Raw genomic sequence first — 115,343 nt, 5'->3', positions numbered from 1 at the left:
GACCAAAGCGCAGCATGTGAGGGTCATAATTAGCTTCCAACACTAACAAGGTCGTATCATCCATGCGGCGCAAGATACTATCGGAAATCACACCTGTATCGGTAACGACTGTAACCTTATCTTTTCCTGCAAAAACATTGATCCCAATAGGGTCTGCCGCATCATGACTCACAGCAAAGGGTTCTACAATGAGATTCCCCAATGTTAAACTACCTTTCGTCAGTTCAATTAGTTGATTCTTTGGTACGATTAACTTATTTTGAATCTCACGCCACGTTCCTTGCTTTGTATACACAGGAATATCAAAACGTTTCAACAGTTGCTGTAGCCCAGCTATATGATCACTATGTTCATGACTGATAAATATACCCTCTACCTGTGCCATATCGATATGCAATTCTTTTAACCCATTGACGATTCGTCGACAACTAATGCCTACGTCGTGCAATATGACGGAGTTTCCTTTTTTTATTACTGTACAATTGCCCTTGCTACCACTAGCAATGACATGGATCTCCAACGGTGAGGATTCACTCATCAAAACACTCCATATACTAAATCATAATTTTTTACATATTTTTGTGAAAGTCAGTGACTTAGTTATTCGATATAACTATTGTATTAAGTTATGTACCACTAAACTATCATTACTTGCTTTCAGATAAGTCAGTCAAACGCCTTACAAAGTACGCCATATTAGCTTCGATATCTGGACCTCGACGGAACATATCGCCACCGACGAGGAACATCGTATCATAGCCGTATAACTTAACTAATTCATTGAGACGAGCATCTGTTACACCACCACCTGGTGCTGGGCAAGCGGCTTTCATCAACACCATAGGTTGTTTAATATAATGCGAAATTCTCTTGCATTGCTCCTCTGTGAACGTAAAACGACCACCATAGGAAACAAAGATGGGCATATCGGCTCCAAAGATACGAGGTAATAAGCCTAGTTGTAGATAATCTGCCACACCAGACGTACCAGGGCTTACAAAACCACCAGAGTATGCTGGATGATGAATAATTGGTAGCCCTAGTTTCTCATCGGTAGCCAGTTTATGAAGCCACCCAAAACCTACAAGACCTGACGCCACCATGAGAGCCGTAGCACCAGCCTCTTTAGCAAAATAAGCACGGTCAATTACATCTGTACCATCGCCAGATACATTGGCTGCATATAACGTATGTGTACCATGAATAGCATTCATTTCCTGCACCATGGCAGCACATCGTTTCACTCGATCTTTATATTGAGAAAAAGACTGATTGGAGATGCCATGGTCATCCTTAATCACATCTGCCCCACCGCGTGTATAAGCACCACACATACGAGCTAACTCTTCATTAGCTGTTCCCATAGGTTTTACAACCGCCTGAATCATAGGTCGTGTCGGTGTGTGCACTAAGTCACGAATGCCTTGTAAACCAAACTGAGGCCCAGTAAACACATCATAAAGGGTTGGACATAACGCTACATCTACCACCCAAATATGAGGTTGTAAGGACGAGTTTCCAAAGACAACATTTAAAAATTGTGTCGCTTCTAATGCCGTAGTATCTACAAGATACGAAATACGAGCCACATAGTAACGAGATACATCAATTACAGCATTTGGCATAACGCCAACATTGGCATATGCAGAACCTTGTTCCATAGGCTCAAGACTCTCTAACCGACCAGTGATATTTTCTTTAATATACGAATCAGTAATAAACTCATAAGGGAACTCTATGGTTTGTTCTACTTGAACAGCCCAAGCAATGGCTTTTGCTTCTTCATATGAACCTGCTTCTATTCGATACGTAACTATAAATCGCTCGTCTTTCATAATGCTTCTCCTTTGCAATAATATTATTTAATTATATACCAAAGTAGTACACGATTCCACACAAAAAAGGGCTCACTCTAAAACTAGAGTGAGCCCTTTTAAAAGCGAAAACATGTATATAGATGTTTTACCTATACAAACAAGGTTTCTATTGTGAAAGACAATACATGTAATCGTATGAGAATAAACTCGTCTAACTATATATTATTGATAGAAATGTTTAGGATAGCCTTTGAATCGTGTGAAGTGACGGTATTTACGTGTTGCACGATTAGGTTCGTTAACAGTTTTGTAACCAAAGCCGTTGAATACAACGTTTAGAAGAACGGCAATGATACTACCAGCTGTGATACCAGATTTCAAAAGAATTTGAGCCCAATCTGGGAAATGTGCGTAGAAGTTAGGCGCAGCTAGAGGAATCATGGATACACCAATACTAATCGCTACTAACATCAAGTTGTAGTTACCATCAAAACTAACTTTACCAAGGGAACGGATACCGCTGGCAATGATCATACCAAACATTGCGATACCTGCACCGCCTAAAACGGCATTTGGAATACAAGCTACGATAGCAGCTAATTTAGGGAAAAGACCTAATAAAATAAGAATAACACCAGATGCTGCTACAACAAAGCGGCTCTTAACGCGTGTTACAGCGATAAGACCAACGTTTTGAGCGAACGCTGTGTAAGGGAAGCTGTTAAGAATACCACCGATAAGAGTAGATAAGCCATCAGCACGAAGTACTGCAGCCAACTCTTTTTGACCGATAGGTTTATCAACGATTTCGCCTACTGCAATACTGTCACCAGTTGTTTCAACCATAACTACGAGCATTACAATGATCATAGAAATGCTAGAAGCAACGTCAAAGGTTGGAAGACCAAAGTAGAACGGTGTTACAATGGATACCCATTGAGAACGACCTACTTCGGAGAAGTCAGCAACACCACAAAGCATAGCAAGGGCTGTACCAAGAATAAGACCTACTAAGATTGCTAAATTACCAATAAATCCTTTACCAAATCGATAGGTTATAATAACAATAATAAATGTAGCTACACCAAGAGCAATGTTAAGCGGATCACCAAAGTTTGGACTGCCTGCACCGCCGCCCATCCATTTAACTGCTACTGGCATCAGGTTGATACCAATAATAGTAATGATAGTGCCTGTTACTACAGGTGGGAATAGACGAATCAAACGACTAAAGAATGGAGCCACAAGGAATGTAAAGATACCGGCTACGATAATCGCACCGTAGATAGTTGTAATATCATGCTGCTGACCAATCATAATCATTGGACCTACAGAAGCAAATGTTACACCTTGAATAAGAGGAATACGACCACCGATAGGACCAAAGCCTAATGTTTGAATCAATGTAGCAACACCACATGTGAACAAGTCGGCCGTAATCAAACGAATTAAGTCTTCAATAGGTAAGTTCATCGCTTGTGCGATGATGATTGGTACCGCTACTGCACCTGCGTACATAGCTAGTACGTGCTGTAAGCCATAAGCAAACAATTGCGTCATTGGCAGCATACCATCTACATGGTCGACGCCAGATATAGCTTTACTCATAAGAATCACCTCATATCTTACGTTTTAGTTACTAGTAAAATTATATAGTCATACTATCGTACATGATAGAGTTTAGAGAAATCTCATCGACTTCACGTGGGAACCTTGATGGCTAGGGGCCTTAGGCCCCTACCCATTAAGCAAATATTCTATTTTTTATAACCTGTATGTTGAATCGGCAAAGATCTACGTGGTTCTCCGTCAATACGACGATACGCATTTGCAATAGCTGGTGCAATTGGAATACTGGAAATTTCACCAATACCTTTAGCGCCGTATGCATATTGTTCTGGTGTCCCCTTTTCAATCAAACTTACATGAATTGGCGGACATTGTGTCGCTCTAAGAAGACCTAGAGTGCCGTATTTAGCTGTTACATAGCCATCTTTATAAGGGAAGTCTTCTGTTACAGCAAAGCCCATGCCCATGATAGCGCCGCCTTCAGCTTGACCAGCACAGGATTGTGGGTTAACTACGCGACCTACGTCGTATGCTACATGTAAATCAGCAATTTTATTATCTTCACCAATTGTTGCTACACAAGCACCGTAACCATAGGCAACGTGATTTTTTGGATGTGGTTTATCAGAGTTGAATGGATCTGTTTCACCAAGGAACTCTTCATAAATTTCTACGCCATTCAGTTCTTCTAACGTCTTAGTTTCTAACATTTCTTTCAAGCGAAGACTTGCTTTGCGAGTTGCTTCACCAGTGAATACTGTTTGACGAGATGCAGTAGTTGTACCAGAGTCTGGTGTACGTACTGTGTCAGGGCGCTCTACAAATACTTTGTCAGCTGTCAAACCAGTTGTTTCACAAAGAACTTGAGTAGCCATAGTAGCCATACCTTGACCGATACAAGCTGCGCCAGTACGGATGCGAACTTTACCGTCACGTACTTCTAAGATAACGCGGCCAGTATCAGGTAAACCTACACCGATACCACTGTTTTTCAAACATACTGCAAGACCTGTGCGGTCAGATGCGTAGTATGCATCTTTTACTGCTTCCAAACATTCTGCTAATGCAGTTTCTTCGGAGCAAATTTGGCCATTTGGTAAGGAGTCACCAGGGCGAACAACGTTTTTATAACGGAACTCCCAAGGATCCATACCTACCAATGCAGCTAATTCATCAATATTTTGTTCTTGACCAAAGATAGTTTGTGTTACGCCGAACCCGCGGAATGCACCACCAGGAACAGTATTTGTGTAAACACAAACCCCATCAAAGGCAAAGTTATCAAATTTGTAAGGACCACAAGAGTGTGTACCTGCACGTTGAAGTACAGGACCACCTAAGGATGCATATGCACCACAGTTAGATACGATGTTTACCTTACTTGCCACCAAGTTGCCTTCTGCGTCACAAGCAGTAGTAATATCCATTTCCATCGCATGGCGTTTAGGGTGAATATTAAGACTTTCTTGACGAGAGAAGAGAACCTTAGTTGGTTTACCTGTGAGCCAAGCTACAAGAGATGCATGATGTTGTACACTCATGTCCTCTTTACCACCAAAGCCGCCACCTACGAGCATACTATGAACTTTTACGGATTCCTCAGGAATGCCAAGCATACGAGATACTTCATGGCGATCATCGTAAACGTTTTGACTACCGGAATGTAAATGAATTACATCGCCTTCACGATATGCCACAGCACATTCAGGCTCCATGAACGCATGGTCTGTTTGAGGTGTGGAATAGTGATTTGTAACAACAAATGCAGCCTCTGCAATAGCCTTATCTACATCGCCACGAGATAATGTTTGACGAGACAATACATTTCCATTTGGATGTAATTGAGGCGCATCTGGTTTCAATGCTTCTAATGGATCTACTACAGGCTCTAACTCTGTATAATCAACTTCAACGAGAGCAAGAACTTCGTCCAAGTATTTTTTCTCTGTAGTTGCTACGAGTGCAATTGCATCACCTACATAACGAGTGATATCGCCTTCTGCAATGAGCACATCCCAGTCTGCCACTAAGTGACCAGTCTTATTGAATGGAACATCTTTTGCAGTTAAAGCTGTTACACATTTAGGATGTGCAAGTGCTTTAGAAACATCAACGCGATCAACTCTAGCGCGAGGATATTTAGAGCGCAATGCTTTAGCATAAATCATGCCGTCCATATGGATATCATCAGCGTATTGTCCAGTACCTAGTGCTTTTTCCTCCGCGTCTACACGGTGTAAACGAGCACCTACATTACCAGTTGTATCCTTTTCAGGAACTGGTAAGTTCTCACGGAACATTTTTGCTGCTAGCATAATGCCTTCTTCGATTTTCACATAGCCTGTACAACGACAAATATTACCTAAAATAGCTTTTTTAACATCATCAGCTGTAGGATTATTATTTTCGTCAATCAACGCTTTTGCACTAATAATCATACCAGGGATACAGAAGCCACATTGCACTGCTCCGCATTCACCAAAAGCATAGGTGTATACTGCTTTTTCCCGCTCAGTTAGGCCCTCAATCGTTACAACTGATTTACCATCCAATTGGGATAATTTACTTACACAAGCCTTAGCTTTTTTTCCGTCTATAATTACTGTACACGTACCACAAGCACCCGCACTACAACCTTCTTTAGTGCCAGTTAATTTCAAATCAGCTCGCAAGAAATCAATTAAACGCTGATCCTCTTGAACCTCATGTTGGGTGCCATTCACTTGAAAGCGGTACATATATAGCCCTCCTTTCATTAAGGAATACATTCACCAAGATATGATTCTGTTAAGGATCCATCTTGTACCACATGGTGACCTCTAAGGATTACATCGCGAACCTTACCGGTTACGGATATCCCCTCATAAGGTATATAGTCAGCCTTTGTATGGGCAGACTCTTTTGAAAGAACATGTTCTACGCTCTTATCAACAATTGTAATATCCCCATCACTACCTACAGCTAATGTTCCCTTCTTAGGATACATGCCATATAGTTTCGCTGGGTTTTCACTAACTAGTTTCATAAAATCTACGGCACTCATATTGCATTGGTTTACCAATACATCATAAGCGACAATGCCCCGCTCCTCAGCGCCTGGAATGCCGCCTGGAATACGGGTAAAGTCATGACGACTTTTTAGTTTTTGATCCTCAAAATTGAAGCTACAGTGATCGGAGCCAATAGTTTGGAATGTTCCATTTACTAGGGCTTCCTTTAATGTCATTTGATCTACTTTAGTTCTAAGAGGTGGACTCATCACATATTTGGCACCTTCATAATTAGGCAAGCTATATCGTGATTCATCAAGTACCAAATATTGTGGACATGTTTCACAAGTCACAGTATGACCTAATGCGCGTTCTCTAAGGATTTCTTCTACCCCTTCTTTAGAACTTACATGCACAATATGTACTGGATACTCTAGAGAAGCGCCGATTGTACTAAATCGTTTAATTGATTCGGATTCAATCATAGCTGGTCTCGTAAGTGGATGATTACTTATATCTAATTCACCACGCTTACGCTTATCAGCTACGAGTGCATCGATGAGATCACCATTTTCACAGTGAGCTCCTACAAGTGCGCCTGTTGGTTTAATAGCTTCAATAGCGTCATAAATCTCACGGTCCGTCAAACGGAAGCCATAAGCTAAATATACCTTAAAGGATGATACACCAGCTTCAACCACTTTTGGGATTTCACTGACCACAGTATCATTCATTTCTACAAGCTCCATATGGAATTTGTAGTCACAGGAGCAATGCCCTGCGGCACCCTCCTTATGAACCTCTAAGCCTTTACAAAGGGAGCCTTCCTCAGGAGAAGCAAAATTGATAATTGAAGTAGTCCCGCCAAGGATAGCAGCCTTTGTGCCACTATCAAAATCATCCGCAGTAGATGCTAAAGCATTAGTCATTTGGAAGTGTGTATGAGGATCTATAAATCCTGGGAATACATAGCAACCTTTTGCATCAATTACTTTAGCTCCTTCTGGAACAGGAACGTGTTCATCGATGGCGACAATTTTGTCGCCATCAATTAATAAATCTCCGGTAAGGATTCGATCAGTTAAGACCAATTCCCCTTGTTGTATGATAATCATGATACATAGTACACATGCTCTTTACAGAAGGCATGTACAACTCCTTTCAATTCTTCAGGTAATGCATCAATGTCACATACGGCTTCTTCACCTTTGAAGCGGTAACCACAGCTAGTGCCTGTGATGTAGAAACCATCATTTGTACTATCTGCTAAAGCTTCAGCATTGTGGAAGAATGTAATGCGATCCTTGTATGGTTGACAAGGTTCTACGCAATGACATGCACAGTTACCACACTCATTACAGCTTTGATCTACATGGACGATCAATTTAGCATCATTTACAGTAACGACTTCATTACATCTATTAGGACATACGCGAACGCAAGCACCACACACTACGCGGCAGTGGTAGTCAGAGCTACGTGTACCAGGGAAGGATGGCATTGCTTCACGTTTTTTCTTCATTGCATCGCTTTTCTTGAATACTTTATTTTCAGCGATGTCTTTAGCAAGTTCTGCGATAAGTTCTTTATGAACTCTTAATGCAGCGTTGTAATCAGTAGATTCAACTTCATCTGCCAAAGCTTTGAAAGTATTGTAACCTTCGCCTTGTAGAAGAATTGTACATACTGTTACAGGCCAGATACCACAGTCAAAGATAGCTTTGATATTTTGTTTTACAGCACCACCGCTGTAAGACATTGGTAAACGTTCACCGAATTGAGCACTTAAAAGCTCAGCTACACCAATTGTTACAGGTAACAAGGATTTACCAGACATGTACATTTGCTCGCCTGGCAATTCATTGTTATGAATTTGTACAGGGAATGTATTTGTCAATTTAACGCCAAAGATTTTGTTGTGTTTTTCACCAAGAGCGATAAGACGTTCTAACATTGGAACAGCTTTATCGAATTGAAGGTCAACTTCGAATTGATGATCTTCAAAGTCAATATATTCAAAGCCAGCATTATCTAACAACTCTCTAATGCGTTTTGGACCTAACAATGTAGGGTTGCATTTCAAGTATAAGTGAAGGCCTTTTTCACTGATAAGGTAAGAACAAATGGATTCGATTTCTTCAGCTGGGCAACCGTGCATTGTGGACAATGTGATTGCTTGGCAAAGTTCATCGCTAATGGAGTTGATGAAATCAGCATCGATATGTTCAAATTCATCTACATGGTCAAGACACCATTGTTTGCATTCATCCCACATAGGAGATTGAGATGCACTGCGCATTGTGTTGATAAATTTATCAACCATTGGGCTCTTAATACCAGCCAAGTTGTAACCAACACTCATAATGAACAAGAAGCCATCTGGATCGCCTAAGCCTAATTCTTTAGAGATTAATTTTAATGCGAACCAAGCTTTGATGTATTCATCAGCAGCTTCATCACAGCTATATTCAGAAGACCACTCTACGTTGTATGCTTCGTCTACAGAGTAGATACAAGGTCTAGGAATACCTAATTCTTCACCGTACATAATTTGTACAGTTTTTAATTCGATGCAACGAGCACCAGCTACATAAGATGCCACAATATTTTGTGCTAACTGTGTATTAGGGCCAGCTGCAGGACCTACAGGGTTTTCAATGGATTTACCAAAGATAGATAAGCGTTGATCATGATTAGTACGATGAATTTTATTTACATTGTAAATACGATTGTACATCTTGTACTCAGTCATAATGTGGTTCATCAAATTTCCGAAACTTACCGGATACATAATGTCACTCATAATGTCACACTCCTTTAAAGCGCTTGCGTTATGGGTTTAGTCGTTTCCATAAACCTTTAGATGTTGATAAAACTTCGTTCATTACTTCAGCTTTATCGATGCCTTGTAACTTACGATCGATCATACGTGGTACACCATCACTAATAGTTGTTACCACATACATACCATTAGCACCGAATAATAAGTGACCATTGATGTTATTTTCATCAAGTGGCGTTGGTGCTGCGTAATCAAGAACGATTACGTCAGCTGCGGCACCTTTTTTAAGGATGCCAACTGTAGTATCGAAGAATTCATTCGCCATTTTACGGTTGTTTTCAAATAGCATATGAGGAACTTCGCCCCAGCCTACATATGGTTTATGTTGCTCATGTTTTACAAGGCAGTTTGCTACTTTGTAAGATTCGAGCATGTCATTTGTGTAACCATCTGTACCTAGACCAACTGTGATACCTGCACCTAATAGTTTCAAGATATCTGTTGTGCCTACTGCATTACCCATGTTACTTTCTGGGTTGTGTACAACCTTAGCTTGAGATTCTTTCAATAATTCTACATCTTGGTCTGTTACGTGTACGCAGTGACCTGCAATACTCTTAGGACCTAAAATGCCAGACTCTACAAGGCGTCTAACAGGTGTCATGCCATATTTTTCTTTACTATCTGCCACATCTTCAGGGCCTTCTGCAACATGAACATGATAACCTAATTTATCTTCATTGTGAGCTTTAACATAATCTAATGTTTCAGGGCTTAGCGTAAAGGATGCATGTACGCCCATCATAGCAGCAAGTCTTGATGGATCTTGTTTTGCTTCTTTACCAAAGCGTACGTTTTCTGCAACAGCAGCTTTCATTTGATCTACGCCGTTGCGGTCAGATACTTCGTAGCATAAACAAGAACGAACGCCGAACTGTTTAGCTACATCAGCAATAACAGATAAGCTGTTATGAACTTCACCATAAGAAGCATGGTGGTCAAAAATAGTAGTTACACCATTTTCGATACAGCCTAAATACGTAAGTAATGCGCTTGCTTTTACATCAGGTGCCGTCAATTTATTATCTAAGTAGAACCAAAGTCCTTCCAAGATTTCACCGAAGTTAGTCGGTGCTGGACCTGGCAACGATAAGCCTCGTGCAAGAGCGGAGTAAATATGATGATGTGCATTGATAAAACCAGGCATAATCAAGCCGCCATGAGCGTCAATGATTTCTGCGTTTGCATAAGTTTTACATAACTCATCATATGTACCAATATCAACAATTTGAGTCCCGTCGATAGCAACAGCACCATCATAAATGATAGGTCTATCAGCGTCGCGAGTAATAACAGTACCTTTCCCTAAAATAATCATCTGGGAACCTCCTCAACAAAACGTTGAAATGCATACTTATAAATCTATATATTATTATAATACGATACGTGTACCTGTTTTTCCTGCTATACCATCTTTAGATTTTTCTAATAATGTGATAATCGCAACACGGTCTTTTTTAGATGCAGCAAATGCAACAGCTGCTTCTACTTTAGGTTTCATAGAACCTTCGCCAAATTCGCCTGCTTCGATATATTCTTTAGCTTTTTCAACAGAGATTTCGTCTAACCATTGTTCTTTTTCTGTACCAAAGTTAATGGCAACTTTTTCAACAGCAGTTAAAATAACGAGTACATCAGCATCAATTTCTTGTGCTAATAAGCTACTAGTCCAGTCTTTGTCGATAACGGCTGCTGCACCATGAAGTTCATTACCTTCTCTAGTTACAGGGATACCGCCGCCACCACAAGCAACGATCAATTGTTTACCAACTAAACCTTTAATAGCTTCTAACTCGATAATTTCTTTAGGTGCAGGAGATGCTACCACGCGGCGATAGCCACGGCCAGAATCTTCTTTAACAACGTAATCATAGTTCTTTTCTGCGTATTCAGCTTCTTCCTTAGTCATGAAGTGACCAATTGGTTTTGTAGGATTTTTGAAAGCTGGGTCATTTTTATCAACAAGTACTTGCGTAACCATTGTCATAGTTGGTAGATGTTCAATACCACGATTTAACAACTCTTCGTGAAGAGCATTTTGCAAGTCATAACCGATATAAGCTTGGCTCATTGCCACACATACGGATAGTGGAGTGTTTGGTTGGCCTTCTTTTTCACGAGTCAACGCTGCCATCGCATTGTTGATCATACCAATTTGTGGGCCATTACCATGTGTTACAACTACGTCGCAATCAGCTTCAACTAAGTCAACGATAGTTTTTGCTGTGCTTTTTACAGCAATTTTTTGTTCTGGAAGGGAATTACCTAACGCATTCCCGCCTAACGCTACTACAACTCTTTTTCTCATGTTATTCCTCATAACAAATTACAAACAATTAAGAATAAAAAGGAGCCATCAACACGGATGGCCCCTAAACTTTACTTTACGGTTGAACGCGGTCAGTTCCCTTCCGTTCTAATTCTTTTAAAGTTTCTACAGGATTTTTGAATTTACTTAAGAAGATCATAGCTGCAATAACATATGGTTTGTAGCTTGCTTCTTTGTAAAGAGGTACGCGGTAGCGATCGAATACTGTTGCGTCTACTTCGCCTTCTTCACAACTTACACCTGTAATATCTGCTGGCAAGCAATGTAAGTAAAGAGCTTTGCCGTCTTTAGTGAGACTCATCATCTCTTCAGTACAAGCCCAATCTTTATGTTTACCATTTTCTTCAAGAAGAACTTTTTCTAATGCTTTAATGCCTTCATGGTCGTTATCGCCATACAATTTAGTACGTTTTTCCATAGCGCCGAATGGTGCCCAGCTCTTAGGATATACGATATCAGCATCTTTGAAAGCATCTTTCATGTCGTTAGTTTTACGGAAGGAGCCTCCACAAGCCTCAGCTTGTTTTTTAGCGATTTCTTCAACTTCTGGCATTACTTCATAGCCTTCTGGATGAGCTAATACAACTTCCATGCCAAGACGAGTGAACAAACCGATAGCACCTTGAGGTACGGATAAAGGTTTACCATAAGATGGGGAGTATGCCCAAGTCATAGCAAGTTTTTTACCTTTAAGATTTTCAACACCGCCGAACTCTTTGATGATATGAGCTGCGTCAGCCATGATTTGTGTAGGATGGTCGATATCACATTGTAAGTTTACAAGTGTAGGGCGTTGTTCTAATACGCCATCTTCATGACCTTCTTTAACTGCATCGGATACTTCATGCATGTAAGCATTACCTTTACCAATGTACATGTCATCGCGAATACCGATAACGTCAGCCATGAAGGAGATCATGTTAGCTGTTTCACGAACTGTTTCGCCGTGAGCGATTTGGGATTTACCTTCATCTAAGTCTTGAACTTCTAAACCTAAAAGGTTACAAGCGGAAGCAAAGGAGAAGCGAGTTCTTGTGGAATTATCACGGAATAAAGAAATGCCAAGGCCGCTGTCAAATACTTTAGTGGAGATATTGCGTTCTCTAAGAGCACGTAATGCATCAGCTACAGCCCAAACACCTTGTAATTCGTCATCAGATTTTTCCCATGTTAAGAAGAAATCTTCACCGTACATTTTGCTAACGTCTAAGTTTTGTAAAGTTTCAATACTTTTATTGAAGTCTGTCATCTGTAAGTCCTCTCTTTCAATTCCCTAAAGGGCTACTTAGAATCTAACTTTATATGGTACCTCATCAAATGGTGAGATACCATATGAAATCCTTAATAATTAACTATTTTCTAGTTATATCCGTTTAAAATAGATCTAATTCAATTAATGTGTGATATTAGTCTTTGCAGTATACGGATGGTAATAATGCATATACAGCTGCACATGTAACAAGGTCTTGTTTCCATGTGATTTCGTTAGGAGCATGTGCTTGAGCTTCTGCGCCAGGACCGAAGCCGATGCAAGGGATGCCGTTACGACCCATGATGGATACACCGTTAGTGGAGAATGTCCATTTATCAGTCAATGGGCGAGCTTTACGCATTTCAACTGTGTCTTCTGCACCGATACGTTCGTTGCCATACAAGCTAGTGTATGCTTCTTCCAAAGCTTCTGTTACTTTGTGATCTTTAGGAATTACCCAAGTTGGGAAGTAACATTCGATTGGATAAGTTAAACCAGTCCAGGATGGACGAGCATATTCGTACATAGATACTTTCGCACCATATTTTTGAACATGTGGTAATGCTTCGATTTCTGCCAAGCAGGATTGCCATGTTTCACCAGCAGTCATACGACGGTCCAAGGAAACGGCGCAAGAGTCAGCTACTGCACAACGGCTTGGAGAAGTGTAGAAGATTTGGGAAGTAGTTACAGTACCGCGACCTAAGAAGCGAGCTTCTTCGTAGTGGTCTGGGTTGAATTTAGGGTCAAGCATTTTTACAAGACCTTTAATTGCTGTGCTTTCATCAGCAGAGTTAGCATTCAAGTCACGGATGTCTTGAAGAATGTCTGCCATTTTGTAGATAGCGTTGTCACCGCGTTCTGGAGCAGAACCGTGGCAAGATACGCCTTGTACGTCTACGCGGATTTCCATACGACCACGTTGGCCACGGTAGATACCGCCGTCAGTTGGCTCAGTGGATACTACGAATTCAGGACGAATATTGCGTTCTTTAATCATGTATTCCCAGCAAAGACCATCGCAGTCTTCTTCTTGAACTGTACCTACAACAAGTACGCGATATTTATCGTTAAGAAGGCCTAAATCTTTCATGATTTTAGCGCCGTATACAGCGGATACGATACCACCTAATTGGTCAGATACACCACGACCACCGATTTGTGTTTCATCTTCGAAACCTTCATATGGATCGAAGTTCCAGTTGTCACGGTTACCGATACCTACAGTATCAATATGAGCATCGAAAGCGATAAGAGTTTTACCAGAACCCATGTAACCAAGAATGTTACCCATTGGGTCTACTTCAACTTCGTCGAAGCCAAGGTCTTTCATTTCTTTTTCAATGCGTTGAACGTGCTCTTTTTCTTCAGAACTTTCACCAGGGAAAGCTACGATTTCACGTAAGAACTTTGTCATCGCTGGGCCATAAGTTGCCGCTGCTTGTTTAATTGCTTGTAAATCCATAATTAATGCCTCCTAACGATCTTCACCGTACCACATAATGTTTTTATATCTTTCAGGGTCTGTATCACCTTCAGTGGAGAAACAGAGAACCTTTGAAGACGCATCTAATTCTAACTCTTTGCGTAAGTCTTCATATTCTGGCATTGTCATAAGTGCCATTACAAGACCTAATGGAACCGCACCAGACTCACCAGTTGTAATTGGAGTATCGCCTTTAATTGGTGCACCACCAACGCGCATACCTAAACGTGCTACCCAGTCTGGAGCAGATACGAATACGTCTGCGTGGTTTCTTAAGATATCCCAAGAAACTGTATTTGGTTCGCCACATGCTAAGCCTGCCATGATTGTTTCAAGGTCGCCTTCTACAATGCGAGGTTCCCCATCATCAGCTACAGCGCCTTTGTATAAGCAAGCTGCTGCTTCTGCTTCAACAACAACCAATTTAGGTTTTTTAGCTGCATTGCTATATAAGTTAGTGAAGTAACCTACTACGGAACCAGCAAGAGAACCTACACCAGCTTGTACGAATACATGAGTTGGAACTTTGCAGTTTTCAGCTTCTAATTGAGCTGCTGTTTCCATAGCCATTGTGCCATAGCCTTGCATGATCCAGTTTGGAATTTCTTCATAACCTTCCCATGCTGTATCTTGAACTACAACACCATTTGGAACTTCTTTAGATTTTTTAGTTGCTAGGCGTACACATTCATCGTAGTTGAATTCTTCGATTGTTACTGTAGCGCCTTCATTTTCGATTTGTTTTCTGCGGTATTCTGTAGAGCCTTTTGGCATGAATACTACAGATTTTTGACCTAATTTATTTGCAGCCCAGGCTACGCCGCGACCGTGGTTACCATCAGTTGCAGTGAAGAATGTAGCTTGGCCGAATTCTTCTTTTAATTTTGCAGATGTTAATACATCATATGGTACATCTTCAACTGTTTTACCAAGTTGTTGAGCCACATATTTACCCATCGCATAAGAACCGCCCAACACTTTGAAAGCATTTAGACCAAAGCGATAGGACTCATCTTTTACGAAGAGAGAATCAACACCGATATAAGATGCTAAATTTTTAAGTGAAACAAGTGGAGTTACCGTATATTGCGGGAAACTTTCGTGAAACGCTTTAGCTTTCTTAATTTCTCTAACATCCATAACCGACAAAAACTTGTCGCTAGATGGTGCCATCGTATTACGTTTCCACTGAATTCGTTCCATATTTGCCTCCTAGGATTCTTCCTTTACAGTATTTAAATCACTATAAAGGGTAAACTTAGAAATATTAAAATACTCTGCTATCTTCTCTGAAGATTTAGAGATAAGAAAAGCCCCTTTTTCATTTAAGTAGGTAATCGCTTTAAGACGTTCCACCTTACTCATAAGTGGCCCAGGTTTCCCCACTAAACGTTCTGCTTCTAGTAATAAATCATCTAATAGTTCTGACACGCTTGTAGTAATTTTTTCAACAGATCCAGAATCACCTTGACCTGTATTTACTAAACTATCCAAAGCCCGATGCATCATAACTAGCTCGGTTATGTCTTGGTTAATCCCTAGCAAGTAGGCTATGCACCCTTTATCATCACGGATATACATAGTAGATGATTTTAATATTCGACCATCCTTAGTTTTTGTAAGGTAACCGAATCGACCTTCGCTACCGTCGTCATAACTTAGTACATCTAAAACGGCATGAGATGGTCCATCGCCAACATGACGATTAGTTATGGTACCATTTTCAATATATACAAGTGATGTATCGATATCACGTTGCAAGTCGTGAATCAATACCTCACAAGAAGGCCCAAATTGAACGGCCAACCCATGAGCTATCACCTGTAATCGTTCTAGTGTACTCATAAAATAACCTTCCTCTCATCGGTATTGGTTACTATTTTGTGGACTGAAAGCTTCAGCCTGCAAATTAATTAGTATGTTGAGATTCATTCTAACTAATTTTGTAGCAACCTAATTTTTTGTTAGGTTCCCTAACTTGATTATAGTTCTATGTACACAAAAATGCAATGATAACATGCATTAAAGTTATTTGTAATTATACAAGCATATTCATCAATAGCGAAGAACATATATAAACATTGTGTTTTTCATCATATTATTTTTCAGTTATCATTTTTTTTGATAATTCACGGATAACATCTTGCAAAAATAAATAATATGGAATTCTATAGAAGTAATGCGTATTCTTCATATCTATATCGGGATTTATATATATGCTTTATAAATATTCTTTGTATTCATTAGAAAGAAATTTTTCGTTCTAATTGAAACATTTATGTTATATATAATAAATGTAAAAAGGCTGTAATAACGAATTTATCGTTATTACAGCCTTTGTATATTGTTGAGATCAAATTAAGCGTTCGCTAAAGTTTTACCTAATTCTTGGCATTGAGCTTTACCATCATCATCAGGTTCACCCAAAAGTGCTACGCCATCAGCTACTAATTCACCACCAGCATCTTTAATGCGAGTGCCCCAGTCTTCTAACCAAGTGCCACCCCAACCATAGGAGCCAAAGATTGCTACTTTTTTACCACCCAATTTAGCTTCTAATTCTGTGTAGAATGGTTCAAATTCACCTTCTTCTAATTGTTCTGCACCCATATCAGCACAGCCAAGAGCTAGTTTTTCGTAAGCTGCTGCGTCATCTACGGATACTTCAGAAACAGATTTAACTTCAACTTCTTGACCTGCAGCTTTGATACCTTCAGCTACTGCTTGAGCCATTTGTTCTGTGTTGCCTGTACCGGACCAATAAATTACACCAATCATCTTGTACCTCCTAGGCCGTTCTTGCGACCAATGAACTAAATGTTTTTCCCAACATCAATTGAGTTTGACAAAAATTACGACATGCTTTGTAACATAAGAAAGAGCGCTTTGCATCTACCACATCATGATAAACCTTCCACTCCCCACACATATGGTATCCGTTGCCACGACGAGAAATGAAATATTTCACATCTTTTAATGGATAACCTAGAAATACGCCGATTTCATGTGGAAAATCAATACTCGCTTCCATACGATATCTTAAATGCTCAAGCATCTCCATAATGCTCATGCGATCATGATATCCGTAAGCTTTCAAAAATGTCATCACCGCAGGTTGCCGTACATAGTCTCGTAATTGCTTCTCACGGAATACCAATAACAGTCTACGCGCTTTACAGCGACATAATTCAAAGAAGAACAATCCTTTTTCATTGAACTCTTTATTATATTCTGTCAATACAAATTGGATTTGTTCATTCATGTCCCGTGGAATAGAAACCAAATTCGAAAGCTTAATACCTCGAATTGCCGGTGCACAATGATATCCAATGATATGGTCAATTGAATTCATCATAATAGTACCTGCCTGTTGCACATCGTTAGAATCCTCTCTAATGAGAATAATTCCTATATGCCCATAGTACTCTTGATGAGAAAAATTGTCAAGAATAATTGATATATATTTTCAATAATTATTTATTTTTTGGCATTAAGCAAACCTTTAACTTTAGGGAAAACCGCAGCGTCATTAGCCTCATCAATAGCGATAAAGCGTGCGTTCGGGCCTGTATATTTATCTTCAGAAAGATTAATATGCAAGATTTCATTATAAGAATTATTATTAGCTACGCTTTTATATTTTAATGTACCCTCATAGGCATTACCTTGTTTTACTAATGGTTTTACTACTGTGAAAGTACCAAGTACCGGGCTATCCCCCTTGTTAATAGCAGCTGCTAATGCACCAAGGGCAGATGGATCAGTATTTACATGTTTTGTTTCACTCATGCGACTGGATAACTGTTTACCTAATACTACATTAGCATACACTGCATAATGCATTTCATTTTCGTTTTTAATATTTAATGTATATACATCTGCAGAAGTTGCACCTGCTTCAACAAGAACAGACTTTACATCCTTTTTAGCATCTCCAGCAAATAGCGCTTTAGGATTGTTCGGATACACGGCAACACCTTCAGGCAATTTAACACCTTGGTATGTTACCGTTTGGCTTCTATTCAAAATAGACTTAATATTCGCTGCAGAACCAACAGCTGGTACAGATACTAATACAGCTGCTGCCGTAGCAAGTAATACTAATTTTTTCATAGTTCTCCTCAACGAAACATGTTCATAATACATTATCAATACAACAACAAGAGGTGACTCTAACAATGGGCTACAATTTCTAACAATAACCATAGGTTAAAGGTCTCTAATAATCTATTACGAACAAATTATTTCTAATAACAACACAGTATTAAAGAACCGCCCACCGAGGGGCGGTTCTTTAGCATCATGGTTAGCTACCACGAATACAATATTATTTCTTTTGTTCTTTAGCCCAGCTATCGCGCAAACCAACAATACGGTTCATTACGATATGATCTGGTGTGCTATCTTTATCAGTTACAAAATAACCTTGGCGTAAGAATTGGAAACGATCGCCAGGTACAGTTGTAGCAAGACAAGCTTCCCCTTTACTATTGAATACTTGTAAGGACTCATGATTAAAGTCACCTAAGAAGTCTTTACCGTCAGAGTCTTCTTTGAGCAAGTAATCATACAAGCGGGACTCGATATCTACTGCAGTAGATGCTTCAACCCAGTGCAATGTACCTTTAACTTTACGCGTACAACCACTGCCACTCTTAGTTTCAGGATCATATGTACAGTGAATTTCTGTAATATTACCATTCTCGTCTTTAATAACGTCAGTACATGTAATGAAATAAGCACCTTTTAAGCGTACTTCTTTACCTGGTGCCAAACGGAAGAATTTCTTAACTGGCTCTTCCATAAAATCATTGCGTTCGATATAGATTTCACGACCAAATACAACTTCACGGTTGCCAAGTTCTTCGTTTTCAGGGTTATTTTCAACTGTTACAAGTTCTGTTTGACCTTCTGGATAGTTTGTAATAACAACTTTCACAGGATCAATAACTACCATCGGACGTGTAGCTTTGAGTTTTAAATCTTCACGGATACAGAACTCAAGCAAAGCAATATCAACAACGCTATCAGCTTTAGCGACGCCAATGCGATCACAGAAATCACGAATTGCTTCTGGAGTGTAACCACGACGACGCAAGCCAGAAATAGTAGGCATACGAGGATCATCCCAACCAGCTACAAGGCCAGCCTCAACAAGAGCACGCAATTTACGTTTAGACATAACCATCTTAGTTACATTTAAGCGAGCAAACTCAATTTGTTGTGGAATTTCAGTGTCGTCCCAGTCCTCTAATACCCAATCATATAATGGGCGGTGAACTTCGAACTCTAATGTACAAATAGAATGTGTTATACGTTCAATAGCATCTTCAATAGGATGTGCATAGTCGTACATTGGGTAGATTACCCATTCATTACCTGTATTGTGATGTTCAGCTTTTACAATACGATAAATAACAGGGTCACGCATAACGATATTAGGATGTGCCATGTCAATTTTTGCACGCAATACCTTTTCACCATCGGCGTATTTACCGTCTTTCATCTCTTCAAAGAGTTTCAAGTTTTCTTCTACGCTACGATCACGGTAAGGGCTATTGATACCAGGTGTAGAGAAATCACCACGAGTTTGTTTGATTTCCTCTGCAGTTTGGTCATCTACATAGGCTTTGCCAAGAGAAATCAATTTCTTAGCATATTCGTACATTTCACCGAAGTAGTCGGATGCATAGCGAACCTCGCCATCCCATTCAAAGCCGAGCCATTTTACATCTTCCATGATGGAGTTTACGTATTCAATATCTTCTTTTGTTGGGTTTGTATCATCAAAGCGAAGATTTGTTAAGCCATTGTACTGTTTACCAATACCAAAGTTAAGGCAGATAGATTTAGCATGGCCAATGTGTAAGTAGCCATTTGGTTCTGGCGGGAAGCGTGTTAATACACGACCACCGTATTTACCAGTTTCGTTATCTTTGTTGATGATAGCTTCGATAAAGTTAACAGATACAACTTCTTCAGGAGCTACAGTTCTTTCAATATCTTTATGTTCCACCGTTCTTACCTCCATAGGATAAATATTCTTTTATTTTACCATATTTTGCATAAAACCGCATATTTTTTAAGGTCTTATCATTTTAGTCAAAGTCAGTCAAATCAACGCCCGCCTTTTTAAGCTCTTCTAATGCAGATTCTACGTCCATTTGTGGCTTTTTATAGTTTACTTCTTCGTTTACACAAGTCTTTAACGGTTTCTTCTGAACACCAGCAATAATATTGTCCGCTGTCAAAATAGACATATCATAACGAGTTCTATCTGTGTAAGAACCAATATGTGGTACGATGAGGCAGTTTTCTACCTCTAACAATGGATGATCGGCAGGTAGTGGTTCTGGATCTGTAACATCTAGCGCTGCATAATCGATTTCCCCTGTTTTAAGTGCATTAATAAGCGCATCCGTATCTACGATTGGACCACGTCCAACGTTAACAAATAGTGCAGTATTCTTCATTTTTTTGAAGAACGCATCATCGCACATGTGATACGTTTTGTCTGTTAATGGAGCCATCACACATACTACATCACTAGTAGATAATAAATCATCCAGCTCCATGTACGTAGTTTTATGAATCTTGTCATCTATACGTTGATTACGGTTATGATATACAACAGTCATACCAAAGGCACGAGCACGGCGAGAAATAGATACACCGATAGCGCCCATACCAATAATACCAAGGGTACGACGGCTCAAATCAAATCCTTTAATGTTAGATGGTCTTTGTGCCCAACGTCCATCTTTTACGAAATTAGCATTTTCCAGAATACGACGACTAGCTGTGGCAATCAAGGTAAAAGCAAGCTCTGCTACGGTTTCATTTAAAACGCCTGGCGTATTGCCATAAGGAATACCTGCAGCTGTTAATTCATCGATATTTACATTGTCATAACCAACAGCAGCCTGAGCAATAACCTTTAAATTAGGTGCATTTTTTACAAGATCACCATCTACATCTAAAGGACGAACACACCATAAACCATCCGCATCAACGAGCCATTCCTTTAACGTCTCCCGAGGCATTACTGTCTTTTCAGTCCATTGGCGCACTTCTACGTGCTCTTTTAAATATGCAATCGCATCCTTGCGAACGAGACCATTTACTACTACTAGAGGTTTTTGTTCCATATGCATCCCTCCCATAAGAATTCTATTATTATACTTATATTTTATACTAGAAAGCTACATTAATACAACAAAAAGGAGTAAGGCCTAGGCCTTACTCCTTTAATTTAGCATTTTAATTTGAATTAGTTCAAATCTGCTGTACAGTTAGGACATTTAACTGCATCAACATGAATTTCTGTTTTACAGAATTGACATTCTTTAGTTGCTGGTGCTTCAGCAGCTTCTTCTTTTTTCGCGTTTTTCATCATTTTAGCCAATGCGCGAACCATCAAGAATACAACGAATGCCAAGATCAAGAATTGAATCAAGTCAGTGATGAATGTACCGTATGGCAATACAGAACCAGCTGCACGCGCTGTAGCAATATCAGCACCAGCCATGAATGCATCTTTGGAACCTGCGCTCAATGGCAAGTACAAGTTGCTGAAATCAATACCACCTGTGAACAAGCTAATAAGAGGCATGAACAAGTTGCTTACAACAGAGTTTACCAACGCTGTAAAAGCAGCACCAATAATCATACCAATAGCTAGATCCATCATGTTACCTTTGAAGGCAAAAGCTTTAAAATCGTTCAAAAATTCTTTCATTTCACTACTCCTAGATACACTTAATTGAGAATGCGTTAATAACTGTACTAATCATAAAGGAAAGATGAAGAGATGTCAAGAATTTTCGATGTAGTTTTTCGAATTTCTTTAATATAGTTTTTCATAACCCTATCCATTATTGTAATAAAGCAGCAACCATGCGTACTTTTCGCACCATTCCACCTTGTAATTCTTTAAAATTTTTATTTGGAATAAGTAAAAAATAGAGTCTAATCCTACATCGGTTAGACTCTATTAATTAGAAAAAATAATTTATAGTCCCATATATTATATATACTATTATATGTTTATATCTAATATATGTTTATATCTAATATATGTTTGTACCTAAGGAAAGCGCTTTAGCCCGTTCTATAACTGCAATAAAAGCTGGAGGTATCATTTCGGCCTCTAAGAATTGACTGATACGACGCCCTACAATAACACCTTTGTTAGCATAGAACCAAGAGAAATAATAGATATGTAAATCATCTAATTTGCGATCTGAAATATTTGGTAAGCATCGTTGTACAATTTGGTTTTTCGTAATTCCTAGCTTAGCATAACCTCGTCGGGCCATATCCTTTTTCACCATTGGCCTTGCATCATCAATTATATCCTTGATAATTGCATCCATAATGGAACGTTTACGCAAGGATAATAGATGAGTAACAAAGTCCATTTCAAAACATATTTCATCTGTATAGAATATATTGCTATGGGCTTTAGCATATTTCCCTTCTACATCGCGATCATAGAGAGCGACTGTAGGTATGGCAAATCGATTAAATAGTTTTTGTAGTTTACTAATAGAGGATTCACCACGAGCATTGATAAGACATATGCCAAAGTAATCAAAATCTACACCTAATTTTTTCCCAAAGCCAGCAAAACTACCATACTCTGTTTCACCCTCTACAAGGATGATACACCGTGCATAAAGTGCCTCTTTAGCCTCAGGGAAGTGTATGATCAAATGCTTTTCTACCTCCTTAGGGAAATTAAAGGTCACTCCACAAGCAGCACAAACCATATTCTTCTCATCACGGTACAGACGAATAATATGACGATAGTCGTCAACTAGCGCATCCGTACTATGGGTAACAACAAAGAGTTGGCCTAAAAGACCATCAATGTTAAATACATCTCTTAGCAACGCCAAAAATTCTTCGTTTTCATTCGTTGCAATTTGACGATAATAATTTAGCACGGCTCGTTGCAAGTACGGACTCAAATGTAACTCTGGCTCATCGACACTAATAAAAATAGGTAAATACTTACGCCCCTTTTCATCACATACAAGAAGGGACTCTAAATTCGTGGTAGCACTATTAATCTTCATATAGATTTGAGCCAAAATCTTAAGGGCCACGGTCATAATTAGACGCACATTATCAGAAGAGTATTTCCGTTCCATTGCGGACGAAGTAGATAACACCTCTATGAGGTGTTGAATATTAAGCATACAATAAGGATCTAAATCCTTACGCAAACTGATGATTTCACGTTGTACATCATCGGTTACCAGTTCCAATCTAGACACATAATCTTCTAATAGCTTTCCTAACTTTACATAAACTGAGGATGGAATAGTAAACAACTCTTGTTCAGAAGTATCTCGATGACACATATATAAAGCATGACGAATCATAGATAGCGCCATAGGTTCAACACCAGTATCAGTCACGCTATATAGGCGCGGATATACCTCTTGTACCACTTGCTCTAGTCGCAGTCGATAAGTTGGCCCCTCATTAGGGGTGAACATACTTTTATAATTTAATTCACCAAGAGATAGTTCTAAATCTATACGAATCGGTTTATGTACATCTGTAAAATCACGCTCATTAAAACCGTGACACTCCATGATAATCTCTAAGAGATCTAAAAAGTTAGACTTACCTACTGCATTTTCACCAACGAAATAATTAATATCATTGTGAAAGCTCAAGGTCACATCAGCCAAGTTACGATAGTTTTCAATATGCATCCATTTTATATACATAGCCCCTCCTTCTGCAGCTACTTTCAAAACGAAAGAGCCCTAGTATATTTTAATAATAACCCGATACATCATTATCTCAGATATTTTTCACACCTATATGTAAAAAGGTGCCAATCACGAATGTGATCAGCACCCCACTGTCATACAACGTTTGATATTGTATATATTCGACATTTATTTAATTTTATCCTCTATAACCTTGCCTTCACGCAAAGGACCACTTTGCTCTTTAAGGCGTGCTAGCATAACAGAAGACACAAACATGGCAATACCAGCCCCAACGGTTTCGATGGATAAGCTTTCACCAAAGAACAAGAATCCATAGAAGGAACTAATAAATACGCCAACGTATTGCAAGAATTGAGCCACTACGGCATTTGTGGTAACAAAGGCACCGGTCAAGAAGAACTGGGCCACCACGCTAATACCACCGATGGCTAAAATAATAAGCCAGTCTGTACCTTGTGGCATAACCAATGTATCAGTTGTCACTAGACCTGCAATCATACCAGTAATCATGAAATAAGCCATAATTTCAAAATTACTATGTTGACCACGTTTAGAGATCAATCGGATTGTCGTATAGGCCCCTGCAGACAAGGCAGCACCTAAAATTGCCACCAAGGCATACCAGGTAAAACCAGTAAAGCTAAATGGATTTACCATTACCATTACGGCTATAAAGATTAAGAGAAGCCATTTACCTGCCCCTTTAGGCACACGTTCCTTAAGGAATACAGAACTAAATATAAGTACAAATATGCCAGATGTTTGAAATAGAATCGTTGCATCGGATAATTTTAAATGCACCAATGCAATAAAGTTACATACCATACCAAAGCCACCGTAAAGACCGCGCATGATAAGATAACCTCTATCTTCTTTGGAGAAGCGAATACCTTGCGTATACATAACGATGAGAACTGCTATAGTACCAAATAAACCGCGGAAGAAGGCAATTTCCCCAGACGGAATATTAGAGCCTAGCATTTTTACAAACAAGTTCATCGTACTCAACAAGAGAGCCGATAACAGTGCATACATTAGGCCTTTTTTAGCCATACTACCTCCCTATATACTTCCATGTAATATTTTATAGAAAAAATCCAATAATATTCTTATATTAACTTAAACCTACAACTTAAATTAATACACCCCTAACACATACTATTCACTAAATCATACGATACCTTAACAAAAGATATGCCGCCCTTCTAATGAAAGGCGGCATTGTATTATTTAGAGAATGTATTTACAAAATCCAAGATTTCTTGCTTCATATTCTCTTTATCGATTGCTTTTGTAAAGCGCAATGGTTTAGATTGTAATGCTTCTAATTGTTTAGGGAACGCCACACCTGTTACAGCAGAGATATTATCTAAGCTTTCATAAGGAGTCTCGCCCACCTTAATGTCCAACGCCTCACAGATTGGTGTAGGGAATTTGAACGGATGTGCAGTAGATGCAATTACAGTATGACGAGCACCATCTTCAGGATGTTTTTCCAATTCCTTCATGTACGCACCCATAGCAACCGCCGTATGAGGGTCCATTACATAACCATAGGAATTGTATACTTGTTGAATGATCGCTTTTGTTTCTTCATCACTAACGTAAGCACCAGCAAAATTAGCTTTAACGCGTTTGAACTCTTCTTCATTAACAGTCAATTTACCAGTAGACTTAAGATCTTTCATCCAACCTGCTGTACGCTCGCTGTCTTCACCAGAAATATAGTACAAGAAGCGTTCAAAGTTAGAGGATTCAAGAATATCCATGGATGGAGAAATCGTCGTATAGAACGGACGATTCATATCGTATGTACCATTTTCAAAGAAATCAGTAAGTACGTTATTTTGATTAGATGCACAAACCAATTTGCCAATAGGAATACCCATTTTCTTAGCATAGTAAGCAGCCAAGATATTACCGAAGTTACCTGTTGGAACAACTACGTTAAAAGCTTCGTCTTCATGGATAGCACCTTGTGCTACGAGCTCAGCATAGGCATTTACATAGTACACTACTTGCGGTGCCAAACGGCCAATGTTAATAGAGTTCGCACTGGAGAACATAACGCCTTTTGCAGCAACCTCTTCGGCTGTAGCTTTATCTACAAATAAACGTTTCAAGAATTGTTGAGCATCGTCGAAATTGCCGTGAATAGCAGTTACATTAACGTTCTCCCCTTCTTGCTTTTGCATTTGCTCAGCTTGCATTGGGCTTACGCCATCTGTTGGGTAGAATACTTGGATATGTGTACCAGGCACATCTTTAAAACCTTCAAGAGCAGCTTTACCAGTATCACCAGATGTAGCAGTTAAGATAAGAACCTCTTTTTTCTCACCTTCTGCTTCTTTAGCAGCTACTAAAAGATAAGGGAATAAAGATAATGCCATATCTTTGAAAGCTTGTGTGCGACCGTGGAATAATTCCAAGACAGATACTTTTTCTAAGATAGAATGTAATGGTGCAATATCGCGTGTGCTAAAGTTAGCATCAGAATAGGCAGAGTTGATCATTTCATTTAAATGAGCTTCGGAGAAGCATGGGAACAACTTAGCTAATACAACAGCTGCTACCTCTTGATAGTTTTTATCTTTCACATCATTGTAAGTTAAGCAGTTCGTAGGAAATAGAGATGGTACGTATAGACCACCATCCTCTGCTAAGCCGTGCAACAATGCATATGTTTCATTTACCGCAACGGTACCGCGGGTGCTAGTATAATTCATGGAATACCTCATTTATAACTACAATGTATTTTTCGAGTCTAATAGAATTATTATAGCATAAAAGCGCCCTAAAATGGGCGCTTCTATAGAATAATATATTATTTTTATAATATAAAGATTTAACTAAGGGAATCAATCTGTTATTTGACCTATTTAGGAATATTAAAATTGACAACACCTATAAGTTCAAATCGATTATAGTTCACCTTCTGCTATCGCGTCTAATGTATCAAGGGATGGAATGAAGAAGAGCATGCCTGTAATAGGTTTGGAATAATCAAGCAACTTATCATTTTGCGTAAACATATTGGTAAGCATTGTTTTCGTTACATCCCAGTAACGAGCATAGCCGATAAAGTATGTACCACGCACACCTTGACCTGGTTGTGCAAACGCCACATTCATACGAACGATTTTATGCTCTTCATCATCGCGATTATCTTGAGCAACAACTGTATGCGCTGCTGGATCTTTTTTATCATCATCTAATTCAATATCGCTAAATTTATGACGCCCGATAAAGCTTTCTTGCATTTCGGTAGGAAGCGCACGCCACGCATCAAGATCATGTTCATATTTTTGAGCAAATGCATAAGAACCATTAGTGAATTCAGGATCTTCATCACCAATAACGCCCCACTCTACAGCTTCTTGACCAACAGGGTTTTCAGTACCATCTACGAAATCAATGATGGCGCGACCTTGTTCATAATGGAAGCCATGAGTTTCATCTACTACAGATGTAATAGGACGTAAGAACCCCATAATTTGGTCTACAACAGTATACGTTACAGACTCATCATTAGAACGTACATGGAGGAATAAATCAGCTGGTACAGCAGGTACGTCTTGTTTATCACCTTTAATGCCAGTAAAATCTTCTAATTCTTTTGGCACTGGAGCATTAGGGAATAAATAATCCCATGCTTTACGGCTAAAACCCAAAGCAATAGCTAAACCAGAATTATTAGCACGAATGCTTACAGAACGTTTAATTGCTTGGATTCTATCTGCCATATCTTGAATCACTTCAAGCTCTGCATCATGATCCTCGCGGTTTAATAACAATGTTGTGAAGTTGACACTTTGGCCAGCATCTTTATACACATCTTGTGTTCTAGAAATATCTACTGCCATTGAGTACCTCCTAATGAGAAAAATTCTTATATAGTAATCATAAGCTATTAAGTCCGTATTGTCTATAAGATATAAGACATGCTATACCCAATAAACTCATCACAGCTATTAGAAAACTTTCAGAAAAGGTGATATTTAAAAGCTTAAAATATCAATTGATCATATATTTTTTTTGGTATTTGTTCAATAGGCTTATTATTTTCAATCGCAGTCGCTAAGGCATCAATTCCTTTTTCTATTTCGGATAGCTCATAGCCATAAAGAGGATCCATATAAATAACTCTATCCAAAGAGTTTTCACCAAATATAGCTAAGTATAAATCTGTAAGTTTTTTTAATTGTATAAGTGCATTTTCTACTTCTGTATTCATCTAACCCGCCTCTATACGAATAAAAATCACTCCAATAAAATTATGCTGTCATTTTACAAATAGAGTACTTTTACAAATAGAGTACTTTACTGCATTTTATATTCTCTTATTTACCTATATTTCTACATATTTTTTAATAAAATGATGTCAAAATGATGTCATATATAATATATTCATTATATAGAACGATCCACTTCTTCACCATATAAACGCACCATTCCTTGACGGGTTACTAGCCACATTTTCCCTGACTTTCTAGCTTCATCATCGGTAAACTGTTTGTTTGCATATCTCTTTAAGCAGCATTGCTTAATAGAATCAGCGGGTACATTCCATCTTTCACCAGCCTCTTGTGTAGTCATTACATCATCTAGTTTCATTACAGTACTCCTAATATTACTAATAGATTATATACGGTTAATATAAAGGCAATAATACTAATTATTAAAGTTAATCTTGTATACTTAAGCAAGGTGATTTTTTTGTATAACTTTCGTTGCCGCACCCGCATAGCGGGTGGTTTTATGATTCGCGACTACGTCGCGAACCAGTCTAAAGACAATAACAAGAAAAACCCGCACAGTAGTGCGGGTTTATTTGGTGGACCACCAGGGGTTCGAACCCTGGACACCCTGATTAAGAGTCAGGTGCTCTGCCAGCTGAGCTAGTGGTCCATGACACGACTAATTATATGCCTCTTTTATAGGAATGTAAAGAATATTTATTACATTCCTATAAAACATGTGCATTAATATTGTAACACCCAATCTTTCATGGTATTACAAGCCTCTGTAGGGAGTAAATCACTCGTTCCTACGCAGTCTTCACCACTATATAGTTGAAGTACACTATGTGTGCGACTTACCTCTTTAATAACGACATGTGTTAGAGTATCCTTAGGTACACTAAATTGCAAACCGTAACGGCCAAAATAGGTAAATACAGCTTTTACAGTATCGTACTCTATATGGACTTGAAGGAATTTACCACCAGGCCAGCATGATTCAATATTTTCTTTTGATCTTGGTTTTAGAAAATCAAAAAATCCCATACTACCCTCCAATGCGCCACATTGGACGTTCTGGTTGATCCATTCCTATACCATCATGTCGTTCTTGTTTACGTTGTAAAGCACGCTCAATATGCTCAGCTAACGCCTCTACTGTAGCGCCATTTCGCACAAGCGAAACTAAATCGGCCTCATCATCACGCAGTAAACATAAGCGCATCTGACCATCTGAAGTGAGTCGAACCCGATTACATGTATCACAATAGCTATGAGACATTGAGAAAATAAAGCCTACTGCCTTACCACTTGGTAATGCTAAATACGTAGCAGGTCCAAAACCATATATAGAGTGAACCTCCGTAAGAGGTCCTCCACTCACACGTTCCAATTGAGCCTTCCACTCATCAAAGGTCGGACCATGGAATGCATCACCTTGGAATGGCATATACTCGATAAAACGCCAAACAACAGGCCACTTTTCTACATACTGCAATAACGATTTAACTTCATCATCAGTCCAGTAGCGAGATAAAACAGTATTAATCTTTACAGATTTAAAGTTAGCATTAATAGCACTTCGTATGCCTTCTAGTACAGACTCAAGTTGCCCCTCTTTACCTACACAAGTAGCAAAGGCTTCACTTTCAAGCGAGTCTAAACTAATATTCACACGGTTTAATCCGAGTTTTTTCAACCGTTGCGCCCGAGATGCCAAGAGACTACCATTAGTAGTCATCGAAATATCTTCAAACCAACCTGTATCATTAATGCGACCTAGAAGCTCTTCAATATGAGGATAGAGCAATGGCTCACCACCAGTAAGGCGCACTGCTTTTACACCAATCCGATGGAAGGCCTCTAAAATAGTCATCCATTCATCAACAGATAATAGTTGTGTTTGACTTTGAGGCGTAATTTCTGCAGGTCGGCAATAGGGACAACAGAAATTACACGCATCTGTCAGCGACAGACGTACATATTCAATTGTACGGCCCCATGCGTCTTTCATAACACACCTCGTTTACCAATACAGAATTATTTAATAATAGATACTTCATCACCCACGTGAATTGTACCATTCTTAAGAACCTTACCAAAAATGCCTTGTGTCGGCATAATGCAAGAACCAACTTGTTTCATGATTTCACAACCATGGTGACATTCCTTACCGATTTGTGTGATTTCAAGAATAACATCTTTACCGACTTGTAGTTGTGTACCTACAGCCAATTCATACAGTACCATACCTTCAACTGTAATATTTTCAGCGAAATCACCAGGTTTTACATCCGCCCCTTGAGCACGCATATGGTCGATACTTGCAATGCCAAGCAAACTAATTTGACGGTGCCAATTGCCTGCATGAGCATCACCTTCCATACCATGATCTACGATAAGATTTGCGGATTCAATATTATGTTTCTTTTGCCCTTTTGTCTCACTAATGGAGATAGCAATAATTTTTCCTTCTGCCATGTAGCCCTTCCCTTCTTATGGGAACATACCATATATACATAACTTTATATAAACATTTAATTGCAAAATAAACTTGTGATTCTCATCTTGGTGAAAGCATCACAAAATACTTTTACAATTATCTATATATTATAACATAGTATTCGTACATTTTCCCTATGAATTTAATCACTAAAAAGAACTCTATTCTCAACGAATAGAGTTCTCATTTTTATAATTTAACGACGTATTAAAAAAAAAGAGTATTGTAACAGTTTTTATTATTTGTATAAGCTTATAATCGCAGCTTCTTTAGTATCAAGATCTTGTTCAATAGAATTCATCTTAGCCGATACATTTGCTACAAAAGCCTCATCTTTAATACCGGACAAATTGATACGTACATTTAAAAATGCTGCTTTTACCGCCGCCCGTGCATTAATAGCCGCAATAATACCATCGGTAATAAGGTTTTGATTGCCCTTACGAGATGCCAGTTCCGCTAAATCAAAGATTTGATACGCTAATTCACCTATTTTAAAAGGCACCATAGCCGCGTCTTTATAAGCTTGCTGAATCGCTGCTGTGCGCGCAATCTTTTCTTCATCTGTATTCTTTGGCAAACCTAATGCATTCATAAAGATATTAAATACATCCGCATCAGCTTGAGATAATTCGAGCATGCGATTACGAATCGCTTCGGCCTTTGTTTGAAGCGTCTCCATATCGGACTGAACCTCTTCATAGCCTTTTTTACCAAAGGTTAAGTTCGCTACCATTTCTGCTAATGCTGCACCAGTTGCTCCAGTTAAAGCTGCAATGGCACCGCCACCTGGTGTAGGCTCTTTAGATGCAGTAGCAGCTACAAAATCTATAACACGTTGTTCTACTAAATTCATAACAAGACCTCATGTAAAAGCGATAACAAGATATCCTTGTTATCGCTTTGTAATTACTATAAAAATATACAGGTAACACACTATATAAAACTGGTTAGATTAGACACTACCAATATATAGTTAAAAAGTGTCTACTGTAAAGGATTTATATTAGAATAAGCCTTTAATCGTACCGTCTGCTTCTATATCCATATTAAGAGCGGCAGGACGTTTAGGAAGGCCAGGCATAACCATTACATCACCGGTACGGCATACGATAAAGCCGGCACCATTAGCAACACGGATATCGGATACGGTGATGGTAAAGCCTGTTGGAGCACCTAAGAGTGCTGGATTATCAGATAAGGAATATTGTGTTTTTGCCATACATACAGGCAAGCGATCTAGTCCCCAATCTGCTAATTGTTTAATTTGTTTTTTAGCTTTGTCTGTAAAGATAACACCGTCCCCACCATAAATGGTTTTAACAATTTTATTAACTTTCTCTTCCAAACTATCTTCCAAATCATATACAAATTTAGGTGTTGGTTTTGGACCTTCAAGCAACTCTACGACCTTTTTCGCCATATCAGTGCCGCCTTCGCCACCCTTTTCCCAACATTCATTAAGTTCTACAGGTACACCAAATTCGTCGCAGAGACGAGTTAACTCAGCTATTTCTGCATCTGTGTCGGTAGCAAATTTATTGATAGCCACTAAGACAGGTACGTTAAAGTAACGCATGTTTTCAATAGCTTTTTGTAAGTTGCTGAACCCTTTTGTTACAGCCTCTACGTTTTCTGTATTTAGCTCTTGTTTAGGTACACCGCCATGCATTTTAAGAGCACGTAATGTAGCAACGATTACAATTGTATCAGGGAAGATATCGCCATAGCGGCATTTGATGTCAAGGAACTTTTCAGCCCCCAAATCAGCACCAAAGCCAGCCTCTGTAACTACGATGTCACCTAATTTAAGGCCAAGCTTAGTAGCTACGATGGAGTTACAACCATGAGCGATGTTTGCAAATGGACCACCGTGAACGATAGCCGGTGTGTGTTCTAACGTTTGTACAAGATTTGGTTTAATAGCATCTTTCATAAGAAGCGCCATCGCACCTTGGCAACCAAGTTGATGAACATAAACAGGCTCACCTGCTAAATTACAGCCGATAACGATACGACCAAAGCGTTCTTTTAAATCTTCTAGATCTTTAGCCAAGCAAAGAATAGCCATGATTTCAGAAGCAACAGTAATCATGAAGTGATCTTCTCGAGGGAAACCACACACTTTACCGCCAAGAGCAACCGTTACATTACGAAGAGCACGGTCATTCATATCTAGAACACGAGTCCAAGAAAGTTGACGCAAATCGATTTGCAATTCATTACCTTGGTGGATGTGATTGTCGATCATAGCGGACAATAAATTATTAGCTGCTGTAATAGCGTGCATATCACCTGTAAAATGGAGGTTAATATCATCCATTGGTACAACTTGAGCATAACCGCCCCCTGCAGCACCGCCCTTAATACCAAATACAGGGCCTAAAGATGGTTCACGCAATGTGGCAATAGCATTTTTGCCAATTTTTTGTAAGCCTTGAACAAGACCAATGCTCGTCGTAGATTTACCTTCACCTGCTGGCGTCGGTGTAATGGCCGTAACTAACACCAATTTACCATCAGGCTTTGCTTCTAATCGACGAATGGCATCAAAGGAAATCTTCGCTTTATAATGACCATATTGTTCAATGTCATCAGGTGTTAAACCACATTTATCGGCAATAACCTGAATCTTCTCCATTTCATTCTGTTGGGCAATCTCAATGTCGCTTAACATAAAGCCTCCTCGGCACCATGGCCATCTCAAAACTATATAACAACTATAAACTTACTATCTAATAGTTAGTATTTAATATTAATGTCTACTGTAGATGTATCTTTGTACAGCTACAGTAATCTATTATATATGAAAGTACTACGTATGTCTAATATTAATCCTTAACAATTTTAGTAATATAACTAATAAATTCTCACACAGACTATACAACCCAGTATAAACAAATGCCTAGTGTATTCTCATACACTAGGCATTTATTTATAGTCTTAGAATAGTTTAAAACGGAAATAGGATTGGTAATAATACGAGTGCTACTATACTAGATACAACGATGAGTGGCAAACCAGCTTTCACATAATCCATGAAGCTATAACCAGCAATGTTGTATACCATAGTATTCGCAGGCATACCAATTGGTGTAGCATATGCTAAGGAGCTAGCGATTACGATAGCTGCAAGAACCGCTTTTGGATCGAATCCCAATTGAGATGCTAAGCTAAGACCGATTGGTACCAATAATGCACAGGTAGCAGTATTAGACATGAAGTTCGTCATGAACACACCAAGTACAAAGATTACTACTAGAACAACAATTGGAGATGGACTAGCACCAAGGCTGTTTACGATAAGATCTGCAATTACAGAACCAGTACCTGTTTTAACCATTGCGTCCCCAAGGGCCATAGAGCCAGCGAAGAGCATGATTGTTTTCATATCTATAGATCTAACAGCTGCACTTTCACTAATAACATTAGTAGCAACTAATACAAGAGCACCTATCCAGGCACTCACATAAAGTTTTACACCTAATTGTTTTTCAAAGATCATAGCAACAACTGTCAAAATCAATACAATTGCAGCAGTCCATTTTTTCCAAGACGGTACATGGCTATAATCGTCATTGCCTTCAAAGGCACCATCTGGTTGATGACTTGGAGCATCCGGTAAGAAACGTTTACCAATTGTAGCATAGAAAATAGTACCAACAATTAGAATTGGTAAACCTACTAGACCATAATCAAAAAATCCAAAAGAGCCTAGGCCCGCTTGTTGTAAGCCCGCTTGCGCAATCATATTGCCAGGAGCGCCGATAAGTGAAATATTACCACCCATAGCTGCAGCAAACACAAGAGGCATCAACAATTTAGTTTGTTTAAAACCACTTTTTTTACAAATACCGATAATTACAGGAATCAGTACAGCAGCTGTACCAGTATTAGATAAGAAACCAGATAAAATACCTGTAATCATCATAACTGCAACAAGTAAAGATGTTTCAGTTTTAGCAAACTTATGAACTACATTACCTACACCTACGGCTACGCCTGTTGCAAAGAAGGCTTCACCAATAACAAACATGCCCATAAATAGTAAAACGTTTGGATCTACAAAACCTGCAAATGCTTCTTTAGCAGATAAAACTCCACTTAGATGCAAGCCTACAGCTACAACCATAGCGGTAATAGACAATGGAATTTTCTCCCACGCAAACATGACGATGGCAAATACTAAAAAGCCAAGAGTTATCATTACACTCGTATCCATATATACCTCCCAATACGTGTAATATACCTAAAAAAGGGTACAAAAAAGGAGGATTGTACAAAATCCGTATAATCCTCCTATTAAATTGAAGATCACAATTCGATTATTTAATGAAGCTTACGTGTTTATAAATCTCTTCTAACACTTCTTCTTTTTTCGCATTGTATTCTACTTTTTTATTTTCAAAGTAGTTATTACCTTCTGCATCGATGGATACGATGAGCGGACCAAATTCTTTTACACGGCAAGTCCATAATGTTTCAGGCATACCAAGTTCACGCCAGTTAGCAGACTCGATTTCTTCTACTTCTGTAGCAGCAAGTACCGCATTACCCGCTGGGAATACACAGTGAAGTGCACCAAAGTCTTTACATGCACGTGCTGTTTCAGGACCCATACCACCCTTACCAACGATAAGGCGTACACCAGTTTGTTTTACAAATTCGTACTCAAATTTTTCCATACGCATAGATGTTGTAGGACCTACGGAAATCATTTCAAATTTATCATCCCCATGATCACGTACGATTGGACCTGCGTGCAAGATAGCACCGTTACGTACATCTACAGGTAACTCACGGCCGTATTCAACAAGACGACGATGAGCAACATCACGGCATGTTGTGATATGACCATTTAAATATATAATATCCCCTGCTTTGATACCTTCAAGATCAGATGCTTGAATTGGTGTTGTCAAAATATGTTTAGCCATTAGAATGTCACTCCTTTGTGAGATAGAATTTCGTACTTACCATCTTTATCAAATACTACATGCCCGCGGCGATGGTTCCAACAACCAACATTGACAGCTACAGAAATTACAGATGGATGACGGGAGCCATGCTCGATGTTAACACCCATTACAGATTTATCACCGCCCATGCCTTGTGGACCAATGTGCAATGCATTGATGCCATCTTCAAGCAATTGTTCCATATATGCAGCTTTTTCATTATCTGCTTTAGAGGATACTGGGCGCATCAATGCTTTTTTAGACATAGCTGCTGCTGTATCGATAGATGTTGCAATGCCTACACCAACTAATAATGGAGGACATGCATTTAAGCCATAGCTTGTCATCAAGTCTAGTACAAACTTAGCTACACCTTCGTAACCTTCACCTGGCATCAATGTTTTACCAGAACCTGGTAAAGAGCACCCGCCACCAGCCATATATGGGAAGATTTCTACATCATCACGGCCAGGTATGATATCCCATGTAATGTACGGAGCTGTACGACCAATATTTTTACCCGTATTAAATTCATCAAAGGTTTCTACACAGTTATGGCGAAGTGGTGCATCTTGTGTAGCTTGGTATGTAGCATTACGCAAGATTTCTTCGAGTTCACCAATCAATGGGTAGTTAGAACCTACTTTTACCCAGAACTGTAACACACCTGTATCTTGGCAGGATGGACGATTTAAATCGAAGGCCAATTCCTGATTCTTTTTCATTGTTTCATAAATTGTTTTAGCTAATGGATTTTTTTCATCTGCAGCAAGCTCTTTAATTTTTGCCTCTACATCATCAGGTAATTTCTTTGCTACATAAGCAATGAACTTTGCGATGACATTTGTCATTTCTTGCACTTGTTGTTCTTTCGTACTCATCGTAAACCTCCAAAAGGACTTCATTATTTAAGACGCAATTATTTCTGTTTCGGAACCTTAGCTCCTTTCGATGATTTCATTCTACTCTTTTTTCAGGATATAACTATCCAATTTACAAGTTGATTTTTTCTGATAAAAGTGTAAGGGAACTATAATAAATCACCTATATGGTTATATTTTAACGCATACAAAATATACAATTTCACCTATATACAAGCACAAAAAGAGCACTACCTATCAAAAAGTAGTGCTCTTTCAATGTCTAATGATCAATTACTTTAGAATATACAAAATTACCTATACCTAATGATTGTATATCTTCCTAAATGCAATGTGTAAAACCATTGAAATTATAACTAATTACAATGAGCTGTATTAATAAAAATTAGGATTGTAATTTTTTAACAACTGACTCAAGCTGTTCCCTAATATCTTGTAACTTTTGATTAGCCTCATCTAGTTCAATTTTATATTTGTAATCAGGTTGATACGGCAAACAAGATTGTAATAGCTCTACAATATCTTCCTCTTGTGTAGAAATGATCTCTTTCCAATCATGTAGTTTTGTTTTACGCCCCATCTCTTTGGCTTGTTTGCGATATTCCGTTGGCGTCGTATGGAAGTGCTTTTTAAAAGCCACATTAAAAGCCTTAATATCTGCAAAACCACAATTGATGGCAATATGAGCCACACTATCTGTAGAGTTAGCCAAACTTACGGTAGCCTCCCGTAGTCTCAAACGCAATACATATTCTAAAAAGGAAACACCTAATTGGCGTTTAAAGAACTGTGACGTATAGTTCACATTATAACCACCAATTTTAGCAATATCTTCCAATTCAATTTTTTGCTGATAGTTTTCGTCAATATAAGCAATCATCTTGTCAAAAGCAGCTTCCTTCATATCAGCAGGCTTTGTATTTGAATGAATAGACTTAACCGCCTCAATCTCGCTATATACATCACTAGCTAAGCCTAAGTAATGATGCTCTAACCACAACTGATTGGCCGGACTTTTACCGTCCACCATTAACAACATCATCATGGCTACATGGTATCTCACTGATGTAAAGAATGGATTATAACGATTCGTTTCATCAGATCGAACCATAAATTGATACATACTAAAATTAGGATCAAATTGTTGGAAGAAGTTCTTCCCTACATGAATAACGAGGGCCGTTGTATCCTCTTCTAAAGCTAATGTAGCGTGTCCTACTTGAGGAGAAATAATAATTGTATCGAGTGGCTCCATCGTGAAAACCTCACTATTACAGCTCATCTCAATACGGCCCTTTAATAAGATAAGGATTTCCGTTTCTCCATGCCAATTGTAATGATAGGTACTAACCTTATATATATGGCTACTAAAATCTATATGATTATGTTTGTATGTATAGTGGAAATAATCCATATTAGCTATATGCTCCCTAAATTTCAACAATAATTATTAAGTACCAAGTTTTATAAGCCAATTTTCTCTAATAGAGATAAGGTAAACATAGAAATACCTGCACCGATTCCAGCAGCTACTGATATTGTCAGATACGGAATATCAAGAACTATTTTAAACGTTTTAAAAAACAGCACTATCTGTAAAAGTCCACAGGTCAAGGTTGTCCCAAAAATTACTGCGCCTGCGAAAACCATATTAACAATATATGTCAGTACAAAAACAGACATCAGTGAAAAAATAAATAACTCTATACTCTTAACTAAAAATATTTCTGAATAAGCATATAAATACACCATAAAAACTCGCTTTAATGTTAATGCAGCGTCAGCCCCTCTTGCTATCAACAAAAAGATAGGCACGAACACAACAGACATAACGACAAAAGTTACAAATGATCCTGCTATATTCATTGCAAGAGTAGGATTAATTAAAAGTTCAGCTAATGTTGTTGTAGATTCAGGTTTTAATAAATTAACACTTACGCTCCCCAAAGTCATAATAAATAGCATGAATACTATATAAAATACAACAGCTTTTATAGAACCGCTTAAAGTTCCTCTATCCCGAAAGTATGGCAACCATAAGTTAGGACTCACAACGGCATTAAAAATTTGTCTATATACACTAATCGAGTCAGTACTATTAACCACAAAAACCTCTCTTATTTACATAAAAAATGCATCCCTTAGAAATTCAAGGGATGCATTTATTATGATATATATATTTAACTATGGTCAACAGCAACTTAATTTTTATCTATTAAGCCTGCTAAAATGTTGATATACACATTACTGTTACTATTACACTTAATTAAAAATTACATAAGCGCTGTAATCGCTGCTGCTAAACCGAAGAAGATACCTGGTGCATTGGCTAATGCTACTGGAATATCTCTATGTTCTTTAAACAAACCATATAACACCCATAATGTACAGTTGATAGCCGCTACTAAAGGTTGGATCCAATCACCAGTACCTGGATGTGCTAAGTTGTTCATAATTTGTGGAAAGTAAGATACATACATTGCTACAGCAGTAACAGTTGCAACTTTCCCTAAGTTTTCCATAAATTTTACTTGATTCATTATATCCTCCAAAATGATTAATTTACGATTGTTTGTAATACCTGATGAGGTATATTCTACTCAGTTTAGAGAATCTAACTATCCAAATTAAAAGACAAATTTTTGGATTAAATCTAGTTAAAACTATAATTTTATATATATTTTTCTTATTTCGAAATTACAAAATATATAATTTAACCCATACTATAGATGTAAAAAGAGCACTACTTATCTACAGTAGTGCTCTTTTTGTGTTTTTATAGCATTTCTCTATATAGAAAATCACCCAATTCCAATGTTTCTATATAATCAAAAATTTTTTATTTGCAATTTATTCACAGTAGCTCAAATTCTATTTACAGTAAATCAAAATCTGACTACTAATTAAAAGATTAATTATAACGCCTTTACCACATCAGCTAATTTTGCTTTTAAAGTTTCTAGCTTTTGACTCATAAACTCTAGCTCACTCTTAGCACGTGAATCATCTTCATAAGATAAAAACGAATGTAGTAGCTCAAGGACATCTTGATTTTCAACTGATACGATTTCTACGCCGTCTTGCAATGTAGTTTTACGGCCAATGGCTTTTACTTGCTTTCGATATTCGGTGGGAGTCATACGGAAATACTTTTTGAACGCTACATTAAAGGCTTTAATATCTGCAAAGCCACAACTACTAGCAATCCTAGCGATCGCCTCATCTGAGCTCGTCAGCTGAACAGTTGCATCTCTTAATCGCAATCTCAGTACATAATCTACAAAAGAAATCCCCATTTGGCGCTTAAAGAATTGAGACGTATAAGCCACATTATAACCACCAATCCTAGCAATAGCTTCTAACTCAAGCTTTTGCCGATAGTGTTCATCAATATAAGCAATCATCTTATCAAAGGTAACAGGTTTAATATCGCCAGGTCGTGCGTTTTCATGGACAAATTTAACTGGGGCAAATTCTCTAAATACATCACCTGCTAACGCTAAATAATGATGTTCAACCCACATGCGATGTACGGGGCTTTCACCTTTAGCCATCAACAACATCATCATAGCCGCATGGTGACGTAAGGTGGTAAAAAATTGATTATGCCGAGTACTTTCATTAGAACGCACAACAAATTCGTACGTTCCAAAATCGGGATCATACTGTTGATAAAACTCGTTCCCCACATGAATTGTAAAAGCTATTACATCCTCCTCAAGGGCTAATATTGAATGCCCCACTTGAGGTGAAATAATAACTGCATCAAGAGGCTCTAAGGTAAACACCTCGTCATTACAACTCATCTCAATGCGCCCTTTTAATAAGATGAGAATCTCTGTTTCCCCATGCCAGTTGTAATGGTATGTACCAACACGATATATGGTGCTACTAAACTCTATGTAATTATGTTTATATGAATAGTCGAAGTAATCCATTACACTTTTACTCCCTAAGGTAATTTCGCTCTTAACGCCTGTTCCTGTGATTTACTCACTTCTAACAAGGCATATTCATCGTGAGTTCACGTACCAAATAAAATTTTGTCTACAACAGTTTCAACAGATTCAGTACATAATTTTGAATTATATACTTGTTCTAAATCACGTTTATACACTTGAATGGTTTCAAAAAGTCCACTCTGTTCAAGTTCATTACTATTAGAGACCAAAGACTTTACAATTCCATCATGATGATCTTTAGGTGTGGCTCTCGCTTGTAAAGGATCCACGATCATCATTTCTAAATAGCGCAATTGCGTCGTCAAATAAGATAACTCAGGCTTAGTAGCTATCAAACAAAAGTCGACGGTATAGCCTTTAGATTTTAATAATGTAGCTGTATTAATTGGTACTGCGGCTGAACGTAATGTGCCTTCAATAATCAAATTGTATTTTAAAGAGCTTAATTTATCAATTACAGCCTCTACCATCTTACCGGCAAACATTTTTGTGTAATCTACACTATCAACACCATATTTCTCTTGTAACTCTCTAAAATACGGATGTTGAGCACGATATGTATCGCCATCAATGACAATATAATTACCTTTTGACTCTAGCATTTTCACACGATGAATTGTGGTTTTCCCTGCTCCACTTTGACCACCTAAAATAACAGCACGAGGTGTACTAGATATATTTTTATTAAACGTTAAGAAATCAATGGTACGTTCTAAGGCCTTTTCAAAGTCTTCAGAACTATAGGACTCAATAGCTTGTACATCACTAGTCTCTTTAACAGCTTTAACATCACTAATGTCATGAGAAGCTTGTGTTAATGACTCTTTAATAGTATTTTCAAGTTTTACCATATCTAACTTTAGAATATCTAACTCATGTATAGATGTAGCTAAATATAACTCTGTATTTACAATATGAGAATACGCTTTTAATAGCTCTACACAGTCACTAGTGCCACGCCCCTCGACTAAGTTACAGAGACGTGCTAATGTTTCCGCACTTTGTTCTTTTAGAACTTCTATTTGTAACGTTAAATTATACTGTTCAACGACGTTCATACATTCGACCTCTCTCAACGCATTAAAAATGCACCCCTTATAATCCAAGGGATGCATTCATTATGATATATTTATTTAACTACGGTCAACAGCATCTTGAAGTTTTCTCGGGCATTGAGGCTATGAGGCACTTCAGATGGCATAATCAATGTTTCACCAGCTTTCACATTGTGTTCTACATCACCAACAACGATGTGTGCCTCACCATCAAGAATTTGCACAATCGCGTCACCTACAGTTACATGCGTTGAGATTTCTTCGCCCTTTGGTAACGCAAACAAGGTAATACTGAGGCGTTCATTTTGGGCAATCGTAATACTAATCACTTGCCCTTCTTTATACTCTAAACGATCGTCTAGATGTAAAATTTCGTTGACTGGGATATTTTTTGTGAAAGTCTTACTCATAGAAATCACTCCTTATATAACTATATAATGGTAAAAAGTAATTAAAAAGTAGATTGAAATACATTTTGTCAAAACTTAATTGATGTAACTAAAAGGTTTATCCTTTCGTTGAGTTTATTATAAATTAATTGAGATTTAATTTCAGTACCTATAGCAACAGAATTGAAATAATTTTATATAAACAATAAGACGAGGCCTCTAGAGAGACCTCGTCTTATTATTTTTATCACTAAATATTACAGATATGTAATATCCTAAATTTTGAAATATTAAACGTCTATAACTATTAATCTCATATAATTTAAATCGCAGGTAGCAGTCCTAATAGATACACATCAAAGGTATCGCCAGGATGTACTTCGTGTACGCCTTTTGGAATACATGCCAATGCATTAACCGTATATAAGCCTAACATGCTACTACTATTAAAGTGACGGTTAGCCACAAAGCGTGGCGCACCACCACCAAAGATTACTTTACCTTGTACATAGCGATCAAAAGCATTGCGTTTAAAAATTTCCGAATCCATAACACAGGCTACCACTGGTGTAGTCCAGTTTGCCAAACCTTTATAGCGCTTCAAGGTTGGTGCTACGATTAAATGCCAACCGTTAAAGGCAGCCCCTGGATTACCAGATAGACCAAAGATGATTTGACCTTTCGGGGTCACAGCACCATAAGATGCCGCACCAGGACGCATTTGAATACGTGCATAAATAGATTGAGCACCTAATTTCTCATAAATAAGTGGCATTGTATCAAAGAGACCAACTGATACACCGCCAGAGCTGATGATAATATCTGCCTCTTCACTAAGTTTCAACACGTGATTGATTTCAGACTCTAGTTCCTCAGGAGCATCGCTTACGTGATAGTGTGTAATCTTGTGAAAGCCTAAATCCTCTAAGAGGCCACAAATCATAGCTCGATTAGAATTATAGATTTTACCAGGTGTTAAACTTTCACCAGGTTCAATCACCTCATGACCAGAGGTAAGGACTAATACTTGAGGCATGGAATTAACTGTTACCTCAGTAATGCCGAGTCCAGTTAAAATGGTTTGTACCGTAGAAGTTACCTCTGTACCTCGTGGAATCACAAGGGTTCCCGCAACACACTCTTCACCTTGAGGGATAATATGATCGCCACAGTGATAGTTGCCTTGAATAGTAATCGTTGTTTGCGGTTCTCCTGTACCAACCACTTGTTCTTGCATGATAACCGTATCACATGTATCCGGCACAGGTGCACCAGTCATAATACGCACTGCATGACCAGGTTCAACAGGGTGCTCCCACACAACGCCGGCACCAATAATACCGTCGACGATATATTCATTACGACCTGCTTCGTAGGCAATGGCATATCCATCCATCGCAGATTTGGGGAATGCAGGTACATCAGTTGAGGCCTTAATATCCTCAGCTAATACGTATCCCTTCGCAGCCTTAACAGCAATAGTTTCAGTTTTATGAACTTGTGTTTGTAAGGCCTCATCCCATAATTGGAGTGCCTTCTCAACAGTAACGACGGCCATGTAAACACCTCATCATTTCCTGTATATGGCGTACCAATTCAGGTACGTCTTGATCCAACTTGCCAATTTCAATTGTCGCCACTCGGTCCATTGCATCCGAGATAAGTTCTTCCGTATGGCCCTCTTTCGTAACCTCTATAATAGGGGCAATACCTTGGGACCGTGTTTCTAGTATAACAATATCTACGGGCATATGCTGTGTCAAATCATACAAACTAGACTGTTCTTTTGTACGTATACGAATCGCTGTTTCATTAGGCCCTGCAATAGCAACCGCATTAGCCCCTGCTTTATAGGCAAGGTCTGTATCTGTCCCTTCATGATCCATGTGAAAGCCGTGCTTATCGCTCTTTACAACTCCGACGGATAAACCAACTCGTTGTAATTCTGATACGAGACGTGTTACTACCGTTGTCTTTCCTGTTTTCCGTTTAGATGCCACTACACTAATGAGCGGCACACGACGGAACTCATTTTCTGCTAAGGCACGTGCCCATTGGTAGTCTTCGAAGCGATTAATATTACTTAGTTCCCAAGTATAATCACTAGCATCTATATGCTCAACATGACCAATGACATCAAGGGCATGATGCAAAGACATATCCTCACCGACGAGAACAGACTGAATTAATGATGCAATATGCGTTCTATAAATGCCAGCCATAGGCTCAGCTTTGTCACTGTCACCATAAGGAACAATGGCGTTCCAATCATTATGATCTACTTGGTATAGCCAATCAAAATAGAGATCCATCTCCATAAATGGCATATCCACGGCCATAACTGCATAAGCAGGGCTAGGTCCTACCGCCAAGGTGCTATACAGGCCTCCTAACGGCCCACATCGCTCAATAGAATCCCGAACAATAGAAACTTTTTCTTGTTCATCGTTCGATAAAGTATCAATAATATGAGTCTGTATGGCATGACCTAATTGCTCATCGTCCCCAATAGAGATCAAAATATCATGTACATCTGCATCAAGCCCCTTGCGGAGGGCGTGAGATATGAGACTTTCACCACCAACCCAAGACAATAAAGCCTTTGGTTGGCCCATTCTGGTACTAAGACCACCAGCTAAAATAATTAAACCTAATTTATCCACGACGTCGTAAACCTCGTTTAACACCTTGATAGATGAATAATAAAACAACAATATTTAAAATGCCATCTGGCACCATATAGGAAGCATTATAAACCATAGAGTAAATCCAAGGATTTTGCCCTTGTGGTGCATAGCTAGCAAAGACTACGGCACCACTAGTAACAGATACTGCCCAACGCAATGCGATACCTACAATAGATCCTGTAATAAGTCCAGAAATAGAGTCTTTGAAGTAACCGCAAACGCCAATAACACCATACGCTACCAAGTAATCTAAGATAATACTTAAATAATGAACAGATGATTTAAAACCTAAAATAAAGTGTAAAATACCGTACACAACACCGACAAAAATACCGCGTGTACCGCCCCAACGGTATGCATAAATCATAAGTGGCACTAAAGCTGCGGCCTTAATAGATCCCCCTTGTGGCATATGGAAAAGCGTAATAAATGACAAAACTTGTGCAATAGCAATTGCCACGCCTGCTTCAGTAAGCATACGAGTTTTTGATTGATCCATTTCAATCGACCTCCTCATAATTATATGTTTTCATATATGTATTTTAACTGATATTTTCTATTTATAAAGTCTACTTGTATTGTACTACAGTTTTTTTGTGATACCAAACAAAATATTCGGAACGTATTGAAAATTTTGCGAGTCTCTTGTATAATGGTACAGGTTCAATATGTAATATCCGAAGGAGATATAGAAACTATGATTAACACAACGAACATCTTTGATTATGAAGACGTGCAATTAATTCCTAATAAATGTATCGTCAGTAGCCGTAGCGAATGTGATACACATGTAAAATTAGGTAAACGCACATTCCGCTTACCAGTGGTACCTGCAAATATGCAAACTATCATTGACGAAGAGTTGGCTGAAAAATTAGCACGTGAAGGCTATTTCTATATCATGCATCGTTTCCAACCTCAACGTCGTATGGACTTTGTAAAACGCATGCACGACCTTAACTTATATTCTTCCATTTCTATCGGCGTAAAAGCTGAAGAATTTGCTTTAGTTGATGAATTCAAAAAAGCAAACTTAACACCTGAATACATCACAATCGATATTGCACATGGTCACTCCAATGCAGTAATCGAAATGATTCAATACATTAAAAAGAACTTACCTGAAACATTCATTATCGCTGGTAATGTTGGTACACCAGAAGCAGTTCGTGAACTTGAAAATGCTGGTGCTGACGCTACTAAAGTAGGTATTGGTCCTGGTAAAGTTTGTATCACTAAATTAAAAACCGGCTTTGGTACTGGTGGCTGGCAATTAGCTGCTGTTCGCTGGTGCGCAAAAGCAGCTACAAAACCTATCATCGCTGACGGCGGTATCCGTGACCATGGCGACATCGCTAAATCTATTCGCTTTGGTGCGACTATGGTTATGATCGGTTCCCTCTTTGCTGGTCACGAAGAATCCCCAGGGGATGAAAAAATCGTTGACGGTAAAGCAGTAAAAGAATACTTTGGTTCTGCTTCTGAGTTCCAAAAAGGGGAACGCAAAAACGTAGAAGGCAAAAAAATCTTCATCGACTCCAAAGGTTCTATCTTTGATACATTAGTTGAAATGGAACAAGATTTACAATCTGCTATCTCTTATGCTGGCGGCACTACTTTACAAGCAATCCGCAAAGTAGACTACGTACTTGTTAAAAACTCCATCTTTAACGGCGATCGCTAATACAATACAGCATATAGTAAAAGCCACAGGTTATATCCTGTGGCTTTTTTGTATCCCCTTCTCCTTATTGATTATGAGGTAATATTTTTTAAAAATAATATTTCAATATTTAAAATTAGCCCCAAAGACACATTGTCTCTGGAGCTATTATTTAAGTTTAAACTTCAGTTTCTTTTGATTTATCCATTAACATATAAGCGTATTTACCAATACCTGCACTTACTACAAGTAATACAGTCAATACGATAAATGCAACAGTAAGACTTGTACCATGAGCGATGAAACCAATCAATGCTGGTCCCATCAAAATTCCCATATAGCCTAGCATTGTAGATGTTGCCACAGCTTGTGTCATAGGAATTACATTTTGTTCCCCCATAGCAGAGAACAAGTTTGGTACTACCATAGCTAAGGAGATACCAAGTAATAAGTAGGTATACATAGAACCATAGCCAGGTAAGAATACGATAAGGCCCATTGCAATAGCGCCTAACAAATACCCACCAATAACAACTTGTTTAGAGGTCAAATGTTTACCAATTGTATTCCCCAGCAAGCGGCCGATACACATAGTACCATTAAATAGCATAACGCCCATAACAGCCTCTTCGATAACGATACCTTTATCTTCGAACAGGTATAACGCACTCCAATCCCCTACTGCACCTTCAACTAAGTAAGATACAAAGGATAAAAGACCAAAGATAATGGCAATGGGATGGAAAGATAATGGGCTTTTAGATTTTTTTGTAACCTTTGCATTTGGATCACTGCCAAAGGTCAACATAAATTGGCTAACCACAACCATAGCAATAAATAATACGATGAGAAGTCCCCAAATACTTTCATTAACAGGTAAGGATAATATTTTTAAGAGCACCAGTAAAACACCAGCACCGGCAAAACCGCCTAAACTCCACCCACCGTGATAGGCACCCATTAAGTGTTTCTTACTCACCTTTTCGGTCAAGATAGCTTGTAAATTGGCAGACGCACCACTGAGTCCGACGCCAATACCAAAGAAGAACAAAGCGGCTGTGGTCGTAGCAATTGTAGAACACATGGTAACAACCGCAAGAGATAACATGCCAATAAAGCTAGCTAGTAAAACGACTTTCTTGCATCCAAAGTTCTCTACTAGCTTACCAGCTATGGCCATGGACAAACAAGAGCCTACACCGAGCACTAAAATCATGGAACCCAGTACATCTTCACCGATACTAAGCTTTGCTTTTAAATATGGCACAAAACCAGCCCATAAAGCTGTATACATACCTGGGATAAAGAATCCTCCAAAGGCACCACGAATATTTGCTGTTGAAATAGAAACTTGATTGCTCATTACATCCTTTCTGGCTTCTAGAACCGTCCGGCGAAGAAAGGTCCTTTTTTATCCGCAAAGCGCTAAAACTTGCATCATTGCAGGAAACCATTTTAATTACATATCATTTATTATTGGAATATAATAACCCTCTTTACAGAAAATGTAAAGAGGGTTATTTAGTAAAATTCAATACCAACTTTATTCGTTAATAGAATTTAATTCAACGCTATTTATAGATGGTTTAAATACAGTCATATACAAAGTATAGATATTAATAAATGGAATAAACATGGCTACTAACCAATAAGCGCTAAGACCCATATCATGTAATCTTCTAACAGTACAACTAATATTAGCTAATATATACCATATCCAAAAAATCCAATAGATAACTAAACTAGAAACAATAGCTGTATCTATATTAAAAATATTTTCATAGAAGTAAAACAAAATAGGGTTGAGCGCATATGTTATGATCTGGAACATAAATACGCCCCAGTATAACTCTTGTCTTTTTGCTCTAGTTCGATAATCAAACAACTTGTTAATAAACATAGTTCTAAAGGAATCTATAGAATGAGATAAACCAATCGTATCCCAAATATCCTCTCGCTTTTTATCGTCACTGGAACTGTATATCGGTTCATAGCTGATATTGTATTCTCCACTCTTCTGCTTTCCATTTGGCAAACCATAACGATTAGATTCTTTATTAGAAGGCACAAATATTAGCAATAAGAGTACTATATACTCATAGAAAAGATAAATGTAAAAGTCTACAGTCACTCTAAGATCTATATCAGTAAGGTTTTGATTATATCCCCAAAAGCCTAGTAGTAGTATATTAAAAATTAAAATAATATACTGTAAACACCGTCCAAGAGCACTACCACTATAATCATTTAAGCGTCGTTTACCTAATTCTGATAATGTAAAAGCACCTAGAAGATTGATGACAATTGTCATGATAAAAAATATCGGCTCATCAATATAATAATCAGAGGTGAGAACAATTCGTCCAAAATAATTAGAAAAAGTATCATTTGGAGTTAACTTTAAAGAGTCTACAATACCTAAAAGATTTATTAAATTGCCAATATAGACTTCTAAGAGAAGAAACAATACCCCTATAAGGTATGGAAATCTTGTTAGCCTTTGGTTAAGAAAAAGATTCTTAACATTAGACTTTAATAATAGCCATTCATCAAGAAAGTTAAAGTTAATCATTAACGCTCCGTATTTCATATATCTAAACAAAGTATTAACAACAGTACTAACTCGTACCATACCATATTAAACAAGACTTAGTAAATATCTAAATTTAATAAAGCACCCATATGCCCACACAGCTAGTAAGTAACGCCACAAGAACAGGTATAGCTGTGCGTTTCAGCAAATCTACGGATTTAATATGCGCCACGCCAGCTACGCCGACCATTACAGGACTAATAGGGCTAAGGAATAAGCCTAGGCTTGCACCGTTTTGCATACCAAGCATAGTAGTAATCGGATCAAGTCCTAGATGAGCTACGATATTAGGTACTAGTGGAACCAACGTAAATAATGGCGCTACATTGCTACCTGTCACCATGCTAAGGCCTAACATACCGCCCCCTAGGACAGAGGTAAGTTCCATGGAGTTAAGAGATAATGTTTGAAGTGCCCCAACCAAGGATTCAATAAGACCTAAACTCACTAGTCCTTGTGCAAAGATTTGTCCCCCTATAATAAGGGTCACTGCATAGGAGAACTGGTTCCCCATACCTTCAAAGAAAACAGTCGTACTCTTAAGTACAGTTCTCAAATTGCGATGACGAATTAATTCAGCTAATAGAGCAATACCAAAGGCAAGCATCATAGCCAATGTAACATTCATCTTCACACCAGGAAAACCATATTGACTAAAGCCTAAGATAAAACACAATGGTAATAAAGGGAATATCATATATGGCTTAGGCCCTATTGGCGCCTCTGGAATACTTTCACAAGTATCTATAGCCTTAGGTTCCTCCACCCGGTCACGATATTTCTGCCAGAAAAAGTGTGCTATAGCCGTCACAATAGCGACTAAGAAATAAAGACGCAACTGGTAGCCTACAAAATAGTTTGGCACAGGCATATTCAAGGTCTTTGCAATGAGTAAGGTAGATACCGCACCAGGTCCTACGTCCATAAGATGTCCCGTAGCAATAACAGCAGCAGCCCCTACTGGGTTCACACCAAGACGGAGTAAAACAGGATACATGGTAACCATCATGAGGAGGGCAAGACTCAATGGATTTGGCACACATATGGATAGGCCCATATTGAGTAGAAACATAAGGGCTAACACAATATATGGTTGATTGAGACGATATAAAGGCTGAATAATTGTATGTGCTAGTCGCGTCCCTGCTCCGATATATTCCATATACTTAGCATAGCCTGCACAGGTCATAATCATAAGGCCTAAATTTACTATATTCTCGGACGTAGTGATTCGCACAATATCCATGGCATCAAATACCAAGACACCTGTAGATTGGGACTCAACAAGTATAGCATCAATCCAATTTGCTTCATAAGCAATAAACATCATGAGAATCCCCATACCAATTAAAACTGGCTGTGGTTGATAGCGCTTCATTAACAATATCCCTGTAATAGCAATAATGGTGATACATATAACTACATTCATAAATAAGCACCTCTCAACTAGAGAATATATATTAGACCCATATAAGATGTATACTACACTTGTATTAAATCCATATTATACCTATATTATACCTACATCATGCACAAAAGATAAATAAAGATACAATGAAAAAGCACCATTATCCTTAAGATAACAGTGCTTTTATTCCGTCTTATACTTTTATTTATGCTCTTTTAACCATGCAATGGCATATTCTGCATATACGGCAGATGCCGCAGATAGTACGGAGTCATCCATATTGAATCGATTATTATGATGATCGTATGTAGCTTCAATATCAGGGTTTTGAATACCAATAAAGGCAAAGCACCCTGGTTTATCTTGTAAATACCATGCAAAATCTTCCCCTGGCATTACTTTACGCATTTTAGAAAGTTTGTCTTTACCTAATGTATCAATAACGACACGTTCCGCCAATTCGCTAGATGCAGGATCATTAATAGTAGGCGGTACTTTTTTTACATATTCTAATGTAGCAGTTGCTCCATAAGCCTCAGCAGTATGTTCTACTACGCGCCGTATGGATTCAACATAGTACTCTTCTTGGTCTGGGTCAAAGAATCGAATGGTCCCTCCCATTTTAGCTTCACCAGGGATAACATTCCATTCAGATCCAGAGTGAATATTACCAATAGTGAGTACAAGAGAATCTAAGGCACTCACATTACGAGACACTACGGTTTGCAAGTTCACGACGATAGCACTAGCTACTACAATGGCATCAATCGCTTGGTGTGGCTGTGCACCATGGCCTTGTTTACCTTTTACATTAATAGTAATTTGGCTACTTGCCGCCATACGAGGACCTTCTTCTACAGATATGAGTCCTGCTGGTAAATCGATCCATACGTGGCCGCCAAAGATGGCATCCACCTTATCGTACCAGTCTCCAAATTTGATGAAATCTGGCGCCCCTGCTCCAGTCTCTTCAGCAGGTTGAAAGGCTAAATATACGTCGCCTTCGATGCGGTCTTTCATAGACATTAACATCTTTGCAGCTCCTAATAAGATAGCCATATGACCATCGTGACCACAGGCGTGCATTTTGCCTTCAGTTTCTGATTTATAGTCTACTGTATTATGTTCGTGAACAGGCAATGCATCAATATCGGCGCGCAAAGCAATGGCTTTGCCAGGCTTGTCACCGTGGATGATACCAATTAAGCCGATGCCCCGCTCTGTATCGACGTGAACCTCTACGCCCATAGATTCTAATTCTTTAGCCAAGGTTTTAGTTGTTTCAAATTCTTCATTACTGAGCTCAGGATGTTTATGGAAATATCTACGCCAATCTTGAACGTAGCTTTTATATTGTTCTATTAAATCGCGACTATGCATGATATCGCCTCCTCACTAAATCCCAATATTACTAGGAATAACATTGTAAAAGTAAAAGAAAACGACAGGCAGTGCCATGTCGTTTTCTTAGTTTCTTATCGGTTGCGCAATACTGCTTGTACCGCTAAGGATACAACAGCTGTTGCAACTGCCACAGCAGCAGTGATCTTTGCTGTTGTGAAAAGTTCTTCTTTTGTAGGTTTTGCTTTAGCAGCAATATCCAAAGTTTTTGCTACAGCAGGTACCAATACTTCATTACGTAAGGATTCTGTATTCATATTTACTCCTCCAATATAGACTGTTTCTTCTAGGGTAACACGAATGAGAACTAAAGTCTATATATTCATCGATTTATTTCAATAATTACTCGGTTACGTAACTATTTTAAATGATATTTATGAAAGTTATCCTTAAAATTATTTTGCAGCTAACTCTTCAATAGCTTCAGCTACAATAGCAATCGCTTTTTCCAATTGGTCTTGAGGAATATTAAGTGCTGGTAAAAGACGTACTTTATTTTTTGCAGACAAGCATACAACGCCCTTTTCAAGACATTTCGCAATGACTTCTTTTGGATCTACTGTAGTTTCAATACCAAGCATAAGGCCCATGCCGCTCACACCTAGAATACCAGGTTTGCCTGCTAAGGTATTTTTTACATAGTCCCCTTTTGCTTTTACAGAATCTAAGAATTCTGGTGTTAAACGATTAATGATAGTATTGCCTGCTGCCGCACAGATTGGATTGCCACCAAAGGTTGTAGCATGGGCACCAGCATTTAACACATATTGCATCTTTTCATTAAATAATGTAGCCCCCATAGGAAGTCCACCTGCTAAACCTTTTGCAGTAGATACTACATCTGGCTCAATGCCAAATTGTTGGTATGCGTATAGACTACCAGTACGGCCATTACCAGTTTGTACTTCATCGATTAACACGAGTTGATCGTGTTCATGAGCATATTTTGTTACGGCTTGTACGAACTCTTTATCCAAAGGCATAACGCCACCTTCACCTTGAATAGGTTCCATCATGATGGCACAAACTGCTGGATTATCAAGCGCTTTTAAGGCCGCATCAATATCATTAGCAGGTGTATGAATAAAGCCTTCTGTAAATGGGAAGAAATGTTGATGGAATACATCTTGGCCTGTAGCAGACAAGGTAGTAATAGTACGACCATGGAAGCTATTAACCAAGGTGACGATGACATGACGACCTTCGCCGTATTTGTCATGGCTATATTTACGAGCTGCTTTGATGGCACATTCATTAGACTCTGCACCAGAGTTAGAGAAGAATACCTTCTTCATACCTGTTTTAGCGCACAGTTGTTTTGCCAATTCAATTTGTGGCAAAGAATAGTATAAATTTGAAATGTGGTTCAACGCATGAGATTGTTTTGTCACAGCCTCTGTCCATTCATCGTCATCGACACCAAAAGCTGTTACGCCGATACCAGATCCAAAATCGATGTATTCTTTACCATTTACATCCCATAAAAGAGAGCCTTTACCTTTTTCAAAACATACGTTAAACCGGCCATACGTATTGGCTATATATTCTTTATCTTGTTGTTCAAAATCGATTGTATTACTCATTACATCCTCCAAACGTACGGTCGCGCCGCCGTCTATCTATATGAAAGGTAATCAGATGATTACCAACATTACATCTACTGTTTTATGCTACAAACATAGTACCAAGACCTTCATCAGTCAATAGCTCAATAAGAATGGCATGTGGAATCTCACCATTGATGATAAATACCTTTTGAGCTCCTGACTTGATGGCCTCTAAGCAACAATCTACTTTTGGTATCATACCGCCAGCAATAATACCCTCTGCTTTTAATTGATCCGCCTCTGCCATAGTGATTTTAGAGATTAAAGAATTAGGGTCATGTACATCACGTAGCACACCATCAATGTTAGTCATGGCCACCATTGTTTCCGCCTTAAGGGCACCGGCAATTTTTGCGGCTACCGTATCAGCATTAATATTATATGTCTTGCCATCAGCCCCCATACCAATGGAAGAAATGACAGGAATATAACCTCTACTGATAACATCATCGATAATACTTGTGTCAATTGTATCGATAGAGCCTACATAACCAAGCTCATCATTTTGTTTATGAACTTGAATCATATTACCATCCACACCACAGAGACCAACAGCCTTACCACCAAGGTCTGTTAAATCTGCTACAAGGCCTTTATTAACCTTGCCGGCTAATACCATTTGTACTACATCCATTGTCGCTTCATCTGTGACACGCAAGCCATTTGCAAAACGGGATTCAATTTTCATGGCATCTAGTGTGCTATTAATAGCTGGACCACCGCCATGAACGAGCACAACCTTTACCCCTACCAATTGAAGTAGCATTAAATCCTTCATAACGGATTTTTTTAATTCTTCATCAATCATAGCATTGCCGCCATATTTAACGACAACATATTGATCTGTATATTGTTTAATATATGGAACGGCCGCAGTTAAGATATGCGCCCGCATTGCATTTGTTACGTCCTTCATAGTTCCCTCTCTAACCTAGTGCTAGGCCTGTATCCTCAGGCAAACCTAAAGCAATGTTCATACATTGAACAGCAGCACCAGAGGCACCTTTGCCTAAATTATCGAAAATAGCATGAACCATAATGCGTTCATCGTTGCCAGTCACATAGATTTTCATGCTATCTGTGTTGCTCAATTGATTTGCATTTAACATACCTGTATTACTGTTCTCAGTAAATGGTACGACAGTAATAATCGGGCTACCTTTATAAAAGTTTTCCAATGCCTGTTGCACTTTATCAATGCTTATTGGCTTTTGGCATAAACGACTGTGAATGCCTACAGTTACTTCCATACCGGAATAATAATCGTCAACGATAGGAATAAAAATAGGTGCTTCACTAAGTCCACACACATGTTGAACTTCAGGCAAGTGCTTATGTTGTTGACTTAAACCATATTGACGCGGTGCATAGAGGAAATAATCCTTCGGTTCACTTTCATATTGACCTATCATCTTTTTTCCGCCCCCACTATAGCCGGTTAAGGATGTAATGGTGAAAGGATAGTCCGCTGGTACGAAGCCTGCTTTTATAAGTGGAGCAATACAAGCAATCATACCGCTCGCATGACAACCAGGATTTGCAATGTATTTTTCTGTAGCGATGGCTGTTTTATAATCCGCACCGAGCTCTGGGAAACCATAGGACCAATCAGCAGCCGTTCTAAATGCAGTCGATGTATCAATGACCTTACATGGTAATTCGCCGATAGCGGCCATAATTTCTTTAGATGCCACATCAGGCAAGCAGAGAAATACAATGTCAGCCTCTTTAGCGACCTCTTTAATGGCCTCTACATTTTTACGATCCTCATCAGCAGTGGCGAGTAACTCTATATCTTTTCTATTGGATAACCGTTCATGAATTCTTAAACCTGTTGTGCCTTCATGACCGACAATAAATACTTTATGGGGTGCCATAATAAACCTCAATTCTCACCTATTGGTGACTCAAACCTATTTATACATTTCTCGCTTATTACTTTCAGCGATTATAAATAGGAAACAAACTATACGCTTCATCACCTTCTAGGGAGATGAAATTATTTCAAAGGATAGTCACTAAATGTTGCAACCATAACCGCTTTGATAGTATGAAGACGATTTTCTGCTTCTTGGAAGGCTACGGAATTTGGACCTTCAAAGACATCTTCCGTTACCTCAATACCATTCATGCCGAACCGTTCAAAAATATCTTTACCTACTTGAGTTTCCGTATTGTGGAATGCTGGCAAGCAGTGACAGAATTTGGTATTTGGATTACCGGTTAATGCCATCATCTCTGCATTGACTTGGAATGGTTTAAACGTATTGATACGTTCTTCCCACATATCGTATGTATCACCCATGGTTACCCATACGCCTGTGTAGATAACATCCAAGCCTTTAACACCTTCAGCTACGTTATCTGTACATGTAATGGTAGCACCTGTTTCTTTTGCAACTTTCAAACATTCTTCATAGAATGGACCAGCTGGCCAGTATTGTTTAGGACCGATAAGTCTAAAATCCATCCCCATTTTAACGGCACCACTCATCAATGCATTACACATATTAGATTGACCATGACCAACATAGGCAAAGGAAATTTCGTTCAATGGCTTGTCGATATTCTCTTGTAAGGTCAAGAAATTTGCCAATGTTTGCGTAGGATGATCCATATCGGTAAGACCGTTCCAAATTGGTACGCCAGAGTATTCTGCCAAGGTATCTACATCCTCTTGAGCAAAGCCTCTGAACTCGATAGCATCATACATAGATCCTAGAACACGAGCTGTATCTTTTAAGGATTCCTTTTTATTCATTTGGGAACCTGTAGGGCCAAGATATGTTGTATGAGCACCTTGATCCGCAGCACCTACTTCAAAGGCACAACGAGTCCGGGTAGAGTCTTTTTCGAAGATGAGAACAAAGTTTTTACCTTCTAATGTTTTGATTTCTTTACCTGCTTTTTTATCTGCTTTTAGTTTTGCAGCTAAGTCCAAGAAGTATTTAATTTCTTCTGGCGTATATTGAAGCATTGTTTTAAAAGATATATGTTGTAAACTTTTCATGATAACCTCTTATTTCAAACTACTATTTAACTACTTTTCTTGTAACAATTCGGCGGCTAATCCTGCCATCATTGTAATTCCTGGTTCTAAAATGCTTTCATCAATAGTAAAGCATGCGTTATGCAAGGCAGGATTACCTTCAAAACCTGTGCCTAACCAAAGGAATGCGCCTTTTATTTTATGAAGATACGCGGAGAAATCTTCTGCAGCCATAGACGGGAATTCAGGATGAACCACCGCTTCTTTACCAAGATATTTCTCTACAATAGATGTGGCATAATCGATGGCATCTGAATTGTTGATAGTAGCACCATGACCACGTTTATAATCTAAAGTGCTTTCTGTTTTAAACATCACATCAAGCGCCTGTAAGCTTTCACCTAATCGTCGCTCAATATAATCTCGTTTTTCTGGTTCATAGGTGCGGCAAGTGCCCTCTAGATACACATCACCACAGCCTACGTTATATCGGTCACCACCATTGATGACACCGATAGTACACACAAGATTTTCCATTGGATTCGTTTCACGAGCCACCATAGACTCAACATTAACAATCCAGTTTGCAGCAGCCACGATTGCGTCTATCCCATTGTGAGGTTCCGCACCATGAGTAGCCTTCCCTTTAATGTGTACGAGGAAGTGATCGGATGCAGCCATCAAATTACCTTTTTTAAGCCCTACAGTTCCCACTGGTAGTTGAGGCCACACATGAAGACCATATATTTCATCTACGTCATCGAGGATACCGCTATCTACAATACCTTGAGCACCTGGAAACAAAGCCTCTTCTTCCGAAGGTTGAAATACGAGCTTTACAGTGCCGTGCAATTGGTCTTTTATAGACTGTAAAATGGCTGCAGCCCCAAGTAAAATCGCTATGTGGCTATCGTGTCCACAAGCATGCATAACACCTTTATTTTGGGAGGCAAATGGTAAACCTGTTTCCTCATGAATGGGTAATGCATCTATATCGGCACGCAATGCAATAACGGGACCTGTATGAGCTCCTTCGATTTTGCCGATTACCGCATAATCAGAAACATCGTTAACAAAAGAGATGTCTAGTTCGGTGAGAACCTTTTGTATAAATAAAGACGTATTTTGCTCTTCACCAGATAACTCTGGATGACTATGAATATGTCTACGCCATGCTACAACTTGTTCTTTATATTGTGCGGCATATTTCATGATCAAATCTTGTAATGTATTCATTACTCTATCTCCTTTATACACATCATGTATTATTTATACATTTTTTGTGTATTTTTATAATCTATGTACGTATTATAATACCTCCAATCACAAACTACAAGTATTTATACGTAATTTATGTATTTTTATTTGATATATTACAAATTAATTTTACTCATAGAACTGTAAACTTAACGTTAACATACTACATTCTTAGGAGATCCCTCATAAAAACAATTAATAAATGGCTAATATTATTTTAGTATAAAAACAAAAAGACACCTTTTAAAGAAGGTGTCTTTTCGCTATTTCGTCTTATTTATTATAATCTTATTTTTCAATGACTGATTCATCGAGCTGTGTACCATCAGGCAAGAATGCTTTTACAATCAATTTATTTGGTGTAACAGTCATAGTCATATAGTTATTCTTGTCACGATCTGGCGCAACATATACATCTAGTGGATGTTGTTTCCATTTAGGACGACGCGCATCGCCTGCGATTCCGGTAAGAATATATAGCGGACCCGATGCATCCCGCTCAAAGTTGCGCACATGACCCCGATTTCGATAGGAATGTAAATGAGCTGACAGAACTAAGTCTACATTAAACTCATCAAAAATAGGCATAAATAATACGCCTTCGTCATCAAAACCTATAGCTCTATTTGCACCTGGTCGATCAAAGGCATATTGGAATGGATCTCTATGCATAAGAACGACGGTCCATTTTTTAGTGTTAGTCGTTAAATCTTGGCGTAACCACTGAACCTGTACATCGTACAAATCGGGATGATGCGTATCAGGATTATCCTCATGATTGCTTTCATATAACATGGTATCTAATACAATGTAATGAACATCACCGAAGTCATAGGAGTAATAACGACGATTAAAAATTTCATTCCCATTAGGCGGTACTGCGAAGTAATTCAAATATGCATAAGGCTCGCGCATTTTCCAATCTAATGTATACATCTCATGATTGCCTAAAGTCGTTGCTAACGGCACATTGGCACTTAACGGTTTAATAGAGTTAAGCCATGTACGCCATTGATAGGCTTGCTCCCCATTATCTACAAGGTCACCCATACTAATATACAGAGCGGTCCTAGGGTTGCGTAGTGCTGAGCTCTTTACAATCTCTTCCCACTGAGAATAATCCCCCGACTGAGAATCTGGATAGATGAGCACATCATATACACTAGCACCAGCCGTTTCCAGACGGTACCAATCACTACGGCGATCTGTACCGTAACCTACGCGATATTCATATTTAGTATTAGGTGTCAAACCTGTCAATGTGGCCTCATGAATATAGGTAGTACTACCATCATCGGTAAAAGCTTTGTCTGTAGCGCCTATCGTTTGTGTCTTTTCAGTGCCCTCTAGACGATACTCTATTACCGCATCAGCTTCGCTATTGTCTGATTGCCACATAATGGTTCGGCTTGTACTATTATCTTGAGCTACGATTTGTCGAATATAACGGCTTTCGGAATCAAGGAGCGGTTTTATCTCTTGACCACTCACAACAGCTGCAGTCCGAGTAATTCGACTGTATATAGCATCCCTATATACATAACTACCTACAGTAGCACCAACCACGGTAATAATAGCTAGTAAAGATATAATTAATCTTTTTTTGTTCATATAATTCCTTTATTAACTAAACTGTTTGACTAATATTTAATATGAACACATTATAAAACTTACACTTAACTTTAAGTCAAATAAGATTTTGCTATACTTCTTCAACATCTACTTTTCTATATCTAGCAGAAACACAACCCAACATATTTAATTGCGGTATATTCCATTCATTAGGTAAATAGATGTCACAAGTGATCTCATCGCCTATAGAATTATTAGCTATAAATTGATAGCGCCCTAATTCTTCATTGCTGTATACTCTTTCAACCTGATTTAAAGTAGTGACACCCCAAAATCGACTAAATTCTGACCAAATAATTTCCGTATCAACTTGAGATACCTCAACCTGTAGTCTATATGTTATGCCAACTTTGCATCGTTTTTTTAAGCCCTTTTCGTCAGCACTACAAACCTTAGTGGAGCCTTTATCAAAAGACCATTCTAGACCATCTAACGATTTAATTTGAGTAGAAACAAGATTTATCTGTTATTTTTCGTAATATTGCTTCATTTGTGTATAGCCATTAACGATGACTTCGATTTCACCCGTTCTAGGATGGAAAATAAGACCGTGAATAGGCACATCTTTAGGAATCAAAGGGTTCATGCGCAATTCGTCTACTGTATCCTCTACATTTTCAGCAGGATGTGTAAAGCCATCGGCCCAGCGTTCCATTTCTTTTCTCACCATGTGAATCGCTTCAGGTGCAATGCCACGATCCAACATTTTTTTAGACAAGCTTTCAGCTGTCGTTTTAGCCATACCACATTCATGGTGACCAATGATAAAGATTTCATTTACACCTAGCTCGAAAATACATACAAGTAAGCTACGCACGATACCATCAAAAGGACCTGTAATACAGTTACCTGCAGTTTTAACGATTTTTGCTTCACCGCGACCAATATCCATGGAGTCCTCTAAAAAGTTTACGAGGCGCGTATCCATACATGTAACGATAGCCATTTCGCGGCTCGGCATTTTACTACATTTAGTATCGGTTTCAACGTAACCTGTATTTTGATCTTCTACATATTCTCTATTATGGGCTAAAATATCATCTAATAAACTCATAGTACCTCCTATATAAAAAGACCTTGGCACACAACCAAGGTCTTCATATCAATAATGGTCGATATAAATATTATATCATATGCAGTTGTATACACTCTAAACCATTACCATGTCTGTAATACAGTTACATTATAAATGGACTTAAGTTAGATTTAAAACAGCTCTTATTTATCAGGTGTAGATAATGCTTCGATTGCCACGCTACCACCGCGTACAACTTCAATGCGATTCACGAACATATCTTTAAATAAGGCAATCATGTCATTATTTTTAGATACGGTCTTTACACATTGTATCAGTACAGACTTACGGTTATAGTCCACCACTAAGAGATCAAAGGTTTGAGCAATACGGAAGATTTCTTGTTTATCCGCTTCCTTACAGCTATTAACTTTGATAAATAATAACTCTTTTTTCGTAATCGGCATATCCGTAAAGTCGATAACCTTAATTACCTCTACACTGCGGTTCAATTGTTTAATAATTTGTTCATACGTCAAATCATCACAAGTAAGGTCAATCGTCATACGCGACATAGTAGGATCTTCTGTTTCCCCTACCGTCAATGTATCTAAATTATAGTTTTTACCAGCAAAGAGACCTGAAATTTTAGCCAATACACCGATTTGGTTTTCTACATACGCTGAAATGCAGCGCTTTTTCATATGTACTTCCATAGCCCCTCCTATTTTTTATCCTTTAATAACATATCACTTAAAGATTTACCTGCTGGTACCATTGGCAATACGTTGAGCTCTGTAGGAATGATGAACTCAAGTAAAGTCGGGCCATTTTTGAAAGTATCCGCCAATTGGAACCCTTTTTCAATATCCTCAACTTTAGTAATGCGCATTGCCTTAGCACCATAAGCCTCTGCCAATTTCACGAAGTCTGGCACATATTCAAACTCATCATTATCAATGATATCTCGTGTAACAATGGAGCTTTCATCCATCATCAAATTCGTACAAGCGTACCGTTTATCGTAGAACAATTGTTGCCATTGACGAACATTACCGAGGAACCCATTGTTTAAAACAATTAGCGTCACAGGTAAACGATAGTGCATAGCGGTAGCAAACTCTTGGATGTTCATTTGCACCCCACCATCACCACAGATGGCAAATACGCGCTTATCTGGATTCCCCATTTGAGCGCCTAGTGCTGCAGGGAAGCCATAGCCCATAGTACCAAGACCTCCAGAAGTCAGCATTTGGTGTTGTCCTTGTACCTCTAAGAACTGAGTAGTCCATAGTTGGTTTTGACCTACGTCGGTAGTAACAATTGGGCGATCATAGTGATTATTGATGTAGTCAATGACTGTTTGAGGTGTTAAACCTTCTTCATCAGCTTGCGTTACAGGACGTTCTGCTTTAAGCTGTTGCAGTTGTTCAGGCCAATCACCAAGATCATGAGGCTCAATATACTCTAAGAGTTTTTCAATAGCCAATTTAGCATCGGCTACGATTGGAATATCTACTTTAATATTTTTAGAGATAGATGCTGCATCTACATCGATATGAATAATCTTACAATGTTGTGCAAAGGTACTTAATTTACCCGTAATGCGGTCATTGAAGCGAGTGCCAATAGAAATCATTACATCACAATCTGTGAGTGCCACATTTGGTGCATAGCCACCGTGAATCCCTACATTGCCTAGGTATAGAGGATGACGTGTATCTACGGCCCCTTTCCCCATCAAGGTCGTTACAACTGGAATGCCTGTTTTTTCAATTAAATCCATCATAAGCTGGTTGGCCCCACTAATGCTGACGCCACCACCTAATAGGAACAGTGGTCGCTTAGCCTTAGAAATGATGGAGCAAGCCTTTTTAACTTGCCCTACGTGAACAGCCATATTCGGTTTATAACCGCGAATATTAACCTCTGTAGGATATTCATCAGATCCCATCGCCTTTTGAATATTTTTAGGAATATCTACTACTACAGGACCTGGACGACCGGTACGAGCAATGTAGAAAGCTTCTTTCAAAATGCGCCCTAAGTCTTTACGATCGCGCACAGTGACAGCATATTTACAAATGTTACGGACGATACCAACTGTATCCACCTCTTGGAAGGCATCATTGCCCATAAGACCTAAGTCTACTTGGCCAGTAATACAAACGAGAGGCACACTATCTGCATAAGCAGTAGCAATACCTGTTACAAGATTGGTAGCACCTGGTCCAGAGGTTACCATACAAACCCCTACCTTACCCGTGCTACGAGCATACCCATCAGCAGCATGAGCTAAGGCTTGCTCGTGACGAGGCAAAATAACCTTTACCTGATCTTGTTTATATAATTCATCCATAATATCAATAGTAGCAGCCCCAGGATAGTTAAATAAGATTTCTACCTGCTCCTCTTGAAGGGCTTTTACCAAATACTGCGCGCCTGAAATCATAGGTGTCTCCTTATCTATGTAATACATGCATATTGCATTCTCAATATTCTCGTTAGATATATCTAAAAAATTGAATATCTTATATAGATGTGATATACTCAGTAGTGTACCATATATTGTGGTACATGAGTATGTATAAAATCTCAAATTATGTAAGTATATGTTGATTCTATCTGGAAAGGACAGTGTAACATGAAAGAAATCTTAGGTTTCCACTTAATCGGTTGCCCTTACTGCGAAAACGCATTCCGCGCTATCGATGAACTCGTTGCAGAAAACCCTGCATACGCAGATATTCATATTAACTGGGTTGAAGATCAAGATGCTCACGAGCTCTTCAAAACTCATCCATATGAATACTATCCAAACTTGTGGTTTGACCTCGACAAACAATACGAGGCTCAACCTGGTGAAAGCTATGAACAAACAAAAGCTTTAATCAAAGCTGTATTGGACAAAGCAATCGCGTAATCTAGTATTACATAAAAATGTGATAAATCCATTAAGAAAGAGGCTAGCAAATGCTAGCCTCTTTTTTTGTCTTTCCATTCAAGATACATATGTTTAATTACTTGGATCGGTGATACAAATAACATTCTAGGCCCACCATATCGCATGATTTCACGTATCTTTTCACGATACGCTGGTCCATAGCAATGTGTTTTACATACGCTACAAAAGGTTTTACTTTCCATATGTGGACATACATCAATACGATGCTCTGCATAATGCCAAACGTCTTGGCACTCCTCACATAGTTCACCTTTAGGCGTGTGGTGTTTATCACGACAATAGATGCCAATAATTTGGTACATAGTTTTTAGTTCTAACTTACGTTTTTCATCAACTGTCACGTTAATCTCCTATTTTACAGACCAAGAAACCCAAGCGACCTTATCAACGGTCTTATTATGAATTTCACCATTGATAGCTAGTGGCTCAATGAGATTTCTAATCTCTTCTTTCATATCATCCATAGCGCCCCAGCCGTTATTATGAAGTCGCATAGTAAAGTAATTAACCGCTTTATCAAGGCTCATAACTTCTGTTTCAGGCACTGTTTTATAAGTCACTTTTACATTATGCCCTATTTCATGGATAACATCTAAACATGCTTTCATCTTTCCATCCCAAGGGAATGAGTCGCGACCAAAGAAATGTTCAGATAGCATATCTACCATTTCATCACTGCGCTCGCTGAAAGCAATCCACAAGCATTTATCATGACTTGCTTCGTGCATGGCACGAATATTTTCTACATCAAACATGATGGGACAGAAAATGCTATACGCCAAGTCGAAACTCTTATCCCAACCGAGTTCTCGACGTGTTTCATCAGACCAAGGTGCGATATATAAACTCAGATCAAGACCTTCTGTCTCTGCTAACTGTTTAGCACCTCGAATCATACCGTCAGATAAATCAATACCTGTTGCCTTATACCCTTCACGTGCTAAGCCTAGTGCATAATCGCAAACGCCACAGCCTATGTCTAAAGTGCGTCCACCTGCTACTGGTAATAGATTTTCATCCTTTAAAAATGCTAAAAATTCAGTTACTTGTGCTTTTCGATCCTCTCGATTGTGCATTTCCACAAAATATTCGGAACGGTGATTCCACGCATCTTGCTCATCGCGCCAAGCTTCGTTGACCGTAAGCTCTTGTATTGTATTTGTCATAATATCCCCTCTAATTAGCTACATACAAATATGTACAAGCTATAGATATATAAGTTATAAGTAGTTTTCACTCAGTTAAATTTACAATGTAATTTAACTCTCCCCTATATGCCTAGTGTTCCGTCTAGGAGGTTCAGATTTTCATATAGCTATTTTTATTGTACATCATTCTCAAAATAAAATGTGTTACTCAAGTCACATTTATTATGCTATTTCAATATTATTAAATATGTATTTTCACATAAAGACTATTTAATGTGCTTCTTACAAAAACAAAAGACTCCACTCAGTAAGTGGAGTCTTTTATCTCTCGTTTTGCAAATAGGTTTATACTATCTGCTCATATACATCAATTGAGTATATGATTATTTCTCTTCTTTTTTCTCTACCGGAGCAGGCGCCTCTTCAGTTTTAGGAGCTTCTGTTTCAGTTTTCTCTTCAGTCGTTACACTCTCATTATTAGTAGCTTCACGCTCTTGTCTGATACGTTCTTCTCGCTTAGCTTGTGCCTCTTGTTCTCTCTTTTCAAAGGACTCGCTAACTTTATCGGTAGTTTCTTTTAATTTATCGCGACCTTTCAATGCAAGCTCTTTAATCGCTTCTGGATCGGCACCACTGAACTCAGCCAACGCACCTTCATTATTTGGATCAAAGAACGGAGCTTGTTTAAAACCTAATAAGGATGCTACAAATACCATCGGAATTTGTGCGATAGCACTGTTGTATTGCTTAACTGCATAGTTATAAATTTCCCGTTTATTGGAAATAAATGTTTCGTTTTCGCTAATAGCTTCTAAGAATTTACCATATTGAGTATTGGCTTTCAAATCAGGGAATTGATTTGCTAAGGCAGTAATATTTTGTACCGCCTTAGATGTTTCACGAGCCATTTCTACAAAGTTATCAGAAACTTTCAACTGAATTAGTTTTTCATAATCACCATACTCATTTACAAGACCTGTAAATTGGTTTACGATAGCAACCTTTTTCTCGTAGGCAACGATAATATTAGCACGTGCTTCTTTTATCTCTACAGTCAAATTTTGCAATAAATTGTATTGCTTAATAAAGAAGTAAATCAAGAATACAATTAAGAAAAATATTAGTGTTGAAAGCATAGAACCCTCTCCATTTCTATTACAAATAACAATGCAAATTTGAGAATATTATATCATACCGAATATATAAGAAATATGAAATTTCATTCATGAAGCATAAATTATAGAATACTCCATTTAGTAGTTCGTGCATGTATTTCCATTCGTTTTTCTCCTATAACTAGAGTTAATATAGCTGTTTCATATATTATTTATATTTATTATAATAAAGAAAAGGAGGCTTTGAAAGTATGGGAAAATATATGATAATCCTTATGTTTCTATTGATCGCTGTTGCTGTAGTTTTTGCTACTTATAACTTATCTATAATTAGATCTATGCCTCCTGAAGAGCGTTATAAACTTCTTTACTTTAAGGATGATCAAGTCTCTATAGGCATTGGCTTAGTAAGAAGAACATTTAAATTAAGCGATATTCGTGAGGTACGTTTTTCTAAAGGTAAAAAATTCCGTAGCATGGGCAGCTGGGCCGGCAGAATGCAAATTTGCAAACTAAATGGTAAAACAAGCCGTTGGATAGAATTTGATGGTACTGTCTATTACAAAAAGATGGTATATATAACTAATGAAGAAATCATTGATAAATCAATAGACTTACTGATGAATGAATTCCAAGCACGAGGAATTCGTTGTACTAAATATAGATGCTAACATATAATTTTCTGAACTATACATCAACCTAAAGAATAAAGACACATAAAAAGGCTTCTCGAAATTTCGAGAAGCCTTTTATTTGGTGCGCCTAGCAGGAATCGAACCTGCGCACCCGGTTCCGGAGACCGGCGCTCTATCCCCTGAGCTATAGGCGCATGAATACCTAAAAATTATACCATATAACGCTATGGTTCGGTAGTACAAAGTATATACAAACACTAGGTTCATATAGAAAAGCCCCTAATATTAAGTTGTATATCAACTAATATTAGGGGGTATTTTAATTAAAGACTCTCTTTAATTAATTCTAATAGAGCATCGCAACTGTGACTTACATCGTTATAGGTTTCATCAAAATTCCCAGTATACCAAGGATCCTTTACGTCACGGCTTTCACCAACAAAGGACATAGCCTTATATACCTTGGAGTCTAGATCATCTCCAATGATACGTTTTAAATTACGTGCATTATTTTCATCCATAATAACGAGGTAATCAAAGTTTTGATAGTCATCTATCGTCACTTGGCGAGCCTTACGACGAGTATAAGGAATACCCATTTCATCTAGCTTTTGCTTAGTCCCATAATGAGTATCGTTGCCTATCTCCTCACGAGATGTGGCAGCAGATTCAACACAAATAGAATCGCTTAATCCAGCCTCATTAACGATATGCTTCATATAAAACTCTGCCATCGTAGAACGGCAGATGTTACCGTGACAGATGAATAAAATTTTGGTCATAATACACTCCTTAAATACTAATAGTCCTTACAGCATACGCTATAAGGACTATTAGTGCAATATTTAATTAGAAGTTATGTCGTACCCCTGCATCGATACGCCATGTATTATCTATGGTAGCACCAAAGTTTTTAGTGAATGTACCATATAGATATGTACTAGGACGAATGCTCCAAGAGCCACCGATTTCCGCATCAAGCCAAGTATCCTTCAAGTCAACTGTAGTTTGTACTGTTGGATTACCTGGTGCAGAGTATGTAGTGTTCAATTTACCAGAGAATTCATGAGCTAGTGCTAATTTAGCAAAGATATTGGATTTTTCTGTTTCTTTACCAATGCCAATGCCGAGTCTACCTACAGCAGAGTTCACAGCATCAGATTTAACATGCATGGAGCCACCGCCAACAATAGACGCATCATAGGATACACCTTTTAAACGACCTAAGATAAATTCTACACTAGGATCTATGTAGAAGCCATTTTGTTTCTTAATACGCTTACCATATTCAGCACTCAAGGATGTACCAAATGTATGGTAGTTACCATTCAAACGTTGGCTGCTCATAGAGTTAAGGCTATAGTCGTTGGATAATCTATTACCACGAGCGATAATATCTAGATAACGACCATCATCGTGTTGTTTTGTACCATATAAGGCAACACCACCTAACTTACCATCGCCACTGCCGTTGGCATATGAATTACTAGATGTGCTGTAATCAATAGCCCCACCAAAAATCCAACCATTGGAGGCTTTATGGTCGTAACCTACTTGTACACCATTATATGTCATATGTGCATCAGCACCATCTGTAATCTTAGATTTACCACCTATATATTTAGCCCATATTCCTTTATCTGTATTAGCTAAACGAAGGTCACCTAAACGACGTTGTAAATCATTAGTATTATTTTTCCAGGCCATAACTGTAGAAGTAAGGGCAGATTTCGTGCCACTTACGAGTGATGATTCGCTAGCACGAACAACTTTTGTTGTATCATCTACAACGAGATGACCTTGAGAATCAAAATGATCTGCTCCTAGGTCTGCAACAGCGCTAGGTGTAGTAACGCCTTCATTGATTAGAACTGTTGTGCTAAGCTTCTTATCATTGCCTGTGTATTGTAATTTCTCAGCTAATGCTTGGATATCCTTTTTGTAGCTTGCATCGTCGATGGTATTACCGGAATGGTCGCCTTGCATTGTAATATGGCTATTATCCGCCGCATGTTCAACGATGATTTGCCCTTTTCCTGTATCACTAGCCGGTACACCAGATTTATAAATGGCATTCACATAACCGCTATAGTTCTGAATTGTTATAGGCCGCGCATCGATAGGATGAATGTTACCTGCTGCGGTTGGGTTAACACCACCTACAAGATTGCGAACCTTACTGCCCTTGTATAGGTACGCTGCATTATCCCCTGATGGACGTTCTTTTTTAGGTGTAGGGCGCTCCATACCAATCCACTCATTATTCCAAGTGGCACCATTTTGTAGATATATATCTGCACCAGAATTATGAGGGTTTTTATTGCTTTCAGCATATTCATTTAATACAGCACCTGTGAGACTAGAGTTTGGTGTTGTGAAAGCTAAACCTACATTCGTTGGTTCTTCATTATGGTTTGGATCGCGACCATAATCCTTATCGATTAAGCCTACATTACCAACAGCAACCAAGTCTTTGGTGCCTGGATGTTTTCCATCAGAGCCTGCATTTACATAGATATCGCCCTCTTCAGCTACTACGGAGTACGTATCAGATGTTTCTAAAGGATGGGTAATGATACGACCACCACCATCAACAATAATATGACCGCGCTGATTAGCTTGTAAACCTACACCGATAGCATCAATATCCACATTACCTTTCACATGAATATTAGTATCACCATAGTCTCGATCAGGATTATCTTTACTTAGACGTGGTACCTTGCCGCCATAACCAGCATAGACTGCACTCATATAATAATGACCTAATTCTCGCTTTGATGCTGGTGCATCATTCTTTAATCGTACGATAAGATCTTTGTCTACGGTTAGTTGTGAACCAAAGCCATTATAAATACCTGTAACATTCTTACTTTTACCGGCCTCTGTTAAACTTTTACCATGTACATTAACGGTTAATGTATCCTCTATGTGTTTAACCTCAGGTTGCGTTTGTACTGGTGACCCCATTGTTAAGCCTAGCAATTGCTCTGCTTTATCGCTTGTAGCATTAAATTCTGTAGCCATTGCAGAATAAGACATGCCAGTTAACACTAACGCAGCCATCACAGCCGACACATGACGTTGTAATTTCATAAGTATCTCTCCTTTTTCCCTACCTTGCAGGTAAGTACCCTCACAGAACGACATAGACACCAAAATATAAAAAGACCCCCTAAGTCCAACTTAGGAGGTCTTGTATATCCACACACTCGGTAAAATAAAACTTAATTATTCAGGATTGATAATGAAGGACAATGCGCTGAAGTATTTGTTTTGCTCACCTTTGATTTGAGTTGGGAAGCCAACTTCAACACCTACTACGTTAAGACCATTAGCACTTACTGTAACAGTTGCTTTACCGTTTGCATCAGCTTGGCTTTCGCTAGTAAGATCATTGATTACGTCTTTGATAAGAGGTGCATTTGCATATGGTTTGCCTTCTTTCAAGACTTGGATTTCATAGGTATCACCTTTTTTAAGTGTTAATGGGTTAACGGATGGAATGATTTGGATGAAAGCGTCTTTATTGTCTAAAGGTTTTGCTTCTGCATTCCAGTAGTGAACGTCATATTTGATAGCATGTGTACTTTTTTGAGCACCAGGAACTTCTGTGATTGGTTTATGAACAGTTTTGCCATCCTTGTCTTTTGTCCAGTATCCATAGTCAAAATTAGTTGCTGTTACGCCTAATTTGTCTGTTGGCACGACAGCAATATTTTTTTCATGTTTAACAACTTCTACAGGGATTACTGCACCATTGTTGTCATAGCCTACAAGACCTGTTACCATTTCAGGTTTGTAAGCGTTATCCAAAGGACCTTCGCCTAGAACTAATACTTTTTCATCTAGACGGTTAGCAAAGAATACGCCATGAGCATCAACGGAAGAGCACACACAACCTGCTGCTAAACCTACTGCGAACAAAGAAGCTAAGATTTTCTTATTCATAAGAACCTCCATAATCAATAATTTATTTCAACAAACTTGTTATTATTATACATCGTTATACTTATTTCGTATATACCAATACCCCTATAGTCAAGTTAGTATGCATAGTTAGTATATGCACTCCTATGTATGCTATTCTAACATAATTGATAAAATTATCATCTATTTTTCATGTAGATATAATAAATAAGATTATCTTACTCATGCTAAACGATGAAATCTATGGTTTTCTACCATGTATGAAATATATTGTTTTCTACCATGTATGAAATGCTATTCTTATTCTATTAAAATATAAAAACGACGCCCCCTAAGGAGCGTCGTTTTCTATCTATATAGATATTATTTTTTGTTTTTAGCAGCTTTCGCACGTGCGTTACGATCAAGGATTGTTTTACGCATACGAATGCTTTCTGGTGTTACTTCAACGAGTTCGTCGTCATTGATCCACTCAAGAGCTTGCTCCAAGGAGAAGATACGAGGTGGAGTCAAGCGAACTGCTTCGTCAGAGGAGCTAGAACGCATGTTAGTAACGTGTTTTTTCTTACATGGGTTAACATCCATATCAAGTTCACGAGTGTTTTCACCGATAACTTGACCTGCGTACACGTCTTGGTTAGGGCCAATGAACAATGTACCACGGTCTTGAACAGAGTTCAAACCATATGGAGTAGTTTCGCCATTTTCGAATGCTACCAAAGCACCGCGTGTACGGGAAGGAATTTCACCTTTATATGGTGCATAGCCATGGAATACATGGTTCATGATACCATTACCTTTTGTAGCTGTTAAGAATTGTGCACGGAAACCGATCAAACCACGAGCTGGAACTACGAATTCCATACGAAGGTAACCAGCTAATTCAACCATGTTAGTCAATTCAGCTTTACGTTGACCAAGGTTTTCCATTACAGTACCCATGAATTCTTGAGGTACGTCGATAGTCAATGCTTCAAGTGGTTCGCACAATTGGTCGTTAATAGTTTTGAAGATTACGCGAGGTTTACCTACTTGTAATTCGTAACCTTCACGACGCATCGTTTCAATCAATACAGCCAAGTGCAATTCGCCACGGCCAGATACTTTGAAAGCATCTGCAGAATCAGTTTCTTCTACTTTCATAGAAACGTTAGTTTCTACTTCGCGGAACAAACGATCACGCAAGTGACGAGATGTAACGAATTCACCTTCGCGGCCAGCGAATGGAGAGTTGTTTACGGAGAATACCATGGACAATGTTGGTTCGTCGATGGAGATAGATGGCAATGCTTCTGGATTTTCAGCATCAGCTACAGTTTCACCAATGTTGATATCGTCGATACCAGCGAATGCAATGATATCGCCCATTTCAGCTTCGTCAGCTTCAACGCGGTTTAAACCATTATAAGTATATACGCGACCAATTTTCGCTTTACGAGTGCTTTCACCATTCATGATAGCTACTTGTTGGTTAGTTTTCATTTTACCGCGAACAATACGGCCTACAGCGATTTTACCGATGAAGTTATCGTAATCAAGTGTAGTAATCATGAATTGAAGAGGACCTTCCATATCACCTTGTGGTGCAGGAATTTCATCGATCAATGTTTGGAACAATGGCTCCATGTTTACCGCTTCATCATCCCAGTTAGTTTTAGACACACCAGAACGAGCAGATGCGTATACTACAGGGAAATCAAGTTGATCATCATCAGCTTCAAGTTCCATGAACAATTCAAGAACTTCGTCTTCAACCTCTTTAACACGTTGGTCTGGACGGTCGATTTTGTTGATAACTACGATTGGTTTCAATTTTTGTTCTAATGCTTTACGCAAAACGTATTTTGTTTGAGGCATTGGACCTTCGTAAGCATCTACGAGAAGCAATACGCCGTCAACCATGTTAAGTACACGTTCTACTTCGCCACCGAAGTCAGCATGGCCTGGAGTATCAACGATGTTGATTTTGATGCCATTATGCATAACTGCAGTGTTTTTAGACAAGATAGTAATACCGCGTTCACGTTCCAAGTCGTTGGAGTCCATTACGCGTTCTGCTACCTTTTCATTTTCACGGAACACATGGCTTTGTTTTAATAACGCGTCCACCAAAGTAGTTTTACCATGGTCAACGTGGGCGATAATCGCTACATTTCGAAGATTTTCGCGAATCATAAGATCCTCCCTTTAATTCCTTCAGTATATTCTATATCACATAGCGCTTGTGAAAGTAGCTATGTAGGTATATTCCCAAAATTGGCAACACTTAATTATAACGTAGTCTATAGAAAAAAGTCAAAGAAGTACAGGATTTCTAATCATGGCAATTTCTACATTTGATTATACTTTTGACTCATCTTAAGGCTAAGTTAGCTATCTAAGCATAGGATAATAAAAAAGATTCCTCATGATACTTGCCTCGAATAAGATAAGAGGAACATTACATAAGAAATCTTTTATTAGTATTGTATTATTCTTCCCCAATCATGCGGACTTCTGGTTCTAGATGTACACCATGTTGGTCATATACGCGTTTTTGTACTTCTTTGATAAGATCAAGCACATCTTTAGCTTTAGCATTGCCAGTGTTGATAACAAAGCCAGCATGCTTATGAGATACTTGTGCATCACCAACAGATAACCCTTTAAGACCTGTTTGTTCAATCAAAGTACCTGCAAAATACCCTGGTGGGCGTTTAAAGGTTGAACCTGCGCTAGCATACTCTAAAGGTTGTTTAGATTCGCGCTTTTCTGTGAGCTCATCCATACGAGCCTTAATAGCATTTTTGTCGCCAGGTTGTAATGTCATAATAACCTCCCCAATAACCTCATGGTTATCGTGGAATACGCTATGACGATATCCGAAATCTAAGTGAGATGCATCGTATTCTTTAATATTGCCTTGGAAATCTACGGCGCGTACTGTAGTGACTACATTGCTCATTTCCCCGTCATAAGCACCTGCATTCATAAATACAGCACCACCGAGCGTACCTGGAATACCAATGGCAAATTCAAGGCCAGATAATCCGTTTTCCCAAGCAAATTCAGAAGCATCTTTTAACATATAACCAGAACCAATGCATAATACATTATCATTACAATCCATGATTTGTGTCATATGTCGAACCGATACGACAGCACCGCGAATACCACCGTCTTTCACCAAAATATTGGAACCGCAACCAATAATAGTTACAGGCACTTGTAATTCGTGAATGGTACGTAACGTAAAGCTCAACTCATCCATCGTCGTAGGTTCAATAAATAGATCGGCAGGACCACCAATTTTAAATGTCGTATGATGACAAAGCAGTTCCTGTTCTCGTACACGTGTACTAGGTAATTTCTCTAATAAGGCTTCTTTTAAGGCCTTAATGTTTTGCTTGTTGTTGTTCGCCATGATCTAACACTTTCATCCCCTCAGTGATTGGTTCGCTAATGATTTTATAGATATCATTAGAAATCTGGCTCCAACGCATTTGAGCTTGCAAATAAGAAGTCGCTGCAGCATTTTCTTGAATTTGAGGCATCAATTCCTCTTGTTTCTTTTGCAATTCATCTGCTTCTGGAGCACCGGACAACTTAGCGTATTCCCATTGCATTTGTTGTGCCATAAATGTGCGTACCAAAGCCGTTGCTACTGCATCAGCCTTCACTGCTTCTTGAGCAGCCATTAACTCTTTGTACTCTTCGGATTCACGCATAGCGTGAGCTAAATCATGAGCTTTATCGTAGTTCATAATATCCTCCTCTAACAACACCGTACGAAACACTACCTGTCATAGAGATTTGGTAGGTTCTTTAACACATACTTATAATATATCCCTCTATAGTGAAAGTATAATTATTTAGGTTGAATCCAGTTTCCTTCTGCTTTAAGATCTGGATAATCAAGTTGACGCATGCCTTCATAGGCAATGATAGCCACTGCATTAGACAGGTTCAAAGAACGAGCTTCATCTACCATTGGTATACGAATGCAAGTATCCTCTTTACCTTCTAAAAGACTTTCAGGCAAGCCTCTTGATTCAGGACCAAAGACGAGCATATCCCCGATTTCATAATTGACCTCGGAATGTGTATGCTTAGCCTTTGTAGTAGCATAGAAATATCTACGATCTGGATATTTCTCATATAGTTCTTGAATATTTTCATGTACTTGCACATCTACCAAATGCCAGTAATCAAGACCCGCTCGTTTTACATGCTTATCATCGATAGAAAAGCCAAGCGGTTTGATAAGGTGCAAGGTCATGTGATTGGCGGCGCATAAACGCGCTATATTTCCTGTATTGCCAGGGATTTCTGGCTCATAAAGTACTATTTCCATTATCGTTCCCCTATTCTTTATATCTATATTATTCTACAAAGGAACGCACAAAATGTCCACTTTTCCCGCCTTCTTTTTCTACGAGGTATGTAGGGCCCATAATCATGCCTTTATCAATGGCCTTACACATATCGTATACGGTGAGTAAGCCCACTTGAACTGCTGTAAGGGCCTCCATTTCAACTCCTGTTTTACCAGTTGTTTTAACGATGGCACGTACCTTAACGGCTTTGTTGTGATTTTCATCGGTACAAGCCGGACTTTCACCATCTACTAAGGTGCAGTGAACCTCAACCTTAGTCAATGCCAACGGATGACATAGGGGAATGAGATTACTCGTTTGTTTAGCCCCCATAATAGCCGCTAGTTGCGCTACACTTAGGACATCGCCCTTTTTCATAGTACCAGCTGTGATACGCTCATAAATAGCGTCGTTGATGGCAATAAAGCCTTCCGCCACAGCTGTGCGAGATGTAATGTCCTTATCGGACACATCTACCATCCAGGCATTACCATCTTGATCAAAATGTGTTAAATCCATACTATATCCTTACTAATCATGCATAAATTATCATCTATAGTTTTATTTTCATTAGTTATATTATACAATAGAATTAACAATTATATGTATAAGGAAGGAAGTGTTCCTATGAAAACAAAACTAACTTATTTCGGCCACGCTTGCTTTATGCTCACTCGCGGTGATGTATCCATGATTTTTGACCCATTCTTAACGGGCAATACATGGGACATCGCTAAAAAAGAAGATATTAAATGCCAATATATCTTTGTTAGCCATGGTCATGACGATCATTACGGCGATACAGAGTACATCGCCAAAGAAAATGATGCCCTCGTTATCTCTACTGCAGAGGTAGCAGGTAAAGCAGCTGCTGCTGGTTGCCGTGCTCATGCTATGCATTTAGGCGGCAAATTCGACTTCGAATTCGGTTCTGTTCGCATGGTTCCTGCCTTCCACGGTGCTGGTATCCCAGGCGGTCATGCAGCAGGTTGCATCGTAGACTTCTACGGCGATATTCTTTACTTCGCTGGCGATACAGCACTCTTTAGCGACATGAAATTATTGAGTCGCTTTGGCGATATCGACTACGCATTGCTTCCTATCGGTGATAACTTCACGATGGGCGTTGAAGATGCGGCGCTTGCCGCTTCTTATGTAAAAGCGCGTATCTCCATTCCAATTCACTACAAAACATGGCCTGTTATCGACCGTGAACCAGGTGTATTCACAAGCTTAGTTGAAGGCAAATATAATCAAACAGCCCTCATTATCGAACCAGGTTCCTCTATCGAGCTTAATAGCTAATCCCAAAACATGACATAGAAATGACGCAATCCATTGGAATTGCGTCATTTTTTATTGTTAAGTCCTAAACAAAACCTAATGAAATAAAGTGATTTCCTATTGGCCTAGAACTCTTGGTTTGCCATAGAGAAGCCCCCACGATTGGTCATGCGTACAAACTCATCAATATCTTGTGTTTCATCTACACCTACATAGCCTAGCTCTCGAACTAAACCATATGGATTGTGCAAAGATAATTGAGGGTTCTCACCTGTCAGCACCCAAAGTACTTTATAGCCTTTTGGAGCTTCTCGGAGGCGCTCCTCTCCTTTGCCATCCGTAAAGTAAACTAGTAAATCCACACGATTTTGATTAGCTAAAGAGAACACAGGCGCAAAGGCTGTGGCACCACGCACATCGAGACGCGGCTTAACGTCCTTCACCGATTCCATCGTATAGGTACGGCGCACTTCGTTATCGCATTCCACTACGGTAATGCGGTGATTATAGGCATGCACAATTTGCAGTACTTGCTCTAATGCATTGGTAAACTCAACATCGGTAATACTGCCACTCATATCGAGAGCTACCCACACATTCGCCTTATGTTGGCGCAAAGTGCCAGATAATTCAAGGCGCTCTGGCTGACGACGATTGCGACGCATCGTCGTTTTTTTGTAACCGCGGGCTACCTTCCCCATCAATTTTTTAAGGTAAAAATACCAAGGCAAGGCTCGACGCGTCTTTTGGAACGTATCGATGAGACTTTTCACATAGCCTTCCATATCGCCTTTGGAGGCTTCGTTAATATAACGCTCTGTAATTTGATCCATCGTATCTGTGTCAATAGAATCAGATTCATCCCAAATATCATGACTTGTTTGAGGATCAAACTCCATGGCTACTGCCGTTTCTGCATTGTCGATAGGCACAAAGAGATCTGTCTTCTCTTTCATGACCTTGTCGATAGCCTTCGCATAGTACTCAATGGTACGGAACCGTTTTAACAATAAACCAAAGCGCTCATTCACATTAGCTACCGTTACCGCATCACGGTCCACATGTTCAAGATAATCGTTTACCACCATATCCATAGCCATGTGAACGGCTGTTTTGTGAAAGCCTTGGCTCAATGCTTTCACCCGCATCAAGTGAGCCGAAATGATATGAAGAATTTCCCGCTTAATGCCATCCTTCATCACATCCGGCGGTTGGCGTAATAAGATAAACGGATTTACATAAAGTACATAGCCACCTTGTTTTAAATTAATGCCAAAAGCACTGGTCATATCAAAGCGAATGCGATGAGCCATTTGTAAATAAAAATAACCAAAGAATTGGTCCTCTTCAAGGAGTAAGCTATTTACATCATGCAAAATATTCCATAATCGTTGCTCAAAGGCAGGTGTCATAACTGCTTGCTGCATAACGGCAAGATTTGTGCCTTCTACCTCTATATCTTCAAGAGCTCGACCAATAGTCCCAATATGGCTATCAGACATATTATGGTTCATCAAGTCCGCCGCTATACGTTCAGGTGCCATGCTATGATGTTGCTCTTCATAGCTATCTACATAAGCCTCATAGGTAGCGTATATTTGCGTATATAAAGCCTCTGCTTCGCGATGTATGCGTTCTCGTTTCGCATGCCAACGATCGAGAGCCTCAATGGCATCCGCATCATAAGAGCCAGTCTTTTCCCAACTATCAATATGCGTCAGTAAGTCCGACGCATCGCGAATATCGTCCTTATCTAAATTTCGTTGCATCATTCCACCTCCTTTTCGTTAAACATCAGATTTTATTTAAAATTATTTTTGTGCTTCAAAGAAGGTATCGACGAACAAGTCATCTTCAATGGCATAGGCGTATACGCGTTCATAGGTATTGCGTAAATCTTTCATAACCGCTACGCGCAAATCACCTGGGTACAATGTAAGGAATTCAATGAAATGATGAATTTCTTCTGCATTACTATTGCGATTTAAACGATGTAACATATTTTTAGCCGCTACATATAGACGAGTTGGGCTTTCACCTTTAACCTGTTCAGCCATAGACATAATAGCACCTGGTTTTTGAACCGCCCCTAATACATCATCAAAGGTAATTAGCGGTTCTTGATCAGACTCGATAAAGCTTACAAAAGCCTCTGCAATGAGTTTACCAACGTTACCACGAATCACATTCATAAATACGTCACGACTATAAGCTGAACCCTCTTGTTTTTTATAAATCGTATATAGACCAGACACGCGTTCGAAGGAACGAGGTGTAGCATCAATATCGTCTTCGTGGCGTTGATTTAAATATTCAGGATAAGAAGAAATGAATTCGATAACCTTTTCTTCAATGCCTGCGCCGATAGCCCAGTCGATCCATTGCATGTAATCCGCATTCATATAGAGCCATACAAAACGGTTTTGTTGTGCTGGGTCCATATCGATAGTTTGATAGTCAAAAGAATCCTCAGGATTCATGGCCGCAATAATGCGCACTTGATCGCTTAAGGAGAAACCATTAATTTCGCGATTCAAGATAAGGTTCATCAACTCTTGTTGTACCGCATGTTCCGCACGGTTAATTTCGTCAATAAACAGCAATACTTGGCGGCCTTTATCTACGGCTTGTGCCACATGTTCTAACGTATGATGCACAGCATATACCGTAGTTTTCACTTCACGAGTGCGGCCATGACCATCTGTGTGCGTCACAGTTTCCACCGTAGGTAAACCGCCGATTTCACCTTCTTTTAAAAGGTTACCGTCGATAGTAACGAGTTCCCAATCATGTACATCTGCTACGCGCGCTGCGAGAGATGTTTTACCGATGCCCGTTTCACCGACGAGCAATGGTACTTGATTTGCGGCAAGCACTAATTCAACGCTCGCCATTGTATCTATAAAGTTCATTGTATCTCCGTTCTAATACTTCAAATATTCGCCTACTGCGATTTTCTTTACTGCTCTAGTGCCGTATGCATCAATGAGTGACAATAGATCGATAGGCCATTTAGATTGGCGTCCACCGATAGCTTTATTGTTGATCAATTCACAAACATAATCCGCATCAATATTATCGCTAGAAATAGCTTCTACGATGATAGCCTTAATTTCATCCACCGTAACACCTAATGTATTAGGGATGTAGCCTAAGATAGGTGCACTCACTTTAAATAGGTGTAACGCCAATTCCTTTGAAAGATTTGTAATTTGACGCATCGCCTGAGGATCTTGCTTCACGGCTGCTTCTAGCACGGCTACGCTTGGCTCATTAATATAGCGCAAGGCTAAATAATTTTCCTGTACAGCTTGTAATTGAACTACTTCGCTAGGTTCCTTAATATATTGTAGCGCATCGTAATTTGCCTTTACCGCTTCTAATTGCAACTCTTCTGACGGATTTGTTATATAGCGAATGGCCCAACCAGATTGCGCTAATGCACTTCGAATTAACGAGTCAGACGGATTGTCTATATATTCTAAAATAGCCCAATCCTTTTCAACTAAGGCACTTAACAATTCTTCTGTAGGGTTTTCTACGAACTGTATGGCTCGTGGTGCTTGTGAAAGCGCCGTTTCAATAACCTTTTGAGTAGGGTCTTTGATATATTGAAGCAACATACCATTTTGAGCGACACAGGTAAGCTGCATCGCTTCCGTTGGATTTGGAATATTCCGAATCCCATGTGGGTTATTGGTCAGCGCTGTTATATATTGTTCCTCTGTCATAATAACCTTCTTTTCTATGTAAAAAGGTCATACGAATACGTATGACCTATACTGAATTCAACTCTAATTATATCACAATTTTTCGATATAGTTATATTTCTTTCGTATACTCACTACATCGTTAATGCATCTAAATCAGAATTATTCCCAATGACTAATAATTTATCATCTTCACCGAGAATAGTACTTGGGTTTGGTGGAACTTCTAAATCTTCACCGCGTCTTATGCCTACTGCATTAAGATTATATTTCTCACGCAAATTAGAATCCTTTAAGTTAGATCCCACCAAGAATGTTGGCATCTTAATTTCTATGAGACTAATGTTTTTAGATAGTTGTAAATAATCCATCACATGGTCTCTAGTTAAAAACTGTACGAGGCGTAATGCCATATCGTATTCAGGGTAAATCACTTGATCTACACCTATTTTATGAAGCATTTTGCCTTGTATATTATTTTCAGCCTTAGCCACAATTTTAGGTGCATCTAATTCTTTAAGAATCATAGCTGTCATTAAATTAGCTTGAAGATTTCCACCTATAGCCACAATAACCATATCAAACTGGCTTAGGGCCAATTCTTTAATTGCCTCTTCATCGGTTGTATCTGCAACTATAGCATGTGTTATAAATGGCGAAATTTTCTGTACAACTTCTGGATCAATATCTACACCTAATACCTCATGCTCCATGGAAGCTAACATCTTGGCAACAGTGCCACCAAATTGACCAAGACCTATTACTGCTATCGTTTTATGTTTCATATATGACCCCTTTTATATTCAATCTAATCTGTTTTATAACAATACACGCTCTTCTGCATAGCTAATTGGTTTAGTCGGTGCCGTTCTTAGCGCCCAAGTACCAATTACAGTCATAACCCCTACACGACCCGTAAACATAACTAACATTAATACCCATTTACTACTTTCAGATAAATCAGGTGTAATACCCGTTGTAAGACCTACGGTCCCAAAGGCAGAGGTTACCTCAAAAAGCAGTCGAATAAAGTCATACGGTTCATCCCAAGCCAAATAGCAAGTAGCAAGTAAAACAAGAAGGATAGATAAAAAGATTATCCCATTTGCCTTAAGTACAGTAACCAACGAAATACGACGTTCAAAAACTTCTGTATCAGGACGGTTATTAAATAATGTACGCGATGCTAGAAAAGCGACGGCAATGGTACTAATTTTAACACCGCCCCCTGTAGAGTTAGGACCTGCCCCAATAAACATAAAAATGATGGTAATAAACAGGGTAATTGGATGTAAATCATTATAATCTACAGTTGCAATCCCCGCTGTACGAGGTGTAATCGATTGAAACAGAGATGCCATGACCTTGTTCCATATAGGTAAAGGGCCAAACGTTTTGGGATTCGCCCACTCAACCCCCAAGAAAATAATAGTCCCTAAAAGGATGAGAGCCGTTGTGCCAACTAACATTATTTTTGTATGTAGTTTTAAATCTACAAATCGTCGTAGCTTGCGATGCGACCAAATATCAAAAGTGGCAAGATAACCAAACCCACCTATTACAATAAGGGCCATTGTATTCATATTAAATAATACATCACCCACCATAGCATAAGGTAGATCATTATCAAAGAATATAAATCCTGCATTACAAAAGGTGGAAATAGATTGCATAATCCCCGTATATAAAGCAGCATCACCAATATAGGGATATAGCTGAATAGTATAGATAATACCACCAATAATTTCGACACAAAATGTATAAATGGTTAGCTTCTTCGTAATGTGTAGAAGCCCTTTCATGCCATCTTGCCCTACATCTTCTGACAAAAGCACGCGATTTTTCAGACCTACCCGTCGCCCTAAGACTAGAGCAATAATAGTGGTAAAAGAAACAATCCCTAAACCACCTAATTGAATAAGGATTACCATAACGATTTTGCCAAACAAGGACCAATGATGATAGGTATCTACTGTTGCCAATCCTGTTACAGAAACACAAGATACTGCGGTAAAAGCTGCATCTACAAGCGTTGTACTATGGCTTTGAGCATTTGATATGGGCAACATGAGTAATATCGTCCCTATGGTCATGGCAGCCAAAAAGCTAAGGGCTAATAGGCGATAAGGATTTTGTTGCATATATTGTTGAACTTGATTTTTTGAAGTATTTTGCCACATAACTGTAGTCCTATCCTATTAGTTCCTGCACTGACTTTAACGTTGGTAGTGGACTGCGCCCGCCTATGCCTTGTGTATTTAAAGAAGCTACCGCAGATGCAAAAATAGCGGCCTTCTCTAAATCGGAATGCGCACAAGCTTTGAGCAACTCTACAGCATGTATAGATGCACTGTCATGCTTAGTCGTCGAAGTTGCGTCTTGCCCCTTCATATGATTAATTGTATGTACTAAATTAGCTAAAAAAGCCCCATGGAAGCTATCCCCAGCCCCCGTTGTATCTACTACGGTAGCTTGAGTAAATGCTTCACATCGATAAGATGTTCCATCAGGCCATACAAAATAACTGCCATTAGCGCCATCGGTAACTCCAGCAATACATGCGCCTCGTTCATGAATGATACGACAAGCATCTTCTAGATTAGTTGTGCCCGTATATTTTTCAGCATAGTCTCGAGCTACGATAACGATATGACTGGCTTCTGTAATAGGCTTCATGTCTTCATCGTAGCGCTGAGCACCACCATCTAAAGAAATAATAGTGCCTCCCTCTTTTGCAACGGCCATAGCAGATCGCATGAGTTGGCGATGTCGACCATTGATATGCAAAATATGGGCAGATTCTATCAGCTGCTTATGGGTATCTAAAAACTCAGGCTCAGTTGCAGTAGACCCTTCAAAAAATACAGCACGCTCACCAGTACTCTGTTTTACGAGGATTGTTGCCACTCCACTGTTAGCACCGCTTTCAACTTGAACTGCCTCTGTATTAACATTGTATTTTTCAAAGTCATCTAATATGTGACGACCTACCATGTCATCACCAATGCTATCAATCATAGCAGTACGGGCACCATATTTTCCTGCCACCGCTAGTGCTGTAGCCACTGGCCCACCACCATCTGTAGTAGACGATATGACTTGTTGTACCTCACGGCCTGTAGGATAATGATCGACGACGATAAATCGATCTAATGTACTGGCACCTATGCCAACAATATCTATATATTTTTGAGGAAATGTACTCATACTAACCGCCTAACCCTTTAACTGTCACCATAATCAATACGATAACTATAGTTACTCTTATCCAATTATAGTGGACTCGTTCTATACAATCTAACCTTCATATATTATGTGTCTTTTGAATTCTTTTAATTACAGAATACAATTCGTTGTATAAAAAGTAAACCCCAGACCATGGTCTGGGGCTACTTTGTAGTACAAAGTGTACTGTATGTCACGTAGTTTGTCTTGTTTAGTATATGTTGTGTGTGAGAAAGGTTGTTAGATATAAGGTGTAATATAACAGGTCAAGACATCATACGTTCCATCATATATTCAATTTCATCAGCACTCAAATTGTACATAGCCTGTACCATTCGCTCTGCTGACTCACCAGATGCACCGCTTTTCGCAATTTCTGCTTTTGCCTTAGCTATAAGGGCTTCCTTGCGTTGTGCTTCGGAATCTTCATCTGTTGGTACGGAAATATTAGCTTTACCTTGACCAATACCACGTACCTCTTGGTTAGGATTATCTTTAGACGTTGTTTTCGTATCTTGGGCGGCCACCGCTTCCATAGCGAAGGAGTTTTTACCAGTCATGATATACTCCACAGCCTCCAAGGTACTTTGTGTAAGATTTACCGTCCAGAATTCACCAGCTGCAGTCAATTTATAAAGTAACCCATTGTAAGCTACAAGACCACGTTCTTCCCATAATTTATAGAGCCAGTTTAATTCTTCTAGTCTTGGATCTAGTGTTACCAAACTCATAATATTGAGGAACCCTTGTTCAAGTTGGCTTACCACTTGATTTACGACGGGTTGTAACTCACTTTGTTTCATAAGAGCCATAAATGGTTTTTCACCGCGGCTAACCATATCTTCGTATGGCTTTAATGCACGATGTAACATCATGCCGTACCCATCCACATTACCACCGGCACCGCTACCAAATGGGAACATAGGCACGCCCGCTTTAGCCAAGATATTATACAAGCTACGTTCACGATTATTAGCACTCCAGTGAGCAGCACTCAATCGGCGATAGGAACGCTCATCAAGGTACTTACGACCGAATTTGAACATATCCCCTTGCATTGCTGTAGTCGCAGCAGCTGGCACCTTACCTTTTGCAATATCTTTATTAAGATCACTACCATCAAATACGTTCAATTGATATAGGTCAGCACCATCTACGCCAGAGCTTACTAAATCAGCTAAATCTTGTTCCCAAACTTCCATAGTTTGACCAGGCAAACCATAGATTAAGTCGATAACAACAGAGCATTGACCATAGGCTTTCAACGCAGCCAACCGTTCTAATACGGTTTCTTTCGTATCTAGACGTCCTACCATTTGACGAACTTCTGTGTTGAAAGATTGTACACCGATAGACATGCGGTTTACGCCGTTTGCCATCCACACATCGAGATTTTCAGGAATCAAATCGTGAATACGGCCTTCTAAGGTCAGTTCGTAATCGTTAGCTAGTGGCAAATATTCTTTAATTGCTTTCAACAATCGTTCCGAGTTTGATGGAGATAACGATGTTGGTGTACCACCACCGATAAATACGGCATGAATTAACCCATCTTTTAATCTTGGACGCTCACTAGCTAGTTTTAACTCGCTAACAAGACCATCAATATATTGGTCCTCTACACTTTGACTCGTACCATTTTGGAAGAAGCCACAATATGTGCATTTAGTCTTACAAAACGGAATGTGAATATAGGCACATTGCATTTCCCCCTTTTTAGGTGTGCCATTCATTAAGGTATCCCAAACGGCTTGTGTTTCCTTTGGCGAAACTAAGATACCATTTAGCCCTGCATGAACAACCCGTTTATGAGGGAATGCACCACTCATCGGATTATCGCATTCTAAACCTAATTGTAGATTGCGTTGTTTCTCCGGAATGGATTCAAAGAAACTTGCTAAACTCATACTCCAATCCCCTTTCAGTTTAGGCTTGCAACTTTGCAAGTACAGATTTCGTAAATTCTTTTGCATTTGTAAAGTCTTGTTCATCTGGATGCGTTTCAGCCGCTTTATGTAAGGCATCGCGTTCAGGGCTTTGACCATGAGCAGATCCAGGTGGGAACATTTTATACATCATTTCGATGACTTTCGGATCAATTTTACCTTGGCATACGAATCCATCTACAAGGGACTCTTTATTTTGTAGTAATTCAGATGCTTTTTCAATACTTTCACGAGCGTGTTCAGAATCTGCATACATACCTAATGTAGCAAAGAATACGATGTTAGGATTCTTCAAAGTTTCAATCAATTTTGCAGCCTCTTTATTTGCTGTACCACGGTCTACCCAGAAACCTACGAAAACTGTGTCATAATCAGCTAAATTCTCTGGCGCTTCCTTTACAGGAACGCAAGGTGTACCTTCAGGCATTACGGAAGCCATTGCTTCTGCTACGCTTTTTGTATTTCCCGTTAGGGAAGAATATAAAATAATGGATTTCATAATTAGCTCCTTTAATTCTTGGATGAGTATATTACTAAAATAGATTTATTACATAGATACTTTTATTCTTCCTCATCATCAGAGGATTCGTGACCTCTAAACTCAACTGGTACGTTGATATCGATATCTTCGCCTGTTGGATTTCTATATGGTGTTGCGGCCACTACGGCAGATATTGCCGCATCATTGAATATTTCATTTGTAGAAGATACGATACTTTTTCCAATAAGATTACCATTTGTATCAAGTGTTACTTGTACAGTCACATCGCCTTGTAATTTTCTTTTTAAAGCCATGGAAGGCATTTGTGCATTGTCTTGCACTCTTGCACGGAATCCCTCCGTATCAAAGGCAGCTTTCACTGTACCATGACCATCACCATTACCATTGCCATTACCGTTACCATTCCCCTGACCTTGACCATCACCAGTGCCAGTGCCATCACCTGTACCGTTTCCACCGCCAGAGCCGCCACCATGTCCGGGGCCGGAACCACCTGCGGAATTATCACCAGAGGTATTACCTTTATGTTCGCCACCTTTTTTGGCTACATCTACTGCATCAGGAATATCTGTTGCAGGAGATGGATCTATATTCGCTACAACAGCCTTTGTTCTTGCCGCCACTTCATCAGCCGATAATGGTTTAGGGAATAGGTCTGACCTATTACCGCCACCACCGCCGGCATGACCACTGCCGCCATCATCGAGAACACTTTGCGTGAGGTCGATTTCATAGGTTTCCATTTCTTGAATCGCTGGAACCACTACGAAAAAGATAACTGCAATAAATAGAGCAACTAGATGAACTACGGCGGATATAATGGCTGCTTTTTTCCATGATATGCCTAGTCCCATAGTTATCCTTTCTGTTCAGCTGCAATAGCCAAGCGTTTAACACCAGATTGTTTTAGCATATCCATAATCGCTACCACTTGACCATGAGCTGCACGTTTGTCGGCTTGTAAGATAACACTAGCGTTAGGATTTTCTTGAATCCGCTGTTTAATCATAGCTTCTGCTTGATCAATACTCATTGGATTGTTATCAATTGTAATATGCCCTTCCGCATCAAGTGTAAATACAACAGGCAATTGAGCCGGTACAGATGCGCTAGTAGCTTGTGGTAATTGTACAGATAATGCTTTTTGAGCCACTGTTTGTAAGCTGTTCATCATGAAGAATACCAACAAGAAGAAGATGATATCAATCATTGGAATGATCATGAATTCCGGCTTAGTTTTCATACGAAAGCTTTGCAAGTTCATAATTATTTCCACCCTTCTCGTTTAGCGCTAACAATGCTAACACACATATTTTCAATTTGGTTAATGATAGAATCCAAACGATGACTAAACACTGTATATACAATAAAGGCCATGATGGCTACGCACAAACCAGATGCTGTAGCGATGAGGGCTTCACCAACACCACCAGTGATAGCGGATGCGCCCGCACCGGAGTCGAGGATACTGAAAGAACCAATCATACCTGTTACAGTACCAAGCAAACCTAACAATGGGGAGATTGTTACTGTTGCACTGAGGTAGTCCATATATTTACGGAATCCTACTGCATCTACACCCATTTGGTCAGCAAAGGCTGTTTTCATAGCTTCCTCGCTAGAAGCATTATTTAAACCTGCTTCTGCAATACGGCTCGCAATAGATGGATTTTCTTTGATTACTTTATCAATTTCTGCCCAATTTTGTAATTTTGCTAGTTCATTGACTGCATGGGTAACAACGAAAGTTTTACCGGCATATTTGCGATAGTAGAAAGCTCGTTCTGCAGCGATAGCGATAACCATGAAAGACAAGAGTAATAATGGATACATTACATACCCGCCGCTATGAAACAAGTGAATGACATAATTTAAGTTTTCCATATTAGTAACCTTTCTGCCTGTTTACAGACTGAACATTAGAACCTGTAGGTCCCTTGAATTCTTGTATAATCGCCTAACTTAAAGCTTTCACTACCATATAAAGTATCTCGTTTATTAGTACCCTTCGCATCGAACGTGTAGAATGCCTCAAGGAGTAAATCCTTGCGAGGTACATAGCCAGCACCAAATGTAAAGCTGCGAATACCGTCAAGATAACGATCCGGTACCGCGCCAGTACCATTGCCACCGAAGAAGGAGCCATGTTCAAAGTGTTTGTAATCGATGAACGCATTCCAAGATTTTGGAATATCTAGATCAGCACGGCCAATATCTAGACGAGCCATCCAGAAGTGTGGTGTACCACCCATTTCGTGACCTTTAAGAGCAAAGTCTGCTGTGCCACGTTCATGTTGGTATACAGTGTTACCATTTAAATAACGACCTAAGTTGGAGCGGTTTTGGCCGTAATCAACTGTAACAGATGCATTAGCACCTAATTGATATTTAGCGCCGATACCAAATACATGAGCTACATTGGAGAAGCTATGTTCATCATTACCGTTGCCATTTGCATTTAGGTATGTATGCGTTTTACCGCCAAAGGAGCTAAAATACCACGCTTGTAAACCAAGACGAGAGCCTATTTGTTTCTTGTATTGAACAAAGGCGGCTTTATCAATAGCTGGTACAGTATCTTTTTCAAGAACTACCCCTTCTGTTTGAATCAAGTTGCCAATGATCTTACCAATCGCTTCACGTGGTAATTTGTTTTCAGACTCTGCATCATGTACAACCTTTTCAAGATTATACATATAGTTGAACAATGCATTTGGCATGCCCCAACCATAGTAAGAACTACCTTCACCCCAATCATTGGAGGACATTGTAAAGTTCTTTTTGTAAATCGCATCTTTAGCATCAAAATCGCTAAATACATAGCTACCACTATCGTATTTATACGTTTTAGCGCCTAAGTAACCAGTGAACTCATAATCACTAGCTGGTTGTCCATAGTAATCATACGATTGTTTGAACGTACCATCTGGCTGTTTAACCCAAACCACATCAAGCTCACTATTGTTATAGTTGCTCCAGTTATCTGTAGCATTATATTTAGCAATTTCTGCTACGGATTGATTGATCTCGTCACCATGTTTTTCAACATAGGCTTTAGGATTTACTAAAGCATCTTTATTATCAGCAGATACGATAAGACCTTTAGCCTTTTCTTTTAAGTATTCAGGGTATAAAGAAGAGTTCACATTATACATAATGTCCCCGGTCTTATAGAGTTTTTCCCCTGTATTCTTATTAGTGATTTCATACATTGCATAACCACCAGATGGAATATCGAGGGAGAATTTCTTCTCAGCCATATCTGTAGGGTATGCCTTAGCAAGAATATCTTGTAAGCGGCTCATCACTTGAGCTTGTTTTTGTTGTGTTTCCACAAGCTTAGCATTTGCCTTTTCAAGCTCTTGATCGCGATTTGGATTACTCCATCTTAAATCCAAGGATTCTTTATAAGCTTCATATTCAGCTTGCAATTCTTTCAGTTGTTGATAGAAGTAGATGCTATCTGTCTTACCTTTATAAGTAGAATCATAAATACCATTAGGGCTATCTGGTGCAGCTGTATCTTCACTAGATTTTTTCTCACCATCAGAACCGGTTTTAGTAGCACTTTCAATATCGTATGGGAACTCATCGCGATTAATACCAATTAACTCAGCCGCTGTTGGCGGTCTGTAGATAACTTCATGTACTGCGTGAGTATAGGCAGAATCAGTGATACCTGTACTATGTTTGAAAGTACCAACGCCGATACGAACTTGAGAGTCATGACCGTTCCAAACGGCACGAACACCGTCATAAGACTGACCAAACCAGTAGCCACTAGCACCCATAGGTTCTGTTAAGCGACCTACTGATACGTCCCATTTCTTAACCCGTCTTGTGAGATCAACTGTGTCGATTCGTTGATGGTTAAAGCCTTTAGAATCGGATCGAGTCCAGCTTGTATCAACACCACTCATACCAGTTGCGCTACCGATAACCTTGAGATTTGTAAACTCATTAAGGCGAGCATCGAAGCCTAGGCGCAATCGTTGTTCAAAGCTATGACGATTAGCATCGTACATATTCGCTTTCGCAGAACCAATAGCGGAGTTCGCTCTAAATGGAGATTGCGGTCTATTAGAACCATCATGTGCCATCCAGCGCGCTCTGTAGTCGCCAACTAATGTAACACCACGCTCTTTTGTGGTATCAAAATCAGAACGAATAAAGTCAGTTAAACGAACTACATCAGCTACGTTTTGTACACCGGATTCAGCATTTGTAACTTCGCCATTAGCGCCCGTTACATTGGCACCTGCTACACTAGCCTTTGCACCATCTTTCGTCTTGCCAATAGCCGTCGTTTTGGTACCATCTCCACCGCCGAATTTAAGGTTAACGCCCATGCGGTATACCCGTTCTTGTGTAGCACGGTCATCATCGCGATGGTTAAAGATATTGTTGATACCAAAGTACATCATGGCATTTTTATTGAATCGTTTTTGAACCATTACGTTCCAAATGCCAAATGTTTTCTTTTCATAGGTTTGCTTATTGTAAACGCCTGCATCACCGGACAAGATATCTGGCCAGTAGTTACCGCCATTGTTAAGGGTATTACTATCAAGCATATTGATATAATAATCACCCCAAATGGAGCCATTCCAACCGGATTTAGGATTGTCATAAGTAATACCGATGTCAACTTTGTGCATTGGTTTATCAAGCAATTGACGAGGCATACTTGGATCACTCTTGTTGATGGCATGCAAGTATGTATACCCTAACTTACCAGACCAATATTTGCCGAACTTTTGTTGTACTTCCGCTTGAACACCTGTGATTTCTGCTTTACCAATATTTTTAAAGCTGTAAATCATATCTGGTGCCCGTTGGTACTTCGCATCGCCTTTGAGGTATGGTGCAAAGTCCATGAAGTCCCCTGTGAAGTATACAGACATATAGTTCTTGATGCGGTTGTGGAATACGCCTACGCGCGCATAAGTATTTTTATTTTCACCTTCCAAGCTCATATCAAAGTTGACAGATTTTTCAGGTTTCAAATTAGGATTACCAGCCCAGTACCAACCGAGTTTCGCTACACCAATCCCTACAGGGTTAGAAGCGTACATTTCCCAGTTATACCACAATTCACCCATACCAGGCTCTGTATAACCAGTACCTACATTGGCTTTAAATCTACGGTGTGTATTACCATTTACGTTATAGGTCATACCTAAGGAAGCAGATAAATTAGAACCAAACAAGCTACTGTTATCAAAGCGAAGAATTGGAGATAATGTTAAGTTTTTATTTACTTGCCATGTATCAGAAATATAAGCGTTTAACTTGCGGATTGAACCGCTACCAGTAGTCAATCGTTGGTCTCGATTACGGTACTCTTCTAAGAAGGCTTTACCATTTAACTTAGGCGCTTTTTTACGCATTTCTGGATCGTTAGACTCGCCATATTTAAAGTAGTCACCTACGATATTGGCACGTGTAGCAGATAATACAGGATTTTCTGCTTTTAAACGATCTTCTAAAGCTTTATAACGAGCTTTAAACTCATCCGTTACAGGTTGATTATTAGGGGATGTGCTAGACCAATCACTTAATCGACTTTCAGATAAACCATAATTTATATAGTCATCGTATGTAATACCTGGTTTTTGAGCATCTGTTTCGGCACCATAGTATTCATAATCCATATCCCATTGCGGCATGCCACCACCGGAATTGATGAATTTGTAGTCGTGGATGTGAGAATATACCTTAATACTGTTATCACCTTTACGTCTTACAAGACGATCGAGTTTATCCACTAGCAAGCTCTTATCGTATTCCCATGGATCGATGTACATTGTGCTTGTATTAGGAGAGCTCTTCAATCGGCTACCAGAGCCTTCTTCACGAGCATAGCTTACACCGTAGCTAAGCAAGTGATTTTTATTAAGCTGTGTATTCGCATTAGCTCGAATGTCTAATTGACGGTGATCGATATTATCGATATAGCGCAACTCATTGGAGCCTTCATAAGCAGAACGACCTGTATAACTAATGAGGGCTACGTCATTTTCTTTGATGCGGGAGTAGTTAGTTTCAACAGTCCAGTCGCTTTTACCAGCTCGAGAAGACCATTGTAAGTTTGCCGTATTACGATCCGCAGTACGTTTAAAGTGTTGTTGAGGCTCTAAGTCGGAGTCAGAGTGTTTAACATCACGCACTAGATCTTCTGTATAACGGTTGAGACGCATTTCAAATTTATTTTTATCGTTTGCATCATAAGTTGCTACAAGACCGATATCGGCCGCATCACCATAGTGGCGAAGTACATTGGGCTTAAAATTATGTTTTGCATAGTCATAAGCCATACCAGATGCACGGCGGCTAACAGATGCCAATACAGGCATAAGATCACGTTTACTACCAGATAAACCGATCTTCAATTTCCCCATTTGACCAGAGTCGGCACGAATGAAGAAGTTTTGGAATGGGAACGCATCGCCATCGCTCTTGCGACGCATACCTTCTGCATTTAATTGCAAAGATGGTTTCTTTTGTGCCTTTTTAGTGATGATATTAACTACACCACCTACAGCATCAGAGCCGTATTTAGCACTGGCAGCACCTTGAATAACCTCTATACGTTCAACGTTTTCTGTACCTAGCCGTTGGACTTCGTCTGCTGCACCAGAGTACTTATCAAAATCACCTAGTACAGGTTGACCATCTACAAGGATCAATGTGTGACGCGCTTCTGCACCGCGGATAGATACACCAACACGGCCCATAGCATCAACAGTTCTAGATACACCTGTTTGAGTAAATATAATGTCTTCGACGGACTTCGCCTGTTTCTTTTCAATCTCTTTCTTGGTAATGATTTGCACTTGCTGTGAGTCTAATTTTGCTGCTTCTTCAGCCCATGTTCCTTTAACATGAACCACATCTGTCGTGACAGTCGCATTATCCGCCCAAACTACGAGAGGTGCGCTAAGCCATAAGGCAACTGCACTAGACAGAATGATGTTGCGCTTTGTATGTCCCCACCTGTTCATTGTGCCCTCCTCAAATTCTAACTAACCATAAGTTTTGTATCTCCCACACAAAAAGAAAAAAGATACACTTCAGCAACATATAATGACATTGAATATCATTCACATTTTAATGTTAGCAAAGTGTATCTTGCATATCTACTCCGAAAAGACCAAAAATATACGTTTTGGACAAATCGGAATAAATTTTTAGAATTTATACGTCATTTGGAAACGAGTATAATTCCCAAGTTTGAAGTTTTCAGATCCATATAAGGTATCTCGTTTGTTGATCCCTTTTGCATCAAATGTATAGAATGCTTGTAAAAGAAGATCTTTAGTTGGTACATAACCACCACCAAAGGTGAAGCTCTTAATACCATCTAAGTAACGATCAGGTACGGCCTCTGTACCATTGCCGCCAAAGAAGGAACCATGTGCGAAGTATTTATAATCCACATAGGCATTCCAAGAGCCTGGTTTGTTCATATCTGCATGGCCTACATCGAAGCGCAACGCCCAGAAGTGTGGTGTACCACCAACATCACGACCTTTAATATCGAATTGAGAAGAACCAGCTTGGTGCTCATAATGTGTATTGCCGTTCATAAAACGACCAAAGTCACTACGGTTTTGACCATAGTCAAAGGAAATACTTGCATTGTGATTTAATTGATACTTAGCACCAATGCCGAATACATTAGCCACGTTATTAAACTCATGTGCTTCTGTAGCATTACCATTTGCTGTATAGAAACGATAATCGCTGCCGCCGAAGGAGCGCAAGTACCAAGCCGCTAAACCAAGACGTGGTGTCACCATATGTTTAACTTGAACATAGGCAGCTTTTTCAATTGGTGGTACTGTATCTTGTTGTAATACAATACCGGTCGTTGGAATAACATTACCAGTATATTTACCTAATGCTTCTCTAGGCAATCTACTATGTCCATCAGCCTTTTCAAGAAGACGAGTCAAACCATTGAAATAGGACGCCAATAATTGTGGGTAATGATCACTATTTTTTACATTAATCACATTGGATAAACCGTAATCTTTAACATCAACGGAGTTAACCTTATAAATATTATCTTCTAAGCCATCAAAAGCATTATCGTCGAAGCTAACAGTATAGGTAGCATCTTTGTTAAAGATAAGGGCTGCTCGATCTTGTGCTGTTTTACGGTATGCCGCTTCAATAGCCGCTTTATTTTGATTGTACCAATTTGTTAAGAATGTTTTACCATTATCTGCTAATACAGAGGTATCGCTCAACTTAACTTCAAATAACGGATCATTTTCAGTTAAACCGATTTTACCAGCAGAAATCTTCGTATTAATGGTACCTTCATCAGGAACCCATTGCTCAGTGTCTTCATCATAACGCTTGTCTTTATAAGTGAACTTAGCGTTAATTTCTGGCATTTCAAGCAATACCTTTTGTTTATCCGCATCAGGACCATAGGCTTTTGCAACAATTTCTTGCATGCGACGAACTACATCAAACTGAGCCGCACGTAATGGCTCACGTTCTTTTGCTACGCGCGCCTCTACCTCTGGTAATTGAGCTTGTAAGTTTGCCAAATCAGCTTTTAGTGGAGCTAATTGATCAGCTGGCAACTCATCAATATTTTCTTTCCACCAAATATCAGAATTAAGATCCTCGATTTTTTGTTTCAAGTCCTTAACTTCGCCTTCCAAGGCACTTTCTTTATCACGCAATGCTTTTAGCTGTTGGTAGAAGTTAATCTTATCCCCTGCGTCAGGTACGATAAGTTCTTTATTACTACCATCAGTATCACCTGTGATGCCCAAGAATTCATCAACGGTAGGAACCCGTTTGAAGTTTGTATAAATAGCATGAGTATAGGCACTATCGCTAATACCTGTGCTATGTTTAAAGCTACCTACCCCAACGCGAACTTGTGTATCCTTGTTAGTCCATACGCTGCGAACACCATCGTATTCTTTATTGAACCAATAGCCTGTGACACCCATAGATTCAGTAATACGACCTGCACTATGATCCCATTTAGAACCGTGATGTGTTACATCAAACTCTTCTAAACGTTGATGGTTAAAGCCTTTAGACCCTTCTGTTTCATGACTGCTGTCTACGCCAGCTTGACCAGAAGCACTACCTACAACACGCACATTAGTATTGTCGTTGATACGAGCATCTACACCTACGCGAATACGTTGATTTAAGCCATGCTCCTTGCGATCAGCCAAGTTCTTCGCCGCATCATCGGCTACATAGCTCGTTGGCGTCACTTTCGTTTCAGGACGATCAGACCCTAAGTGACTATCATTACGCACGCGATAATCGCCTACTAACTCTACGCCACGAGATTTAGATTCATCAAAGGGACGTGTAATGAAGTCGGTAAGCACTGCTGGTGGTAATGCTTCCAATTGTTCTTTCGTAAGCTTTGCTTTACTTTCACCAGAGCCTAAGCCAAATTTCATATTTAAGCCGACGCGGTATACACGGGCGGATAGTGCACGGTTATCATCGCGGTGATTAAAGATATTATCGATACCAAAGTACACACGGGAATCTTTATTGATTTTCTTTTGAACCATAAAGTTCCAAATGCCATAAGTCTTACGGTCGTACATATCGGCACTACGCTTATTGTTCAAGTTATACCGAATAACTGATTTATTGGAATTATCAGGATCGATATAAGACACCATGTAGTTACCGCCACCAGATAGAGAGTTGCTATCTAACATGCGAATGTAGTAATCGCCCCATAGGCTACCGCTCCAGCCGCTTGCCTTATCTTCAAAGTCGACGCCAATATCAATTTTATGGCGTGGCTTATCTAATAATTCACGAGGCATATCTTTATCGCTCTTATTGAGAGCACGTAAGTATGTATACCCTAGACGAGCTTTCCAATGCTTATTAAACGTTTGTTTTACTTCAAATTGAAGACCTGTAATTTGAGCTTTACCGATATTCCGGAAACTATAAATCATATCAGGCGCATGACCGAATTTGGCCGCCCCTAGCGTAGTGGATTCATCGTATTGTGGATGGAAGTCCATTAAATAACCCGTATTATAGATGGACATATAATTGCGGATATTATTGTGGAATACACCTACTTTAGCATAGGTATTTTTATTTTCCCCTTCCAAAGCTAAATCAAAGTTCATTGATTTTTCTGGTTTAAGGTTTGGATTACCTACCCAATACCAGCCTAGACGAGCTTCACCGCCACCGATAGTAGCGAAAGTAATATTAGGCCCATACATTTCCCAGTTGTAGTACAATTCGCCCATACCAGGTTCTGTATAACTAGTGCCTACATTCGCTTTTAATCGGCGATGTACATTGCCTTTTACATTGTGAGTCATGCCCAAGTTGAAAGACAAGTTAGAACCGAACTTATCACTGTGATCTAAGCGGACAATTGGAGATAAAGTAGTATTCTTATTAACTTGCCATGTATCTTGTACATAGAAGTTAAACTTCTTAATTTCAGCACGACCTGCCGTTTGTTGATTTACACGTTTTAAATACTCTTCTTTAAAGTAAGAACCATTTAATTTCAATTGTGTATTATCAAACCCAGATACGGCGCCATAGTAGAAACTTGGTAAATACGCATCATGTAATGCAGGATAGTACTTGCCATTTGCATCCATTTTACCTTCTTTATTAGCATGATAATCTTCAATGAAAGCTTTATTTTCCGCGAGTAAGCGCTTAGCAAATTGTTGGTATCGTGCATAAGCTTCAGGATTAAGTTTTTTCAAGGTCCGTTCCGTAGTAGGACCATCAACTAAGCCCATAACTGCAGATGAATCACTGTCATTAGAATCTAAATATTGCACATACTCTTCATAGGTAAACTCTGGCAATGTACTAGGCGTATTTTTGTCGCCATTATACCACTCTTTCTCCTTATTCCATTGCTCTACACCGGCTTCATTCTTTTTGAAAGAATGGTCGTAAATCGTAGAGGATGGCACACCATTTTTAACGGCTAAGCTTTTATCGTAATCCCATGGGTCGATATGACGCTTATAGGTTGTAGGTGCATTTTTAAGACGGCTACCTTCACCAGTTTCACGAACAAAACCTACACCATAGGATAAGAGATGATCTTTATTTAGCTGTGTGTCAGCACCAAGTGTTAAGTTCCATTGACGATGGTCTACATTATCAACATAGTTTAATGTATTTTTACCTTCATATGTACTATTGCCATAATCACTTGTTAAGGTTAAATCATCCTCTTTCGTGCGCGTATAATTTACTTCAGCCTTCCAAGAGCTTTTCTTATCTTTGCCTGTATAACTCAAATTGAGATTATTACGATCTAAATCACGCTTGTAATGTACTTGTGGCTCCATGAAAGAATCACTACGTTTTACATAGCGCTCTAAGTCCTCATTATAACGATCAATACGAAGACCTAAGGAGTGATTTTCGTTGAAATCATAAGTCGCACCAAGTCCTACATTGGAGTTTGTACCATAGTAACGTAAAGAGTTCTTTAAGAAACCATGGTCCTCGTCACTTGTCATAGTCGTGGCACGACGAGCTTCACTGGCATAAATCGGCATAATATCACGTTTACTACCGTGAATATTAACCTTTAATTTACCTAAAGAACCTGAGTCTGCGCGCATAAAAAAGTTAGAATATGGCACAACATCGCCATCCCCTTTTTCTCTACGACCTTCCGCATTAAATTGAACGGATGCATTCTTCTTAGGTTTATTGGTGATAACATTAATAACACCACCAATAGCATCAGAGCCATACTTGGCACTGGCTGCACCTTGAATGACTTCTATACGTTCCACGTTTTCTGTACCTAGGCGTTGCAACTCATCGCCAGCACCTTGGTATTTAGCAAGATCCCCCATGACAGGTTGACCATCAACGAGAATCAATGTATGTCGTGGATCTGCCCCCCGAATAGATACACCGACACGCCCCATGGCGTCTACAGTTCTAGATACACCAGTTTCTGTAAATACAATATCTTCAACAGATTTTGCTTGTTTCTTTGCAATATCTTGCTTTGTAATAATTGTCGTTTGTTGCGACTCTTGTTTTGCTAATTCTTCAGCCCATGTACCGCGAACATGTACAACATCAGTTGTTACTGTTGCATTTTCTGCCATGGTAGTGATAGGCATTTGCAACCAATATGCTACTGCACAAGACAGTATGAGATATCGGCTCGCCCGTGTAAGTCGCCTATTCATCAGCGCTCCTCCAAATAATATATATCAAACTAGGTATATAAAAATACACTCCGCCACTATCTAATGACATTGAAAATCATTTACAATTTTAATAGTAGCAAAGTGTATCTTGCATATCTACTCCGAAAAGACCAAAAATATACATTTCGGACAATATTAAGTTTTATAACCTACTCGTTCTAAGTCTTAAATACTTATATTTTAAATATTACTAACACTATAATGCATGCCTTGGCTTAGTATAGCTTAACTTAAGGTATTTATACTTTACGATAAGCACTAGGCGTTATACCTGTGGCCTCTTTGAATGCACTAGTAAATTTACTACCATTCTCGTAGCCTACGGCATTAGCAATTTCTAAAATAGATCGATCTGACTCTTGAAGCAAGCGCTTAGCTGCATTAATACGGCATTCCTTTAAATAGTGATGGATTGTCGTACCATATACCCCTTTAAAACAACGCTTTAATGTTGATGTAGGAATATCAAACTGTTCAGACAAGGAATCTATGGTTATACGTTTCATAAACTGTGTAGATATATGTTCATTAACAGCTTTTACAATATCTACTTGTTGTTTACGATAGGAGCTTCTCTTTTCATGATTAGTTGTAGAAATAACAGATAACAGTAAGAAGATTTCAATAACTTTTAATTTAAAATAGTGCCCCTTAATTTGATCAGGCACATTATATAAACTAGAAAAAATCTGACGAACAGATTCAGTCTCTTCCATCATCATACCAAAGTCAGAATGCTCACAGAATCGATTTGCTAATTGAGTCAAATCGATGCGCGCTTCAGTCACAAGTGCATCTAATACGGGTTGAGCCTTTTCAACATCTACGAGTAATACAATCCCTTTAAAAAGCTTTGTAGGGAAGTAGTTCTCATGTTGATAATCAGCATGAATATGCCATCCTATGGACATATCACCGGGCCCCATATATAAATAATCACCAGATGTAAACTTGCACTCAATGCGCCCCTCTTCACAATGATTTATGGCAAACGTCTTTGTATGTGATTTTGCATAAAATTGAATTGTTTCTTGCTTCACATCAAGGAACATCAAATCGATACCGTCAAACACTGTATGTCTCGACATAGAATTTCCTGCATGTGAAACTGCATGATTATGTGGATTCATACGATCACCATATACACAAATACTATAAAAATTACTATATACATAATTATTATAGTATACTTATTGATATCCATTGTCAAATTAAAAATAGTAATAATTCATTTTTTATTTAAAAATATAAATTAATAGCCTCGCAAGTTAAACCAATGCAGTCTAACTTACGAGGCTATATTCAGAATTATCAGCAATAATTCTTTATTTTTTTGTTTTTACAATAAAGGCTAATGCTATTACATGACCAATCCATACAAGACCCATCACGATAAGAGCAACTGGCATGTTTTGACTAAAATAGGCGCCGATAGCCATTATGGTAGTAACAGAAGCGAGAATGGACAACTTTGTCCGCAATGTCAACGCTTTATCGCGTTCATAAGCACCAACAGTCTTTTGATATAAACTAGACTCCAAAAACATTTTATGAAGTCGTTCAGATCCTCGGGCTAAACAAAATAATGCTAGCATATAAAGCGGAACTGTTGGCAACAGTGGTAGTACGATGCCTGCTGTACCAAGGGCAAAACTGATTGCTCCAATGGCCAGAAATACATATCTAACTACAACATTACTATGTTGCACAGTTGTTTTCATTAGTCCTCTTCTACGTAGTTAATTACTTTACCTTTTGTTTTGATAAAGTTAGGAATGATAAGTACTAATGCGGCAATAGCTACGATACCATAAATACCAGCCATACCTACCCATTCATAAGCATTACCTAATACAAGGCCCATTACGGCAAAGTCCGCATCACCAAATGTTGTATTTTGGAAGCCTAGTTGACCAAGAACTGGAAGTGCCATCGCTGGCAAGAATGTAATAGCTAAACCATTAAGGAACGCACCTACTGCGGCACCACGACGACCACCTGTAGCATTACCATAGATACCTGCTGTAGCACCACAGAAGAAGTGTGGTACAAGACCAGGAATAATCAATACACCGCCTACAGCACCAAGGATAAGCATACCGATGATACCGCCGATGAAGGAGCTAATGAAGCCTAATACTACAGCTGTTGGAGCATATGTGAAGAATACAGCACAGTCTACAGCTGGGATGGCATTAGGAATAATTTTTGTAGCAATACCTTGGAAGGCAGGAATCAAATCGCCTAAGATCATACGTACACCAGAGTATACGATTGTTACGCCTACAGCAAAGTTCATAGCGCTCATAACAGCATATAAGTAAGGACTCATATCACCAGATAAAGTAGATACGAATTCAGAGCCTGCTGCAATAGCTGCAATTAAATAGAATACGATCATAGTCAATGCAGTAGATAATGTAGAGTCACGCAAGAAGCCCCATTTTTCCGGGATTTCAATATCTTCTGTGCTATCCTCAGCTTTACCTACATATTGAGCAACCCAAGCAGATAGATAATAACCTAAACTACCAAAGTGACCAATCGCAATTTCATCACCATCAGTAACTTTAGATGTATAGCTTTGACCAATCGCTGGAGAAATTGCAGACCATGCGCCCATCAAGAAACCACCCACAAGGATGAGCTCCATACCAGACAAACCTGCAGTACCGAGTACGGCAGACATGAGACATGCCATAAACAAGCTGTGATGACCTGTTAAGAACACATATTTGAACTTGGTGAAACGAGCAATACATAAGTTCATCAATAAGCCTACTACGAGAATAGACATCGTTTCAACGCCAAGAACCTTTTGTGCAACAGCCACAATAGCTTCATTGTTTGGTACAACGCCAGTAATATGGAAGCCATGTTCAATCATCTTGCCTAGTGGATCAAGATTGCTAACGATAACGCCAGCGCCTGCTGCGAGCATTAAATAGCCAAGAATCGGTTTCAATGTACCTGTCATTACCTTATGAAACGGACGTTTCAAAGCAATTAAGCCTACACATGACATAATACCAATTAAAAGTGCTGGTTGAGACAGCACGTCACGTAAGAACTCTAATACCATTTCCATGGCACTACCTCCTATATATAGTTGTTAAAAATTATTGCGCAGCTTGTTTTAATGCTTCAAGAACATCTTCTGTGATTTTCTTTTTATTAATATAGCTGCGAACAATAGCGATATTTTTACCTTCGAATTGTTCCGCCAACTCTTTTACAGTTACGATAAGATCAGCCTTACGACCTTGTGCCGCATTAAAATCGATAGACTCAACTTGTGCATCAATACTATTTTCAGCACAAATCTCTTCGATTTTCATTTTTAGCATCAAGCTAGAACCAATACCATTACCGCATACAGTTAATACAGAAATCATAATTGCCTCCTTCTATATCTATTATTGATCGTCTAAATGCTCTGCCAAGAATGCTTGTACATCATCTATACTTTCAAACTCAACGGCTGCATCTAAAAATTCTTCATCCTCAAATAAAGTAGCGATATCTGTCAACAATTGAATATGCTCATCCTTATTAGGAGCACATAAGAACAATGCTACAGATACAGGGTCATTATCTGGGCAACCAAAGTTCAATGGTTTTTCCAACGTTACTAAGGCTGTACCTACTCGTTTTGCGCCATGTTCAGGACGAGCATGTGGCATCGCAAGACCTGGGGCCAATACAATATATGGACCCATTTCGCGTACCACCTCAACCATAGCCTCTGTATAAGATGGATCAGTAAAACCAGCATCAACCATGAGTTGGCCACCGTGACGAATTACCTCTTCCCACGTTTCAGCGGGATAGTGAAATGATACATTATCCTCGGATAATAAATCTTGTAACAAGCTAACACCTCCTAAGCTTACATCTATACATATAATTCTATTATAGCTATTCTAAGCAGTTTTTCATATATCAAAATAACAATAAGCTTATTAAAATGAATAAATCTAACATCAAAATAATCATTTTATAAATTTTTAATATCACCCCAATATATGTGCAGCTGCTCATATTATTTCACTAAGCGTACTTAGATTATAATTCAGGAATTTGCTACGTAATATAAGGATTCCTAAAATTATAGCAATATAACATACGAAAAAGGTCCCAATTCAAATGAATTGGGACCTTTTTCGTACTACTTGTATTGCACACAGCATATGATTTAGAGAGTAGAGATGTGTTGTAGTTGAAAGATTTAGGAATAATGGGTTATTGTAAATTAGATTTAAAGTTTATTAAGTTGTATATGCTGTGACAATGCCTAATGAGTTATGTATGCGTTTATATATATATTTATTTATCTATCTATATATATTTATGCGTTTCTAGTACATTGTTGCCTATATCGTTTATCGTTATTTGCCTTAATGGCCATGATCAAGGGTTTTAGTGAAAGAAATTCTTCATCACTGAGTCGAATAGTTCTACCAATACGTTTAATAGGATTACGTGGGCGCCCGGCACCGCGTCTAGTTCCACCCCATGCCATATACTTACCTCACTTTTCACTTAAAAAACTCCTTCTACCGATAGTATAACCTCCATTACATAAGTATGCAATAGTTATTCATTTTAAACAAACCAAAAACAACCTATAAACGAGTAATAAACTGCATTTATTAACAAAACGCATAATTCACAAAACCACATATTTATAAGTTTTTCTTCCTATACAACTTGAATTCCAACATCAACGTTGCCAAATATAGATAAATCGCTTTTATAGAATATAGTATTTAAAACCAGGCAAAATCTAACTCTATTACCTATTTATAAGACACGATCTTATTAATTGAGATACCTCAAAATTTAACGACTCATATAATAAACAGTATATTCTAATTACAACATACTATTAAAAATACTTTTTCAAAGTATAATTTAGGTCCTACAAGAAAAAAAGACTGCTTTCGCAGTCTTTTTATTGTTATATAGTTATGTAGTTATGTAGTTATGTATTAACCAAATAGTAAGTGACCTACTTCGTAAGCGACGGCAGCTACGATACCAGATAATGGAATTGTTACAAACCACGCCAATACCATAGATCTTGCTACGCCCCAGTTAACAGCTTTCAAACGTTTAGAGGAACCAACGCCTAGCAAGGAACCACTTACAACGTGTGTAGTACTTACAGGTAAATGTAAGAATGTAGCTGTAAAAATAGTGATGGCAGAGTTTAAGTCAGCAGCGAAACCATTGATAGTTTCCAATTTGAAAATCTTAGTCCCCATAGTAGAGATGATTTTCCAACCGCCTACTGCTGTACCCATGGCCATAGCCGTAGCACAACAAAGTTTAACCCATAATGGTACATCTAATGTATCGATAAAGCCACCGCTAAGTAATGTTAAGGTAATAATCCCCATCGCCTTTTGCGCATCATTAGAACCATGAGAAAAGGCCATCATGATGGCAGATACAATTTGCATGGATCTAAATCTATCATTCAACACGATTGGAGAAAATCTACCAAAGATAAGCAACAATACTTTCATCACAATATAGCCACCAATCATGGCTACAATTGGAGATAAAATAAGGGATAAGAAAATCTTTATAATCCCTGCCTCATTTAAAGCATCGAACCCTACGGACCAACCTACTGCACCGATGATACCACCGATAAGAGCATGAGATGAGGAACTAGGAATCCCCCAATACCATGTAAGCAAGTTCCATGTTATGGCACCAATAAGAGCTGCTGAGATAATCGCACTATTAATGAGAGACGCAGACATTACGATGTCACCACCGATTGTCTTTGCTACGCCTGTACTAACCATGGCCCCCAAGAAATTGAGTGCCGCAGTCATCATAATCGCCTTTTTAGGTTCAATAGCACGGGTCGAAACAGATGTAGCAATGGCGTTCGCCGTATCGTGGAAGCCATTGATATAGTCGAATGCTAATGCTAGAAATACAACTAGCCATACTAAATATTGAGCATCAAGCATACTTCAATACTACCCGGCGGAATGTACCAACCAAATCTTCGCAACCATCGATTACATCCTCCATGGCACTAAGGATTTCCTTCCATTTGATAATTTCAATAGGATCTGTACACTCAGTAAAGAGTTTAGCCATTTCTTCGTGGTAAATATTATCCGCTTCAGACTCAAGTTTCAATACTTGATGTACACGGCCTTCTACCTTCACATGGTCCTTTTTAAGGCTCCCCATATAACCAATAGATTTATTAATATGCTTAACGCATTTTACAACGATTTCACTCATGCGGATAGCACCATCACTAGGTTTACCTACGTGGTACATAACCATTTTGTCCATAATTTCTTTGATATTATCCAATGTAGTATCCAATTGGTCGATCAAGAGCTGAATATCTTCACGATCCATTGGAGTGATGAATGTTTTACGCAAACGTTCTACAGTTTCGGTTACTAATTCATCGGCAGCTTTTTCCTTTGTATCAATTTCAAGAAAAGCCTCTTCTTTAGAGATTTCGCCTTTAAACACACGTTCCATCATCTCTGCGCTTTCATATGTAAGAGCAGCATGATTTTCTAAAATACTGAAAAATTTTTCTTCTTTTCCTTTTAATTTAAAAGCCATGAAGATCCTCCTGAAACAGTATTGATTGCTTCTATAATAATATCTTAATTATAGCACACTAACTGTAAATCCTAAACAAATTTACCAATCTCTATATTTTAACCTCTATGCGTATATAGCATATGTGTTGTTCAACTATGTGAAAGTTTTATTATCTATAGGTACGCCATAAAATATCATCAGAAAATATTATCATAAAATATATTTACAAAATACGTTTCTAAAATATGTTTCAAAAATATGTTTCAAAAATATGTTTCAAAAATATGTTTCAAAAAAAAGCAGATAGCTGACTAAATCATCAACTATCTGCTTCACATTTTATTAATTCGCTTCCGCTGCTGCTTTAGCCGCTTCTGCTGCCTTTTTCAAATTAGGCACAGATGTTGGACATGTAGCAGGCGTACAAGCACCATTAGGACCTAAGTCTTCTGCACGGCTCACAAATGTAGTATGTAACATGTGATGTGCTTTATGGCTCATAGGTTTGCCATCGAAGAACTCAGCATATAATTTTTGGATATCTGGATTATCACAAGAAGCTTTTACTTTTACTTCCGCATCACGAGTGTACAAGGAGGCAATACGAGCTTCACGAGCTTTGTCTGCCATTGGTAATTTAACGCGTGGTTGACCACCACCACCGATACAGCCACCACGACAAGCCATTACTTCGATGAAGTCATAATGGATATTTTCTGCACGCATGCGTTCGATGAATTTACGCAAGTTGCCTGTACCATGAACAGCCGCCACATGTAATGTTTTGTCCCCAATGACTACGTCTGCTTCACGAGCACCATCCATACCGCGAATCGCTTCGAATGGGATCAATGTTTGAGGTGCATCTTCGCTAGTAGCTAATTTGTAAGCCGCACGCATAGCCGCTTCCATAACGCCACCAGTATTACCGAAGATGATACCACCACCAGATGCTTCACCCATCAATGGATCAAATGCAGAATCTTCAAGATCATCAAAGTTGATTTCTTCTGCACGTAACCATTTTGCAAGTTCACGTGTTGTAATACAGTAATCTGTATCGCGCATTTCTGGTACATCCCAGTATTCGGCAGAGGAATTCATTTCTTCGCGACGAATTTCAAATTTCTTAGCTGTACAAGGTGTTACTGCAACAGCAACGATTTGTTTTGCATCAAGGCCCATTTTTTCAGCAAAATATGTTTTTTGTGTAGGCGCTTGCATTGCAATTGGACTCTTAGCAGTAGACAAGTTTGGCAAGAATTCTGGATAGAATGTTTCAGCAAACTTAACCCAAGCAGGACAGCAAGATGTAAATTGAGGCAATACCGCATCACTATTGATAACACGTTCCAACAACTCAGATGCTTCCTCCATGATAGTCATGTCAGCACCAAAGTTTGTATCAAGAATGTAGTCGCCACCTAACTTACGGAGAGCTGCTACCATTTTACCTTCTACGAATGTACCCGCATCAAGGCCAAACTCTTCACCTAAGCCAACACGTACAGCAGGTGCAGTTTGGAAAACGACGATTTTATTAGGGTCAGCAATAGCTGCTTTTACTTCATCAATTTCGCTACGTTCATTAATGGAATCAAATGGACAAATAGATGCACATTGACCACAATGAATGCAAATAGGATGATCCCCATTAGTTGTTAAATCATAATAATCAAATACGCCCATGTCTACAGCACAAGCTTTACGACATAAAGAGCAATTTTTACATTTAGACAAATCTTGAACTAATGCAATATTTCCGTCTTCAATTGGTACGCGACGGTCTAAAAATTCATACTTACTCATGAGTTTCCTCCTACTTAGGTAACGTTGTTATCGTTAATCGAAGAAATTATACTATAGAATGTGACTTTTATCAATAAAAGTACTTGTAATTCCTTTGCATAGCAGGTATTAGTAAATCGCATGATACGTGGATTTATAGACGTTCTTCCAATTCCATCCACCGTTCGGTGAGCGCATCTATTTGGGATTGAGTCTCTTCTCGCTCAGCCATCAAGGCTTGCATTTTTTCATAATCAGTAGCAACTTGGCTTATCATCACATCTAGGCCCTTAACTAAATGCTCCAGCTTTGTCAACTCATCCATAATACTCGCATACTCTGCCTCTTCTGCTTTATTGAGGCCTTTCTTAGGGGATTCTTTGAAAGTATCTGCTGTATTTATAATTATACCACTATTATCGACAGATGTATTGGAAAATTTAGTTTGATTGTCAACAGAGTTATCAGTATCAGTATCAGTATTGGTATCAGCCTCGTCAGCTTCTACAGTTCTTACAGTTTTGGCACTAGTAGCTGTGCTACCATTTGTCATATAAAACGGACGCTTTCCACCACTACTTTCATCAAGAGCATCCTTATAATCAGAATAGGAACCATGAACAATTTCAATGTGACCTTCACCGGTGAATACAAATAGTTTGTCTACTACGCGGTCAAGGAAATACCGATCATGACATACGGTAACGATGACACCACTAAAGGAATCAAGAAAATCCTCTAATACCTCTAATGTAGGGATATCCAGATCATTTGTCGGTTCATCTAGCAATAACACATTAGGCGCGCTCATCAATAATTTTAAAAGATATAAGCGACGGCGTTCACCACCAGAAAGCTTGCGAATCGGCACACCGTGAAGTTCAGGTGTAAAAAGAAATCGCTCTAGGATTTGCCCAGCGCTCAATGTAGAGCCATCACCGAGCACCATGTAGGAGTGATCTTCACGAATATAATCAAGAACACGCATATCTTCGTCGAACTCTGGCAGTTCTTGTTTGAAGTGAGCAATACGGACTGTCTCACCCTTACCGATAGAACCGCTTGTAGGCTCATAGGTACCATCAAGGATATTCATAAAGGTAGACTTTCCTACACCATTAGGCCCTACAATACCAATACGGTCATGGCGTACCACATGGTAGGTAAAATCCTTAATCATAGGTCGTTCATCAAAGTAAAATTCTAAATGCTCAATATCAAAGATGGTTTTTCCTAAACGCGTCTTTAATGCAATAGGATCCATTTGATCGGGACGACGCGTTTTCTCCATATTCTTTAGTTTTTCATAGCGGTCTAAACGAGCCTTTTGTTTTGTAGTTCGCGCCAAGGCACCGCGGCGAACCCATTCAATTTCTCGTTTTAAAAACTGACGACGCTTCTCTTCCGTAGCAGCCTCACGGGCTTCTCTGTCGGCTTTCAAGGCAATGAACTCTTCATAGTTCCCATCATATTGATACATACGACGATTAGATAGTTCCAAAATGCCATTACATACAGAATCAAGGAAATATCTATCATGGGTACTGATTAAGAGGCCCCCTTGACGGGCACTTAAATAAGATTCAAGCCAGTCTATACTGTCTTCGTCTAAATGGTTTGTCGGTTCGTCTAGTAATAATAAATCGCATGGATATAGCAAAGCTTGACCGAGTGCTAAACGACGCTTTTGACCACCAGATAATAAGGCTACCTTTTGCTCTACATCGGGAAAACCCAATTTAGACAAAATAATACGAGCCTCTTGCTCTACTTGCCAACCATCTCGGTGATCCATTTGTTCTAAGGCATTCATATAGTTACGAGACAATTTAGTATCATCTCCACCAGACTCTTGCATTTGACGGTACTCACGACTAATACGTTCAAAGGCTTTTACCATTTGTAAGCGAGGATGGTCCCCATCTAGAACGGCCTCTAATAAGGTAGATTCCGCATCAAAGTCAGGTGTTTGCGCCAAGTAATGGATACTCGCCTTGCCATTGCGCTCAATAGTCCCCTTATCAGCCTCCATTTGACCTGCCAGTATTTTCAAGAACGTAGATTTCCCTGTACCATTAATGCCCACAAGGCCTAGTCTTTTTTCAGTGGTAAATGTAATATGTACCTCTTTAAACAACAGCCTTGTGCCATATGATTTCTCTATATTTTGTAAACTAATAACATTCATGTTATGCTCCTATTTTGTAATTCTGTTACTTATTATACTACACATTACCATTGACAGTAACATTCACCCTCAGTAGAATAAACGTAACATATATATTCATGAGGAGGTCCACATGGCGACGGATATGCTTTTAGACTTTTATGAAAGTATTAACTTTGAACTTATCGACATCGATGGGTATGACACATTATTTACAGAGCTTTTAGAAGATGGCACCTATGCAACTGTGTCTGACGACGACGGTCATATGCCAGAGGACTTGGAGACACCAATCGTATTCAATGTATACGATGATAACGACTCCTTCCAATGGAGTGTGACATTGGATGATTCCTACCAATTAAAAGATCTCTTAGATAGTGCTGAAAGCACAGATGAGTTCTTAGAAACACTACAAAGAATTAGAGAAGAACATATTGAGCAATACCAATAATACAAAAGCGATGACCTTTGGGTCATCGCTTTTTTTACTATATATCACAGTTTGATTAGCTAATTACTTCTTCAGCTTGTACTAATTCCTCTTGCTTTGTAGCGTCTAAAATCTCAATTAAGCTATTTACAATATTAGCTGCTCCATCTACATGCCATTCACGAGCACGCTCAGACATTTGTTGTAGTCTTGGAGTGTTAATAAGAAGCGCGGTCACAACGTCTTCTAAATTGTGAATATCGCGGGCCCAACGAGCACAGCCGCGTTGCTCTAATAACTCTGCATTGGCCTCTTCTTGCCCTGGAATGGCATTAAAGAATACCATAGGCAAACCAATTGTAACAGCCTCCATACAAGTTAATGCACCAGGCTTTGTAACGAGCAAGGAAGACGATTTCATGAGCTCAGAAATATTTGTAGTATAGCCATATACAGTAGTCTTTGTTTTCATAGAATCACTAAGGGTAACTAAGGATTCATAAAGAGATGTATTTTGACCAGCTACTACAGTAATTTCTCCGATACCATTAACCTCATCTAAATGTTTAAGTGCCGTTTCGAGGGACCCCAAACCAAGGCCTCCACCCATGACGAGTACTTTCACAGGTTCCTCTAAACTATATTCCTCAATAGCATCACGGAAAAAGGAACGGCGCACAGGAATACCAGACACATGAATACGAGTTTCATCAATACCAGCGGATACCATTTCGGTAACCATAGACTCAGTCGCTACATAGTAAGTATCAATTTGCGGATAGAGCCAAAATTGATGACTACTAAAGTCCGTCATAATCGCTACCAATGGCACATCAATATGACCTTGGCGCTTCAAAATTGACGCGGCCCCACAAGGGAATGGATGGGTAAAGACCATCACATCTGGCTTCTCTTGTTGAACGAGCTTGAGCATACGACTTTTAAGGAGATAAGATAATGCAGTTTGCAAAATGGTCCCCCGTCGCTCCCCTTTTGATACGCGATAAATCATATCGTATAGCATTGGGAATACGTCGATCATCTTGATATACGTCCCCTTAATTAAATGCTCTACAGACATGGTTTCTGTATCTAAAAAGTCCACATGAGTAATCGATGCGTGTGGCTCTTTTTCTTTCCAATATTCTTCTATGGCTCTTGCGGCCTGCATATGTCCTGTCCCAATAGAGGCGGACACACTGAGAACCTTCCGTGATGTTTCGTTATTCATAGTGCACCCTTTCTCTGTGCATTATACCATAAATAGACAAAAAAAAGAGACCTCGAAAGGTCTCTTTCATATCCTTTAGGGATTATTTTTTGCGTTTTTTAGCTTTTGTAGCGTTAACTTGTTCTTTCAAACCTTTACCAGCTTTGAATGCAGGGGATTTGGAAGCAGCGATTGTGATAGTTTTACCGTTTTGTGGGTTACGGCCTTCACGAGCAGCGCGTTCACGAACTTCGAAAGTACCGAAGCCGATAACTTGTACTTTACCACCAGCAGCTAATTCTTCAGCAACTGTGTCAAATACAGCTTTTACCGCTTTCTCAGCGTCTTTTTTTGTTAATTCAGTTTTTTGTGCAACACTTGCGATTAATTCTGTTTTGTTCATGACAGAACCTCCTTAAAAATACAATACCTTAGAAGTATGCAAAACCTCTAGGCTACTTTTCCTGCACTTTAGCCTCCTCCCAAAAAGCATCCAGCTCAGCTAATGAAAAGTTTTCCCATGAGCGATCGCTTTGGTTAACACAAGCCTCTACATGTAAAAAACGCTGTCGGAACTTTGTGTTTGTGCGATTTAGTGCATTTTCACCGCTTATTTTATACCATCTGAGTAGATTAATCAAGGAAAAAAGCACATCTCCTGCCTCTTTTTCCATATTTTCTCTATCATTTTGTGCTATAGCCTCCTTAAATTCACCCATTTCTTCGGAAACTTTAGCCCAAACCGGATCGAGCTCATCCCAGTCAAAACCTAGCTTCGCGGCCTTTTCTTGAAGCTTATAAGCGGCCACTAAAGCAGGTAAACCTTTAGACACACCATCTAATACAGATTTTTGAATATTTTTCTTTTCTTTTGCCTTTAATTCATCCCAGGAGTATGATTTTTCATCATTTTCAGGATTAAAAACATGAGGATGACGACGAATCATTTTTTCAGTAACGTCATTTATTACATCTTGTAAGGTGAAATGACCAGCTTCCTCTGCTAGTTGACTATGAAAGACGACTTGTAATAATACATCCCCTAATTCTTCACGAAGATTGGGCATATCTTTATTATCAATGGCATCTACTACTTCATAGGTTTCTTCAATGAAATAGCGTCGTAAGGATTCATGCGTTTGCTTTTGATCCCAAGGGCACCCATTAGGCGCACGTAAGGCTTTTACTACATCCACTAATGGTTGTACAGATACGGGTTCCTTAGTATTGTTCTTCATAGAGCTTTGCTTCCTCCTTATCTCGACGAGCTTGTAAACGCTTGCCAATGATTGGGAAATGATACATATCATCCTTCACAACGGCCTTAGTAAGCCACAAAGATAGTCCATACACAAATACGGCTACTACAATAGCGGCAGCTACAGCACCACCATTACCTAATAACTCTACGGTACTCACATAGATAACTTGCGTTGCGCCTCCCATGGCCATAGCAGATACGGCAATTTTCAGTAATTCAAGTTTATTAAGCACAGAACCTACATATTTCTTTACAAATAGATAGTTTATGAGTGCAGCAATGGCGAAGTTTAAGTTTGTGGCCCATGCAGCACCATTGATACCAAGTTCAACAGTTCCTGTCAGCTCATAATCCAAAAATGTTTTCGCTAATAAACCAACGAAAATCGCTACCATAGGGATTACAGTTCGCCCCAAACCTTGCAGAATACCCGCTGTAATTTGCTGCCATCCTAAGAATACAATACTTAGGCTAATCACGGCGATAACAGGCCCTGCATTAGGCGTTGCATAAATCAGCAGGGAAATAGGCGTCGCTAGTACACAAAGGCCGATACAGGCGGGAATCGTGAACATATTGGCAATCTTAATAGCCGTACTTGCCCGCTGCACAATACGGTTAACATTACCTTGTGCATGTGCTTCAGATACAGCCGGTACTAAACTAGCCGCCAAAGAGGTAGTCAAAATAATAGGTAAACCAATGAGTGACGTGGCCATCCCTGTAAGGTAGCCAAATTGTGTTGTTGCTTCATTGAGATAATACCCAATATCCATTAAACGCTTCGGCACTATGAATGTATCGATGAGAGATACCATGGGTAACATAATGTTTGCCATAGATACGGGTATAGCAAGACTAAATAATCGTTTCACTACAGCGCTGTTACTTTCACAAATAGCGTTTGGATTCTGTTGTGAAAGCATCTGTTCGCGCACGCGTCGTTGCCGATAGTAAAAGAAAATTAATACGAGTAAACCTGCTAATACACCTGGGAAGGTGGCGAAGGTAGCACCCCCTGCCGCTAAATGTAAGCCTCTATCGATGAAGTAGTAAGCTAAGCCCACCATAGAGGATACGCGGAAAATTTGTTCAAAGATTTGGCTCGTCCCTGTAGGTACCATGTATTGGAAGCCTTGGAAATAACCTCTAAAGCAACTTAGAATCGTTACTACAAAGATAGCTGGCGATAACAGCTGAATGGCTATGAGAGCTCGTGGATCTGTAATAATCTGAGTATCTACGAGCCACTGTGCACTGCCATATAAGGCCAAGCTAAATACTAAACCTAAAATAGTGAGTACTCTTAAGGATACAGAAAATACTTGTTGTACGCCTCGCATATCATCATTGGCAAGCTTTTCCGCAATCATAATAGAAATGGCTACGGGAATGCCTGCCGCAGAGATGCTGACGATAATTTGGTAGATTGGATAAGCCATCATATATAGGCCAATGCCTTCACCACCAAGAACACGGGCGATAAGAACTTTACTAAACGCACCGATGACCTTCACGATAATACCAGCTAAGGTTAAAATCATGGCACCCTTTAAAAATCGATTCATAGGCCCTCCTTAGTCGATGACTTGTGGCTCAGTGCCTTCATCACCGCTTCCGTAATGGTCAAAATAGAACCTTTCATGCCATTAAGGCTCACATATAATGTGGCTGGCTTGGTATCTGCAAACTTCATTTTTTTCCATAAATCTTCCCGTACAGCCCCCATATCCCAGTCGGCCATTTTGGAGTCATCATGCCAATGGATCGTAAGCTGTTTATCTCTACGGACGATACTTTTAATACCAAGCAGACGCGCTTGCTCTTTAATTTGAGCAATACGCAATAATCTATCTACCGGATCTGTAGGCGTACCAAAACGATCTATCAGTTCATCTGTCATGTCATCTAGTTGTTCTTTAGATTTAATATGTAACAAACGTTGATATACAGAAATCTTACGAGCACTATCTTTAATGTACTCATCATCGATAAAGGCATCTACTTCTAAATCAATAGCTGGATCAATAGATACCTCGCGCTCTACCTCTTTATTTTGAGCCTTTGCAATCGCTTCTTCAAGCATACTTACGTACATGCCAAAGCCGACAGATGCGATATTGCCATGTTGCTGTGAACCCAATAGATTGCCTGCACCACGAATTTCTAAGTCTCGCATAGCAAGTTTGAAACCAGCACCTAGCTCCGTGAACTCTTCAATAGCTTTTAAGCGCTTTTCTGCAGCTTCTGAAAGCATTTTGTCAGGTCGATACATAAAGTATGCATAGGCCCGTCTGCGAGAGCGCCCTACGCGTCCACGCATTTGATATAGCTGAGATAAACCTAACCGATCCGCATCATAAATGATGATAGTATTGGCGTTCGGAATATCTAGACCGGTTTCGATGATACTGGTGGACAATAATACATCGTAATGACCTTCATAGAAATCGGTCATAATTTCTTCAATTTGACGGCCCGTCATTTGACCGTGAGCAATAGCATAGCGTAAACCTGGCAACGCCGCTTCTAATAATTCACCCATGTGATTAATAGATGCCACGCGGTTATATACGAAGTAAACTTGTCCCCCCCGTGCCAATTCTCGCTTAATCGCATCTGCAACGAGATTCATGTCATATTCCACCACATAGGTCTGAACAGGTAAGCGTTCTTCAGGTGGCGTATTGATAACGGACATTTCACGAACACCTACGAGAGACATATGTAAGGTCCGTGGAATTGGTGTAGCACTCAAAGTAAGCACATCAATATTACTAGCCCACTCTTTCCATTTTTCCTTTTGCGCTACCCCAAAACGTTGCTCCTCGTCTACAACGAGCATGCCTAAGTCTTTAAAGACAACCTTTTTGTTAAGTAGCGAATGGGTACCGATGAGAACATCAATCGAGCCATCCTCTACACCTTTTAAAACGTGTTTCTTCTCAGCTGTACTGCGGAATCGATTAAGTACATCTACCTTTACGCCAAATGGGGCAAAGCGATTCAAGAAGGTTTGGAAATGTTGTTGCGCCAAAACAGTAGTTGGTACGAGCACCGCAACTTGCTTGCCACTCATAACAGCTTTAAAGATAGCTCTCATAGCGACTTCAGTTTTACCAAAACCTACGTCTCCAGCTAGCAATCGATCCATAGGAACAGGTCGTTCCATAGATTCTTTAATTTCTGCCGTAGCCTGTAACTGATCTTCCGTCTCTTCATAAGGGAATGCATCTTCAAACTCTTGCTGCCATGGTTGATCTGGCAAAAATGCAAAGCCTTCTGTAATTTCTCGTTGTGCATAGATCTCAACGAGCTTATCTGCCAAATCATCGATGGATTTTTTTGCCTTTGTAACAACCTTAGCCCAGTCACGGCCACCCATCTTATGAATACGAGGCACATCACCTTCATTACCGATGTATTTTTGTAACTGATCTAAATTGTTTGCAGGTAAGAACAGTTTATCCGTTCCCGCATAAGCGATTTCAATATAGTCACGATGAATGCCTTCCGTTTCTATCGTTTTAAGTCCAATATACTTACCGATACCGTGCATACTATGTACAACATAGTCACCAGGGGTTAAATCCGTAAAATAATTGATTTCTTGGCCCTTTTTAGGCTTGTTGCGAAGCTTGCGCTTTTGTTGTCCATAAATATTGCCTTCTACGACAACTACTAAATGGCTATTTGGCAATTCAAAGCCGTCGGTCAATAAGCCTTGTAATATAACAACCGTATTAGGCTTAGCAATCCATTCTTCACTATGAATAAAGGCGATATTTTCTCCTTCAAGAGCTCGTTCAATGCCTTCTCGTCGTTGTTGGTTATTTAATACCAATACAACTTGATGATTTAGGCGATGCCATTGCTTAATTTCATCTGTTAATAAAGGAATTTGACGCTCAAAGCTCGTCATTGTCTTCCCTTGAATACCAATAGGGTTAAATCCAGTAAGACCAATAGAGCGTTGTTGCATAAATGTAAAAGCCACTTGAGTTGTGGCTTCTACAGTGCGCTGCAATTCACTCCAGTCACAATGATTTTTACGATGTGTAGGATCTTCCTTGAGGAATTTCTTTAACGCTTCTTGAATACGTCCTGGCTCATCGTAAATGAGGAGACCATCCTTTACATACGATAATAAGGTACTATCTGCATCGCTTTTACCAAGGAAGAAAGGCGTCACCGTATAAGAATCAATTTGTTCAATAGACCGTTGATTCTCTACTGAGAAAAACCGCAAGGTATCGATTTCATCACCAAAGAATTCTATACGTATGGGATTATCGCTATTAACAGGATAGATATCTAAAATATCGCCACGCACGGCAAAATGACCACGTTGTTCCACCTGGTCTACTCGCTCATATCCAATTGTGACAAGTTGTTCAAGCGCTGTATCACGTTCAATCGTATCATTTAAAGCAAAATGTAGCGATTGTCCTTTTAAATATTGTGGAGATACAACGTATTGTGTAACCTCCTCTGCATTAGCAATAACCACAGCTGGCTCCTGCCATGCAAGAAGGGCTAATGCTCGCATCTGTGCACCTTGGTC

General features: G+C 39.1%; 99 protein-coding genes and 2 tRNA genes (1 of these 101 running past the window's edge). 5 read left to right on the top strand and 96 right to left on the bottom strand.

What is annotated here, in order from left to right:
• The 42 genes from RYM16_RS00505 to thiT form a co-directional block, all read right to left on the bottom strand.
• On the bottom strand, positions 1-538 hold the 5' portion of the coding sequence (locus RYM16_RS00505) for an MBL fold metallo-hydrolase (protein WP_314981713.1). 269 nt of this gene lie to the left of the window's left edge; only the first 538 of its 807 coding nucleotides appear in the window; the start codon lies at positions 536-538; the stop codon falls past the left edge of the window.
• Between the two features lie 109 nt (positions 539-647).
• The gene (locus tag RYM16_RS00500; RefSeq protein WP_314981711.1) at positions 648-1,835 is read right to left on the bottom strand and encodes a RuBisCO large subunit C-terminal-like domain-containing protein; all 1,188 of its coding nucleotides are present in this window, start codon (positions 1,833-1,835) and stop codon (positions 648-650) included.
• A gap of 204 nt (positions 1,836-2,039) precedes the next feature.
• On the bottom strand, positions 2,040-3,425 hold the full coding sequence (locus tag RYM16_RS00495) for a nucleobase:cation symporter-2 family protein (RefSeq protein ID WP_314981710.1): 1,386 nt from the start codon (positions 3,423-3,425) through the stop codon (positions 2,040-2,042).
• 149 nt (positions 3,426-3,574) lie between these two features.
• Positions 3,575-6,124 carry a selenium-dependent xanthine dehydrogenase gene (xdh, locus tag RYM16_RS00490; RefSeq protein WP_274204776.1) on the bottom strand — a complete coding sequence of 850 codons (2,550 nt, stop codon included), beginning with the start codon at positions 6,122-6,124 and terminating at the stop codon, positions 3,575-3,577.
• A gap of 17 nt (positions 6,125-6,141) precedes the next feature.
• Entirely contained in the window at positions 6,142-7,491 is a 1,350-nt protein-coding gene (gene hydA / locus RYM16_RS00485; protein WP_314981708.1) for a dihydropyrimidinase, read from the bottom strand.
• Positions 7,488-9,179, bottom strand: coding sequence for a selenate reductase (locus tag RYM16_RS00480; RefSeq protein WP_314981706.1), 1,692 nt, complete (start codon positions 9,177-9,179; stop codon positions 7,488-7,490). Before RYM16_RS00480 ends, hydA begins: the two co-directional genes overlap by 4 nt.
• Positions 9,180-9,207: 28 nt before the next feature.
• On the bottom strand, positions 9,208-10,536 hold the full coding sequence (gene ssnA, locus RYM16_RS00475) for a putative aminohydrolase SsnA (protein WP_314981704.1): 1,329 nt from the start codon (positions 10,534-10,536) through the stop codon (positions 9,208-9,210).
• Between the two features lie 54 nt (positions 10,537-10,590).
• Positions 10,591-11,526, bottom strand: coding sequence for a carbamate kinase (gene arcC, locus RYM16_RS00470; RefSeq protein ID WP_009351223.1), 936 nt, complete (start codon positions 11,524-11,526; stop codon positions 10,591-10,593).
• A gap of 76 nt (positions 11,527-11,602) precedes the next feature.
• Complete coding sequence (gene ygeW, locus RYM16_RS00465; RefSeq protein ID WP_009350980.1) at positions 11,603-12,796, bottom strand: knotted carbamoyltransferase YgeW; 1,194 nt, start codon at positions 12,794-12,796, stop codon at positions 11,603-11,605.
• Positions 12,797-12,953: 157 nt separating this feature from the next.
• Complete coding sequence (locus tag RYM16_RS00460) at positions 12,954-14,264, bottom strand: YgeY family selenium metabolism-linked hydrolase (RefSeq protein WP_009351064.1); 1,311 nt, start codon at positions 14,262-14,264, stop codon at positions 12,954-12,956.
• 12 nt (positions 14,265-14,276) lie between these two features.
• On the bottom strand, positions 14,277-15,488 hold the full coding sequence (dpaL, locus tag RYM16_RS00455; RefSeq protein ID WP_314981703.1) for a diaminopropionate ammonia-lyase: 1,212 nt from the start codon (positions 15,486-15,488) through the stop codon (positions 14,277-14,279).
• 9 nt (positions 15,489-15,497) lie between these two features.
• Positions 15,498-16,130, bottom strand: coding sequence for a helix-turn-helix transcriptional regulator (locus RYM16_RS00450; protein ID WP_314981701.1), 633 nt, complete (start codon positions 16,128-16,130; stop codon positions 15,498-15,500).
• A gap of 513 nt (positions 16,131-16,643) precedes the next feature.
• Positions 16,644-17,063 carry a flavodoxin gene (locus RYM16_RS00445; RefSeq protein WP_009351198.1) on the bottom strand — a complete coding sequence of 140 codons (420 nt, stop codon included), beginning with the start codon at positions 17,061-17,063 and terminating at the stop codon, positions 16,644-16,646.
• A gap of 10 nt (positions 17,064-17,073) precedes the next feature.
• Positions 17,074-17,661, bottom strand: a complete 588-nt coding sequence (locus tag RYM16_RS00440; protein WP_054746867.1) for a DUF3793 family protein — start codon at positions 17,659-17,661, stop codon at positions 17,074-17,076.
• Positions 17,662-17,762: 101 nt separating this feature from the next.
• Positions 17,763-18,398: a hypothetical protein gene (locus tag RYM16_RS00435; RefSeq protein ID WP_314981699.1), complete on the bottom strand. Its 636-nt coding sequence runs from the start codon at positions 18,396-18,398 to the stop codon at positions 17,763-17,765.
• A 214-nt stretch (positions 18,399-18,612) separates the two neighbouring features.
• Entirely contained in the window at positions 18,613-20,301 is a 1,689-nt protein-coding gene (locus tag RYM16_RS00430; RefSeq protein WP_314981698.1) for a glutamine--tRNA ligase/YqeY domain fusion protein, read from the bottom strand.
• 82 nt (positions 20,302-20,383) lie between these two features.
• Positions 20,384-21,433, bottom strand: coding sequence for a D-glycerate dehydrogenase (locus tag RYM16_RS00425; RefSeq protein WP_314981696.1), 1,050 nt, complete (start codon positions 21,431-21,433; stop codon positions 20,384-20,386).
• Between the two features lie 122 nt (positions 21,434-21,555).
• Positions 21,556-22,023, bottom strand: a complete 468-nt coding sequence (gene mscL / locus RYM16_RS00420; RefSeq protein WP_314981694.1) for a large conductance mechanosensitive channel protein MscL — start codon at positions 22,021-22,023, stop codon at positions 21,556-21,558.
• A 331-nt stretch (positions 22,024-22,354) separates the two neighbouring features.
• Positions 22,355-24,028 (bottom strand): AAA family ATPase, encoded by a 1,674-nt coding sequence (locus tag RYM16_RS00415; RefSeq protein WP_314981693.1) that lies wholly within the window; start codon positions 24,026-24,028, stop codon positions 22,355-22,357.
• Between the two features lie 174 nt (positions 24,029-24,202).
• Positions 24,203-25,090 (bottom strand): DMT family transporter, encoded by an 888-nt coding sequence (locus RYM16_RS00410; protein WP_314981691.1) that lies wholly within the window; start codon positions 25,088-25,090, stop codon positions 24,203-24,205.
• Between the two features lie 173 nt (positions 25,091-25,263).
• A complete protein-coding gene (gene thrC, locus RYM16_RS00405) occupies positions 25,264-26,763 on the bottom strand; it encodes a threonine synthase (protein WP_314981690.1) in 1,500 nt (499 codons plus the stop codon).
• A gap of 195 nt (positions 26,764-26,958) precedes the next feature.
• Positions 26,959-27,900 carry a Dyp-type peroxidase gene (locus RYM16_RS00400; protein WP_314981688.1) on the bottom strand — a complete coding sequence of 314 codons (942 nt, stop codon included), beginning with the start codon at positions 27,898-27,900 and terminating at the stop codon, positions 26,959-26,961.
• A gap of 143 nt (positions 27,901-28,043) precedes the next feature.
• Entirely contained in the window at positions 28,044-28,271 is a 228-nt protein-coding gene (locus RYM16_RS00395) for a hypothetical protein (RefSeq protein WP_314981686.1), read from the bottom strand.
• A gap of 176 nt (positions 28,272-28,447) precedes the next feature.
• Positions 28,448-28,651, bottom strand: a complete 204-nt coding sequence (locus RYM16_RS00390) for a helix-turn-helix domain-containing protein (protein ID WP_274204762.1) — start codon at positions 28,649-28,651, stop codon at positions 28,448-28,450.
• Between the two features lie 218 nt (positions 28,652-28,869).
• Positions 28,870-28,945 (bottom strand) — tRNA-Lys (locus RYM16_RS00385).
• A 74-nt stretch (positions 28,946-29,019) separates the two neighbouring features.
• Entirely contained in the window at positions 29,020-29,322 is a 303-nt protein-coding gene (locus RYM16_RS00380) for a hypothetical protein (protein ID WP_314981684.1), read from the bottom strand.
• Between the two features lies 1 nt (position 29,323).
• Complete coding sequence (moaA, locus tag RYM16_RS00375) at positions 29,324-30,289, bottom strand: GTP 3',8-cyclase MoaA (protein WP_314981682.1); 966 nt, start codon at positions 30,287-30,289, stop codon at positions 29,324-29,326.
• Between the two features lie 26 nt (positions 30,290-30,315).
• A complete protein-coding gene (locus RYM16_RS00370; protein WP_314981680.1) occupies positions 30,316-30,756 on the bottom strand; it encodes an MOSC domain-containing protein in 441 nt (146 codons plus the stop codon).
• 260 nt (positions 30,757-31,016) lie between these two features.
• On the bottom strand, positions 31,017-31,634 hold the full coding sequence (locus tag RYM16_RS00365; protein WP_314981678.1) for a cyclodeaminase/cyclohydrolase family protein: 618 nt from the start codon (positions 31,632-31,634) through the stop codon (positions 31,017-31,019).
• A gap of 150 nt (positions 31,635-31,784) precedes the next feature.
• Positions 31,785-33,455 carry a formate--tetrahydrofolate ligase gene (locus RYM16_RS00360; protein ID WP_314981676.1) on the bottom strand — a complete coding sequence of 557 codons (1,671 nt, stop codon included), beginning with the start codon at positions 33,453-33,455 and terminating at the stop codon, positions 31,785-31,787.
• Between the two features lie 276 nt (positions 33,456-33,731).
• Positions 33,732-35,000 (bottom strand): SLC13 family permease, encoded by a 1,269-nt coding sequence (locus RYM16_RS00355; protein ID WP_314981673.1) that lies wholly within the window; start codon positions 34,998-35,000, stop codon positions 33,732-33,734.
• A 103-nt stretch (positions 35,001-35,103) separates the two neighbouring features.
• Positions 35,104-35,715 carry a L(+)-tartrate dehydratase subunit beta gene (gene ttdB, locus RYM16_RS00350; protein WP_156931474.1) on the bottom strand — a complete coding sequence of 204 codons (612 nt, stop codon included), beginning with the start codon at positions 35,713-35,715 and terminating at the stop codon, positions 35,104-35,106.
• A complete protein-coding gene (gene ttdA, locus RYM16_RS00345) occupies positions 35,715-36,617 on the bottom strand; it encodes a L(+)-tartrate dehydratase subunit alpha (RefSeq protein ID WP_314981671.1) in 903 nt (300 codons plus the stop codon). The genes ttdB and ttdA overlap by 1 nt, the downstream gene beginning before the upstream one ends.
• A 385-nt stretch (positions 36,618-37,002) precedes the next feature.
• Positions 37,003-38,031, bottom strand: coding sequence for an AraC family transcriptional regulator (locus tag RYM16_RS00340; RefSeq protein WP_314981669.1), 1,029 nt, complete (start codon positions 38,029-38,031; stop codon positions 37,003-37,005).
• Positions 38,032-38,081: 50 nt separating this feature from the next.
• Entirely contained in the window at positions 38,082-38,723 is a 642-nt protein-coding gene (locus RYM16_RS00335; RefSeq protein WP_314981667.1) for a hypothetical protein, read from the bottom strand.
• A 167-nt stretch (positions 38,724-38,890) separates the two neighbouring features.
• Entirely contained in the window at positions 38,891-39,157 is a 267-nt protein-coding gene (locus tag RYM16_RS00330; RefSeq protein ID WP_009351082.1) for a SemiSWEET family transporter, read from the bottom strand.
• Positions 39,158-39,532: 375 nt separating this feature from the next.
• On the bottom strand, positions 39,533-40,555 hold the full coding sequence (locus RYM16_RS00325; protein ID WP_314981665.1) for an AraC family transcriptional regulator: 1,023 nt from the start codon (positions 40,553-40,555) through the stop codon (positions 39,533-39,535).
• Positions 40,556-40,641: 86 nt separating this feature from the next.
• Complete coding sequence (locus RYM16_RS00320; RefSeq protein WP_314981663.1) at positions 40,642-41,637, bottom strand: zeta toxin family protein; 996 nt, start codon at positions 41,635-41,637, stop codon at positions 40,642-40,644.
• Positions 41,638-41,708: 71 nt separating this feature from the next.
• On the bottom strand, positions 41,709-42,044 hold the full coding sequence (locus tag RYM16_RS00315; RefSeq protein WP_288188059.1) for a cupin domain-containing protein: 336 nt from the start codon (positions 42,042-42,044) through the stop codon (positions 41,709-41,711).
• A gap of 301 nt (positions 42,045-42,345) precedes the next feature.
• Positions 42,346-43,581 (bottom strand): molybdopterin molybdotransferase MoeA, encoded by a 1,236-nt coding sequence (locus tag RYM16_RS00310; RefSeq protein ID WP_314981661.1) that lies wholly within the window; start codon positions 43,579-43,581, stop codon positions 42,346-42,348.
• Positions 43,562-44,686 (bottom strand): molybdopterin-guanine dinucleotide biosynthesis protein MobB, encoded by a 1,125-nt coding sequence (locus RYM16_RS00305; RefSeq protein ID WP_314981659.1) that lies wholly within the window; start codon positions 44,684-44,686, stop codon positions 43,562-43,564. The genes RYM16_RS00310 and RYM16_RS00305 overlap by 20 nt, the downstream gene beginning before the upstream one ends.
• Positions 44,679-45,209, bottom strand: coding sequence for an energy-coupled thiamine transporter ThiT (thiT, locus tag RYM16_RS00300; protein ID WP_314981657.1), 531 nt, complete (start codon positions 45,207-45,209; stop codon positions 44,679-44,681). Before thiT ends, RYM16_RS00305 begins: the two co-directional genes overlap by 8 nt.
• A gap of 198 nt (positions 45,210-45,407) precedes the next feature.
• Between thiT and RYM16_RS00295 the strand changes: the two genes are divergently transcribed.
• Positions 45,408-46,394, top strand: coding sequence for a GMP reductase (locus RYM16_RS00295; protein ID WP_009351075.1), 987 nt, complete (start codon positions 45,408-45,410; stop codon positions 46,392-46,394).
• A gap of 157 nt (positions 46,395-46,551) precedes the next feature.
• On the opposite strand, the gene RYM16_RS00290 is transcribed toward RYM16_RS00295, so the two are convergent.
• The 14 genes from RYM16_RS00290 to ilvB all read right to left on the bottom strand — a co-directional run bounded on the left by RYM16_RS00290 (position 46,552) and on the right by ilvB (position 62,727).
• Positions 46,552-47,736 (bottom strand): MFS transporter, encoded by a 1,185-nt coding sequence (locus RYM16_RS00290; protein WP_009351289.1) that lies wholly within the window; start codon positions 47,734-47,736, stop codon positions 46,552-46,554.
• A gap of 180 nt (positions 47,737-47,916) precedes the next feature.
• A complete protein-coding gene (locus RYM16_RS00285) occupies positions 47,917-48,963 on the bottom strand; it encodes a DUF805 domain-containing protein (protein WP_314981656.1) in 1,047 nt (348 codons plus the stop codon).
• 76 nt (positions 48,964-49,039) lie between these two features.
• Positions 49,040-50,395: a C4-dicarboxylate transporter DcuC gene (gene dcuC, locus RYM16_RS00280; RefSeq protein ID WP_314981653.1), complete on the bottom strand. Its 1,356-nt coding sequence runs from the start codon at positions 50,393-50,395 to the stop codon at positions 49,040-49,042.
• 180 nt (positions 50,396-50,575) lie between these two features.
• A complete protein-coding gene (locus RYM16_RS00275) occupies positions 50,576-51,754 on the bottom strand; it encodes an amidohydrolase (protein ID WP_314981651.1) in 1,179 nt (392 codons plus the stop codon).
• 95 nt (positions 51,755-51,849) lie between these two features.
• Positions 51,850-52,032 (bottom strand): hypothetical protein, encoded by a 183-nt coding sequence (locus RYM16_RS00270; RefSeq protein WP_009351246.1) that lies wholly within the window; start codon positions 52,030-52,032, stop codon positions 51,850-51,852.
• 138 nt (positions 52,033-52,170) lie between these two features.
• A complete protein-coding gene (locus tag RYM16_RS00265) occupies positions 52,171-53,358 on the bottom strand; it encodes an aspartate aminotransferase family protein (RefSeq protein ID WP_314981650.1) in 1,188 nt (395 codons plus the stop codon).
• Positions 53,359-53,440: 82 nt separating this feature from the next.
• A complete protein-coding gene (gene argB, locus RYM16_RS00260; protein WP_314981649.1) occupies positions 53,441-54,298 on the bottom strand; it encodes an acetylglutamate kinase in 858 nt (285 codons plus the stop codon).
• Between the two features lie 10 nt (positions 54,299-54,308).
• A complete protein-coding gene (argC, locus tag RYM16_RS00255) occupies positions 54,309-55,259 on the bottom strand; it encodes an N-acetyl-gamma-glutamyl-phosphate reductase (protein WP_314981647.1) in 951 nt (316 codons plus the stop codon).
• A gap of 122 nt (positions 55,260-55,381) precedes the next feature.
• Entirely contained in the window at positions 55,382-56,392 is a 1,011-nt protein-coding gene (argF, locus tag RYM16_RS00250; protein WP_399553765.1) for an ornithine carbamoyltransferase, read from the bottom strand.
• A gap of 30 nt (positions 56,393-56,422) precedes the next feature.
• Positions 56,423-57,607 (bottom strand): M20 family metallopeptidase, encoded by a 1,185-nt coding sequence (locus RYM16_RS00245; protein ID WP_314981645.1) that lies wholly within the window; start codon positions 57,605-57,607, stop codon positions 56,423-56,425.
• Between the two features lie 309 nt (positions 57,608-57,916).
• On the bottom strand, positions 57,917-59,239 hold the full coding sequence (locus RYM16_RS00240; protein WP_314981643.1) for a metallophosphoesterase family protein: 1,323 nt from the start codon (positions 59,237-59,239) through the stop codon (positions 57,917-57,919).
• Positions 59,240-59,726: 487 nt separating this feature from the next.
• Complete coding sequence (locus RYM16_RS00235) at positions 59,727-60,314, bottom strand: carbonic anhydrase (protein WP_265138649.1); 588 nt, start codon at positions 60,312-60,314, stop codon at positions 59,727-59,729.
• A gap of 164 nt (positions 60,315-60,478) precedes the next feature.
• Positions 60,479-60,991 (bottom strand): acetolactate synthase small subunit, encoded by a 513-nt coding sequence (gene ilvN, locus RYM16_RS00230; protein WP_105098491.1) that lies wholly within the window; start codon positions 60,989-60,991, stop codon positions 60,479-60,481.
• A gap of 8 nt (positions 60,992-60,999) precedes the next feature.
• The gene (gene ilvB / locus RYM16_RS00225) at positions 61,000-62,727 is read right to left on the bottom strand and encodes a biosynthetic-type acetolactate synthase large subunit (RefSeq protein ID WP_105098492.1); all 1,728 of its coding nucleotides are present in this window, start codon (positions 62,725-62,727) and stop codon (positions 61,000-61,002) included.
• A gap of 192 nt (positions 62,728-62,919) precedes the next feature.
• On the opposite strand from ilvB, the gene RYM16_RS00220 reads away from it, so the two are divergent.
• Entirely contained in the window at positions 62,920-63,198 is a 279-nt protein-coding gene (locus RYM16_RS00220) for a hypothetical protein (RefSeq protein ID WP_024063760.1), read from the top strand.
• Positions 63,199-63,251: 53 nt separating this feature from the next.
• On the opposite strand, the gene RYM16_RS00215 is transcribed toward RYM16_RS00220, so the two are convergent.
• From RYM16_RS00215 to RYM16_RS00205, 3 genes are all read right to left on the bottom strand, one after another.
• Entirely contained in the window at positions 63,252-63,581 is a 330-nt protein-coding gene (locus RYM16_RS00215) for a nitrous oxide-stimulated promoter family protein (protein ID WP_314981642.1), read from the bottom strand.
• A 9-nt stretch (positions 63,582-63,590) separates the two neighbouring features.
• On the bottom strand, positions 63,591-64,406 hold the full coding sequence (locus RYM16_RS00210) for a class I SAM-dependent methyltransferase (RefSeq protein ID WP_314981641.1): 816 nt from the start codon (positions 64,404-64,406) through the stop codon (positions 63,591-63,593).
• A gap of 365 nt (positions 64,407-64,771) precedes the next feature.
• Positions 64,772-65,524: a LemA family protein gene (locus RYM16_RS00205; protein WP_314981638.1), complete on the bottom strand. Its 753-nt coding sequence runs from the start codon at positions 65,522-65,524 to the stop codon at positions 64,772-64,774.
• 230 nt (positions 65,525-65,754) lie between these two features.
• Between RYM16_RS00205 and RYM16_RS00200 the strand changes: the two genes are divergently transcribed.
• A complete protein-coding gene (locus RYM16_RS00200) occupies positions 65,755-66,174 on the top strand; it encodes a hypothetical protein (protein ID WP_314981636.1) in 420 nt (139 codons plus the stop codon).
• 83 nt (positions 66,175-66,257) lie between these two features.
• Here RYM16_RS00200 and RYM16_RS00195 read toward each other — a convergent pair.
• The 9 genes from RYM16_RS00195 to moaC all read right to left on the bottom strand — a co-directional run bounded on the left by RYM16_RS00195 (position 66,258) and on the right by moaC (position 74,942).
• A tRNA-Arg gene (locus RYM16_RS00195) sits at positions 66,258-66,332 on the bottom strand.
• 129 nt (positions 66,333-66,461) lie between these two features.
• Positions 66,462-66,920: a low molecular weight protein-tyrosine-phosphatase gene (locus tag RYM16_RS00190; RefSeq protein ID WP_288992366.1), complete on the bottom strand. Its 459-nt coding sequence runs from the start codon at positions 66,918-66,920 to the stop codon at positions 66,462-66,464.
• Between the two features lie 67 nt (positions 66,921-66,987).
• Complete coding sequence (locus tag RYM16_RS00185) at positions 66,988-69,234, bottom strand: autotransporter outer membrane beta-barrel domain-containing protein (RefSeq protein ID WP_314981635.1); 2,247 nt, start codon at positions 69,232-69,234, stop codon at positions 66,988-66,990.
• 135 nt (positions 69,235-69,369) lie between these two features.
• A complete protein-coding gene (locus tag RYM16_RS00180) occupies positions 69,370-70,089 on the bottom strand; it encodes a DUF4198 domain-containing protein (protein ID WP_105098498.1) in 720 nt (239 codons plus the stop codon).
• A 342-nt stretch (positions 70,090-70,431) separates the two neighbouring features.
• A complete protein-coding gene (gene typA, locus RYM16_RS00175) occupies positions 70,432-72,243 on the bottom strand; it encodes a translational GTPase TypA (protein WP_314981633.1) in 1,812 nt (603 codons plus the stop codon).
• A 295-nt stretch (positions 72,244-72,538) separates the two neighbouring features.
• Positions 72,539-73,471, bottom strand: a complete 933-nt coding sequence (gene murB, locus RYM16_RS00170) for a UDP-N-acetylmuramate dehydrogenase (RefSeq protein WP_314981631.1) — start codon at positions 73,469-73,471, stop codon at positions 72,539-72,541.
• Positions 73,443-73,811 carry a YlbF family regulator gene (locus tag RYM16_RS00165; RefSeq protein WP_314981629.1) on the bottom strand — a complete coding sequence of 123 codons (369 nt, stop codon included), beginning with the start codon at positions 73,809-73,811 and terminating at the stop codon, positions 73,443-73,445. Before RYM16_RS00165 ends, murB begins: the two co-directional genes overlap by 29 nt.
• Positions 73,812-73,915: 104 nt before the next feature.
• Entirely contained in the window at positions 73,916-74,401 is a 486-nt protein-coding gene (trmL, locus tag RYM16_RS00160) for a tRNA (uridine(34)/cytosine(34)/5-carboxymethylaminomethyluridine(34)-2'-O)-methyltransferase TrmL (RefSeq protein WP_105098501.1), read from the bottom strand.
• Between the two features lie 28 nt (positions 74,402-74,429).
• A complete protein-coding gene (moaC, locus tag RYM16_RS00155; RefSeq protein ID WP_314981627.1) occupies positions 74,430-74,942 on the bottom strand; it encodes a cyclic pyranopterin monophosphate synthase MoaC in 513 nt (170 codons plus the stop codon).
• Between the two features lie 108 nt (positions 74,943-75,050).
• On the opposite strand from moaC, the gene RYM16_RS00150 reads away from it, so the two are divergent.
• Complete coding sequence (locus tag RYM16_RS00150; protein WP_314981625.1) at positions 75,051-75,728, top strand: metal-dependent hydrolase; 678 nt, start codon at positions 75,051-75,053, stop codon at positions 75,726-75,728.
• Between the two features lie 104 nt (positions 75,729-75,832).
• On the opposite strand, the gene RYM16_RS00145 is transcribed toward RYM16_RS00150, so the two are convergent.
• From RYM16_RS00145 to RYM16_RS00035, 23 genes are all read right to left on the bottom strand, one after another.
• Positions 75,833-77,476, bottom strand: coding sequence for a VWA-like domain-containing protein (locus tag RYM16_RS00145; RefSeq protein WP_314981745.1), 1,644 nt, complete (start codon positions 77,474-77,476; stop codon positions 75,833-75,835).
• 42 nt (positions 77,477-77,518) lie between these two features.
• A complete protein-coding gene (locus RYM16_RS00140; protein WP_314981623.1) occupies positions 77,519-78,619 on the bottom strand; it encodes an AAA family ATPase in 1,101 nt (366 codons plus the stop codon).
• 12 nt (positions 78,620-78,631) lie between these two features.
• The gene (locus RYM16_RS00135; protein ID WP_314981621.1) at positions 78,632-79,438 is read right to left on the bottom strand and encodes a DUF4116 domain-containing protein; all 807 of its coding nucleotides are present in this window, start codon (positions 79,436-79,438) and stop codon (positions 78,632-78,634) included.
• A 113-nt stretch (positions 79,439-79,551) separates the two neighbouring features.
• The gene (locus RYM16_RS00130) at positions 79,552-80,202 is read right to left on the bottom strand and encodes a TrkA family potassium uptake protein (RefSeq protein ID WP_314981619.1); all 651 of its coding nucleotides are present in this window, start codon (positions 80,200-80,202) and stop codon (positions 79,552-79,554) included.
• A gap of 33 nt (positions 80,203-80,235) precedes the next feature.
• Positions 80,236-81,597 carry a potassium transporter TrkG gene (locus RYM16_RS00125; protein WP_314981617.1) on the bottom strand — a complete coding sequence of 454 codons (1,362 nt, stop codon included), beginning with the start codon at positions 81,595-81,597 and terminating at the stop codon, positions 80,236-80,238.
• Between the two features lie 10 nt (positions 81,598-81,607).
• A complete protein-coding gene (locus RYM16_RS00120) occupies positions 81,608-82,624 on the bottom strand; it encodes a carbohydrate kinase family protein (RefSeq protein ID WP_314981615.1) in 1,017 nt (338 codons plus the stop codon).
• A gap of 284 nt (positions 82,625-82,908) precedes the next feature.
• On the bottom strand, positions 82,909-84,549 hold the full coding sequence (gene hutW / locus RYM16_RS00115; RefSeq protein WP_314981613.1) for a heme anaerobic degradation radical SAM methyltransferase ChuW/HutW: 1,641 nt from the start codon (positions 84,547-84,549) through the stop codon (positions 82,909-82,911).
• Between the two features lie 19 nt (positions 84,550-84,568).
• Entirely contained in the window at positions 84,569-85,087 is a 519-nt protein-coding gene (locus tag RYM16_RS00110; protein WP_314981611.1) for a flavodoxin family protein, read from the bottom strand.
• A 62-nt stretch (positions 85,088-85,149) separates the two neighbouring features.
• The gene (locus RYM16_RS00105) at positions 85,150-85,944 is read right to left on the bottom strand and encodes an energy transducer TonB (RefSeq protein ID WP_314981609.1); all 795 of its coding nucleotides are present in this window, start codon (positions 85,942-85,944) and stop codon (positions 85,150-85,152) included.
• Between the two features lie 2 nt (positions 85,945-85,946).
• A complete protein-coding gene (locus RYM16_RS00100; RefSeq protein WP_314981607.1) occupies positions 85,947-86,354 on the bottom strand; it encodes a biopolymer transporter ExbD in 408 nt (135 codons plus the stop codon).
• 2 nt (positions 86,355-86,356) lie between these two features.
• Positions 86,357-86,974, bottom strand: coding sequence for a MotA/TolQ/ExbB proton channel family protein (locus RYM16_RS00095; RefSeq protein WP_265138623.1), 618 nt, complete (start codon positions 86,972-86,974; stop codon positions 86,357-86,359).
• A 35-nt stretch (positions 86,975-87,009) separates the two neighbouring features.
• The gene (locus RYM16_RS00090) at positions 87,010-92,094 is read right to left on the bottom strand and encodes a TonB-dependent receptor domain-containing protein (RefSeq protein ID WP_314981605.1); all 5,085 of its coding nucleotides are present in this window, start codon (positions 92,092-92,094) and stop codon (positions 87,010-87,012) included.
• 186 nt (positions 92,095-92,280) lie between these two features.
• Positions 92,281-97,236, bottom strand: coding sequence for a TonB-dependent receptor domain-containing protein (locus RYM16_RS00085; protein WP_399553766.1), 4,956 nt, complete (start codon positions 97,234-97,236; stop codon positions 92,281-92,283).
• A gap of 329 nt (positions 97,237-97,565) precedes the next feature.
• Entirely contained in the window at positions 97,566-98,456 is an 891-nt protein-coding gene (locus RYM16_RS00080; protein ID WP_314981601.1) for an AraC family transcriptional regulator, read from the bottom strand.
• Positions 98,457-98,651: 195 nt separating this feature from the next.
• A complete protein-coding gene (locus tag RYM16_RS00075; protein ID WP_314981599.1) occupies positions 98,652-99,047 on the bottom strand; it encodes a YbaN family protein in 396 nt (131 codons plus the stop codon).
• On the bottom strand, positions 99,047-100,414 hold the full coding sequence (locus tag RYM16_RS00070) for a PTS ascorbate transporter subunit IIC (protein WP_314981597.1): 1,368 nt from the start codon (positions 100,412-100,414) through the stop codon (positions 99,047-99,049). Before RYM16_RS00070 ends, RYM16_RS00075 begins: the two co-directional genes overlap by 1 nt.
• Positions 100,415-100,445: 31 nt before the next feature.
• Positions 100,446-100,721, bottom strand: a complete 276-nt coding sequence (locus RYM16_RS00065) for a PTS sugar transporter subunit IIB (protein ID WP_314981596.1) — start codon at positions 100,719-100,721, stop codon at positions 100,446-100,448.
• Between the two features lie 21 nt (positions 100,722-100,742).
• Entirely contained in the window at positions 100,743-101,198 is a 456-nt protein-coding gene (locus RYM16_RS00060) for a PTS sugar transporter subunit IIA (RefSeq protein ID WP_273299078.1), read from the bottom strand.
• Positions 101,199-101,674: 476 nt separating this feature from the next.
• Entirely contained in the window at positions 101,675-101,848 is a 174-nt protein-coding gene (locus tag RYM16_RS00055) for a hypothetical protein (protein WP_199176261.1), read from the bottom strand.
• Between the two features lie 469 nt (positions 101,849-102,317).
• On the bottom strand, positions 102,318-103,316 hold the full coding sequence (locus RYM16_RS00050) for an inorganic phosphate transporter (RefSeq protein ID WP_273299082.1): 999 nt from the start codon (positions 103,314-103,316) through the stop codon (positions 102,318-102,320).
• Positions 103,309-103,938: a DUF47 domain-containing protein gene (locus RYM16_RS00045; RefSeq protein WP_009351206.1), complete on the bottom strand. Its 630-nt coding sequence runs from the start codon at positions 103,936-103,938 to the stop codon at positions 103,309-103,311. The genes RYM16_RS00050 and RYM16_RS00045 overlap by 8 nt, the downstream gene beginning before the upstream one ends.
• A gap of 324 nt (positions 103,939-104,262) precedes the next feature.
• The gene (locus RYM16_RS00040) at positions 104,263-105,729 is read right to left on the bottom strand and encodes a [FeFe] hydrogenase, group A (protein WP_314981594.1); all 1,467 of its coding nucleotides are present in this window, start codon (positions 105,727-105,729) and stop codon (positions 104,263-104,265) included.
• A 133-nt stretch (positions 105,730-105,862) separates the two neighbouring features.
• Complete coding sequence (locus RYM16_RS00035; RefSeq protein WP_314981592.1) at positions 105,863-107,896, bottom strand: ABC-F family ATP-binding cassette domain-containing protein; 2,034 nt, start codon at positions 107,894-107,896, stop codon at positions 105,863-105,865.
• Between the two features lie 112 nt (positions 107,897-108,008).
• Here RYM16_RS00035 and RYM16_RS00030 point away from each other — a divergent pair, with 112 nt between their 5' ends.
• A complete protein-coding gene (locus RYM16_RS00030; RefSeq protein WP_054748625.1) occupies positions 108,009-108,329 on the top strand; it encodes a hypothetical protein in 321 nt (106 codons plus the stop codon).
• Between the two features lie 55 nt (positions 108,330-108,384).
• Here the strand turns inward: RYM16_RS00030 and RYM16_RS00025 are convergent, their stop codons facing one another.
• The 5 genes from RYM16_RS00025 to mfd form a co-directional block, all read right to left on the bottom strand.
• Positions 108,385-109,539: a glycosyltransferase gene (locus RYM16_RS00025; protein WP_314981590.1), complete on the bottom strand. Its 1,155-nt coding sequence runs from the start codon at positions 109,537-109,539 to the stop codon at positions 108,385-108,387.
• An 82-nt stretch (positions 109,540-109,621) separates the two neighbouring features.
• On the bottom strand, positions 109,622-109,921 hold the full coding sequence (locus RYM16_RS00020; protein WP_009351071.1) for an HU family DNA-binding protein: 300 nt from the start codon (positions 109,919-109,921) through the stop codon (positions 109,622-109,624).
• A gap of 52 nt (positions 109,922-109,973) precedes the next feature.
• Positions 109,974-110,756 (bottom strand): nucleoside triphosphate pyrophosphohydrolase, encoded by a 783-nt coding sequence (gene mazG / locus RYM16_RS00015; protein WP_314359566.1) that lies wholly within the window; start codon positions 110,754-110,756, stop codon positions 109,974-109,976.
• A complete protein-coding gene (locus tag RYM16_RS00010) occupies positions 110,740-112,347 on the bottom strand; it encodes a polysaccharide biosynthesis protein (protein ID WP_314981588.1) in 1,608 nt (535 codons plus the stop codon). Before RYM16_RS00010 ends, mazG begins: the two co-directional genes overlap by 17 nt.
• The coding region (mfd, locus tag RYM16_RS00005; protein ID WP_314981585.1) for a transcription-repair coupling factor at positions 112,344-115,343 on the bottom strand (3,000 nt) is incomplete at its 5' end. The genes mfd and RYM16_RS00010, both read right to left, overlap by 4 nt.

This window comes from uncultured Veillonella sp., assembly GCF_963524655.1.
Classification (GTDB): domain Bacteria; phylum Bacillota; class Negativicutes; order Veillonellales; family Veillonellaceae; genus Veillonella.
Note: the sequence above shows the minus strand (reverse complement) of the source record. Positions and strands in the feature narration are given on the sequence as shown.

What these genes read in the sequence shown, in the direction of transcription:
- RYM16_RS00500 (WP_314981711.1), bottom strand. Translation starts at nt 1,835, where the DNA reads ATGAAAGACGAGCGATTTATAGTTACGTATCGAATAGAAGCAGGTTCA.
- RYM16_RS00495 (WP_314981710.1), bottom strand. Translation starts at nt 3,425, where the DNA reads ATGAGTAAAGCTATATCTGGCGTCGACCATGTAGATGGTATGCTGCCA.
- xdh (WP_274204776.1), bottom strand. Translation starts at nt 6,124, where the DNA reads ATGTACCGCTTTCAAGTGAATGGCACCCAACATGAGGTTCAAGAGGAT.
- hydA (WP_314981708.1), bottom strand. Translation starts at nt 7,491, where the DNA reads ATGATTATCATACAACAAGGGGAATTGGTCTTAACTGATCGAATCCTT.
- RYM16_RS00480 (WP_314981706.1), bottom strand. Translation starts at nt 9,179, where the DNA reads ATGAGTGACATTATGTATCCGGTAAGTTTCGGAAATTTGATGAACCAC.
- ssnA (WP_314981704.1), bottom strand. Translation starts at nt 10,536, where the DNA reads ATGATTATTTTAGGGAAAGGTACTGTTATTACTCGCGACGCTGATAGA.
- arcC (WP_009351223.1), bottom strand. Translation starts at nt 11,526, where the DNA reads ATGAGAAAAAGAGTTGTAGTAGCGTTAGGCGGGAATGCGTTAGGTAAT.
- ygeW (WP_009350980.1), bottom strand. Translation starts at nt 12,796, where the DNA reads ATGACAGACTTCAATAAAAGTATTGAAACTTTACAAAACTTAGACGTT.
- RYM16_RS00460 (WP_009351064.1), bottom strand. Translation starts at nt 14,264, where the DNA reads ATGGATTTACAAGCAATTAAACAAGCAGCGGCAACTTATGGCCCAGCG.
- dpaL (WP_314981703.1), bottom strand. Translation starts at nt 15,488, where the DNA reads ATGGAACGAATTCAGTGGAAACGTAATACGATGGCACCATCTAGCGAC.
- RYM16_RS00450 (WP_314981701.1), bottom strand. Translation starts at nt 16,130, where the DNA reads ATGAGTACACTAGAACGATTACAGGTGATAGCTCATGGGTTGGCCGTT.
- RYM16_RS00445 (WP_009351198.1), bottom strand. Translation starts at nt 17,063, where the DNA reads ATGATTGGTGTAATTTATTGGTCCGGTACAGGCAACACAGAACAAATG.
- RYM16_RS00435 (WP_314981699.1), bottom strand. Translation starts at nt 18,398, where the DNA reads ATGAAAAAATTAGTATTACTTGCTACGGCAGCAGCTGTATTAGTATCT.
- RYM16_RS00425 (WP_314981696.1), bottom strand. Translation starts at nt 21,433, where the DNA reads ATGGAACAAAAACCTCTAGTAGTAGTAAATGGTCTCGTTCGCAAGGAT.
- mscL (WP_314981694.1), bottom strand. Translation starts at nt 22,023, where the DNA reads ATGAAAGAATTTTTGAACGATTTTAAAGCTTTTGCCTTCAAAGGTAAC.
- RYM16_RS00415 (WP_314981693.1), bottom strand. Translation starts at nt 24,028, where the DNA reads ATGTATATAAAATGGATGCATATTGAAAACTATCGTAACTTGGCTGAT.
- RYM16_RS00410 (WP_314981691.1), bottom strand. Translation starts at nt 25,090, where the DNA reads ATGGCTAAAAAAGGCCTAATGTATGCACTGTTATCGGCTCTCTTGTTG.
- thrC (WP_314981690.1), bottom strand. Translation starts at nt 26,763, where the DNA reads ATGAATTATACTAGCACCCGCGGTACCGTTGCGGTAAATGAAACATAT.
- RYM16_RS00400 (WP_314981688.1), bottom strand. Translation starts at nt 27,900, where the DNA reads ATGGCAGTAGATATTTCTAGAACACAAGATGTGTATAAAGATGCTGGC.
- RYM16_RS00395 (WP_314981686.1), bottom strand. Translation starts at nt 28,271, where the DNA reads ATGAATACAGAAGTAGAAAATGCACTTATACAATTAAAAAAACTTACA.
- RYM16_RS00390 (WP_274204762.1), bottom strand. Translation starts at nt 28,651, where the DNA reads ATGAAACTAGATGATGTAATGACTACACAAGAGGCTGGTGAAAGATGG.
- RYM16_RS00380 (WP_314981684.1), bottom strand. Translation starts at nt 29,322, where the DNA reads ATGGGATTTTTTGATTTTCTAAAACCAAGATCAAAAGAAAATATTGAA.
- moaA (WP_314981682.1), bottom strand. Translation starts at nt 30,289, where the DNA reads ATGAAAGACGCATGGGGCCGTACAATTGAATATGTACGTCTGTCGCTG.
- RYM16_RS00370 (WP_314981680.1), bottom strand. Translation starts at nt 30,756, where the DNA reads ATGGCAGAAGGAAAAATTATTGCTATCTCCATTAGTGAGACAAAAGGG.
- RYM16_RS00365 (WP_314981678.1), bottom strand. Translation starts at nt 31,634, where the DNA reads ATGAATTTAGTAGAACAACGTGTTATAGATTTTGTAGCTGCTACTGCA.
- RYM16_RS00360 (WP_314981676.1), bottom strand. Translation starts at nt 33,455, where the DNA reads ATGTTAAGCGACATTGAGATTGCCCAACAGAATGAAATGGAGAAGATT.
- RYM16_RS00355 (WP_314981673.1), bottom strand. Translation starts at nt 35,000, where the DNA reads ATGGATACGAGTGTAATGATAACTCTTGGCTTTTTAGTATTTGCCATC.
- ttdB (WP_156931474.1), bottom strand. Translation starts at nt 35,715, where the DNA reads ATGGCTAAACATATTTTGACAACACCAATTCAAGCATCTGATCTTGAA.
- ttdA (WP_314981671.1), bottom strand. Translation starts at nt 36,617, where the DNA reads ATGAGTACGAAAGAACAACAAGTGCAAGAAATGACAAATGTCATCGCA.
- RYM16_RS00340 (WP_314981669.1), bottom strand. Translation starts at nt 38,031, where the DNA reads ATGGATTATTTCCACTATACATACAAACATAATCATATAGATTTTAGT.
- RYM16_RS00330 (WP_009351082.1), bottom strand. Translation starts at nt 39,157, where the DNA reads ATGAATCAAGTAAAATTTATGGAAAACTTAGGGAAAGTTGCAACTGTT.
- RYM16_RS00325 (WP_314981665.1), bottom strand. Translation starts at nt 40,555, where the DNA reads ATGGATTACTTCGACTATTCATATAAACATAATTACATAGAGTTTAGT.
- RYM16_RS00320 (WP_314981663.1), bottom strand. Translation starts at nt 41,637, where the DNA reads ATGAACGTCGTTGAACAGTATAATTTAACGTTACAAATAGAAGTTCTA.
- RYM16_RS00315 (WP_288188059.1), bottom strand. Translation starts at nt 42,044, where the DNA reads ATGAGTAAGACTTTCACAAAAAATATCCCAGTCAACGAAATTTTACAT.
- RYM16_RS00310 (WP_314981661.1), bottom strand. Translation starts at nt 43,581, where the DNA reads ATGGCCGTCGTTACTGTTGAGAAGGCACTCCAATTATGGGATGAGGCC.
- thiT (WP_314981657.1), bottom strand. Translation starts at nt 45,209, where the DNA reads ATGGATCAATCAAAAACTCGTATGCTTACTGAAGCAGGCGTGGCAATT.
- RYM16_RS00295 (WP_009351075.1), top strand. Translation starts at nt 45,408, where the DNA reads ATGATTAACACAACGAACATCTTTGATTATGAAGACGTGCAATTAATT.
- RYM16_RS00290 (WP_009351289.1), bottom strand. Translation starts at nt 47,736, where the DNA reads ATGAGCAATCAAGTTTCTATTTCAACAGCAAATATTCGTGGTGCCTTT.
- RYM16_RS00285 (WP_314981656.1), bottom strand. Translation starts at nt 48,963, where the DNA reads ATGAAATACGGAGCGTTAATGATTAACTTTAACTTTCTTGATGAATGG.
- dcuC (WP_314981653.1), bottom strand. Translation starts at nt 50,395, where the DNA reads ATGAATGTAGTTATATGTATCACCATTATTGCTATTACAGGGATATTG.
- RYM16_RS00275 (WP_314981651.1), bottom strand. Translation starts at nt 51,754, where the DNA reads ATGCATAGTCGCGATTTAATAGAACAATATAAAAGCTACGTTCAAGAT.
- RYM16_RS00270 (WP_009351246.1), bottom strand. Translation starts at nt 52,032, where the DNA reads ATGAATACAGAATCCTTACGTAATGAAGTATTGGTACCTGCTGTAGCA.
- RYM16_RS00265 (WP_314981650.1), bottom strand. Translation starts at nt 53,358, where the DNA reads ATGAGTAATACAATCGATTTTGAACAACAAGATAAAGAATATATAGCC.
- argB (WP_314981649.1), bottom strand. Translation starts at nt 54,298, where the DNA reads ATGAAGGACGTAACAAATGCAATGCGGGCGCATATCTTAACTGCGGCC.
- argC (WP_314981647.1), bottom strand. Translation starts at nt 55,259, where the DNA reads ATGGCACCCCATAAAGTATTTATTGTCGGTCATGAAGGCACAACAGGT.
- argF (WP_399553765.1), bottom strand. Translation starts at nt 56,392, where the DNA reads ATGAAAAGTTTACAACATATATCTTTTAAAACAATGCTTCAATATACG.
- RYM16_RS00245 (WP_314981645.1), bottom strand. Translation starts at nt 57,607, where the DNA reads ATGAATACATTACAAGATTTGATCATGAAATATGCCGCACAATATAAA.
- RYM16_RS00240 (WP_314981643.1), bottom strand. Translation starts at nt 59,239, where the DNA reads ATGAACAAAAAAAGATTAATTATATCTTTACTAGCTATTATTACCGTG.
- RYM16_RS00235 (WP_265138649.1), bottom strand. Translation starts at nt 60,314, where the DNA reads ATGAGTTTATTAGATGATATTTTAGCCCATAATAGAGAATATGTAGAA.
- ilvN (WP_105098491.1), bottom strand. Translation starts at nt 60,991, where the DNA reads ATGGAAGTACATATGAAAAAGCGCTGCATTTCAGCGTATGTAGAAAAC.
- ilvB (WP_105098492.1), bottom strand. Translation starts at nt 62,727, where the DNA reads ATGATTTCAGGCGCGCAGTATTTGGTAAAAGCCCTTCAAGAGGAGCAG.
- RYM16_RS00220 (WP_024063760.1), top strand. Translation starts at nt 62,920, where the DNA reads ATGAAAGAAATCTTAGGTTTCCACTTAATCGGTTGCCCTTACTGCGAA.
- RYM16_RS00210 (WP_314981641.1), bottom strand. Translation starts at nt 64,406, where the DNA reads ATGACAAATACAATACAAGAGCTTACGGTCAACGAAGCTTGGCGCGAT.
- RYM16_RS00205 (WP_314981638.1), bottom strand. Translation starts at nt 65,524, where the DNA reads ATGCTTTCAACACTAATATTTTTCTTAATTGTATTCTTGATTTACTTC.
- RYM16_RS00200 (WP_314981636.1), top strand. Translation starts at nt 65,755, where the DNA reads ATGGGAAAATATATGATAATCCTTATGTTTCTATTGATCGCTGTTGCT.
- RYM16_RS00190 (WP_288992366.1), bottom strand. Translation starts at nt 66,920, where the DNA reads ATGACCAAAATTTTATTCATCTGTCACGGTAACATCTGCCGTTCTACG.
- RYM16_RS00185 (WP_314981635.1), bottom strand. Translation starts at nt 69,234, where the DNA reads ATGAAATTACAACGTCATGTGTCGGCTGTGATGGCTGCGTTAGTGTTA.
- RYM16_RS00180 (WP_105098498.1), bottom strand. Translation starts at nt 70,089, where the DNA reads ATGAATAAGAAAATCTTAGCTTCTTTGTTCGCAGTAGGTTTAGCAGCA.
- typA (WP_314981633.1), bottom strand. Translation starts at nt 72,243, where the DNA reads ATGATTCGCGAAAATCTTCGAAATGTAGCGATTATCGCCCACGTTGAC.
- murB (WP_314981631.1), bottom strand. Translation starts at nt 73,471, where the DNA reads ATGGCGAACAACAACAAGCAAAACATTAAGGCCTTAAAAGAAGCCTTA.
- RYM16_RS00165 (WP_314981629.1), bottom strand. Translation starts at nt 73,811, where the DNA reads ATGAACTACGATAAAGCTCATGATTTAGCTCACGCTATGCGTGAATCC.
- trmL (WP_105098501.1), bottom strand. Translation starts at nt 74,401, where the DNA reads ATGGAAATAGTACTTTATGAGCCAGAAATCCCTGGCAATACAGGAAAT.
- moaC (WP_314981627.1), bottom strand. Translation starts at nt 74,942, where the DNA reads ATGGATTTAACACATTTTGATCAAGATGGTAATGCCTGGATGGTAGAT.
- RYM16_RS00150 (WP_314981625.1), top strand. Translation starts at nt 75,051, where the DNA reads ATGAAAACAAAACTAACTTATTTCGGCCACGCTTGCTTTATGCTCACT.
- RYM16_RS00145 (WP_314981745.1), bottom strand. Translation starts at nt 77,476, where the DNA reads ATGCAACGAAATTTAGATAAGGACGATATTCGCGATGCGTCGGACTTA.
- RYM16_RS00140 (WP_314981623.1), bottom strand. Translation starts at nt 78,619, where the DNA reads ATGAACTTTATAGATACAATGGCGAGCGTTGAATTAGTGCTTGCCGCA.
- RYM16_RS00135 (WP_314981621.1), bottom strand. Translation starts at nt 79,438, where the DNA reads ATGACAGAGGAACAATATATAACAGCGCTGACCAATAACCCACATGGG.
- RYM16_RS00130 (WP_314981619.1), bottom strand. Translation starts at nt 80,202, where the DNA reads ATGAAACATAAAACGATAGCAGTAATAGGTCTTGGTCAATTTGGTGGC.
- RYM16_RS00125 (WP_314981617.1), bottom strand. Translation starts at nt 81,597, where the DNA reads ATGTGGCAAAATACTTCAAAAAATCAAGTTCAACAATATATGCAACAA.
- RYM16_RS00120 (WP_314981615.1), bottom strand. Translation starts at nt 82,624, where the DNA reads ATGAGTACATTTCCTCAAAAATATATAGATATTGTTGGCATAGGTGCC.
- hutW (WP_314981613.1), bottom strand. Translation starts at nt 84,549, where the DNA reads ATGAGTTTAGCAAGTTTCTTTGAATCCATTCCGGAGAAACAACGCAAT.
- RYM16_RS00110 (WP_314981611.1), bottom strand. Translation starts at nt 85,087, where the DNA reads ATGAAATCCATTATTTTATATTCTTCCCTAACGGGAAATACAAAAAGC.
- RYM16_RS00105 (WP_314981609.1), bottom strand. Translation starts at nt 85,944, where the DNA reads ATGGGACTAGGCATATCATGGAAAAAAGCAGCCATTATATCCGCCGTA.
- RYM16_RS00100 (WP_314981607.1), bottom strand. Translation starts at nt 86,354, where the DNA reads ATGAACTTGCAAAGCTTTCGTATGAAAACTAAGCCGGAATTCATGATC.
- RYM16_RS00095 (WP_265138623.1), bottom strand. Translation starts at nt 86,974, where the DNA reads ATGGAAAACTTAAATTATGTCATTCACTTGTTTCATAGCGGCGGGTAT.
- RYM16_RS00090 (WP_314981605.1), bottom strand. Translation starts at nt 92,094, where the DNA reads ATGAACAGGTGGGGACATACAAAGCGCAACATCATTCTGTCTAGTGCA.
- RYM16_RS00085 (WP_399553766.1), bottom strand. Translation starts at nt 97,236, where the DNA reads ATGCCTATCACTACCATGGCAGAAAATGCAACAGTAACAACTGATGTT.
- RYM16_RS00080 (WP_314981601.1), bottom strand. Translation starts at nt 98,456, where the DNA reads ATGAATCCACATAATCATGCAGTTTCACATGCAGGAAATTCTATGTCG.
- RYM16_RS00075 (WP_314981599.1), bottom strand. Translation starts at nt 99,047, where the DNA reads ATGAAAACAACTGTGCAACATAGTAATGTTGTAGTTAGATATGTATTT.
- RYM16_RS00070 (WP_314981597.1), bottom strand. Translation starts at nt 100,414, where the DNA reads ATGGAAATGGTATTAGAGTTCTTACGTGACGTGCTGTCTCAACCAGCA.
- RYM16_RS00065 (WP_314981596.1), bottom strand. Translation starts at nt 100,721, where the DNA reads ATGATTTCTGTATTAACTGTATGCGGTAATGGTATTGGTTCTAGCTTG.
- RYM16_RS00055 (WP_199176261.1), bottom strand. Translation starts at nt 101,848, where the DNA reads ATGGCATGGGGTGGAACTAGACGCGGTGCCGGGCGCCCACGTAATCCT.
- RYM16_RS00050 (WP_273299082.1), bottom strand. Translation starts at nt 103,316, where the DNA reads ATGCTTGATGCTCAATATTTAGTATGGCTAGTTGTATTTCTAGCATTA.
- RYM16_RS00045 (WP_009351206.1), bottom strand. Translation starts at nt 103,938, where the DNA reads ATGGCTTTTAAATTAAAAGGAAAAGAAGAAAAATTTTTCAGTATTTTA.
- RYM16_RS00040 (WP_314981594.1), bottom strand. Translation starts at nt 105,729, where the DNA reads ATGAGTAAGTATGAATTTTTAGACCGTCGCGTACCAATTGAAGACGGA.
- RYM16_RS00035 (WP_314981592.1), bottom strand. Translation starts at nt 107,896, where the DNA reads ATGAATGTTATTAGTTTACAAAATATAGAGAAATCATATGGCACAAGG.
- RYM16_RS00030 (WP_054748625.1), top strand. Translation starts at nt 108,009, where the DNA reads ATGGCGACGGATATGCTTTTAGACTTTTATGAAAGTATTAACTTTGAA.
- RYM16_RS00025 (WP_314981590.1), bottom strand. Translation starts at nt 109,539, where the DNA reads ATGAATAACGAAACATCACGGAAGGTTCTCAGTGTGTCCGCCTCTATT.
- RYM16_RS00020 (WP_009351071.1), bottom strand. Translation starts at nt 109,921, where the DNA reads ATGAACAAAACAGAATTAATCGCAAGTGTTGCACAAAAAACTGAATTA.
- mazG (WP_314359566.1), bottom strand. Translation starts at nt 110,756, where the DNA reads ATGAAGAACAATACTAAGGAACCCGTATCTGTACAACCATTAGTGGAT.
- RYM16_RS00010 (WP_314981588.1), bottom strand. Translation starts at nt 112,347, where the DNA reads ATGAATCGATTTTTAAAGGGTGCCATGATTTTAACCTTAGCTGGTATT.